Here is a 114,127-nt window from a genome sequence, read left to right as displayed (position 1 = left end):
ATCACCTTTGATTGATGTACGCTCCCGCGACATACAGGCGGTTCCGCCACCACGCCGGACAACTCGCCGCACGCCTGTAACCCGGGCTTTGGACGGCGTTGCCGCCTGAGTTCGGGCCTTGTTCGATCTGATCCTTATGGTCGCGCTGTGTGCGCCTCCGGTATCGAATGGCGGAAAGCTACAATGCAACAACACACCATCCCGGCGGATAATCGTCCGGCCATCCATCTTACCGCTGGCGAGTGCGACGCGCTCTCGGAACTGGCGATGAGTGCCGAACACAGGCACCCGCATTCCTCGGCGATGCTCCTGGCCGAGCTTTGTCGCGCCAAACTGTGCGAGCCAGGCGAACTGCCGGAGCAGACGGTGGCGATGAACTCGCGGATCGACTTCATCGATGAAGGCACTGGCGCGCGCCGCACCGTTAAACTCGTCTATCCTCGCGATGCGGATATAGCTGCGGGACGCGTTTCGATACTGACTCCGATTGGTGCCGGCCTGATCGGCATGACTGCCGGGTGTTCGATCCGGTGGCCGGATCGCGACGGCCGTGACCGGCTGTTGCGCATCGTCAGCGTGACGCCGCCCGGAGAGGGTTGAGACCATGATCGAGGAACTGGCCCGTCACCGCTGCACCGGGGATGACGGCACGCCTTTGTTCGTGGTTGAGCACCGTCATCTCTTCACTTCGCAAGGGGAAGCAGGAGCGCGACAGCATCGCGGCTCGGCCTGGACGACGCTGCTCAACGGCGAGCCTGTGCGCTACATCGACAACCGGACCTTTGAAGTGATCGCGACTGGCGAGCTGCTTGCCCACGATCTGCAGCGTTGCGACTGCGCGCCCGCTGTCAGGATCGCGACCCGGAATGGTGGCGATGAAAACATGGCGGGGCAGGCATAGCCATGTCCGTCTGGATTACCCGATCAGCCCCCGACAACCTGCGCACGGCGCGCGAACTGCGCGCGTTGGGACAGATGCCACTCATGGTTCCGATCCTGACGACGGTGCCACGCTACCAGCCACCAATCACATCGCCGCCAGACGGGATCGTATTTACCAGCGTCCATGCGGTGCGCCATTTCGCGCGCCATGATCAACTTGCGTCGGTTCCGGTTTTCGCCGCCTCCGGCCCGGTCGCAAAGGCAGCCTCCTTGGCTGGCTACGTAAACGTCACCAGCACGGGCGGTGACGACGCGATGCTGTCTGACCTCATGGGCCATGTGCTTCCACGCGAGGCGCGCGTCCTGCTTCTGTGCGGCGACAGCACCTCCCCGATAGCTGCCGACCGTCTGCTAGCCCAAGGCTGCCGCGTCGCGCGTCAGGCCATCTACAAGTCCGTTTCGATTCAGGATCATGCGCTGACGCCTGTGACAGAAGCGTTGGATCGGGTCAGCGCGATCATCCTGCATTCCCGCAGCGGCGCGGAGCGCATCGTCCCGCTGCTGCGCCGTGCTGAGTGGCGCGGTTCGCTGTGGTGCATATCGGAGCAGGCAGCGCACGCGTGCAGCGACTTACCCCATGTCACCGTGCATACGGCCGCCCGGCCGTCCGAAGGATCGCTCCTCGACATGATCGCCCAGGCGTCGCCAGCGAAACAGAAACGACAGTCACCGGTGCGCGAGCTCAATGCTGCGATCCTGATGTCCGCGCTTCAATCCCATCGGTCATCTCAACGCCTGACGGCGCGGAACGACAATGCTCCCGATATCTGGCGACCGGATGATGATGACCCTGATCCTACCGCAGCCTGAGCCGTCTTTTCCACTTCGCAAACCAATCCGCCCCCTGTGGTCCGCGTCCCCGACGCCTTCACGAAAGCTTCGCCATGTTCCGTTCCTGGATAACCATCGCCATGACATCGGCCCTGATGATGCTTGCCGCCTGCGCCACCAACGGCATCGGGACATCACCTGCGAGCGTAGCGTCCGTCACTACACTTCACGAGGGCGAATGGCGGGTTGAGGATATCAGGGGGCGCGGGCGTCATCGACAATTCGCCAGCGACGCTGCTGTTCGGTCCAGACGGCAGGCTGTCAGGCAATGCGACCTGCAACCGCCTGATAGCCAGCTATACGGTCGAGGGAAGCAAGCTGACGATCAGCCCGGCCGGCACGACGATGATGGCGTGCCCGCCTGCGCTGATGGACCAGGAGCGCAAGCTGGTCGATCTTCTCGGTAAGGTGTCCAGCTACAGCATCGATCACACGGGCGCGCTTGTTCTGACAACCACATCGGGCGACCAGCTCGTGGCACGGCGCTGACCTCTCTTGGAAAGCATGCCTGATCCTACCTCCTTACGAAGCGGATGTTCCACTGGAATAAACGATCGGCCGCCACGTCGATTTGACATTAAGGAGGTGTACCGCGATGTTCGCGGAATGCCTCTGCTTGAGACATATAAGCGGTTCATTGATCACGCCGGCCAACTCGCCGCACGCCGCTAGCCCGAGCTCGCGGACATTTGCCGCTTGAGTTCGGGCTCCATTCGATTTTGATCCCGCGGCCGCGCGAAGCGCGTTCGCGATCTCGAATAAGCGGGAATCGCACATGTCAGAATTTACTGAAAAGCCGTACCATCGGCTATCGCGCAATAACGATGGGATACGCATCGTAGAAAATCGCCAGCGGCTACGCTCAAGGCCCAGGCACTTTTTTTTCCAATAATTTCTCACTAGAAATAGAAGACGAAGTGACCACAGGTTCCGAAATCGATCCCAACAGCAGGCTTAGCCGCCTGGGTAGATTTATTGATCTAAATCTTGCCTTATTAATTCTGGTGGTTGGCGTTCCAATACTTATTTATTGCGTTATCAGCTCGGCGCTTTAAGCGGCCGGATCGGCATCATCGTTCGTGACCGTTGGTATCACCGGTCATGGACGGTGCGTCGCGGCCCCTAAAATCTGCTCAATCGCCTCTGTCGCACAGCGTTCGTCATTTGCTCATCCGCCTGAACGCCGAGGCTGACTCTATCAGGCAGGCTTGCCAGGTCCCTTCGCCATATGATCGGCGATGGCGCCCGCAGTCGTCCACCAGATGCGTGGGTCAGCAGCCTCTCTCAGCCGGGTCAGGGCTCGATCAAGATGAAGTGCGCGGTGCGCCTGCCCCATGATGTAGGGATGGAGCGCGATGCCCAGCACCAACGGGCGACGGTCGCACTCGGCAAGAAGCTGTTCAATCGCGTCCTCGATCATGCCGGCAAAAGTTTCGGCCTCCTGATGACGGGTGATGATCGAGGGGATGTCGTTGATCTCCTGGGAATACGGGATCGATAATATCCCCTTGCCGCTCCGGGTATCCAGTCGTGTCGGTTGATCGTCATGTGCCCAATCGAGGACATAGCCGAACCCTGCTTCTTCAAGCAGATCGGGCGTATTCTCACTTTCCGAAATCCACGGCCCGAGCCAACCGCGGGGGCGGACGCCGATGGCTTCGAATTCCTGAAGCGTACGCGCGATCATTTCGCGCTCCTCGTCTTCGCTCATGTGGCCCCTCTGCCTGTGCATTGGTGCGTCCATGCGCGGCAATTTCATCGCCCCGGTCCCGGCACGCCTCCGCAAGCCCCGGGCACCGCGTGATGATGGCACTGTTGACGAGCGCCGTCGTCTTCAGTTCGAGCCGGTCGAACATCTCCATGAAACGCCAGGCGCCGACGCGGTTGCCGTAATCGCGCCAAGCGAAGTTCATAACGTCGGGATCGGTCTTGGACGGGGCCAGGGTTGCGCCCATCCCGTCGCCAAAGGCAAAGACCTCATGATTCACGCCGAGGTACACCGCCAGACGGCGTCCTTCCGGCCAGCTGTAATCGGGGCGGCCGACGATCGGGACGTACTTATACCGGCCGTGATGTGGCAGCTCCGTCATGGACGAGTCCTCGCTTTGCCCAATACCTGCGCGATAGCCTCGGTCGCACAGCGCTCGTCATTGGCGGCTCCACCTGACCCGGCGACGCCGATACCCCCGATCACGTCACCATCAACGACAATCGGCATGCCACCGCCCAACAAAAGCAGTTCGGGAATGGTGACGAGGTTACGAGACGTCGGATCGGTCGCTGCGCGCTCAGCCAGTACGGTCGTGTTGGCCTTGGTCGACAAGGCGGTGAACGCCTTGCGCTGGGCTGCTACCGTGTTGTGCGGGCCGATGTCGTCGCCGCGCTGGAGCGAGACCAGGTTTCCGCCGCGATCGACCACCGCGACCACAGACTCCCGACCGATCGTACGACACGAAGCTATTGCGGCACCTGTCAGGCTGTTGGCCAGCGCCAGCGACACGGTTTTACGCTCCAGCGGTACTACGGGCGTTGCCGCGGCGATTGCCGCGGGCAGAAGAATGACGAGACTCAACACCGTGATGTGACCTTTCAGGAATAATTAGCGCGAAGGCGCATCAGGCGACGCCGGTTGCGATCAGCGCAGCCCAGCCGACGAGGAATGCCAGCACTAGCCATGTCAGAATCGCACCGCCTGCTCGCGGTACGTTGGAGCGGCGCAGGTCCATTCCGATCGGATGGGCGATCCGGGCGACAACAAACATCGCACCGGTGACCCCGAGCGTCAGGCTAGACCCGCGGGCGAGCTCAATCAGCGCCAGCAGCGCTAGGACAAACGGAGCATATTCGACCAGATTGGCATGAGCGCGCATCCGTCCAGCAAGTACATCCTCACCGCCGTCGCCGATCAGCACATTGTCGCGCAACCGCATGCGGAAGATCCGCAGGCCAAGCCACAGGCTAATAGTGCCGAGGGAAGCTGCTACCGCGAGCGTGACGGGAAGCGTCGTGCCCGTCACACTCAGTTTCCCCGGTAGGTGGAATAGCCATAGGGGCTGACGACGACAGGCACATGGTAGTGACCCGCCTTGTCGATCACGCGGAACGTCAGCGTGATTTCCGGAAAGAACGGGCTCGCTGCCGCATTGGGATAGCGCGACATGTCGAACTGGAGCTTGTAGATTCCGGTGTCGAACGACTTGGCATCCCCAAAGCTACGAACGCGGCCATCGGCATCGGTGGTAGCGGTGCCGACCTTTGCCAGCGTCCGTCATCCGCACGCTTCGAGAGGGTTACAGGCACGGCCTTGCCGCCAACGCCTCGGGCGAGATCAAGAACGTGAGTGGAAATGTCGGCTGCCGCGGCGGGGGTGGCGACTGCGCCGAGCAGTAGAGCGAGAGCGATGGCCTTCATGAGCGATATCCTTGCTGAGTGTCGTATCGGGAAAAGAGGGTGTCGAGCCGCGATGTGCCTGATGGTACGATCGCACCCTGCTGGATCAGACGACGGTCGCGCGGCGGAGCGGCAACTGCAGACGCGGCGTTTTCTGCATCGACTATGAGGAACGTCGCTTCGTCACCGATAGCCAAGCCGTAACGTCGGAGCCCCAGTACCGATGCTGCATCCGTCGTAGCCATATCCAGCGCGGTCGCGAGATCGGCGTCGGTGAAGAAGCTTGATCGATACCCGATCATCATCGCCCGCCCGAGCATGTCGGCATCGCCATACGGCCACCAGGCATCGCGGATATTGTCGTTGCCGGCAAACACACGCACGCCTGCAGCACGCAGCATTTTGATCGGAGGGAAGGCGCGGTCACCCGGCGCATTCGTCATGATCGCTACGCCGGCTTCCGCTAGGATATCGGCCGTGCGGGCGACTTCGTCCGGCCCGACATCGCCGAGCGCATAGGCGTGGCTCACGACAACCTTGCCCTGCATTCCGATCGCGATCGTTCGTGCAGCGATCCGGCGCAGCTGCTCGATCCCCTGTCGACCGGGTTCGTGGAGGTGGATATCGATCTTCACGCCGTGCCGTTCCGCCACGCCGAACACCACGTCGAGGTGCGCGTCGGCATCACCGTCGAACGCCGAAGGGTCCAGCCCGCCGACGACGCGTGCCCCTTCCCGAACGGCCGCATCGAGTAGATCGGCGGTCCCGGGGGATGCAAGGATGCCGGCCTGGGGAAACGCGACGATCTCGACATCGACGCGGTCCCGCCACGGCTCGCACGCCGCCATCACCGCATGCAGATTGGCGAGGCCGAGCGACGCATCGACGTCGACATGGCTACGCATCGCGACCGTGCCGAAACCGTGCGCCTGCGCCAGCAGTGCATGGGCACGATCCGTGACCGGCAATGCATCCGCAAGCAGCTGTTTCTCGATACCCAAGCGTTCGCCAAGGCTTTCGGCTTGGCGATGCGGACGCCAGTCATCGCCAACGAAGCTCTTGTCGAGATGGATGTGGCCTTCGACCAATGCGGGAAGGACCAGAAGCCCTGCCAGGTCGATGCTATCGGCACTGGCTGCCAGCGATGCCGGATCAACAAACTGACCGTCCGACACGGCCAGATCGCTGGTCCGACCATCTTTCAGCAGAGCGTTTCGAAACAGGCAGGGTGCAACGGCGTCACGCAAATCAGCGGTCCTTGGCTTATTAAAATCTGCAAGTGGGCGCGGTTGACGGCATTTACGAATGAGATATTTGAATGATAGGCATTCGATATTAGGATACCGATATGCTCGACCCGAGATTGCTCCGTACCTTCGTCGCTATCGCCGATGCCGCGAGCTTCACGATCGCAGCCGATCGTCTTAATTCCACCCAGTCGACGGTGAGCCAGCATCTTGGCCGCCTCGAAGCGGCAGTCGGGCAGTCGCTGATCGATCGATCGGCAAGGCCTATTTCGCCGACGCCTTCGGGCGAGCGGTTGCTAGGCTATGCACGGCGGTTACTGGCCTTGCAGGATGAAGCGCAGACATTGCTGGTCGACCCATCGGGAACGATCACGATCCGCATCGGACTGCCCGACGATGTCGTGACTCAGGCTATGAGCCAGCAGTTTGCACGGTTCGCCGAACGGCATCGTGAAATCCGGTTAGATGTGACGACAGGCCTCAGCCGCGATCTGACCAAACGCTTCCGTGCCGGCGAATTCGACATCGCCATCGTCAAGGAGGCGAGAGCAGATGGCGACGCCCGCGCCAGCTTTTCCGAACCGCTTGGCTGGTTCGAAGCCACAGACATTTGCAACGACTGGCCTGACCCTATCCCTCTCGTGACGTTTCCACCGGGCGGATTGTACCGTGACCTAATGATCGACCGGATAGAGCGCGAGCGCCGAAGGTGGTACATCGCCTTTACCGGCAACAGCCTGGGCAGTGTCTTGTCCGCAATCGAGGCCGGGCTAGGAGTGTCGGTGCTGCCCGTCAGTACCGTCGCCGCACACGCCGTTCGTGCCAGTTCCATCTTTGTCGCGGACGCGCCGTTGGTGGTGTCGATCTATGCCTGGGAAAGCGATGGCGCGACGGGAGAGCTGGTCGCTGCGATGAGCGAAGTGCTGTCCGACCGTCCGGGCGAGCAGATCAATTCCAAGCCTCTCAACAAAGGGTAATCTGTTTGCGTGCGCTTTTTGCCCCGATCCTCGCTGGTGCCACATTCGGCGATCGGCTGTTGGCGTGTACCGGTGCTGCGGTCGGAATTACGCTTACTGCGGCCGTGACAGCGATGGCGTTCGGAAACGGATGGACGGCGATTCTGCTAGTGGCCCCGATGGGCGCTTCCGCAGTGCTCATCTTCGCCGTACCGGCCAGCCCGCTTGCGCAGCCCTGGTCAGTGATTGGTGGCAACGTAATCTCAGCCGTTGTCGGGGTGGGGATCGCATCCATGGTGTCATCGCCCGCGCTTGCGAGCGGCGCTTGGCAGTCGGAGGCGCGATCTTGGCAATGTCGCTGCTGCGCTGTCTCCACCCTCCTGGCGGGGCTGCCGCACTGACCGCAGTCATAGGCGGACCTGCCGTTACGGCAGCGGGCTGGATGTTTCCGGTCCTGCCTGTTGGTATTAATGCCGTGATCCTGACCGCTGCCGGGATGCTTTTTCATATGCTATCAAAGCATTCCTACCCGCATCGTGCTGTCGCAATGACGGCCGTGCCTGCTGTTCTGGGAGGCGATACCATCCCCCATCCGGAAGACCTCGACGCAGCACTCGCGGACCTTGGTGAGACATTCGACATTGGTCGTCAGGATCTCGATTTACTCTTAGAACGTGTGAAAGTGCATGCGGCCACACGCCGTGCAGACAACAATGCTAGAAAACTGCGTTGAGGCTCAGATAAACGACGGCGATGCTAGATGCCCATCAACACAGCGATTGGAGCTATAAGTAATAGCGAGCTTCGTGCGGTACTGATCCTGTTTGCACGGGCATTACGTAACGTCGTCTAGGTCTTTAGCGATCGCCAACTACTCGTAAAACGCGAACCGGCTTAAACTGGCGGTCTTTCGTAGTCGAATTATGATTCGAAGGCGCCACGTCTAACGTGGGGGTATCGAGAATTGTCCGGAGAGAGCTTTAGACGTGGAGTCTACCGGATGGGCCCAAGTGCAGAGCGTTGCAGCGATACAACAATTGAATGATCGCCAGCCGTAGCTTGGGCTGGCGATCATCTTGCAGGCTCTAGAAGCTTACCCGGGTACCCAGGCGCAAGGTGCGTGGCTCAACTACGCGGCTCAACCGACCATCGGTGGGTCCCGAAGTTTCAAACGACGGAATATAGGATTCGTAAAAATAGGCGATGTCCTTGTCACGGCTGTCGAGAATGTTGAGCACCTCGCCATACACCTCGAACCGGCCGATTTTGCGGGCCGCCCGGACGTTGACGACGGTGCTTCCTGAATCCCGGACGCTATTGTCTTCGATCAGCGGATAAGGCCCGAGGTGACGGACGCGAACGCTTGCCTCCCACGGATCGAGCACCAGCGCGATCCCGGCGGATGCGGCGTTCTCGAAGGCGTTCGGAATGCGATCGCCATTGTCGTACCGCGACCGGCTCGCGGTGTAATTGCCGTCGATCGCAAGCCACGGCCTAGGCCGCCAGAACGCCACCAGTTCATAGCCACGACGTTCGCTCGCACCGGTCGGCTCGACCGCATTGGAGTCGCCGACGAAGCGCAGTTCACTGTCGACGTCGAGCCACCAATAGGTCGCGGTCAGCGTAATGCCGGGCAGCTGCCACCGGGCGCCGACTTCACGGCCGCTGCCGCGGACCAGCACAGGCACCGGCGTTTCAACGTTTACCGCGCCGCGGACGTCGTTGGAGTGGAACCCGCGCCCCCAGTTGCCGTAGAACTCCAGCCGGTCGGTCGGCGAGTACGCGATCGATGCCTTGGGCGACAGGATCGTGTCGTCGCCGCTGCCTGCCCCCCGCCAACACCGCCGCCTGATCCCGCGCGCGAACGACGTAGTGATAATAGTCCCCACGAACCCCGCCAATCAGGCGGAGACCCGTAACGGGCGTCCACGTCGCTTCGCCATACAATGCTGCCGACGCTTCTTCGACATGGTAGCGGCCGAGCGACGACAGGAACGATCGCGCGCTGGTGCGATACACACCGACGCTGCCGATATGGTCGTAGCGCTCTTCGGTACCGAGCGAGACGGCGAGAGCTGGTGCGAGCGTCCAGCGCTTTTCGCCCCTCGCGCCGACGATCCAGCGTTTGTCGAACTGGCGGATCTGCGCGCTGGTCCCGTCCAGGTCGGTGTAGGTCGGGTTCGAATACATCGACCAGTCGTAGAACTGACCATAGACGTTGGCGTACCAGTCAGGCTGGCGCACTGCGACGTTGCCGACGAGCCGTGTCGTTTCGCCGCGTGCAGTCGGATCGGGTGAACAGAACACGTCCTTGCAGGGCGTGGTACCGATGATGCGCTCGGGAATCTGTTCGGTCGGACGCCAGGTCGCGCGGTAGGCGTTAAGCGACGCTTCGATCTGGCCTGCCCCAGCTGGGGCGGTATATTTCGCAAAGCCAGATGCATGTCGTAGATGTTCGGGCTCCTCCCATGGTCCGTCATAGACCTTGGTTTGCGCGACGAACGTCAGCTTTCCCGCACCAATGCCATCAATCGTCCCGCCCGCGGCGATCCGACCATAGCCATAAGAGCCGCCCTCGACCGAAAGCCACGGCCGAGCAAAGCTGTCGATCGTGGTCATGTAGGCAGCCCCCGCCAGCGCGAAGTCGCCGCCATCGGCACGGTATGGCCCTTTGCGAAAATCCTCGCGCGCGACGATCTCCGGGATCAGTCCGTTGAGATCGAGATAGCCTTGGCCATGACCGTGGGTGCGCAGGTTCATTTGCACCCCGTCGATATAAGTCGTGAAGTCCGAACCGTGATCGAGATTGAAGCCACGTAGGAAATACTGGTTGGCCTTGCCGCTTCCCGAATGCTGCGCAGCGACCATGCCAGGTATCGCCTCCAGCAGTTCGGCAACGCGCAGCAGCGGGCGAACCAGAAGGTCGGCACCGGCGACGGTGCCCTCACTTGCTGCATGGGCAACACCGATCTTCGCTTCGCCGCGGCCGAACACGACGATGTCGTTCGTTGCCTGTGACGGCACAGCCTCGGTGTCTTGCACCTGAGCCCATGCGGGTGTGGTGCTACATGCCGAAGCGAGTGCTACGCATTCGAGCCATTTCGTTCGTAATCTAAGATTCTTCATGTCCGTCCCCCGTGCGCCAAGCGACTTCGGACGGGGGCGTCCGCTGTGAACGGTCGGCACGCGTCGGCAGGCGGACGCAAGCGCCCGCGACACGAACCGATGCGACCCCCGCCGCTCGTTCGTCGCTCAGACGGAAGAACCGTGCCCCGACCATCCCCTGGACCAAAGCAAGAGCGACCAGACGCTGGCAGGTCTCCTGGCTCACGGGTCGTCGCTCGACATACGGCCTTCCCGGATCTCGGCCGTTACGGCATTGATCCAGTGGCTGCACCCTCTGGAAGAGGACGCGATATACGTCTCGCTCGCCGCTTACAGTTGCAGGGACAGCCTCGGCTTCGGGAGAGCGTCTCCCACACCGTGTTCCCTATTAAGTCCCTCTCGGGACACCAGCGCGATCATTGTCAGATCGGAGATACTTCTCCGGCCTGACGGACATTGCGTACCGGGGAAGGTTCCGATCGGCAAGACAGCCTCGGCCTTCTCTGATCCCGTCCGTTTGCAGGGGAGATCGACACGGCAATGACAGGACTGCCTGCCTGCGCTACCCGCGTTCGGTGTTCGCCGTTCGTCGCCTCCTAGCGCAACGCTACTTCGCTGTGCTCGTGTGCGCGGCAACGCTGTTGCTCAAGCTGCTCGTACCGACCGGGTACATGATCGGCAGCGAGCATGGCCGGATCACAATCGAGCTATGTTCCGGCGTCGCCCCTCGAGCCGTGACGATGGCGATGCCGGGGATGCATGGCGACATGCCCGATCATGGCAAGTCGCAGGACCACGGCAAGGCTGAAATGCCGTGCGCGTTTGCGGGCCTGTCAGCCGCAACGCTCGGTGCGATCGATCCTATTCAGCTCGTCACCCTGATCGCCTTCGTCATGGCGGTCGGGCTGTCACCAACCGTGCTGCCGGCGATCATTCGCCGCAGCCATCTTCGGCCTCCGCTTCGAGGCCCCCCAGCCGTCCTTTGACCAACTGATCGCGTGCTCTTTCAGGAGCAACCACGTCCACGGCCCGCGTGCAATTGCGGGGGCCGGTCAAAGGCCTATTCATGACCCGATCTCACGTGATGGCAGGGGTGTGTCTACCCTGCCTCCTACTCGCCGTACCAGCATCTGCTCAGGAGCTGGCGGCACCCGCCAGGAAGCCCGACACTACAGCCACCAATGCGCAGGGCGTCGGACCGGCAGAAACTGACGACATCATCATCACGGCGCTGAAACGCCCGCAGGCGCTTCAGGATGTGCCGGCAAGCGTCACCATTCTGTCCGCTGACCTGCTGCGCCGCCTCAATGCGCAGGACTTTTCTCGCGTCGCGGACTCCGTGCCGGGCCTGGCCTTTGCGACCACGGGACCCGGCAACTCGCAGTACATCATACGCGGGATCGGCGGGGTGGGGTTCGTCCAGTCGCCGACCACGGGCGTCTACCTCGACGAGACCCCGCTTCAGACCCGCGCACTCCGCGGCTTTTCGCAGCCCGACCCGCAGCTGTTCGATGTCGCTCGGGTCGAAGTGCTGCGCGGACCGCAAGGCGTGCTGTTCGGATCGTCATCGATGGGCGGCCTTGTCCGCATCGTGACCAACCAGCCCGACGCATCTAAGATCGCTGCACTGAGTCAGGCGAGCATTTCGACCATCACCGATGGCGGCACGAGCTGGGACGCCAAGGCCATGCTCAATCTGCCGATCGTCGCCGATAGGTTGGCGCTGCGCGTCTCGGGCGGGTTTGTCCGGCAGGGCGGCTGGATCGACGATCTGCGGCCCGCCACCGGCGACCTGACCGAGAATGCGGGAACGTCGGCGGTTCGCAAGGACGTCAACTGGACGCGTACAGGCACGGTTCGCGCTGCGCTGCGCTGGAATGCGACGCCGACCCTGACGATCACCCCGTCGTTGGTCTGGCAGGACGCCTACAGCAATGCGGACCGTCCCCATAGCGACGTGACCTTCGGCAAGCGCGCGCGGCTCAAGGCGCGGTATGCGGACACGTACGCCAAGGACGAGTTCGTCATCGGCTCGCTGCTGATCGAGAACCGGTTCGATGCGCTTGGCGGGTTCACCGTGTCATCCAATTCGTCCTGGCTCGACCGGCGCAACCGGCTGTCGTTCGACGTCACGGCATTCGATTCTCCGATCGTCGAGGACATCGTCGGGCCGGGTCCAGGCGGCAAGCTGTTCCCAACGCCGCTCAAGGATTTCGGTCGCACGAAACAATTCACGCAGGAGGTGCGCGCGGTGTCCGATGGCCCAGGGCGGCTGCAATATGTGTTCGGCGCGCTCTACCGCGATCTCCATCAGGACTCCGGCCGTACGATCACCGTCGCAGACCTGTTCGGCGTTACCGCGCCGCTGCCGCTTGGTGCCAGCAGTCCGGCCGTCATCCAGGACACGACGGTGCGCTTCCGTGAGAGCGAGATCGCGGCCTTCGGCGAGCTGACCTATGCCGTTGTACCGAAGGTGAAGGTCGCCGCTGGCGCACGCGTGTTTGCCTATCGCCAGCGCGAAGCGAGCCGACGCTACGGGGTCGGTGGCGTCGCAGGCGGCGATCTCGCCTACGATTATGACGAGCGCAATCGCGAGAATGGCGTCACACCGCGCTTCACGCTGAGCTATGAGCCAAGCCGTGCCGCGACGCTCTACGCCAGCTACTCGCAGGGCTTCCGGACAGGCGGCGTCAATGCGCCCGTGACCGACGATATCTGCTCGGCCGCGGAACGTCGCGCGGCAGGCATTCCCGACGTACCGCCACCCTACGACAGCGACCGTACCGATAATTACGAAATCGGCGCCAAGACCAGCCTGTGGGGCGGTCGCGTGCGGATCAACGGCGCTGCTTATGCGATCGACTGGAAGGATTATCAGCAGGCGTTCCAGACAGCGTGCGGGATCAACAATGCGACGACCATCTCCTTCACCGTCAACGCCGGCCGGGTTCGTAGCCGTGGCGGCGAGCTTGAGGTCACCGTGTCGCCAATCCGCGGACTCGATCTTCATGCGGGCGGTTCGTTCACCGACGCGACCTACCGCAACGACGTCCCCAACCTGCTTCTGCCGGCAGGGTCGCGTGTGCTCGATGTGCCGCGCTGGCTGTGGAATGTGCACGGCGAGTACGAAGCAGCACTCATAGATGGTCTGACCGGCAATCTGTTTGCCGCGGCGCGTCACGTCGGCGGGTCCAACAGCGGGTTTGGTGAAGGTGAGGTGCTGCCGCGTCCGGCCTATACGCTGGTCGACGCCTCGGCGGGGGGTGACGATGCGTGGCAGCGTGGGGGGTCGACCTGTTCGTTACCAACCTGTTCGACGCCGTACCAGTCTTTGGGCAGGAGTTCACGACGTCCCCCGGCAACACCACTGCGACCAGCTACTTTTCCTATCTCGTCGGCCCGCCGCGGACGGTCGGGATACGTCTGACCAAGGCATTATGATGGCGGGCATGGACACTTCAGCCTTGAACGGGAACCCACCTAACAGCCGGCGGACACCCGGCGTACGGTGGTACAACGCGGTATGGCGCTGGCACTTTTATGCTGGCCTGTTCTGCATCCCGTTCATCATCTGGCTGTCGCTGACGGGCACGATCTATCTGTGGCGGCCACAGCTGGAAGCAGTGTTGGACCGGCCCTACAATCATCTCCCCGTTGCCGGGCGGACGGTCTCACCCGATGCGCAGGTCCACGCGGCACCAGCTGCGGTGCCAGGATCGTCGCTGCATAAATATATGCTCCCAGAAAAGCCGGGAAACGCCGTGCGTATCATCGTCTCCAGTGATGGCTTTGATCACCGCGTCTACGTCGATCCGCACTCGCTTGCGGTGCTGAACGTCATTGGCGAGGAAGATCGGCCGCTCAATGTCGTGTCGCGTCTTCACGGCGAATTGCTGGCGGGGGTGTGGGGCAGCTACCTCGTCGAGATCGCCGCCTGCTGGGCGATCGTCATGCTCCTGACAGGTCTCTATCTGTGGTGGCCGCGCAACCGGAAAGGGCTCGCGGGTGCCCTCTACCCGCGCCTGAGGGGCGGCCGACGCGTGTTCTGGCGTGATATTCACGCGACTGCCGGCATCTGGGTGTCGGTGTTCGCGCTCGGGCTGATCCTCACTGGCCTTCCGTGGGCAAACGCCTGGGGCAGCTATCTCGGCGAAGTCCGCACGCTCACGGGCGCGACGCAGGGTCCGGTTGACTGGACGATCAGCGGAAAGGCGCCGACGCCGAAAACGGACGCAATGCTCGGCCCTCACGCCGGGCATGACGGCATGGTCATGGCCACGCCCACGATCCGACCGGGTGAACTTGCCCGCGTGATCGCGACGGTCCGGCCGTTGCGGATCGCGCCGCCCGTGCTGCTGTCTCCGCCCGAGCATGAAGGCGCGCCGTGGGCGGTGTCATCGGACGCAGCCGATCGCCCACTGCGATCGGACGCGCAGGTCGATGGTGCGACAGGCCGCCTTGTCGGCCGTGTCGCGTTCGCCGACCGCCATTGGATCGACCGGGTCATTGGCTACGGCATCGCGGCGCACGAGGGCGCGCTGTTCGGTATCGCCAACCAGATCCTCGGTACGCTCACTGCGCTGTTGCTGGTCGTTTTAGCCGTATCGGGCGGGGTTATGTGGTGGCGGAGGCGACCAACGGGCTTGTTGGGTGCGCCGGTGCCATCGGCGCGCCCACGCTACCGGCCCTTGTTGGTCGCAGCGATCGTCGGACTTGGGATCTATATGCCGCTGTTCGGCGTGACGCTGGTGGTCGTGGCGATTGTTGAAAGGGTCCTGCTGCGTCGCCTCCCTCAAGCGCGGCGCTGGCTGGGACTGGAGCCTTCCGCCCTTCACGCTGCCTGAAGGACGAGGAGACCGCACCAATCCCTATCTGGCCCAGTCCTTAGTGGGCCGCAGGAGCCCGCGAGATTGGAGCCACCAGACAAGCTCGTCGAACCAGTGGTCGCTCGTCGTACCTTTCGCGTGCAGATCGAACCCGTGGCCACCTCGCTCGTACAGGTGCAGCTCGGCCGAAGCCCCTGCCTGCCGCCATGCAGTGTAGAGCAGCACGGGATCGTTCCGCTGATATTCGTCATCGGCCGCGCCGGCGATGAATGCCGGAGGCGCATCTTCCGGGACCGGCGTGCGCAGACCTCCGTAGATCAGGCCTACAAAGTCAGGCCGCGACGCTTTGGCGCCGATTGCCAGATCGGCCGCAAGATACGCGCCCGCTGAAAATCCAATCACGCCAACCTTGTGAGGATCGATGCCCCACTCGCGTGCGCGCTGCCGGACGATCGCCATGGCTCGCGCGCCGTCCTCGATCGCATGAGGCTCACCGGCGAAGCGCGGCATCTCCACCGGTCTGCCCGTCTCCGCCCGCGACATGACGATACCCATTTCTTTCATGTGGACATCCGGCATCCGCATCGGCCCGTCGCCGCTCCGGATCGTCCGGTACTTCAACACGAAGGCTGTGATGCCACGATCGGCCAGTGCCCGCGCCACGTCCGTGCCACCAAAAGTGTAGCCGAGGGCTACGAAGCCACCACCGGGCGCGACGATCACGGCGGTGCCGTTGGCGCGACCAGGTGCAGGGCGATACAGCTCCAGCGTCGGTTCGCTGACATCGTAGATCATCGTCTCGCCGGTCTCCATCCGGTCCCGCACTTCCGGGACACCGAGCGACGGGACACTGCCCTTTGCATAGAGGGGAATGATCTTCCCGCCGGTCGCCGGTGCCCGCGCGCTTGCGGCCGGCGACAGCGGGGCGACTGCCACGCCTATGCTTGCCAAAGCGATCCAGCGCCTCGCCAGCTTCGCCAAGGTCATATCCGCACCTTGAGCGTAACATAGGCCGAACGGGGCTGGTTGGGGGCGACCACTGGATAGCCGAGGTACGAAAAGGGGTCGAAGGCTCGTCGATTTCCCAGATTGACCACCGATGCGCCGAGCGTGAACCGACCGATGTCGTAGGACGCCTGCGCATCGATCGCGGCATAGCCCGGCACTGCAATGGTATTCGGCAGCGTCAGCTCACGCGAGGTAAAAGCACTGATACCTGCACCGAATGAAAGGCCCTTGGCCGCACCATACAATACCCGGTAGCGGGCCGCGGCCCGTCCGCTGCTTTTGGGAACGCGAGCGAGCCGCTCGCCAGGTGCCACACCATCGTCGCGGGTATCGGTGTAGGCGTAATTGGCGAGGAGCGAGAAGGCCGGTGTTGGCTCCCACACCATGTCCACTTCGACCCCGCACGCGCGTTGCCGTCCGCTCTGAACGTAGAAGCCGATATTGGCGGGATCGGCGGTGACGACATTGTCGTGGGTCTGCCGGAACACCGCGATCGTGCCGGAGAGGCCCGTGCCGGTAAGCGCCAGCTTCACGCCGCCCTCGATATTGCTCGACGTCTCCGGCACCGGCGTCTGCGTGCCGATGAAGCCGAAGGGCGCACGGAACGCGGTCGCATAGCCCGCGAAGAGGGCGACGCCTTTCACGACATCGAGCGTCGCGCCGACACGGGGTGAGACGTGCGTGTAGGTCTTGTCGTTGGCGACGCCGATGTTGCTGTCCTCGACGAACTTCAGCGAGGTGACGCGCAAGCCTCCGGTCAGGTGCAGCGGACCGTAGGTTGCCTGATCCTGGATGTAGCCAGCAAACGTCGTAAAGCGATCATCGGTATAAGAGTTGACCGGTAGCTGCGGCGTGTAGCGTAGATCGTAGCTCGGGTCAGACAGGTCAATCGTGCCCGAGGGGGGAGTCGCTGACGAACAGGCCCATCGCGCTGTAGAAGCTGGTCCAATCATAGTTGACGCCGATGAGCACCTTGTGCGTGCCCCCAAGCAGATCGACGTCGCCGGCCAGATTGGCATCGACGGTCGCCTCCTTCGTGCGGTTTCTCATGGTGATCGGGAACACGTCGTAGAGCGGCGCTACGGTCTCGGTAGGGAAGAGGCCCGGATAGACGAAGCTCCCCTGTTCATTGATCTTGCTCGAATAGTAGCGGCCGCTGATCGTCAGCTTGAGGCGGTCGGAGAGGGCGTGGCGCAGCGTCGCCTGCGCCATGCGGATGTCGTTCGTCGTCAGCGGCTGATCGATCGGCGAGCCGGGAAAGGTATCGCGGTCGATCGAGCCGGCCAGTGCAGCATCGGCGGGCAGGCCGGAATATTCGAGATTGCTGCGATGGCTAAACTGCCCCTGGAGCAGCAGATCGGTCGCAGGATCGATCTGGAACGAGACGCTGGGTTGCACCGACCAGCGCTCGCCATGCACCTTGTCGATCCAGCTATCGTTGCTCTGATACTCGCCTGTGAGCCGCGCAGCGATCCCGTCAGCCAGAGGCACATTGATGTCGCCGTAGGGGTTCCAGGTCGAGAAACTCCCGGCGCGCATCGCCAGATACCCGCCTGCCTTGTCGTTCGGCCGGACGCTTTCGAGGTTGATGACCCCGCCAAGCGGCGTGCCGATTCCCCCGCCATAGAGGGTAGCGGTCGGCCCCTTGAGAACGTCGATCCGCTCAATGCCTACCAAGCTGTTCGGGTCGTAGGCCTGCTGGTTGCCGGCGAACACCGACAGCCCGTCGAGGTACACTTCGGCCGGAAAGCCGCGAATGATCGGGGGGATGAAAAGTACCTCGTCCGACCGCGTCGGGGTGACACCCGAGACGTTGACCAGTGCGTCACCGAGCGTGCGACGGTCCTGCTCCTGGATCAGGGTCCGCGTCAGCACCTGAACCGATTGAGGTACCTGGATAAGCGGCGTGGCGGTTCGGGTCGCTGCGGTCGTCTCCGGTTCGGCATAGGTCTGACGTTGGCCAGTGACGATGATGTCCCCTGCCCACCTTTGAGCCGGGGCTAAATCCGGAGCCGTTGACGATGAGGCGTCAGCACTTCGCGTCTGAGCGATGGCTGACATGGGAAGTAGCAGGCACGACGCGGCAGCGCTCGCTAGAAGATTGGTTCGGAACATGGGAATACCTTTGACCGGTCCGACGTGGAGGACGCGGACCGCAGTTCATGATCGCGCTTGAGAACGATGTGGAATGACAGGTCAGAGGTGGGCGGGTGGTCCGCGTAACGGGGGGCCGAGATGAGTGGGGCACGACGGGGCCGGTGTACTGCTGGCGATCAGGTCCAGAGCGAGGATGAAGACTATCAGGGCTGCTAGCTGGATCGGATCGATCGCGCCGGTCATAGCGGCTGACAGGCCGGCAAAGGCGCAGGGCATCTCGGCCTTGCCGTGATCTTTCGATTTGCCGTGATCGGTCATGTCGCCGTGCATCCCCGGCATGTCCATCGTCATGGCGGCAGGGACAACGCCCGAGCAGATCGTGATTGCGATGCGACCATGATCGTTGCCGATCATATAGCCGGTCGGGACCAGCAGCTTCAGCAGCAGCGTCGCCGCGCAGATCAGCACGGCCAAGTGGCGTTTCGCCAAAAGATACCGGACAATGTACACAGGGAGCCGACTACCTGTGCTGGCGGAAAGTGTCACTCGGACATTCCGTCTCGCCTACTTTCTCCTTTTAGCAACCTTTTCGAGAAAGACAGCAGCGCGACACGGTGGCATCTATCGAACCTACCTCCCGGAAAGCGGTCGGATTGCTTCTCGCCAAATGTCGTCGTTCGTTGTCCGTTCGCTCCTAGCGTACGCAGAATCCACTTTTGTGTTGTGACCCCAAGTTGGAAAAGCGGGTACCGCGGCGTCAGCCGCAGGCGTCCATCAGACGGGTGGCGCCGCCAAAGGCGCGCAGGGCCGCTGCCATTTCGCGGCGGATGTTCGTCTTGTTAGAGACGGTGATCTCGGTCACGAGACGTTCGCCGGTGGAGGTGGCGTAGCCTTCGGCGAGCATGCCGCCTTCGGCCTCGATCCGGATCAGGTGGCCACGGCGGGGCGCTGGACCGACATAGCGGGCGGTGAACTCACCGAGCTTGCCCGTCAGGCCCTTGATGGCCTTGCCCCAACGGATGTGGCCGGCGCCAAGATTGTCGGTGCCGTCATAGCCGCGGTCGAGCCAGCAGCGCAGATGCGCCCGCTGTTGAAGAAGCGAGTTTTGCGATCGCTCCATGTTCGCGCACAGCGGCAGTGCGCTTGCGAAGGCGTCGACGATGCGAAGGTAGTCGCCCTGTACCGCTATCAGGACGTCATCGATCTCGTGTCCACTGAGGATGGCGCGGAGGGCATCGCCGTGGCTAGGATCAGCGATCATATCGTCGGCCTGTGAAGCCGCGATCGGCACCTTCGTCTCGACCGGGCAGCCATTCACGACGAAGCCGTCATGGCGGTCGATCGTGACGATCGTCATGGCCTCGGTGCCGGGTCGGGCGCGGATCTCATCAACGAGACGCAGACTCGAGACTCGCATCAACCCCGGCGTCACCTCTTCGATCGTTGCGTCAGAAACAATCAGCAGACGCCTAGACCGCCGCGTTGGGCGGGCATGATCGTTTGGCTTGGGCCAGCTGCTCGGCACCGGTCGTGCCCTCGGCGGTAGCGGCGCTACCGGGCGTTGATTATCCCGGCGAATGGCGGCGAGGTTGCTGCGGCGCGCGGCGTCAAACAGGTCGGCCTGGTCACCGCCACCATCGGCAAAACCACGGTCATAGGCCTCGCGCTTGGCGTCCTGCCGGCGCGAGCCATCGGCGCAAAAGCGATGCTCCCAACCGGCATCGGCCGCGGTCCAACCGCTCGCGTAGGCAACGGCCAGATCCCAGTCATAGCCGTAGCGATCCCGGCCACGCAGGATCGCAATCTCGCTATCGACGATCGTCCCTTCCCGGGCGCGCGATTCCATGAAGGCGAAGTTCCGGGTCTGCCGTTCGGCCTCCGTCCTGGCGGCTATCGCGTCGTTCAATGGCTTCATCGCCGTGATACGTTCGCGTCCCCTTGCCATCCGGTCCTCCAGTGGCGCTGTGGGTGGCAAATCCGGATAGGATCGCCAGATCAGGGCCAGCTCGGTTGCCTGTTCGACCGACCGGCCACGCGTCAGCCAGCAACGCATATCGGTTGAATCAAAATAGTCCGGCTCTACGGCCTCGGCGTCATGCGGTGACCGGACAAGGGGAACGCTCCCGCCGGGACGATCCCGGCGGGCTGCGATTGCAGCATCAGCATTGGCTCAATCCTTCAGAGGATGGGCGGGATTACGCTTCGGCCAGACGTTGGCGCGCGGCCTCCGCCTGTTGCGGAAAGGCCGCTGCTAGGTGGCCGTGAAGGATACCGAAGTCAGCGATCGGGAACGTCCCGTCGGCGTTCGGCCTCGTCGTCAGCAGCGCACCGATCACCAGCTCGACGTGGTCGAGGCGTTCGATCTTGGCGACCGAACCATCGTACATGACCGGGGGCGTAAATCCGGCCTCGAGCCATGACCCCAGACCCTCCTCTACCGCTTCGGCATACGCCTGAACGGCTTCGTTTTCCTCGTCCTCGATGTGGAGGGCAAGCGTCCGATAGACGCCAAAGTCATGTCGGTTCGTATTCGGTCCAAGCTTGCAGCCGGCGGGCGGCATGCCGTGCCGCGCAATGATCGCCAGCTTGTAGGCGACGATCTCGAACGTGTTCACCGCCTCGAAGTCCGGCGTCTGGCCGAGTTGGGCGCAATCCTCGTTGGCCGGTGCGCCACCAATATCGATAATGTAGGACATGGGTATCTCCATCGATCCACCTGGATCGACCCAAACCCCATCCCCCTCCCCCTCTAACGCCTGCGAAGCGGGTTGCTCAGAATCGATAAAGGAACGGGCGCACCGCGCGCTGCGCCGGTTCGTCGATCGATCCCAGCGTCTTGAGGCGGTCGGTCTCAAGCGTGGCGCCGAGCGTTTCCGGCAGGTAGGCATAGCGCGCGGCAATCTCGATCGCCGCTGCTGCGGTCGGTAGCTCGTCGGGCTCAGTACCCTGCCATTCGACTACGTCTTCCTCGCCTTTCATAGTCGGGTGAGGACGCAGGAACTGCACGAAGAACGTCGCCAAGGGACGATCCCAACCGATCGCCACGGTGGTGCCGGCGTTGCCGGTGAAAGTATGACGGCTCATCAATTAATCCCCCAGTCGGTCAGGAAGCGAGCGTGATCCACGCAAGCTGCCACGGGCGCGGATGCGGCGTAAAGCGGAGTACGCCGGGGACCTGTTCAGCATCACCAGCCAGCCGCTCGACCAGCCAGTCGATATAAAGGATGGCATCGGCCATATCCCCCTCGAGCAGATCGTCGAGCATCGCCGACTGGCGCGCGTGATCCTCGGTGAGCATCGACCAGTCGAGCGCATCAAGGAAACGCTCCCGTCGCTCTATGAAGTGGGCAATGCGTGTGGCGTCGGCTCGTGCAACCGCGAGCGCGTCTTGGATGTGCATGGGCATCACTCCTTCAGGCGGCGATCAGGACCGGGGCGACAGGCACGATCGGTCGGACTGCGATCGACAGATCACGGCGCAAGCGATCAGCGAAGCGGTCCGGCTTCAGCAGATCGGCCATCGGCGCGTAGTGGTTGGGCGGGCTCGTGCTATCGCCGACAGTCCGGTACGCTACCTCGCGACCCTCGTGACGTGCGCCGATCCTGACAGTGACGGCAAACTCGCCGGCCGCCAGCAGGACATGGCCGGATTGATCGCGTTCGCCCTGAAGCGACACTATCTCGAATGTCCCCGGTGCCAGGCCGATGCAGACGGCGAGGGCGTTCATCGCCTCGGTCGCTTCGATATGAAAACGCTCCTTGGCGCCGGCGTCATATTCCACGCCGCGGATTGCGAGCGCCAGCAGCGTCGGGAACCGCTTCAGGTCTTCGAGGCGGCGCCTGCAGGCGTGGCGAAGTACGTCGCGGGGCGCACGATTGGTCGACACGGTTGCCATGTGACGCGCCAGCAGGACGACAGCGGGGTCGCTGTTGGGATCGACGCCGGCATTGCGGCAGTCGTCGACCGCTTTTCCGATCGCGTGCAATGTCGCGACGACAGTGGTGAGGGGCGCTCGGGTCCAGCGCTTGTTGGTGGCGGAAAGGCACATCGTAAATCATCGACGCATGCTCCGAATGAGGACCGTGCGCTCTTTCGGCGCACACTCTTCACCCCCCCTCTCTTCTCCCGCGACACCCGGTTTGCGCTCGTATCGTCAGCCCCTCAGGGCTGGGCGCTTGGGCACGTCTCGGGAAAGATGTTGCCGGATTTTGGCAACATCTTTCCGGCCTTTAGTCGGCCCCCTCCCCCTCCGTTGGCCAGAGGGGGGTAGGGCGACGACGCTCCCGATCGTCACGGCACCAGTTCGACATCAAGAGCCGCAAAGGTGTTGATCGGGCGTGAGCTGTCGTAGCGTGCTGCATCACACAGGCCTTTGAAGTCCGGGCCTTCATACTGTGCAAAGCCCAGATGATCGCAGCCGGAGATGCGTTGCCCGGTGACGCCGATCTTGCCCTTGGGCACCCAGTCGGCCCAGTCTCCGGACGCTGATCGTACCCCCGATCTCTCCGATCGCGGCCTCGTAGAGCGCTACCTTCTTCAGGACGTAGCTATCGCTTGGGCTGATAACCTCGCCGGTGAAGGCACCGTATTGCATCGGTCGCCAGTGACGTGCGGTCTGATGGGCAAGGTCGCGCTCGATATCGAACAGCGGGTCTTTTAGCGCTGCGAACTCGGTCTCGAACCCGACGACCACCAGCGACCAGTTGACGTCCTCCTCGTAGTAGATGCTGTCGAGGCGCAGCGCGTCCGGTATCGCAGCCTGACGCTCATCCGACAGGACGAAGCCACCATGCGAGGGGGGTGGTAACGAACCAGATGCCTGGCAGGCGCTGGATCGCGGTATCGGGGATGTCCCAGAGCGTATGCACGGGCGCGGGAGTCGAAGTGAAAGCGGGCATGATCGTCTCCTTGATCGATGCCCTTCCCCTTTCCCCCTTCCCTCCTTACGTTCAGCGGTCCGGATTGCCTCGGACCCGGCTCTCGCACGAGAGGCGTTCGCCGCGACGCCATTTTGCCGGATCGATGAAGTAGCCGGCATGCACGCCGGCATGTCTGGCCTCGGCGTTTTCATAAGCGGCGAGATAACGCTGGGCGCGCTCGGGGTCGCTTTTCAGGTAGCTGGTCGCCGGCACGGCAAGCCCCGCGGCGATCATGCTCTCACCAAGGTCTTGCCCCCAGATCTCGACCGTTCCGATCGGACGACCGTAGCTTTGCTTGCCAGTCAGGCGGATCGTGCTACTTCCTGACTTCAAGAGCTTCGACGCATAGTCCTGCGCTGCCTTGCCGCATAGCCAGCAGCCGTTCGCATTTCGACACAATTGCCGCTTCTCGAAGGCATCAGCCCCAAAAATCCGCACGTCGAACGATACGGTGTCACCGTCGATCGCGCGACCGTCAGCTCGGATCATCGACGGGTCTTCGGCCTGGGACGCGGCCCCTCCGCAGGCGGCAAGGGCAAAAGCGAGGACAAGGGTCATGCGCATGCGCGTGCGTCCTGGATCAGGGCGTCGGTCGTCTCGACGATCAGCCACGGCTGCAGAGGCTCGCCCGTATCGACGATGTCGGTGTGGATCCCGTCAAGGCGCATCCATGCGGCGACCCTGACGGCGTTGGACCTGCTGCACAGGATACGGCGGAGCGGCGAGAGGGGAGTGTTGGCAGACATCGGGCTATCCATCATGCAGGTGTCGCATACGCGGCAGGGGCCGCGAAGACGGTGCGGTGAACTTTGGTTTCTGGAACGACAGACCAAGCCAGGTCGCGGAAATGCGAGATACGGTAGTGGCCGTGCCCCCTTGTCACTCCGGAAGGTGATCTTCTCGCCGCGTTTCACGACGATGAACTCGGTGCCGGTATGGCCGTCGCCGAACGAAACCGGGCGGGGAAGTTTGATCCGCATCCCGTTATCAACTTTGCGGGCGTGCAGCCTGAGCCGCACGAGGCAACGGCGCCGCCAATCCAGCGCGCTCTCTTTGCTGGTCGGCGAGAGGAGACGCAGGATCCGGGCAGGGCATCCGGCCTCGCAGGAGCCCATCGATTCCTCCTGGTCCTTGTATGCAAAGACGTATCCGTCCCTGGCCTTGGGGTTCCAGCGGACCAGACACACCAGTGCGATGACGTAGAGCGGCTCGTCGTCTGAGATGATCTCAGCTGCTGCGTACCAGACGCGATTTCCGACGAACGCGCTGTCGATAACGCGCATGCCGCGCGTGCCGCCACCATCCAGCGCACGGCTGTAGGTGAACTGGTCGTCGAGATAGGCCTTGGGGTTCGGGTGGCCGGCCATGCCGGCGCTGGTCATCGAGAGCCAACCCATGTCGTGTTCTCCGGTTCATGCGGCGAGCCGCGTTTCTGCTGCAGTCTCGGTCGAGAAGGCGCGAAGGTAGGAGAAGGCCTGTTCGGCCTTGGTGGCGGCCAGGAAGATCGCGGTCTTGTCGGCGCGCAACACCCCCAACCAGTTGGCGAGGTAGGAGGCGTGGCTGTCGTGCAGCTCGGTCGGGAGGCCAAGATCGCCGCAGATCATGGCCGAGCCAAGCTCAGCGACCAATTCTTCGACGCAATATGCGTTGTCGCCGAAGCGCTTCCCGAAGGTGCGATCGAGCCGGGAGGCATGGCCCGCCCAGTGGACGGTCTCGTGCGCCCGAACCGATGCGTATGCGTCGCCTGACTTGAAGCTGCCGGTGTGCGGCATCTGGATATAGTCGAATGTTGGGTGGAAGAAGGCGCGGTCACCACCGTGACGGACCTTGGCCGGAATACCGCCAAAGAAGGCGTCGATCTCGATCCTGCCGTTCTGAGATCAGCAAAGGGGTCGGTGCGACCTCGCGCGGGTAGTAATAGTCCGGCAGGCCAACGATTTCGTCGGCGTTGAAGACGACATAGGAACGCAGAAAGCGGATCATCTGGTCAGCGGTCGCACCGAGCAGATTGGGCATTCCGGCCTTGCGGAAGGTCGAGGCGTAGACGGAGAAAGACGGTCTCGCATCGCGGTTGATCTCGCCGCCCAGTTCGCGGACCTGACGGGCGGTCATCCAGTAGCGGCTGCGATAGCCATAGGTGTCGGCGGTCGCCCAGAGCCACAGAGCGTTTATTCCGGTGTACGGAACGCCCTCGTGGCGCAGTGGCCTGCCGCCCTCGCCGGTAACCGACCAGGAGCGCTGCCACGGCAGGGTCCCGGCTTCGAGCCGTGCGATGATGGCGGCGGTGATGTCGGCCGCAATGTCGCGGGTTGTAGCGGTCATGACGCTGTCCTCGTTAGCGGTGAGGAAAAGGCACTGCCGGCACCGCGAAGTCGCGGGCCGGCAGTGAGGCTGCTCAGAATTGAACCGTCGTGCCGCTATTCGGCCGCGACGATCTCGTTCACATCGTCATCGTTCTGGTGATCGAGTTCGATCTGGGCGCTGCCATTCGTCTCGACCCCGTCCGTCCCGACATCGTCCGGGCCGGCACCGACCAAGGCGGCAAGATCGCCTTCGTCGGTGTCGTCGCTGTCCGCCTCGATCAGGTCCGCGAGATCGCCCTGCGCGCCGTCGTCTTCGCTCTCACCCCCGACGACAGTGTCGCTGAAGCGCATCGCGGTCGGCACCCATTTCAGGGCAGCTTCCTTGACGTCGGTCTCGACGATCGCTTCGCCAGCGAAGAGCTTCTGGCAGGATGCCGAGATCTCGGTCTTCTTCTCGCTCGCGTGGCGGCTCGACAGCGCTGGGCCTCCGACCTCGTGAAGCAGCGAGATCAACGACCCCTTGGAAACCCGGTCGAAGAAGTTCTCCGACGTCGGGCGCCACCAGCTGGCGACATCGACCTCGAGGATGCTGGCCATGCGGCCGTGGAGCGGGTTCTGGCGATTGGAGCCGTAGGACTCCTTGGCCTCCAGCGACGTCGCGACGATGTACGCCAGCCATGCGCCCTTCACCTCGTCGCCGAGCGCGCGGAATGCCTCGAACCGCATGACCTTGTTGTCGGACTCGCCCCACGATTCATCGAGCCCGTCCCGTACCTCGGCGAGGTAGTCGCGCGCGCGCGATCCCGGCATGTTGGTCGACAGGATCGGATCCTGCGGGGCATGGGCGCTGATCGTCGTGCCGTCGTTTGACGAGGTGCCGCGCCGTGCATCCACCATGGCGAACAGCATATAGTCCAGCGCGAGTCCGGGGCTGGCGATCAACGACGCCGCCAGGACATCGCGACGCTGCATCGCGAGCTGGTCGCTCAGGACCTGGCTGAGTGCCTTGCCGCCCGGCGCTGCGTTATCGGGGTCGACCTCCTTGGGACTGCCCGCCGTCACCGGCGTCGCCGCGCCTTCTTCGATGCGGAAGGTCGGCTCTGCCCGGACCCGTTCCGAGCCCTCGCCCTCGCCGTCGGCGAGCCCGTCGTCCGCCTCTTCGGTCTCCCCGTTATGACCTTCGACCGGCTCCGGTTCGACCACCGTCACGCGGATCGGCGTTTCGCTGTAATAGGTCTCATCCAGGACCATCGTACCGGTCTGCGACAGCGTCAGAAACGCGCCGACCCGCGACACGAGTTCAGCGGGGAGTACCGAGGGGCGGCGCTGTAACGCTTCGAGTTCCTCGCCAAGCGTATCATGCTCTGCGTCGCAAGCGGTGAACGCCTCTTCGGAAAGCTCGTCGTTCTCCATCTCCTGCTGCAGTTCGCCCATGCGCTGCTCGATCTCGTCTACGCGCTGTGCCTCGGCCGGCGACATCGGCTGGACCGGCAGGGCGATGCGGTGGAGGCTGCGGGCCGCATCCCAGGTGCTGTGGCTGGCGACAGGCCGGATCCACGCAAGACCACGTTCCTCGCCGATACGCTTGGCTTCCGCTTCCATCATCGCGGCCGCGAGGGTCTGTGCGATCTCGGGGTTGGTCCAGCGCTCGCCGGCGTTGCTGAACAGGTCGCGGTCGACGACGCCGCCTGCGGCCTCGTAGGATTCGACGCCGACCAGGAGCGCGATCGGATCGTTGGCCCGCATCGTGTCGTTGGCGATGACGCGACGGATGGCGTCGGCGTTGTAGTGAACCATCGAGCTATAGGTCTGCCAGACGCGCAACTGACGCTCGTGACTGCCGGTCGAGGCGTAGGCCTTGGCCATGTCGAGGGTCAGCTCGCCGTTCGCGAGAGCAGAGAAGATCGGCTCGGCAAGATCGGCCAGGCGGAGCCGACCGTCGATGAAGCGGCGGGTAACGCCAAAGCGCTTGGCCACAGCGTCGATATCGGTGCTGCCGTTCAGGAAATGCTGGAAGGCGCGGCATTCCTCGGCCGGGCTGAGCTTCATGTGATGGAAGCTGACCGCGAGCGAGGTTTCGGTGAGTTCGGCATCGTCACCCTTCAGGACACGTACCGGCACGTCATACTCGTCGGGATTGATGACGCCGCGAGCGACCAGCATGTTGAGCGCACGCCAGCGCCGGCCGCCATCGAATACCTCGAACGTCCCGCGTGGCCGCGAGACCGGCGTAACGAGCAGGTTCTGGAGGACGCCGCGGGCTTCGAGGTCGGCTGCGAACGGCTCGATCTGCAGCGATTCATCAGGGGCGGTGCGGACGTTGCTGGCCGAGAGGCGGAGCTTCGAGAGTTTCACGGACTGGATCATGGGAAATCACCCTTCGTTTCTGAGCATCCGATTTCTTCGGACACCATCTCCCTCCCCCTTCTCTCTCCTTGCCGCTTTGGATAACTCGGTGCAGCTCTATGATATTGCTGGAGTAAGTATTGTCTGAGATCGCAATCGCACTATCTAGCATCGATCCCCAACAGCCTTCGATCTACGTCCGGAAATATGATGACTGATGATACCAACTCTATCGAACTCGCAACTGAGCTGACCATTGCGTGGTTGAGCAATCCAAATACGCGGACATCGGCGGATGATGTCCCCGCCTTTCTGCAGTCGATGCATGCGGCTGTCTCCAAGCTCGGCGGTGAGCAGAGCGTAGATGCTCCGGAAGCGCCCGCGCAGGAGTACACGCCTGCTGTGACTTCGCGAAAGTCACTTGCGAGCAAGGATCACATCATCAGCATGATTGATGGCAAGCCTTACAAGACGCTGCGCCGTCATCTCGCTACCAACGGTATGACCCCGGCGGAGTACCGCGAACGGTATAATCTCAAGGCGGATTATCCCATGGTTGCGGAAACCTACAGCGAGCCGCCGCGCGCCATGGCCAAGAAGATCGGTCTGGGTCGTAAGCCCGGCCAGACGGTTCAAAAGGCCGCTGAACCTGCCGCTGCCAAGCCACGCCGTAACACGAAGCCCGCGGTAACGGGCGACGCTGAATAGCCAGGTGTGAGGATCAGCGCGTGGCAGAATACCATGCGCTGAGACCTCCAGCGGTTTCACGTCCATGGGACCAGAACACGAACGTAAGTTGCGTTTACGCTAGGGGCGAACGGTAACAATGGGTGAAGAGCGGTCCGTTCGCTTTGGGAAGGAAGGAAGGTAGGATAGCTGCCGTCGAGTGACGTTGCTGGCTTTCTCGAAAAGGATGGTCTTTTGAGAAAGGATGCTAGTTGGCGCTTACGGGAATTTGGATAAGGATCGCCCCGTTTTACGCTACAAGACACTCTGATCGAAGTTGGTTAGGACCGCGCAACACGTCCGTTTTAGCTGTCTGCACACGGCGTTAGTTGCCAAGCGTGTTGCGCTAGATCGGGGCGCTTAGAGTCCTAAACCGGAGGTTTGATCAGCCCCTTCAGCTGCTTTTGGAGCGCCGCGCTGCCCAAATGCGATTGCACATGATCGAAACCCTCCCGCCTCAACTGAGTGCGGATATCCGTTATCGAGCGCGCTTTGCCGCTCCGCGCGATCTCGAATGCCCGTTCGATGATTGTCATCGCAAAGCAGTAACACGGCCAATCTACCAAGAGGACCGTTTTGGTACAGGGAAACAAATGTTACTTCACGAGGGGGCGTTCTGCCGAACGTAACGTTGAAGGGACATGCGCCATGACCCATTACGCGCCGCCTATGATGCGGGCTTGAAAAGTGGCCTGGACAAAGGCTTCCCGAACGCCTGCCCGTTCGCCGGCCATGAAGCCATGGATCAGCGTTTTGCCTGGCTAAGTGGGTTCAGCGTCGGGAAAATTGTCCGGGCCAAAGACGCTTAGTCGTATATTCCGCGTCCGCGCTCTCATTAGGCGATGCCAAGTTCACGATCAGAACAATCTATGTGTCTAACAACCGTGCTAACCTTGATTATGGTGTGCGTCCTCATAACGAGTATATTTGTTGCAGAAACAGTGTCGTAGGCTGTTAAACTTGCTTGCGGAGGGAGCAATGGGAGCGATCACGGATCAACAGTATTACTTGATGCGCGTGCAGCAAGAACTCGACATGGCGGCGCTGGCTACTGACCCCATTGTGAAATCCCTGCATCTGAATATGGCGGCAGAGTATGCTACGTTGCGCGAGCGGGCGAATGCGGAAATTTCGAATGCAGAAAATGCCACCAGTGACTGATTTACTGGCACTAGCTCGGAGCCTGGACGCGCTTATCGCGTTTGCCGATCAGGAGGGAGACTTTGTTCTTGCCGCCACGCTAGACGCTGCGCGGGTGCAATTTTCCGAGCGGTACGGGCCGGCTAAAGGCTGATTTGATTTTCGCGTGTTCTGTCGGGCAATAAGGGGGGCTGCAAATCGGGAGTGTCACGTGGATAAGATGGATCGCGCGAGTACAACAGCAGACGCCATATTAGAATTTCGACGTATACGATCCGAGATACTACCGCCCGAGTTATTCGCTGAACCGGGCTGGGATCTGCTCCTGGAACTGTTTGTTGCAGATGCCAATGGACGTCGCCTCACCGCACGCGACGTCAGTAATCGAAATAAAATACCGCCTACGGTACTATCCCGTTGGCTCATTCACCTTACTCAGATTGGCTTCGTTGTCGGTGACGGGGATGGCGATCTTGACGATCTGTTGACGCTTTCGGGCAAGGCGCTCGAAGCCATCGAAACGGTTTTGGCCAAGGCTGATGAACTGCGAGAAGCCGTCGAATAAACATTCCCGAAATTTGATAGACATCAAGAACGCCCACGCCTTCTCGCTCGCCCCGTCCCAATCGACCGCTCGTGCCTATCCACTTACGGCTTCAAACCGATTGATCGCCTGAGGATGAAGGTAACCAGGGTCGAACTCTGCAATCCGTGTCAGGGCAGCCAGGTCGAGGACGGTGACCTGGCCTTTGCGGATCTCCACGACCTGTTCTTTATGAAGCTGCCTAACGACGCGGTTAATATGAACTGCGGTGAGGCCGAGAGCTTCGGCAAGATCGACCTGGGTCAGCGGCATGGCGAAACGACCAGCGTCCTCGCGATCGATATTGCGCATCCGCTCGCGAAGCTCACAAATGAGGTGGGCCACTCTCTCCCGCGCTGTTCGAACGCCCAGACTGACGATCCAGCTTCGCAGCACACCTTCATCGACCAATGTCGCCCACCACAGCGCCCGCACAATTGCCGGACGCGCGCGGGTCAGCTCGTCAAACTGAGAGCGGTCGACATAGGCGAAGGTCGTAGCGGTAATGGCGCCGATAGCGTGATCCATCTTGTCGAGTATGCCGACGTGGAGATCGCAAAAGTCTCCTGGGAGCAACAGTGCAGTGATTTGCCGTTTGCCGTTCTTGAGAATTTTGTACCGGCATGCCCAGCCATTGAGAATGAGGTGGACGCGGTCCGGTCGATCGCCGTCGCGAATGATATCGCGGCGTGCAGCAGTTTGACGCACGTCCTGACACAAAGCCTGAAGAGCGGCGCAGTCGTCGCGTGAAAGCGTCATGACACGCGACAGCTTGGCGATGAGCGGATTGATCCCATCGAACATGCCTGGCTCCATCAGCGGTGGTAACGAGACGTGATCGCCAACCGTTGCGGGCGGAACCGATGTGCTCTTGGGCTGCGTGTCGAGGCACTCGATCACTGTGGCGAGATGCGCGGCTATCAAAGGTTGATCGTGGTGATCGAGTACATCGAGCAAATATTTGAGTTGCGTTCGCGTGCTCCTCAGCCAGATTTCAGATATTTCCGTCATTGCCGCCATCTTTTATGAAGAGGAAATTTTCGTTCTCTCTCGGCACTTAGTGGAAACTAAGCCCATTTTTCTATCTTATCATTATCCGCTATTCAAAGATAACATATGATAAGCAAGCGTGAAGCTTGCAATGTTGCAGATAGAAATCAACATGATAGCCATGAAAATATGGCTGACCACATCGATTTTTACCAGTCAACACGGACTTATTTTATCAAACATAGATCAGTATCGTTGGATAGCTTCATCAATTTTCGCTAACGGTTATATTGTTTGCGGTTTTACGTAATCTTGTCGATCAACGCCCCATATTAGATGAATATGAAACGTTACGGCGTACGATAGCGTTTGTAGGGGCGTTAACCCCTCATTCCCGTGCCAAGGGCATGGCGATGTCCGCTAGGAGTGATAGGTGAACGAAGATATCGGCGCCGATTTGGCGAACGGTGATACGGCAGGTCCACAAGGCCTCACCGCAGTTCACCAAGAGACCCTGAGGAAGATTGCGGACGATGCCATGCATGCTACGGATGCGTACGGCGCGTTCGTTTGCGAGATCAGCGGTGGCACGATGTCGCTGATCGCCAGGAGTTCCGGGCAGTCTGCCGATCTCGTTCAGCCGGTCGTCGGATCGATGGACACGCGCGACGTTACCATTCAAAAAATCGGCTTGCCACCAACCCTGATTGTCGGGTTCTCGGGACCCGAGGGCGGCGATATTCGCTTCGCTGCGATCGTCTCACTCGTCAGAGACGTTCCAACCTATCTAATCCTGGTCGACAAACGACAGCGCAAGAATCTCAGCCTTGCCCAGGTCTATACCGTCCGGGCGCACGCCGCGCATTTATCGACCATTCTTAATCTACAGTTTGTACGAAAAGGGGCCTGTTCGAGGGATCCGAATGAGCGCGGCTTCGATATTGAGCGGCTCCGCCTGTTGGAATCCGTTGCCGTACATGCGCGCGATTCCATTATCATAACCGAGGCCGAACCCGTCAGCCTGCCCGGTCCACGCATTCTCTACTGCAACGCAGCGTTCACCCGCGCGACCGGATATCTGCCGGAAGAGGTTATCGGCCTGACCCCACGTATTCTGCAAGGGCCTGACACCGATCCCGTCACCCGGGCAGAGCTGCGATACGCACTCGAAAACTGGCAGCCGATCGAGGTCGAACTGGTCAACTACCATAAGGACGGTAGCACGTTCTGGGTCGAGCTCAGCATTGTCCCCGTTGCCAACGAGAAGGGCTGGTATACCCACTGGGTTTCGGTGCAGCTCGACATTTCCGAACGTAAAAACGCAGAGGATCTAGCGATCCGCGTGCGCGTCGCCGAAGGACAGAATGTCGCCTTGGCGACCGAGATAGTCGAGCGAAAGCGTGTTGAAGCTGAACTCCTATATACAGCATTCCATGATGGACTGACGCGGCTGCGGAACCGTGCGTATTTCATGAACCAGCTTCAAGCGGCCCTTGAACGCGAAGCATCACAAAGCGGCCAGACCTGCGCGATATTATTTTTGGATCTGGACCGCTTCAAAATCGTGAACGACAGCCTCGGACACGTTCATGGCGACGCGCTCCTGCGCGACGTTGGCCAGCGCCTAAAGCGCAGTGTCAGGCCGCAAGATACCCTCGCCCGGATCGGCGGTGATGAATTTGCTATTCTGATTGAGGATACGGCTGGGCTGGCGACGGCTGTAGGGGTTGCCGAGCGCATTCTCGAAGCGATGCGAACCCCACTTCAGCTCTCCCACCAAAGCGTTTTTCCATCCGTCAGCATTGGGATTGCCCAGTCGCTGGGCCGGGATACCTCGCCGGATGATCTTCTCCGCGATGCCGATATTGCGATGTATGAGGCTAAGCGTGCCGGGCATGGCGATTACGCCATATTCGATCCCTCGATGCACCGAATGGCGGTCGAACGCCTAGCTCTCCAAACAGACCTTCGCATTGCCGTTCAACAAGGCGACTTTCATCTCGCGTATCAGCCGATCGTTGATCCAACCACCGGAACAGTCTCGAGCTTTGAAGCGCTGCTTCGGTGGGATCATCCCAAGCTTGGGTCCATTGCGCCATCCGACTTCATACCTGTTGCTGAAGAAATCGGAATAATCCGCGAGATCGATCGATGGGTCATGATCGAGGCCTGTACGCAGCTTAAGAAGTGGCACGTCCTTCAGGGTCGCTCGACGCTGAGAATGAGCGTGAACACCTCTGCCGCAGAGTTCGTTGACCCCACCTTCCTGGCGGATCTGTCCAATATTTTGACGTCATGCGATCTACCGCCGGAATGCCTTGAACTGGAAATAACAGAAGGCATATTTTTGCATCCTTCTCCTCAAGTCGCTGAGATCATCGCATCTATCCGCCAATCTGGCGTCCGGATTGCTCTCGATGATTTTGGGACAGGGTTCTCGTCATTGAGCTACATCAGTCGGTATCCCATCGATACCATCAAGATTGATAAATCGTTCATTGACGAAATCAGTACACGTAAAAGTACATATGCCATCGTCGAGCTGATAATGGGCTTAGGAAGAGCCCTCAATCTTAGTATCATTGCCGAGGGTGTTGAAACCGAAGATCAGGCAGAAAAGCTTGTTGCTGCCGGATGCACCGCTACTCAAGGATACCTATACTCTAAACCACTATCCGCAGAATATGCCAGCGACATGATACGGCTGCGTGATTTATAGTTTTTGATAACGATCGCCGCGCCGAATATGTTCGGAAAACGCCCCATGCATTTAATGCTAATCAGACGACTGGGATACACTTTATGGATTTTCCATGGAACGAGGAGGCGACCTTGGTTCGCCTGTTGAAGGTTGATTTCGCCGATGATCAGTCCAGCGAAATACTGTTCGAGGGTCCGTTGATAGTAGTAGCTAGGAAGGTACGTGATATGAAAGTAGTCGAACGCCGTGGCTTGCGGCTATCATTGCCTAATCGTCAGGTCCGTCCTCATACATTCCAAGATGACGCATTATCCGCCTTGGTCGAGAATATCCCACGTTGAATTTGCTGCCGTCTATTTGTAGCATAGGGTGAAGTTAGGTCACCGCGTATCATCGTCAGAATTTAGTAGAAAGGGGCAAGGCATGATAGCGCCGTTTCAACGTGTGCGGCAACTAAGGTTGCGCCATTTTCATCTAATATGGCTAGTAGTTCTGACAGTCTTGCGCGCGCTACTTCTTCCCATTGGTCAGCGTTATAAGGCACGGCGATTTCTCCAACTAAGGGCAAGGCCGCTCAACACGCGCCCGTTCTGGCCTCTTGATATAGATCAAATCAAAAAAATAACCTAAATCATACCGGTGCCCGCTGAGTGTACTTCAAACCCGGAACCACTTTTGACTGTCTTACGGGATGATGAGTTCGTCCGGACAGACTTTAGCCGAGCGCTCGCCCGGCCGGGGAAGCCTGGCCATCAATATGTATTTCCCACAGAATTAGATTGTCCGCGTCAGTGATCGAAACGCTCCATGGACGCGAACCCCAAAACGCTTCAGCCGCGTCTTTCATCATCTGCCCACAGGTCGCGATCCCTTCGCGTCGTGCCTCGAGATAGCTCGCGCATTCGTGGCCCTCGTAATCGGTTGTCCGAACGTCTGTCTCTGTGTTGGAAAAAGAAACGGGGCATAAACACTCCAGCGCGCGATCAACGGGACCGGCTGCAACCTCGTTATATATCAACGGTCTATCGCTCACCTTGATGCAAAGCGCATTTCAACAGACGAACGGCTCGATATGCGAAGTGCCAAAGCCGCTTGCTCCATCATTATTCGGTCGTTTCGAGCTTTCTCAAAAGGGAAGGTTCAGCGAGATAGCCGGGCAGTTTGAGCCGATCGCCTGCATCACGACCGACCGGCTTTCTCGAAACCTGTTCCCAAATGAGTTTTCCCAAAATTGCCCGTTGGACATGGAGAAACGGGACGCGTCGCAAACGAGGGTTTGCGTGACGATCGCTGGTCCTGTTCGATCGTAGCCGATCCATGTCACGCAACCCGTCACTCGATCTATGTGCTGCAAAGCGCTCAGGCTTGGCGTACGATTCTAACATCCTCTCACCGGTCCCCTTTCAGGACGCGGCCGAGCACCGTCTCGGCATCGGTTGCCGGCACGAAGACGCGGGTCCGGTAGGCGATGATCTCGGTGAAGCAGCCGAGCGATTTCAGCCAAGACAGCTGCGAGGCGGGTGCGTCCACGATCTCCACCCTCGGGTTGCCGTTCACGATCGAGCGGCGGAGCGTCATCGGGAACGGCCGCACGACGTCGACGCTGCGCCCTGAGAGAACGGAACGTGCGATCGCGTCGACCGGCAGATCGTCGGTTTTGGCGATCCCGAGCTTGGTGTAAAGCTGGACGACGTGCTGGTCGAACACGAGACGGCCTAGCCACGAATTGCCATGGGCGTCCGCGATACGGTTCACCGCGAGATGGTCCGACGGCAGCGCCGACCAGATTGGCAGCAGCAGGCCGGTCGCCAGTCTGATCGTTTCGGTATCGACCTGACCCGCCGCCTCGGTGACCTCCGCGCTCCATTTGGCCTCGAAGGTCTCCCGGTCGACAACGTCCCATGCCGTTTCCAGCAGATCGGCCTCGCGCAGATACTCCCGCCTGCAGGGACGCTGCAGTTCGATGCGGGCGATCGGCTGGCCATCGTCGTCCATCCACGACCGTGCCCGGGTCCGGAGCGCGACGCGCCCCGACCGGGCGTTTACCACGAACGCGACGTCGTCCTGCCATTTGGCGAGGTCGAGGATACGTTCGAGCGAGATGGGATTCTTGCGGCGGGCGATCTCGATCGTGAGCAGGTGCGAGGTCGCGCCCGACAGGGGATCGGTGCGCAGCAGCGTGTCGTCGAGGACCGTCGCGGTATCCGCGGTGATCGTCTCGACGCCGACATCGAGCGTGCCGGCTTCGCGAGCTGCTGCGACGCGGGTTTCGACGAGTGCCAGGAGTTCGTCGAAGATCAGGTTCTGGAGCCCGATCGGCAGCGCAAGCAAACGGTTCAGCCAGCGCTGGATTGGCGGCAGCTCTTCCTTCAGGACGCCGTCATTGTCGTGCAGCTCGAGGCCGGTGCGCGAGCAGAAGTCGTCCATCGTCGTGCTGGTCAGCTTGCCGCCATCGAGGAGCGCGAACCATGTCAGGAGTGCATCCTTGGCATACTCACTTTCGAGATTGTCGGCTGGATCGAACAGGTTTTGCCCGCCGGTCTGCCGCTGGCCGCGCGTGAGGGCGCCAAGGCTGTCGAGGCGCCGCGCGATCGTCGAGGTGAAGCGCAGCTCGCCCTTACAGTCGGTGGTCACCGGCCGGAACAGCGGTGTCGTCGCCTGATGGGTACGGTGCGTGCGACCAAGCCCCTGGATCGCGCGATCGGCACGCCAGCCGGGTTCGAGCAGGAAGTGGGCGCGCTGCTGCTGGTTCTTGGCATCGAGGCTGGCATGGTACGAGCGCCCGGTGCCGCCAGCGTCAGAGAACACCAGCACCCGCTTGGTGCCGGCCATAAACGCCGCGGCTTCGACCTGCGAGGAGCGCCCTGAGCGGGTCTCGATCTTCTGGCGGCCGTCCGACGTTGGTACGAGACGCCGCGAGCGCCCCGTCACTTCAGCCACCATGTCGGTGCCGAAATGCTCGATCAGCGCGTCGAGTGCGGATTTGATCGGAGGCAGTGCACAGATGTGCTCGAGCATCTGGTCGCGGGCCGCGAGCGCGTCGGGGTTATGGACCGGGTTGCCGAACTCATCGCTCATCGGCGCCGAGCGCGCGGTACCGGTGTCGTCGGTATAGGTCTGCATCTGCCGCGTCGGGAACGCCCGCATCAGATAATCGGCAATATACTCGGTCGGTGACAAATCTATCGTCGGATCCGCACGCTCGTCGGCCGACATCTGGGCCAGGCGTCGATCGAGGATCGCCTCGGCGGTCGTGACCAGCTGCAGCACCACCGACTGGTCAGCCTTCAGATGCTGTTCGACTGCGGCGATGACCGTCGGCAGCTTCATCGAGAGCAGGACCTGCCCGAAAAAGCGCTGCTTGGTTGATTCCAGCCGTGAGCGTGCCGAGGCCTTCGCACCGCTATTGAGCGTCGTCTTTTCGAACCCGTCGACGACGCCGGTCAGTTCCAGCGCCTCTTCCATGTTCTGGTGAATGACGCTCCAGGCCGTGGCATAGGTGTCGTAGATCTCGATCTGCGACGGCGTCAGGGCGTGCCGCAGCACGTCGTACTCGACGCCGGCGAAGCTCAGTGCGCGCGAGGTATAGAGACCGAGCGCCTTCAGGTCGCGCGCCACCAGTTCCATCGCTGCGATCCCGCCCTTGCGAATTTCGGCAATGAACGCCTCGCGGTCTGCGAACGCGGTGTCGGGTCCCCACAGGCCAAGCCGCACTGCGTAGGCGAGGTTGTTCACATCGGATGCGCCGGTTGCCGAGGCGTAGAGGACCCGGGCGCCGGGCAGGTTGTTCTGCAGCAGCACGCCGCAAATGCCCTGCTGGGATCCTTCTTTTTTGCCCATGGCACCCTCGCCCCCGGCGACGCCGCCCATCTCGTGCGCCTCGTCGAAGGCGATCACCCCGTCGAAGTCGGAGCCTGCCCAATCGAGGATCTGCTGCAGGCGGCTATGGTCGGAACGCATCGAGCGCAGCGTCGGGTAGGTGACGAAGAGCACGCCCTCGTCCAGTTTGATTGGCTGGTCGATCTTCCAGTTGGATATTGGCTGTACGTCGCCCGACATGCCACCGAGCGCCGTCCAGTCGCGACGCGCATCTTCGAGCAGCGGTTCGTTCTTCGACACCCATATATGCCGGCGACGACCCTGTAGCCAGTTATCGAGTATGCACGCCGCGACCTGTCGGCCTTTGCCCGCTCCAGTACCGTCGCCCAGAAAGAAGCCCTTCCGGTAACTGCTTCCCTCGGGATCGATGGTGAGCCCAACGCCCTCCTTGGCAGGCTTGAATGACCCGGGGAGCAGCTGACCCCAAGCATGGCCCGCATAGACCACGGTCTCGAGCTGCGATGAGGACAGCATCCGCTCCGTCACCGTGCGCTCCGGAAGGTGGGCAATGTGTGTGGGGATCGGTGCGGGTATCGAGCCCATCGCCACTGATTCCACCAGCGCGGTCGGGTGGTCGCCTGCGACGTCGAACACGATCCGGCTTGGCCGGTAGGGCAGATAGCAACCAACCTGGTCGGCCAGAGGTGCGGCCGTCGCTAGCGTTCTGTAGCTGACCGGCAGTACGTTGTTGCGCACCGGTGCATGGTAGGTGCGAGCAACCGTAGCCTTGGCTTGCCGCGCCGCGCCGAACAGGCTGGGTTTGGGCACCGGTAGTGCCGCTATCGGGGTATCAGCCACCAGCGAGGCTCGCGGCGGGATGGTCACGGCGTCGAGGAAACCCGCTACCGAACTGCGCTGAATGACAGTGTGCGAGGTGCCGCCTGCTACCTTGTCGACGACGTAAAGTCGCACCGCGATATCGGTGCCGTGCTTGCGGTAGCAATGCTCAAGCCGCAGCGAGGTGCGAACCGTGCAGCCGGTCAGCACCGCCTCATAGGCCGCTTTCAGGCGTGCGCTTGGCGCGAACCAGTCGGGCATGATCGCTACCACCCGGCCGCCCTTTGCGACCCGCCGGATCGCCGCCTGCAGATGGCGAAGTGCGGCAAGATCGTCGGCGCCGCGACCGACGCTGCGCGAGAAGGGCGGATTCATTATCACCACTGTCGGCTTCGGCAGTCGCGCGTGCAGGCTGACCAGCGCCGCGCCGTCGTGACCGGTGACGATCGCATCCGGGAAAATCCCGGCGAGGCGGTCGCGACGTTTCGTGTCGATTTCGTTCAGCTGCAGGCTGGCGCACGCCGGTGCCTGGACGATCAGCAAGCCGTTGCCGGCGCTGGGTTCGAGGACGATGTCGTGCGGACCGATCGCGGCCATCAACACAGCGATCGCCGCAATATCGACCGGCGTCGAGAATTGCTGGAGGTCGATCTGTTCCTCGCTGCGCACCGTCTGGGTCGGCAGCATCGCCATGATCGCCGACGCCTGTGCCACGTCCGACATGCCATTGAGCTGGTACGGCTGCGACGCGAGATGGAGCGCAATGCCGTGTTCGAGCATCTCGAAGCTGTCACGCTGCGTCCAATGCCCGTCTGCGTCCGAGCCGCCAAAGGCCGCTGTCATCGCCTCGTTCAGATCGCGGCGGGCGATCGGCGTACCCGATGCCAGCAACCCGGCAATTCTTGCCGATGCGCTGTGATCGGTGACGGGCGGAAGATCGAGCAAATCGAACATGGCAGGTTCCCTCAGGTTGCACTGCCAATCCGACAGCTCACCGCCTCCCTCCCTCTCCCCTCTCTGCCGCCTCGAGCGCTTCGGACCAGTCCTTGTAGCCCACCGGGTAATCGACCTGGATGACACGACTGTCGGATGCGAAGCGAGCAATGCTTCGCGCGACTGCACGGCGTCCGGCGAGATCATTATCGCCCGCGAGGATCAGCTTTGTAACGCTGTCAGGGATCGTCACGAGATCGAGCCGGCGCGAGCCGAGCGTTGCCCAGCAAGGTAGTCCGCGGATCCGGGACCAGGCGCGCGCCGTCTCGAATCCTTCGGCCAGGCCAATGGTCGCACTAAGGCCACCGCCCCGCCATGCCCCGGTACCAAGCGTGCCGAGCGTCGCCTTCTGGGAATAGCCTCCATCGGGCTTCAGGAAGATGCGTTGAAAGGCGACCAAGCGCTGCGCTTCACGGACCCCGATCAGCAGTGCCGGCTTGAAGACAGTCATGGGTTTGGGACCTAGCGGACAGCGCGGATGGAAGCGGACGTCGGTTGGCACCGGCAACAGCCCCCTCGAGGCGAGGTAGCGCTCGGCCAGGTTACCGGAGACACTGACGGCCTCGTTCCACAGCCGGTCGATGTTGGCCGTACCCTTTGCCTGGGCCGGAACCGGCGGTTCATATCGGCGCCCGACTGGTATCCGGTCCAGCTCACGCAGGATGTCGCCAGCGTCGCACCCAGCAAAGCAGGTCACCAGCAGGCCGCGGTCACCCTGCCTGATCGAGAGGCTTGGCGTACCGTCGGCATGCGCGGGGCACCGACACATCGCGCTGTTCCCGTGCCAGGTGCCGCCAAGCGCGCCGACCAGATCTACGAGGTGCTGGGATGGTCGATTGGCGATGATAGCCATGTCCCATACCCCTTAGTGCGCACCGGCGGGGACGCCGGCGATCGCGTAGAAGGTCTTGTCACGATCGAAGTAGTTGGCGATCTCCTCGACAGCCGCTTCCGGGTCGGATGGCAGATCGCGCCCTGTCTTCTTCGTCACATAGGCGGCCAGAGCCTTTTTGGCGGACATCTCGCTCGGATGGAAATCCAGGACGTCCTTGGCGCCGTGGTCCCTTATGAAAAGGACGTACTTGGTCATGGCTACAGGCCTCGTGCTGAAGGCTGCCTTTTCCGGCTGCCCTGGGGTGGAAGGTTAAGGCCGCTTTCCGCGACCCTTTTCTTACCCTCCCTCTCCACTCCATTTTTTTGACGGACCAAGTGGCGCACCGTTTCATTTACCAGCTGCTAAAATCGCGCCGCTAAGCTGCTCTTGGAACTAGAATCATTCTGCGCAGGTTTGTCGACCGCGCTCTTTTTCATTCGAGGTGTCGATGAACCAGTTTTCGCAGGTCGAGATTGCCAACTGGATCGCCATTTATCTGGCAGCGGCTATGTGCTGCGCAATCGCCATGGCTATGTCAGTCTCCGTGACGGTCCACGGTTTGTACCGGGACAAGGCCTGGGAAGATGTTCGAAGTGTTCGTGGCGCCGTGCTTTTCCTGCCAAAGGCGTGGTGGCGCTGGCAAAAGCTGTATCTACTGTCGACACCGGTAACGCTTGGAATCGTTAGTTATTTTGCTACGACGATGACTTGGAGCTGATCGCTCAAATATCCAGAACCCGAAGCAGTTTGGTCGACGCAGAATCCTGATCCATTTCGGACCTATCTAACGTTACGAGATCACCCAGGACCGCCATGCGAGGGTGCGTCACCGCCTTGGCAGCTTCGTACTCGTCGCTGTCAAATCCCATCACCTCCACCACCACCGTCCGCAATTCCCCGTCATTCGCGACCTCGCCTCAAGGGTGAAGTCCGGCCGGCAGGGGCCGTTTGGTGTCATTGAATCGAAGAGCGGCTTGCTGATGGCCATGTCGACACCCCGGGCATGTAACACGCGCTGGGTATCGAGGATTGCGCGTAGCGCCTTGCGCTCGAAGTCGGATTCCACAGGCAAGAACATGCGTCCATTGTAGATCGGCTGCGCATAGGCGCGCAGGGGCGCATAACCGCGCGCCTCGGGATATTCGCCAGCAACGACAAGGACGATGTACGGTCCGCTGATGTGGTTACCCCTGATCGAAGGCGATTGGACGCGCGTCGCGATGGTGACCGGTTCACCGTCAGGCACATGGATTTCATTGCCTTTGATCGTCTTTGCATAGAGCGCCACGAAGCCTTGCGGAGCATGTGTCTTGGGCCACTTCGGCGCCAGTGCGCGTAGTGTGCCATTGACCGTGTTCGTCTCGAGGGGGCGCGCGTGTGTCCAGAATGCCCGGGCCAGCTCGACGCCCGGCGCGATCTCGATCTTGGCGGCCGCACGGCCGAGCGATGCAAACTCTTCCCTGATCGACCATTCGTAGCCCATACCCAACGGGGCAATCGTATTGCAGCCGGCGCTGTCGAGCAGGCGCCATAGGAGCCGCGCGAGCCGCGGGGTCGAGGCGTTGCGGGTCCGATCGTCGAGACTCTCGTCCTCAGGCCGCTGTGCGAGCTTCTCCGGCGCTGGTCGCAAGACTTCGAAAAAGCCTGAAGGTGGATCGGTCGGGGTGTTGTGGGACCTGACTTCCGTGATGCGATTGGTGGCCTGGTCGCGGAAGAAGGGGCAATCGGTGCGGTGCTCCGGCCGCTTGGTGCTGGTCAACCGGCGCAAATAGTAGGTTTCGGCCTCGGAGAGGTAAGCCGGCGTCAGGATGGGCGGGGCCTTACCCGGTCCCAGACAGTCGCAGGCGATCCAGCGGTGTCCGATCCGGGCATTCTGGACGAGCGTCACGCCAGCTTGTTCGTCGTGGAAAGAGCCGTCGCCGACATACCAGCGCACCAGCGCGTCATGCAGGGGTGCCGGCAGCGGGATCCGATCCCCGCTGTTTCCGTCGGTATCGCGGTGGATCAACCACATGTTCGAGTGACCTTCAGGCGCTGATTTGGCTCAGTTTCGGCAGGTCTGGTGGTCTTGACAAGCACAAACCGCTTGATCTCAACTCCTCGATATCAAGGCCATTGGGGGTTTTCCGTGCGTTATCCACTCGCTGCTGCTGGCCTTTGCGCCGCTCTAATCGTCGGTTCGCAAGCCGGTGCCGCTCCAAAGGCGTCGGCGTTCCGGAAGGTTCAGCTGATCTCGATGACGGGGAGCCTGCCGACCGATACCACGAGCTCTTTGCCCGGGATCCCAACAGCAGCGGCAATAGTCGAGCCGTCGCCGCTGACTGACGCCTTTCAGGTCCATGATCTTAGTCGCCGTTACGTCCAGTTTCGCATGCAGCAGGAGATGGCCGCAGCGGCAGTAACCCCGGTGGGTGTTCCTATTATGAGTGGCGAGCCCACGGGTGTTGCGGCGTTTTCATCTATCCAGGTTCCGAGCTGGCTACGCGGGGGGATCACCGTCCAGCCCGTCTCTTTCAAACCCGGTTGCGCTCCGCTGTCCTATCGTCCGTCTGGGTTTCTTGCACGGAGTGCGGAGGCGCGTCGTGCCGCCTACTATGGGATGATGAGCGCGGTAGCCTGCGAGCATGGTATCCCGACCGGTTTGTTCGATGCGATGATTATCCGCGAGAGCGGGTACAATCCGATCGCGACATCGACGGCGAACGCCTACGGCCTCGCGCAGCTAATGCCGAAGACGGCAGTAGGCCTCGGCGTCGATCGGTATGATCCGCTGCAGAACATGCGTGGTGGTGCCCGTTATCTCCGCCAGCAGCTTGATCGTTTCGGGCAAGTTCACTTGGCGCTGGCCGCCTATAACGCAGGTCCAGGTCGCGTGCACGGCGGCATGGTCCCGCGCATCACCGAAACACAGGCTTACGTCTCAGCCATTATCGCGAACTGGTCGCGGCTGACGTCGCCAGCTCGCTCGCCTTCCCCGATCTATAATCGGTCAGCGGGCTATACCAAGGTCGCCGCGATGCAGCGCTTCTAAGCAGAAATTGACCTCTGCCTAGGCTTCATGCGAACCGATGTAGTGACGGATTTACGGCGACGACCAAGCGAGTCTGTTCGTTCGCCGGATACGACCTCGATCAAGCTGACGTCATACTCTGGTAGCCGGTTCTCTGCTTCAATGCTCTTGAGAAGCTGCTTTAGCCGTTTCATTGGACCCATAGACCCAATTTTGTGGTGAAGCTCCTCAAGATTGATGTCGATTGGACCAGCTTCACAGTAACAATGGGCAATTTCGTAAAGACGACGTTCGATTGCACCCAAACGAAAATAGTCATGGTGATAATGGTAGATTCGCTGATCACGTTTGATTGCGCGGTATAGCCAATTGCATGGCCGGACGCGCACATAGCGAAGGACTTCGTCCCCGTTCGCCATTTTCTCGTACTCGACCTGCGCCTCGGACAGCCACGAGAACCAGCCCCGGTCGATTTTTGATCCGGTCTCGATATTCGTCTTTATCTGAGTGCCTTGAAGGCGTTCCAGCGCTTCGCCAAACCGCCGGTAATCGCGTACCGACGGTCGCTCGACTCCGGTGATGCGAAAAAAGTCATGAGCTGAAAAAGTCACGTCCTCATCTGAGATCTGGCCATCAGCTATCGCCTGCGCAACGAGGGAGGCAACATACAGAAGGATTTCCTTGTCCCACATTGTCGCAACACCGGTTGCGCTTGGCCGGATTTGAATGGTCACTTGGTCATGCTTGTACTCGATAGGCTCAAGGTGCGCATTCTTCGAAAGCACGAAGAACGGGTAGTCCATGATGCTCCGCTCGCCGCGGACTTTTCCGTGAAGCGGGCTGTCCATGTCGAACAGTGAAATCTGCCGCGCTATCGCTGGTGATTTCGCCATCATCGATCCCCTTTGCAATACACCCCCTTCTTACCATTCTATCCTCTAGAATCACCCCTAGTCGAACATAGGGTAACTGAAGGCACGAGCTTTGGCGGTTCAATCGGTCGCGATCGCCGGATCTCGTCAGGGTACAACGAAAGCAGACGCTAGGGCTCGTGCTTTCGGTTACCCTATCCTCACTCACAGCAATGCCGGCCCGACCCGACTTCCAGACCTCAGCGCCGTCGCCAAAAGCTGGCCTACGGATCGAAGGTCTGAGCTGCTCGATAGCGAGCGGACTGGTTGCCTTTTGGCGTGGTCCTTCAGGCCATGAAAAGTCCGCCCCAAGTTCAGTTTCCCCGAGGCGGCGTTCTTATTCATGCCGCGAAGATACGCTCCGGGGCGGTCGACATCGCCTCGAACGTGTTTATGGGCCGTCGCGATAACCGAGGCTGCCGCGCCTTTCTGACCCATTAGTCGACAAGCCTCACGCCAAACATTGGCTGGGATCGCAGCCTGGGCAATGAGCCTCTCGGCGTCACCGATGATAATACCCCATGTCATTTGCTCGGGAGGACACGAAATGAACTCGGGAGCCACGGCGGCAATAAAGCTCGGATCAACGCCGTGATGGGCTAGGTCCGCCTCAACTTCACTTTGCGGCTCGTTGTTACGGACGTCGTAGCCTCGCTCACCACCGTTTTTCGCCAAGCCTCTACTGTATATTGCTTTAGCAATGGTTGGTTGTTTTGTAGTTGTATAGTGGGTGTCGTTTAAGACGCCCGAGGGTGAATCTTTTACCGGTTCCATTTCCTCGTTATCCCTCTCCGAAACCGTCCTAATGCGCTCATCGAGCGCTGCCGCATGACCTTCCAGCTTTGAAACACACGCCTGGAGCAGACGTTCATCCCGAACCTTCCGCATCTGGTGAGTAGCCAACTGAGTGCTTTCGATTATGCCGGTTGCATCGACACCTCCAATTTCCTCGTCGATGATAAGCTGCACCAGACTGCTGATGCGGCGGCGGGCTGCGGTAAGACGCTTTCGAAGAACATTTATGCGCTGGTCCGCCTCTGTCCCCTCGACAGCTATGCGGACGAATTCATCGTAGCGCACGCCAAGCGGGCTAAGGTCTATCCCGTAAGCATAGATCAGCCGGCCGTCTTTTCCCCCTTGCTCCGATACGCTTGCCATTGGCGCTGTCGCGGTGTGCAACCAGACCCCACCGCGTTGCACTGTTCAGCAGCTTTTGAAGCTGCCGAATACCAATTCCAAGCTTTTGACTGAGCGTTTCGTTAGAGGGAAAGACAATTGGGCGCTGTCCCTCACTCCAGTCTACCTCCCGCGACCAACTCATCAGTGTGTCAACCGCATGCACAAGGCGAGATGGTACACCAATGTAGGGAGCTGCACGTTTAAAAGCTGTTAGAACATGCCGATGACTTACGCGTTCGGGAAGCCCGGAAAAGCCTTCAGCGATCCGTCCAGTCGATGCTGTGCGTTCGTCTACTCGCCGATGGCCAGCCCCTGGAGCGAAGGTAATAGAATTCATTCGGAGAACCCCCTTTGGATTTCCGTGCGGACGCAGAAGTCCGTGGCGCGCTAGGCACGCATTCCCGCTGCATCATCGTAATTTGGCTATGCCGCCGTTGCTACGCAGCACTTCCGAAATTCCGAAAGCTCCGACCTATTGCCGGGCTTTTCTTCTTTGCACGGCATTCCCTCAATTAGGTTTCGCGAGGCCAAGCGACCTCGAGATCGCCTCCCGTGAATCCGGATTCGGCGATAGCGACAGCCTAAACGGCAGCGGCATGGGAAGTCGCTCGCGTTGGCTCGTGCTTTCGGTTTCTTTGACGAGGAAATTCTCGTGCTTTCAGTTTCCGTATGTCGGACGCACCAAAAAGGGCTTCATTAGATAGAGTAACTGAAAGCACGAGAGGCACGTCGCTACGCGACACGCCCCTCCCTCGCCGAGAGTAGCAGCTTAGAGTATCGCTCGTGCTTTCAGTTACCCTATCTCAGTGAGCCCGCGAGAGGGGGGAAACGGTGCCATCCCGGCATAACCAAACGAGCCGTTCGGGACCCGTTATTCCTCGCCAAACTCGTCGAGCCGTTTGGACCGGCGCATACCGATTTTTGGTATTCCACCTCTATGGCTCGTACTATCAGCTCTTGAGCAGCTTCGCCGTGCTCAGGTCGAACATCGTCAAAACCGAGACCGTCAACATGCCTTACAACGGTAATGATCTGCTCAGGAAGGCCGGTCACGACGCCGAGTACCATTGATATGACCTTCAAAAGGTCTCTTAGTTCGACTCCCGCCTCGTTTTTTTGGAGCAGATCCTGAGCATACATTGCTTCGATTTTGCTGATGCCCAATGCCTCGAGGATAGCTGCTATTTCAGGCATCTTGAGAGCGACACGCTTTTCGACCTTTCGGTGAAGCCCGTCATGGAGACGGCTCCGACCGATTTTTGTCAATGTCGCCAGTTCCCTGACACTTACCCGTGCAAGGTCCATCCTGGCTAGGATGTAATCCTCTAATTCGAAACTCGGAATTACCCCCGCTGGGTTTTCCGCCCAACTTCGCGTCGCTTCGCCCATCGCCATTCTCCCGGCTGATGGCTTATTGGTAGACTCACCAAATCGTAAAAGGCAACCCTAAAGCTGGTTCGAAACAAGTGGTTATGGCCGTTTAGGTCGCAACGGGATGACGTTCGCATCTTTCTTCTTCAGGGAAACGCGGTAATTTTCGGCCTCAGAAGCGGAAAGCCCAAGCTTTGTGAGAACCTCCGTAGCATTCCGTTCAACAATGAGGTCAAAAAGTACCAGCGACACAGCGTCAGCTAAGAGAACCTCTTGCCCGAGTGCCTCACCAAGCGAGAGTGCAGCTGCCTCGATCGTGCTGGCGCTCGTCTCTAGGATAGAGAAGTCGATCTCGACCTCCCCTCTCGCTCGAGATTATGCGAAGATGACTTCGCATGTCCTCAGCGTCATAGCTATTTACCAAGTCGGAAGCACGCTCGGCGCGTTCGTCTATGACCATAGGCAAAGAATAATACGAACGATGCTTGTTCGACAGAAGTCTGACACCTTCGGTGGTCAGCCGGAAATAGTGATCCGAGACGGAAATATAAAACGCCTTTTCAGCCGTCACTTTGGTCAACCTTCGATCCCGGGTCCACTCCGGACCCTTTCATACTCATAAAAGGCGAAAACCGCATTCTGCAGCGTAACAGCTAAACCAGTTACGATCTGGATGCCAAACTAGATGACCGGGTATTCCAAAACAGGCCGCCCGCGTTTCTCGGGCAGGTGCCCTGAAATTCCGGGCGGGCGCCCGGCCAAGTCGGGCAAGGTGATTCGCAAAAGGCAATATCAGCTCGGAATGTTAAGAAATGCATAAGCGTTAGCAATGTTCCGACGATTTCCGTTTGCGACTGAAGATTGCTGCCGGCCAATCTCCTCTTGGGCGCGCTGAACAGCGCTCGATCGAAGGAGACTCCTTATCATGAAGACCACGTTCAAGATCGGCCGTCGCGCCGAGACGACCGCCCTGGCGGTCATTGGTGCGGCAGCAGCAGCCGTTGTTCTCGCTTCGCCGGCATTCGCCGGTGCAGACGCTACGTTCAACACGGCACTCAATGCCTTCACGGGCTTCCTCGAAGGCTCGGGCGGCAAGATCATCACCGTCCTGTCGCTCGCTGGCGGCGTCGTCGGCCTGGCCTCGGGCCGCTTCTCGCTCGGCCAGGTCGCGATCCCGGTCGGTGTCGGCGTCGGTGCCGGTACCGGCATTCCGATCGTCACCTCGACCGTCACCGCCACCATCTGAACCGACCCGGGGCCGGCGTTGATAGCAGCTTCGCCGGCACCGTCTTTGAAGGTGGCGTGATGTCAGCCGATAAGTACGTGATCCCATCGCACCTCGACGATCCTGAGCTGATCGGGTTCTGGACGCTCGACGAGTTCCTCGCGATGGTTATCCCCTTCACTTGGGGGATCCTGTCCCAACACATCGTCATCGGGATCGGCTTAGCCGTCCTAGGCTGGTGGGCCCTTAGGAGGGCCAAGGCGGGACGGGCAACGTCGTGGCTGATTCATCTGGCGTATTGGCATCTGCCAGGCGGCTTCCCGTCGCTGCGCGCCACGCCACCTTCCTACCTCCGACTGATGGTGGGCTGACATGGATTTTTCCTACCAGCACGCGCAAAGCCAGCGCGTCCTTCGCCAGCGTAATGTCCTCGGTATAGCCGCCCTGGTTCTTGCCGGTTTTGTTGCGCTCCTGCTCCTGATGTCGGCGACACGTAGCCGCGAAATTGTGCTGCAGCCTGTTCTGGGCTCACCGGTCACACTTTCCACGTCGGGTGTCTCGCGCGAGTATCTGGAGCTTGTGACCCGCGATACGGCCGTGCTGACGCTTAACCGCACGCCGAGCAGCCTCGACTATTGGATGAAGTCGGTTCTCGCGATCGTCTCGCCTAAGTCGCAGGGCAAGATCAAAGCCGACCTCCTCAAGATCGTCGATGAGCAGCGCGGCTCCAGCATGTCGCAGTATTTTACGCTCGAGGGCATGGAGATCGACCCCAAGGCGCTCCAGTCTACCGTGTCGGGCAAGCTCAACACGGTCATCGGCCAGAAAATCGTGTCATCCGAGCAGCGGACCTTTGTCTACGACTGGGAATATGCCGGCATGACCCTGAAGCTCGTCGGCTTCAGCATGGTCCAACCAAAGACCCGTCCGGGAGCTGCGATGTGACCGCAATCTACGCTTTTGGCAGTGCTGCGCTCGGCACTGCCCTCTCCAGCCGCAACTTTTGCTGGTTGAGCCGCATCGCCGGTGCCGCTCTAATTGCCGTGGCGATCTTCGTCTTTGCGGCCCCCCGCCTTCGCGACTGGCGACCAGACGCTAATGGCCGACGACGGTGCGCAGGTATTCTGCAACGCGTCGGCCAAGGATCTCACTCGGATCAGCCTTGTCGGTGACGAGTTCGCTGGTGTGTCCAAGATCAATACCGGCAACCCCTCGGACGACTTCTCCGTCGTCAACGAGCCGGTCCGGGGCGACATCTACCTGTCGGTCCCGGAGGGCTTCGGTCGCCAACTCCTGTCGTTCTTCGGCACCAGCAAGCGCGGCTACGTCTACAAGTTCCAGTGCCGGATCAGCGGCGACCAGGCGGTGCAGGTGTTCGTCTCGAACCCCGCGATTGCCAAGGCCGACGCTGCGGAAGCCGGTACGACCACCAAGGTTGCACAAACGTCTCCGCAGGAAGAGGCCGCTGTAACGCTGGTGCAGGCGATGTACGCCAACAAGACGGTCGATGGCTTTGAGATGCGTCAGCGCTCGCTCAAGCCCGTCTATGTCGGCGACCTCAAAGTTCAGATGATCGCTGAATATCGCGGCGACGCTCTCACCGGCCGCGTCCTGCGCATCGAAAACAAGGGCACTAAGGGAAACGGTGCTGACCGAGGCCAGCGTGGCTCCATCGAGCGCGCTCGCGGTCTCGATCGCCGAACCCAAGCTCGCGCCGGGTCGTGTCACGACCGCTTACCTCGTCTCGCGGAACGGAAACTAAGCCATGGGCATCAAAGATATTTTCTCTCGCGAGCGTAAGCCGCTCGACGCTCCCGAAGTCGTTGACGGCGACGGCGACGGCGACGGCGTATCCCCAATCGCCTCGGAACTGGATGGCAACGTTGAGACCCGCAAGAAGCAGCAGATGAAGCTGGCGGCAGGCTGCGGCGTGGTTCTCGTCGCATCCTCGTTCTGGATCTTTGGCGGTGACGACGCGGTCAAGAAGATCGATCCCGATAGCGCGGACAAGAAGACGGTCTCGGTCAGCGACATGACCAACAAGACCAAGTCCGAGCAGGAGTGGATGGCGCAGTCGGAGAACCGTTTCCAGTCGAACGAAAACCAGCTGAAGGGTGTCGAGGGCACCAACGCTCGCGTCGCGCAGCTAGCCGAGCAGCTCGACGCGATGCGCGCACAGAACCAGTCAATGTCGAGCGATGGCCAGCGCGTCGTATCCGCCTATCAGGCCGAAAACGATCAGTTGCGTCGGCAGGTCAACGAGCGTGCCGCAGCGCCTGCCCCGATGCCCGGGCCGCAGGCAATGTACGGCCCTGGTAGCGCCGCCCTTTACGGTCGCCCCGGCGCGGCAGGCGCTACTCCCGGTCCGGACCTTCCACCTGCGCGCCTCAGCGAAGTTAAGATGGTCTCGTTTGGCTCTGCCGAGGCCGGTAATGCCTCGAAGGTTTCAAAGGGCAACACGGTCTACACCGACAGTCCGAACTACCTTCCACCCAACAGCTTTGCGAGCGCCAAGGTCATCGTTGGTGTCGATGCCGCAGCCGGCACCAACAGCCAGACTGATCCTTTGCCCGTCGTCCTTCGCGTCACCGGCCCCGCGCGGTCGGTGCTGCAGAATGGCAAGCTGCTCACGACGAAAATCCAAGGCTGCCTCATCAACGGTGCGGCGCGCGCAGAGCTTTCGAGTGAGAAGGTCTACGTGAAGCTGCAAAAGATGACCTGCCCTCAACCGGGCGGTCGCTACGCCGTGTCCGAGGTCAAAGGCTTCATCGCGTTCGGCGGCAAGACCGGCGTTCGCGGACGTGTCGTCAGCCGCGAAGGGTCACTCGTCAGCCAAGCTTTCATTGCGGGCCTCGTCGGCGGGATCGGCAAGGGTTTCGCAGCCAATTCGAACTCTTTCCTCCAGGGCAGCAATGTTCAGGTCAACGGCAAGCGCCAGCAGCTCGGCATGGGCGACATCGCACAAGGCGGGATCGGAAATGGCGTTGGCGAGGCTGGCGACATGGTCTCGAAATACCTGATCGAGCGTGCCGAGCAGTACCAGCCGGTCATCGAAATGCCGACCGGCGTCGACGTCGAGATCGTCTTCCTGGAGGGTGTTTATGTTCGGAACTGATAGCACCGCTGGCAGGCGTCTGACCGTTGGTCGGGTGCTGGTCCTTCTTTTGGTCATCGCAGCGTTCGTTGCTGCCGCGATCGGCGCGAAGGCCGCTTATGCCGCGCTTCGTCCGGCAGACGCATCGGTGATCGCCCTTCTGAAGGCCCGCCTGCCCAAAACGCAGGTCAGCAAGGTCGATTGTGCGATCGTCGATGGCCTCTGCGAAGTGACGGCCGGCAACAACCTGTTCTACGTTGATCGGTCGGGACGCTATCTCGTTATCGGTCGTGTCTACGACATGGAGACGCGGCAGGATCTCACTGCAACTCGCCTCCTCGAGATCAACCCGGACACGCTGATTGGCGGCGCAGCCAAGGCCAACAACGCACCCGACGGCGGCGAGCCCCCATCGCCAAGGCTGCCGGCGCTGCTTCGCCGACAACCCCTTCACGCATTTCGCTCGACGGTCTCCCCAAGGATGGCGCGATCGTGTGGGGCAACCAGTCGGGCAAGACGGTCACGGTCTTCAGCGACTTCCGCTGCGGCTATTGCCGGGCGCTTTCGAACACGTTGCGGTCGATGAACGTGCGTGTCGTCGAACGACCAATCTCTGTTCTCGGTAGTCGCGACCTCGCCAATCAGGTGTATTGCGCCAATAACCGCGAGACCGCGCTGCACCAGGCCTATGCCGGCGAGCCTCTTCGCAACGCGGCCACCTGCGACACCTCAGGCCTCGATACCAATGAGCGCTTCGCTCGCTCGCACGGCCTGAACGGCACACCCGTCATCGTCCGCGCCGATGGCGCGATGATCGAGGGCTATCGTCCCAAGGAGGCGCTCGCCTCCTTCATTGCTGGAGGCCGGTCGTGAATAAGGTCCACGTTTGTCTCGCTGTCGCCCTTGCCTCCGGCACCATGATGACCGGCTGCACGACAATGGGCAGCAACATCAAGGGCAACTTCACGTGCGTTGCACCCGACGGCATCTGCGCGCCCAGTTCGACGATCGATGATCGCGCGCTGGCGATGATTGCGGGCGAGGATGGCGATCGCATGATTACGCCCGCCGGTCCCTACAGCGCGCCGCAAAGCGCCGGCCGCGGTTTCGATACCGCTGCCGCTGCGCCTGCGCGTAGCCAGGAACGCGTGCTTCGCATCGTCTTCCCGGCGCAGATCGACGGTGCCGGTCGCCTGCACGAACAGACCGCGGTCCATGCCGTCGTCGAGCGCGGCGAATGGCAGCGCGCGCTGGCGAGCAACGCTGTCGCGACGACGCCGGCACAGGTTCAGGCGGCAACGGGCGGCGACACGCTGCTTGCAGCTGTCGACCGTGCCGATCCTCCCTTCATAGAGGAATCCGCGACTGCTAATCCGGATATGCCAACCGCAGCTGCGGTTGCTGCCGCTCGCGTTCAGGCAGATCCTGTCGGGGACATCAAGGATCAGGTCGCGCGTCGGCTCTCGAAAGCGCCGCGCCGCCTTTCGGTGTCGCCATCGGCACTCCGCACCCCGCCCGCGGTGACCTATGGCTCGAAGTCTGCGTCCCCCACGCCAAACTTGCCGGTCGCGGTTGGCATGACCACCGGCTCCAAGCCCCTTTCCTCACCCGCGCCTGTCCGTCCGGCCGTCACGTCCACCTCGGCACTCACGGCGCCGAAGTATGTAACCCCGGCTGGTCGCACCGCGATCGCCGCAGTCGGCGCCAACCCTGCCATCCGTGCAGGTCTTGCTCGCGCCGAACCTGAAGCGCGGGAGGCGGCAAAGACGGCGAACCCGCTGCCGGTGCTACGCGCGTCCTCGTTCCCCGGAGTTGTCCAGTGAGCATCTTCAAAGGCCTGCTTGCCACGCTCCTCGGTGACTCAGCCAAGCCTGAGAACGGCCGTCCGGACTCGGTTGTCCCGCGGTTTGTCCATTGGCTGCCCTACCGCAGCTACGATCCGAAGACGCAAATCTACTACAATAGCGCCTCGCGCGGTTTCTTCCTCGAAGCGACCCCGATGATCGGCGCAACCGAGCAGAGCCACGAAATGCTGGCCCAGCTGCTGTCCGAAGGAATTCCGACGCCGGGTGCCCTGCAGGTCCATGGCTGGATGAGCCCGCGGATCAGCGAGAAGCTCTCGCAGTGGTACATGCCGCGCTATTCGGCATCGGGCATTTACGAGCGCATGGCGCGGCACCGCACCGAGTATTTGATGGGCGGCGTCTGGAACTCGTTGTCGGCATCATCTCCCTTTTGCCTGCGCAATCACCGTCTCGGCCTGTCCTACTCGACCCCGGAATCGAGCCGCGTCTCGAACGAGGAAATTACCTCGGTCATGGACGGGCTGATCTCGGCGCTGGAGTCGCTCGGCGTTCACGCACGTGCAGTCGACCCTAAGGGCCTCATCTCGTGGATCGATGACATCACCTCGCCCACGACGGCACCCGGTGACGACACGATCACCTACAATCCGTTCGACCCGATCGCAGACCAGGCCGTGCGTCACGACCTCGAAATGAGGATCGAGCCGGACCGCATTCTGCTGCGCACCGAGCGCTTCCGTCCGACCGGCAAGACCGTCGACCATGCCCCGGAGATCGGCGAGATCTACCCGGACACGTTTGACGTGCGCTCCTTCTCAGTGCGCAACCTCCCGCAGCGCTGGGCGCCCTGGGACATGGCAAAACTCATTGGCGACATGTTCGCCGACAAGCTGCGCATGCCCTGCCCGGTATCGACCAACCTGTGCCTCGACTTCCCGGACGCCGAAGCCTCCGGGCAGCGCGCGGGCCGAAAGTTCATGCGCACAACCAGCCTCGCCGACAGCAAGTCCGCGCGCATGTTGCCACAGCTGAAGGACCAATCTGAAGAGTGGCGTTTTGTGAAGGACGAGCTGCGTCAGGGTCGCAAACTCGTGCAGGCGTTCTATTCGGTTACCTCGTTCAGCCCGAAGGGCAAGGGCGACGCCAACGAGCGCATCCTGAAGTCGGTTTACCGCGCGGCAGGCTGGGACCTGCTCGATGATCGCTATCTGCAGATCCAGGGCCTGCTCGCGGCGATGCCGATGACGATGGCCAATGGCCTGTCGTTCGATCTGAAGAACATGAAGCGACTGCGCACCGTCCTGACCACGACGGCCGCAAGCCTCATGCCGCTCCAGGGCGAATATCTGGGCGGCAACAACCCGCACCTGATGCTGATCGGCAGGCGGGGTCAGCCCTTCTTCTGGTCGCCGTTCGAGAACACCGCCGGCAACCATAACGTCGCGGTCTTCGGCAAGTCGGGCTCGGGGCAAGTCGGTGGCCCTGCAAGAGCTGTGCGCCTCGATGGTCGGCGCCGGTGCCAAGGTCGTCGTGATCGATGACGGCCGGTCGTTCGAGCACTCCTGCAAACTGCAGGGCGGCGCGTTCGTCGAGTTCACGATGTCGTCGGGCTTCTGCATCAATCCGTTCTCGATGATCGATCCGGTGCTCGCGGAGACCGATGAGGATTATCTCATGGACTGCTTCGCCATGCTTAAATCCATCGTGAACCAGATGGCGCGTCACATCGACAAGCTCGACGATACCGAGCGCGGCCTGATCGACGGCGCGATCAACAAGGTTTGGGCGGAGAAAGGCCGGCAGGGCTCGGTCAACGACGTTATTGCCGCGCTCGACGAGACCAAGAACCCGCTCGCCATCAATCTTGCGATCGCGATGCGTCCCTTCTCGACCAACGGCACCTATGGCCGCTTCTTTGAGGGGTGAAGTGTCCTTCAAGCTTAAGAACAACCTGACGGTGTTCGAGCTGTCGGATCTGTCGTCGCGCGAGGAGCTTCGTAGCGTCGCGCTGACGGCGATCATGTTCATGGCGAGCCAGGCGATGCGCCGCGAGGACCGCTCGGTCCCCAAGGCGCTGCTGCTCGATGAGGCGTGGCAAATGCTGAAGGGCGGTTCGATGGCCGATTTCATCGAAGCCTATGCACGTACTTGCCGCAAATACGGCGCATCGCTGGTGACCGCCACGCAGAGCCTCAACGACTATTACAAGTCGGACGGTTCCAAAGCCGCGCTGGAGAACAGCGACTGGTTCGTCATCCTCCAGCAAAAGGCTGAGACGATCGCCGACTTCAAGAAGCACGATCGCTTCGAGATGGATGACTACACCGACGCGCTGCTCCGGTCGTTGAAGCGCAACGGCTCCGAATATTCCGACGTGATGATTAAGGGTCCAGAGACGCTGGCGGTCGGCCGGCTCGTCCTCGATCCCTATTCGGCGACGGTTTACTCGTCATCGCCCCGCACCTTCGCGGCCATCCATGACCTGCTCGCGCAAGGCCTGACGATGGAAGAGGCGATCGAACGGGTCGCCTACCCCGACAACCCCGAGAAATGGACCGATCCGAGCGCCGATGACGCGCTGGCGATCGCAGCGGAGTGACCACCATGGCAACCGTTCTTCAGCCCCTCCACGTCGAGCGCAAAATCGACTACGGCTATTTCCTCTATTTCGGACTGCACTTCGCCGGCTTCATGGCGACGACGCTGCTGATGACGTGGGGCGTCTTCGCCCTGTTTTTCCTGCTCATCGGCAGCTTCTCGCTCGATGGCATGATGAACCATCTCCAGAACATGACCAGCCGCTACCTCGCGGCCGATGGGCCCCGAGTGAACCAGTTCAAAATGATCGTGGGCGTGGTCCACATGGTGATCTCAGGCGCCATCATGTTCTTCCGCCGTCACGCAATTTTGCCGCGTGATACCGGTCGCCGGGAGCGTCACGCATGACCGGGGCCGTCGAAACCGCAACGATTGAGCCCGTTGCCTCACCTGTAGCTGTTGCTGTCCGACGCAAGACGGTGTTCGCCGGCTATACCGCCGCGCAGCTGCTAATCGCTGCCGCCCTCGTCCTGGCGCTGGTATGGGGCATGTGGGTCACCAAGTTGGTGATGGCTGATAAGCCGCAGCACATCGTCAAGGCAGACCTATCCCGTATCGTTAGCGAGTATGTGCAGGCGCAGGCCCGTAGCGCGACCCCGCCCGACCAGGTCCAGGCGCAGATGCGCACGTTCATGGCATCGCTCGATACGGAGTTGCAGCGTCGCGGTGCGGCTGGTCAGGTTGTTCTCGTGGGTGAGGCAGTTCTGTCCAAGAGCGTGCCCGACATCACGGCCGACGTGGCGAGAGCCGTCTATGCCTCCGGCGTGAAGGCACCGATGCCGGCGACGCCCGCGCAGATGGGGTCGATGATGCAGGGTCAGGTTCCTTCCGCGCCTGCGATCGCGCCTGTCGAAATGGCGCAGGTCGCACCCGTTCCCGCCGCGCCGAACCCCTTTGCCGCAGTGTCTGCCCCCCGCCACTGCGCAGGACGTCGCACCGGATGATCCGTCGGTTGCCGGCGCCATGGTCTCAAGCTTTGGTGGTCCCGGTGGCCAGTAAGGCAATTGCGGCGCCAGCAGCGGCCGAGGGCTTCCGCCCCCGCAAACGCCTCTGGGCAGCGCTTGGCGTGTTCGTCGCCGGTGGGATCTCGCTGAACGCGATCGCCGAGTGGCGCGACACGCACGGGCTGCTCATCAACGCGTCGGAATCGCTGCCGAACTGGGCATTCGTGATTCACAAGACGGCAATGCCCAAGCGTGGCGAGTACGTCTTTTTCGTGCCGCCTGCCGTGCCGCTCGTCATCAAGCATTTTGGTGCGAAGAAGCAGATGTTCGGGAAGATCGTCTACGGCATGCCGGGTGACACCGTCGTGCACCGCGGCGCGGATGTGTTCGTCGCCGGCAAGCTCGTCAGCCACATGAAGCCTGTCACCAAACTGGGCGAGCCGCTGGTGGCCGGCCCGACAGGCGTGATCCCGCAGGGCTGCTACTATGTCGGCAGCCCGCACAAGGACGGTTTTGACAGCCGCTATGCCGCGATCGGCTACGCCTGCTCGAACAAGATCGTTGGTGTCGGGCAGCCCATCTTGTGAAGCGAGCGATCGAGTCCTTCGCGATCGTCGCCCTGCTATCGGTGTCGCTGACCTCGGCCACACGCGCGAGCGATCACGGCGTCGTCGGCCAGGTCTTTCCGATCATCGAGCCGGATCTGCTGGCGACGATCGAGGCCCGCCTGCAGCGTCTCCAAGCCACGGGCGGGATCGACCGCATGAATGCGGAGTTCGCCAAGCGGTCCGAGGCGCGCGTGCGTCGGCCGAAGCCCGTCGCCGGTATCACCGCGGCGACGGAGCCACGCAGCTGGGCCTATGATCCGACGATTGTCATCGAGCGCGACGTTCAGGACCAGAAGGGCAACTACATCGCTCGCGCCGGCCAGACCGTGAACCCGCTCGACTTCGTGGCAGTCCATCAGGCGCTGGTTTTCGTCGACGGCGATGACGCCGCACAGATGGAATGGGCGACGTCACAGTACAGCGACCTGAAAGCCAAGATCATCCTCGTGAACGGCTCGCCGATCGAGGAAATGACCAACCGCAAGCGGCGCTTCTATTTCGACCAGGAGGGTCGCCTCACCGGCAAACTAGGCATTCGGCACACCCCGGCCGTCGCCGTGCAGAATGGCCGTGTCCTGAAGCTCTCCGAAATCAAGCTGAAGGGAATAAGCTGATGCCTTTGTGGCTCGACCTCCTGCGCACGCCGATGGCTGCACCTGAAACTGACGACCTGCGCACCATGCGCCGGACCTTCCAGGTGCTCTGCGTCCTGTCGGGTATCGGTGTGATCGCAATCTCGCCGCTTGTTGCCCTGTTCGGCCGTCCCGCCTCGTTCGTCGTAGCGGCGATCCTGGCCACGACCGCGTTGCATACCGCGCTCTACGTTTTCCGGAAGAACCGCGCCGACAATGCGTTCCTCGACGCCGCACAGTCGTCGGACGAGCACGCATGAAGCTCTTGCGCTTCCTGACGCTGTTGCTGGGTGCGTTCGTGCTTTCGACGACACTTAGCCCGCGCGCGGAGGCGCAATCGAAGTGCTCGGGCAAATTCGTGAACCCGATCACCGACGTCTGCTGGTCGTGCTTGTTCCCGCTTTCGGTGGGCGGCCTCAAGATCTGGCCGAGCAATCGCGCCGACACGGAGAACCCGTCCCCTCCCCGTCTGCGCGTGTGGCAGTCCGGTGCCGCGCATCGGTATTTCGGCCGGCTTCTGGGAGCCCGTTCGTCTTGCCGACGTCACCACCAAGCCTTGGTGCTTCGTCAATCTGGGTGGCACGAAGATCGCGCCCGGCTTCGACATTGGCCAGGGCCAGTTGTCTGGACCATCGCAGACCGGCGGGAACGGGCAGAACACGTCCAAATGGCACGTGCACTGGTACGTCTACCCGCTCCTCTACTGGATGGAGATCCTGACCGATTTCCTGTGCTTCGAGCAGGCGTCGTTCGACATTGCCTACATGACCGAGGTCGACCCGCTCTGGCAGGATGACTCGCTGACCGCCCTCATCAATCCCGAAGCCGTGCTCTTCTCGTCGCCGATCGCACAGGCCGCGTGCGCCGGCGACTGCATCGCGGCAACCGCCAAGCTGCCGCTCGATGCGACCTTCTGGTGCGCTGGCTGCCAGGGGCCGATGTACCCGGTCAACGGCAACATCGCCGCCTCGATCGGCCATGTGCAGGCGTCGCGTCTCGCGCTGGCCCGCTTCGCGTTCAAGATCCACCGCGAGGGCCTCGCCTGGGGCACGATGGGCTCCAAGGGCCTGTGCAACAAGTACCCCATGCCGGTGCTGCGCAAGCAGCAATACCGCGTCCAGATGGTCAATCCGATCCCGATGGTCAGCGGCAAGATGGCCTGCTCGCCGCTTGGGGCCTCGACCATGCCACCGCAGGCTGGCCGGTCCTTCCCCGTGAAGGGCGAGGACATGGGCTACCTCGTCTGGCGCAAGCGCAACTGCTGCGTGCTCTGAGGAGAGACAATCATGCGCCGCATCACCATCGTCATCGCCGCACTTGCCGGTCTCGCCGGCATTCAAGCGATCGCACAGACCGTCGACGGGGTCGACCTCGAGGCCATTAAGCGCCGCTCGGCCGCCATGCAGGGTGACGCCGACATTTTCGCCGAGCACGTCCGTAACCGCGGCGATGCCTTCCGCGAGGAAGCCGTCGCCATTCAGGCAAAAAGCAGCACTAACCTCACCGCGCTCGCAAAAGCGGATCTACCGGTGAACGGGGACGGTGCGTTCGACTTCGACGAGATCATCAAGGGGGCCAGCCAGAACGTCGCCGGCACCAAGGGCGATGCGCCGCAGTTTATCGCCTTTGCGAGCCTGTCGATGCCGCCAGCGGCCCTTCGTCAGCTCATTGCCGACACGGCGAAGGCGGGCGGTGTGGTGGTCTTCCGGGGCTTCCCGAACAATTCGATGAAGGCCTTCAGCGCCATGCTGGGCAAGGTCGTCACCGACAAGGATCAGCTGTCCAATGTCGGGATCGATCCCCGGCTCTTTCGCGCGTTCAACGTCGAGGCGGTTCCGACCTATGTCGCCGTCTCGACCGACTTCGATCTCTGCTCGGGCGTGAATTGCACCACTTCGGTGCCGACCCACGACAAGATCACGGGCAACGTCTCGGTTCGCTACGTGCTCGACACCTTCGTCGCGGCGCACGGCCCCGGTGCCGGCGTGGCATCCGTCGCATTGCGTAACCTCAGCAAGGGCGTCTGAGTGAAGCGCATCGCTTTCTCTTTGCTACTGAGCGTCCTGGCGGGCGCCACCAGCGGCGTGGTCGCGCAGACGACGATCGAGGAAGCACGCAAGCAGGGCGCCGATCTCGGCAAAACGATGCGCGCTGACGAAAGCCTCGGGCCGAACGACGCCAAGCTCTCACAACTGCCGGGCTATGGCGGCACCGATCTGGCGGAGAAGGTCTATTTCGACGACCCCGACCGGCTGGTAGTCGATGGTGGTTCGAAGGCCGGCACCGACGAGGCGTTCGGCACTGTGACCGATCGCGCACGCACGCGGGCGACCTTCAGCAATGCCGAGATCCTGGCAGCGACCTCGCGCGGCACCGCGATTGAGAAAGACCCTGACACGTATCTGGGTGGCCAGAACCTTGGCGGCGCGGAGGGTACATGCACGGCCCTTCCTCCTCCCGTCGGTTCAAAAGGCCATTACGAGGCTACCTGCAACAAGGGGTCGAAAGTTACGGACACGGTCGAGGCCTGCCGCGGAAACCTCGTGCCGACCGTCATCAACACCGCGCGCTGGTTCTACTACGGCGTTCTCGACAAAAACGAGGGCTACGGGTTCGCCAAAAACAGCGTCATGCAGGCGAAGGTCAATGCCGGCGTTTGCCGTGCAGAGCCGGTCTCCAAGCACATCTGCGACGCGCAGATCGATCTTGGCGGTGGCGCTAACGACGTCGAAGGCTACCGCAGATACTGCAAGAAGAATGTCAGCGGCACGGCGCAGCTATATTCCTGCAATCCCGAATTGTCGGCCGCAGAGATCGGCACTCATCACAACTATGCGACCGGTACTCTCTACCTGAAAAAGGAAGGGACGCTCAGCGTTACCGTCGCCCGCAACGAGGGCACCTGCCCGGCGCTGGCTGCCGACACCACGTGTGTCCCGCAAGCGACCGAGGTCTGCACCGAAGGCCCTGAGACCCGCATCATTGAGGGCGTTCCCGTTACGCAAGCATGCTGGGCCTGGTCGCGTTCCTTCACCTGTCAGCGTCTCACGCCGGCCAGCGATTGCAGATCGCTCGACGACAACAAGCTGTGCAAATTCCTTCGCGACGAGTGTCTCGACGATCCGCAGAGCGGGGCCTGTAAGGTGTCGCAGCGCGTCTATAGCTGCCCGCTGCCCGACGATAAGGCGCCCTCCGACAAGCAGTATGTTTGTGGCGGTGACGTCTATTGCCTGAATGGCAGCTGCGAGACGATCGAGCGCGAGGCTTCAACCGAGTTCAAGGATGCGCTCGTCGCACTCCATTCGATCGGCGACGCCGGCAAGCAGTTCGACCCAGCCAACCTGACCGTGTTTTCTGGAGAACGGGGCACCTGCAACAAGAAGATCTTCGGTGCGTCGAATTGCTGTTCGGGCAGCGGCGTACCGCTCCTGACGCCATGGCTGTGTAGCTCTGCCGAAAAGCAGCTCGATGAGAAGGACGACAAGGGTCTTTGCCACAACGTCGGGTCCTATTGTTCGGACAAGATCCTGGGCGTCTGCGTCACGTCGAAGGATGCGTATTGCTGCTTCGGGAGCAAGCTCTCGCGCATCCTCCAGGAGCAGGGCCGTCAGCAGATCGGCAAAGCTTGGGCCAAGCCCAAGGACGAGACCTGCAAGGGCTTCACGATCGAGGAGTTTCAGCGCCTCGACCTGAGCCAGATGGATTTTTCCGAGGTCTATGCGGAGTTCATGGATGCAGCAAAGCTGCCCAGTGAGGTCTCCGTGATGGCCGACATTCAAACCAAAATTCAGGGGTACTATGATCTTCACGGGAGCAAATGATGCAAGCGGTCCGGGGGGCCATGTTCGATCGACATGTCGGTGCTCGATCTTGCCATTTTCCTCCGCATCCATCGGTCCGGTCGGGGCACCTCGGCCGGTGAGGTCGCGCAGACTATCTCGCATTGGTTTCAGTGCGACATCGATCCGCACGAGGTCGAGCAGGCTTTTCCGCGCATGGCCGACAAGGGCTGGCTTGTCCGCCGCGAGACCGGAATGCGCGCGACCATCAAGGGGCGGAAGCACGGTCGCAGCCACCTTCGTGGGATCATCCGGATGCTCGATCAGGGCACCAGGATGCTCGACGTCGCCGCGATGATGTCAGTTCTCAAACTCGCAATGATTGAGCTCGATGGGGAGCATGATGATGACGACGATCAAGACTAAGCGTACCGGCCGGCTTACCGCTACCGTTCTTATGCTGCTTGCAGCTACGGCGCCCTTGGCCACGCCGGCGCTCGCGCAAACCGTCGACCTGCAGAGCGCGGCGATGGCTGATGCGATCGGTGACGACGATGCCGAGGCCAGCAAAACTGTGGTCGAGCCGGAGTTTGCAGGCACGCCTGACGCCGGCGAGCAGCAGCAAGGCGGCGACTTCTATTGCGGCGAGCGCAAACTAGGCCAGTGGTTCTATTGCGAGCGCCCCAAGGCCAAGCAATCCACCCCACAGGCGTCCGCGCAACCGCAGCAGTCTTCGACGGCGCGGCTAAAGGCGATCACCAAACAGCTGGATGAGCTTAAAGCTCGCGCCATTCTCGAGCCAAGCGAGGCGAACGTCATCGCCTATGTCCGCTACCAGCGCGAGCAGCTCGATCGCGCGTCGACCTTCTCCGATACCTGGCAGCGTGCGCTCTGGCAGAACCCGGATATCGACTACACGCTGCAGCGGCCCGTCTCGACCGTCGGCAAGCGGGCTTGGACGGATAATCGTGCCGCCACCCGCGACCAGGTGCTCTCGCGCCTCGGCCAGCGCTACGGGATGTTCTATTTCTTCGCGCAGTCCTGTGCTGCCTGTGAGGTCTTCTCGCCGATCCTGCGCTCGGTTGCCGAAAGCCACCGCATCACTGTGATGGCGGTATCGAATGACGGTGGTCCAAGCCGCCAGTTCCCCAACTACGTCGTCGACAGCGGCCAGCGTCAGCGCATGGGCGTGCCGCTCGCAACGCCGGCACTGGTGCTGTTCGATACCGTCACGCGGAAAACCGTGCCGATCGGCTTTGGCGTCATGTCGGCCGACGAAGTCATGGAACGCATTTTCATGCTCACCAACGCCAAGGTCGGGAGTGACTTCTGATGGCGCACAATCCCTCCCCCTCGTACCTCTCCCTTCCGCGCCTTCCTTCGCCGGACCGCGGCCGTCGCTATGAGCCTTGGTGCCGCGAGCATGATCCCCGTCGGGATGGCGCGTGCGGACGTCGCGGGGCAGATGAACAGCTTCTTCCAGGATGCGGGCGGGGCCGCGAACGTGACCGGGCCGAGCGCCTATCAGGGGCAGACCGCTGGCTATTATTCGATGGGCAACGTCTGGACGCGCTTTCCGCAAAAGAGCGTGCAGCCGTTCAACCTGCAGATGCCCAAGGTCTCGGCAGGCTGCGGTGGCATCGACCTCTTCACCGGCTCCTTCAGCTTCATCAATGGCGCTGAAATGGTTGCCATGCTGAAGGCGACTGCCAACAACGCGTTGGGCTTTGCCTTCCAGCTCGCGATCGACAGCGTCTCGCCCGAGATCGGCAAGGTCATGGATAGCATGGCCAACAAAGCGCAGCAGATGAACCAGATGAACATCTCGTCGTGTGAAGCGGCCCAGGGGTTGGTCGGTTCGGTATGGCCGAAAATGGCTGGTGCACGATCCACGGTCTGCGCGGCGGTTGGTAACAGCCAAGGCAAGTTCTCCGATTGGGCGCGCTCCCGGCAGGGCTGCGGTGCCGGTGGAGAACAGGACGCCACGCTCGACGCCAACACCGATCCGGCAATGGCCGACAAGATCCCCGGTAACCCGCGAAATTACACGTGGGATGCGATCAAAAAAGTCGAACAAGTTCGCCGGCACCGACAAGGAGTTTTCCGAGTTCCTGATGACTCTGGTTGGAACGATCGTCATCAATCCCAAGGCGGCAGAGGGTGCGATCGTCGGCTTCGTCGGGCCTGCCGAGGATGCGGTGGTGACAGCTCTTCTCGATGGCGCTGGCACCGGCACACCGGTCAAGATCCTGCACTGCGACGACGACGAAAAGTGTCTGAACATGACTGAACAGACGCTGCGGCCCGGGCCGGGTTTACGCACCAAGATCAAGGCGATGATCGACTCGATCAACGGCAAGATTCGTACCGATGCGGCGCTCGACGCTCAGGAACAGCAGTTGCTCAACATGACGACGCTCCCGCTTTACAAGATGCTCGCGGTACAGGCGATGGCGCACCAAAACTTTGCCGACGGCGAGACCAGCGCGCTTGCCGAGATCGTCTCAGTCAACCTGCTGTCCTCCATGATCGAGAACATGCTCGACCGGATCAGCCAGTCGACCGTCCAGGTCCAGCCCGCCGACGCGGAAATGGGCAAGATGTGGCGTGACCAGCTTGCAGAGGCACGCACCCGGTATGCGCAACGCAACGTCGAGCTAAAGGCCACGCTCAATCAGACGATCGCGCTCATCAACAAGTCGGTGATGCTGGAGTCCACCCTCCAGAACAGCATGTCGCCGGCGATGTCTGCATCGCTGAATTTCGCGCGGGGCCTGAGTGCCCAGGGCCTCAACTAGGACGGGTGACGGAGCATGGTTGAGGTCTTCACGATTGGCGGTGGCGAATACATCGTCAACACGTTCAACGCGGTAGCAGCTTGGACAGGCGGAGGCGGCTACCGTTCCCTCCTGCAGGTGGTGATGGTCCTTGGCCTGATTTACTCGCTCCTCGCCGTCGCTTTCACAATGAACGTGCGCGTCTGGCTCAACTGGTTCCTTGGCTCATCGCTCATTTACATGTGCCTTATGGTCCCGACCGTAACAGTTAAGGTGACGGACCGGATCAATCCGTCACTCGCTCCCGCCGTTGTCGACAACGTACCCCTCGGCTTGGGGGTAATCGCCAGCTTCACCAGTCAAGTCGGTGATTGGCTAACCCGGACGGCCGAAACCGTTTTCACGATGCCGAGCCAGCTTAGCTATTCGTCCAACGGCATGGTCTATGGTGCCCGTCTGCTCGATGCGACGCGCAATTTTCAGATCCGCGACGCCGAGTTCGCAACCAACCTTTCGTCGCACTTCAAGAATTGTGTGTTCGGCGACGTCATGCTCGGCCAGAAGTCGATGACCGATCTCGCCTCCGCGAAAGACCTTTGGGCAACGATGGGACCCGGCTCTGCTGCGCGGTCCCAACCTTGGGTAGAGCGCTCCGGCGCGACAACGTCCAGCAGCATCGTCAGCTGCCGGCAGGCCTACGGTATGCTCGATGGCCTTTGGCATACCATGATCGACGCCCAGACCTCGCTCTGGGCCAAGGAAACCTATCCAAAGCTCTCGACCGCCGTCGCCTCCGCGAAGCTGCGGGCCGATGTTCCGATCATCAATCAGGCGTTCACCGCTTCCAGCGCCGGCTACGAAAACATCGTTCGGCAGAACACGGCGATCAATGCGTTCATGCAGGCGCGTGACGGCATGGCCGGTGGTCCGGGCGCTGCCTCGATTGACACGTTCGCGACGACGCGGGCCGATATCCAGGCGCGCAACACGTACAACTCGATCGCGCAGCAGGCGATGAGCTGGGTGCCGATCCTGAACATCGTCCTGACCGTCGTCTTCTATGCGATGTTTCCGGTAATCTTCCCGCTATTCCTGATGCCGCAGACCGGGGTAGGCGCGCTCAAGGGCTACCTGACCGGGTTCTTCTATCTTGCCGCGTGGGGGCCGCTTTATGTCATCCTCCACATGATTTGCATGACGCGTGCGACCGCCGCGGCTCAGGGTGTAGCGGATGGCGGCATGTCGTTGGGGTCCCATGCCGGTATCGGTGCGGTAAACGCTGAAACTGCGACGATCGCGGGCTTCATGTTGATGTCAGTGCCGTTCCTTGCAGCTGGCCTAGCCAAGGGTGCTATGAGCATCTCGGGCCAGGCGACATCGGTTCTATCGCCGGCGCAGAACGCTGCGGAGGCTGCAGCCGCTGAGCAGACCACAGGCAATTACTCCTATGGTAATGCCAGCTTCTCGAACTCGACGTCCAACATGCGTCAGAGCAACCAGTGGTCGGACGCGCCGGCGTTTTCCACTGGCGCTGGTGCTTTTAGCTTCCGGCACGACAACGGCGCTACGACAAACGGCTTTGGTGATGGTCAGAATGTCTATGACAACTCGCGCGCCATGTCGAATATCGGGTTCAAGCCGCAACTTAGCCAAGGCTCTGTTGCTACTGAAAGCCAGCAGGCGACGATGGCAGCGCGCGTCGCTGACGGGTTCGAGCAGGCAAGCCGTCGCGAGGTCTCGCACCTTAATGCGCTTAGGAACGGCCATTCTTGGTCAAGCGAGAACTCGTCTGGTTTCGACTCAAGCTCCGGTGTTCGTAGCGGGAGTAACACCGAGGTCAGTGATCGGAATACGATCACCGGGAGCGACGGCGTCCAGAATAGCCAGAGTGTCGGCAACGGAACGCGTAAGCAGTCCGAGACCGGCAAGGGCACTAGCTGGTCAGATGCCGTCACCGGAGGTGTTACTGCCGGCCTTGGAGTTGGGGGCAAGGGCGGCGGAGGAGGCTTGCTTGGCAAGGCAGCCAGCGCTCTTGGTGTCCAGGCAGGTGCGACCGTTGGCTATAATCAAAATTATACGCGGGCGGATACAACCAACGATAGCGATAGCGCATCGAGTAGCCGCGATAATTCAGTGTCGGCGACGAATGGCATCAATCGCGACCATTCGACTGGTGCAACCGTTAGCACAAACGACGGTACTTTTAGTCAATCTGGTAAGTTTTCCCGGTCCTCGCAAAGCGAATCCCGAACCAAAGCTATCGAGGAATCGCTCAGCCGCATCGAGTCCTACAACGAGCAAGCCCGTCATTATCGGGAACTTTCCCAGTCGCTGGAGCAGCACGCCAGCTTCGCCGAAAGCTCAGGGTTTAACCTTACGCAGGATCTCAGCCAAGATCTTGCCCGGTATTATGACAAGGAGGTGGCAAACGCACCTTCTGGTGTCCTGCCCGGCCTGTGGGAAACGAACCTCAGTTCGACGCAAGAGGGTATGCGCAACGCCGCTATCGGGAAGTGGGCTAATCAGCGATCGGAAGCGATCGAACGCGACATTCAGAGCGCCCTCAGCAATCCAGCGCTAGAAGGCATGGAACTGCCTGGTGTGGCTTCCGAGGGGAGCATCGCGGGGCGCTATTCGGGAGGTAGCGGGGTCGCATCCCCCCATCCTGTTTCGAGCGGCAAACCTTCGACGGATCGTGAGGTAGGCCTCATCACCGCTGGAACGTCTGAACTCCTTGGCGAGAAACATCGGCGTGATGTTGACGCACGGTTGTCCCTAGCGACCGGCCCCACAGGTCCGGAGCGATGAGATTACCTTATCACCATGTCGAGCGCGCCGATCGCGATCACTCCAAGGACCACCGCGAAGAAGAGTCGTTGAACGAACCGTCCAACCCATGTCTTTTCGGCGGCAGACGCGTAGTCGCCCTCCGAGGACTCACTCCAGTCAAACTCAGGTGGCGGGTTAAGCTGCCAAAAACCACGCCCGGTTCCGGCCTTGATGTCGGTATCAAAGTAGATGGGCTGGGTCGGGTCAATTTTCACGGCGCACCTCTCTAACAAATGGTACAGCGAAATGAGCACGACGGCAACGCACGAGCGTAAGGCTTTTCAGTCTGTTCAGCACCGCCCCCCGGCACTCGGTGACATGTCTGGCGCCCTGATATTTGGGTTTTCTTGGCTGCTGGTTATGGCGATTGGATTGGCACCGCTTGCGGAAGCCTCCCTATCCCGGTCTCCCTCGATCACCATGCCTACGACGGTCGCATTCTTCGTCGCCGTTGGCAGTGCCGTCCTGTTGCGCCGTCGTTACTCTTGGACGGGGTTGGTGCTGCATATCTTTGGCCAGATCGCGATCTGGCTTTCTCTGTTCGTCATGTCGCTCGCGATTGTGCTCGTCGCGGTCTCGCGAGGATGGTCCTGAACAAAACTGCCATAACCGATGATCGCGCCGCCTTGATAACGAGAGCGCCTCATCTGACTAAGTGATCTGCTCCACCATACACTTCCGCATCGGCGCTTCGATAGCTGTCACTTAGTGGCACTGATGGGCGACCCAGCCTGAATGCCGAAGCCAACTCAGGCAGTGAAATTAGGCGTCGTCTGCAGGAAACGCCCGGCGGGCCAAGCGTTTTCGCATCAGAACGTATTGGAGACACGCAGTGGCAGACGACAAGAGCAAGACCGACGGCCGTGATCGCAGCCGTGTTTCGGGTAGCGAACCTTACGAGGTCGAGTATTTTGCCCAGAAGCATGGATTGAGTGCGCAGCAGGCGCGTGACCTGATTGCCGAAGTCGGGAACGACCGTGAGAAGCTCGACGCTGCCGCTGGCAAGGTAAACGGTCAGCGCGGTAGCGCCTGACCACCAGCAAGTTGCGGCCGCGTCACGTCGAATTAACAGACGTTACCGGCCCTGCAATAGCCTGAGCGCGATGCTCGAGTTCAGGCGGGATGGGGACCTGGGTCTGCAGGTCTAAACGGCGTTGGATTGCTACCCAAGCCGACGCATCATTGGAATTCACAGCGTTATGATCGCGTGCGTCGGCCCGACAATCAGGTTGCGGAACGCTTCCGTCGGGCGGCCTTTAGTTTAATCCACACAGGGGCATGGTCGCTGGTCTTCTCCCACCCTCTGACGTGATGATCGACCTTTGCATCCGCCAGCCGCGCGGCAGCGGGGCGTTCAGGAGAAGATGATCGAGCCTTAGCCCGGCATTGCGACCATACGCGTTCCTGAAATAGTCCCAGAACGTGTAGATCGTTTCGTCGGGATGCTTTGCCCGCAGCGCATCCAGCCAACCCCTGATCGATCAAACGAAAGAACGCGGCTCGGACTTCTGGCGCAAACAGCGCGTCCTTGATCCATCGTTCCGGCTTGTAGACGTCCATCTCGGTCGGCATCACATTGTAGTCGCCGGCCAGCACGACCGGCGCATCGGTGTCGAACAGCGTGGCCGCATGGGCGATCAAGCGCTCCATCCAGGCAAGCTTGTAATCGAATTTCGGACCCGGCCTCGGATTGCCATTGGGTAGATAGAAGCCTGCGACCAGAATGCCGCCAACGGCCGCTTCGAGATAGCGGCTCTGCACGTCGTCCGGGTCGCCCGGCAACCCCCGTCGAGTCTCAACGGGCTCTGCGCCACGGGCAAGGATGGCGACGCCGTTCCAACTCTTCTGACCCTGCCAGATCGCGCCATAACCCGCCGCCTCGACCGCGCTCAAAGGGAACTTCTCGTCCGGCGCTTTCAGTTCCTGCAGGCAGACGACATCGGGCTGAGACTCATCCAGCCAGCGCAGAAGCACCGGCAGGCGACCGTTGATGCCATTCACGTTGTAGGTTGCGATCTTCATCGAGGCACCAAGCGAACAGAGACTATCATAGGTCGGGCAAAATTTGGTCAGCGCGTCCCCAACCGACGAGATCCTTTGACGCTGCGCGCTTCAGCAGCGCGCCTGCATCGCCGATGTGCCAGCCCGATGCGCGGTCGAGTTTAGCGAGCTCTTCCCACGTGATGGGTACGGCGACGGGCGCGCCTTCGCGAGCACGAGCACTATACGGCATGACAGCCGTCGCCCCCCGCTGATTGCGCAGATAGTCGATGAAGATCCGTCCGGTTCGCTTGGCCTTTGCAAGGGCTGCGGTAAATCGATCGGGTTCGGACTGCGCTAGGACAAGTGCCAAGCGGTGTGCAAAATCCTTCACGGCCGGCCACTCGGCCTGCGGCGTCAGCGGCGCGATGACGTGGACACCCTTTCCGCCCGTCACCATTGGAAGGTCTCAAGGCCCATCTGGGCCAGCACGTCGCGGACATGAAGGGCCGCGGAAATGACATCCTTGAAATCGAGGCCTTCATAGGGATCGAGATCGAACACCAGCCGGTCGGCCTTCTCGACGTCTTCGATCCGCGCACCCCAGCCGTGGAACTCGATCGTCCCCATCTGAACGCAGGTGACGAGACCCTCGGCATCGTCAACGAACAAATAGGGTTCGTCATGTCCGTCCTTCTCGGCGATCCCGACATGGTGGACATGGTCGCCGAAGCTGCCGGCGTCATGCTTTTGGAAAAAGCACTTCTTCCCTCGGCCCTGCGGACAGCGGACCAGGCTTATCGGGCGACTTCCGCACCAAGGCAGCATGATGCCGGACACAGCCTGGTAATAGTCGGCGAGCTGGCCTTTCGTGATTGCGGACTCGGGAAAGATCACTCGTTCCCGGTTCGTCACTCGGACGACGGAGGGCTCGGGTGCCTCGAGCTTGGCAACGGGCGCAGGCTTCTCGACGACGACCGCCTCGGGTCTCTTGTCCTGGCGCAAACCCAGATAGCTGGAATGGCGCAATACCCCGTCGCTCGTCACTTCCATGAACGCCACTTCGGCCACCAGCTGCGGCTTGATCCAGCGTGCGCCGCGTACGGCTGCGCGTGGTGCGGTGACGGTCGGCTTCGTGACGGCCAGCGGCGTCATCAGATCCATCAGCTTGTCGATCTCCTCGCCCGTATACCCTGTTCCGACCTTGCCGGCATAGCGGAGATGACCGTCCTCGTTGACGCCTAAGAGGAGCGACTTGAACCCTCGCTGCTTGTCGGACGGCAACCAGCCGACGATGACAAACTCCTGTCTCTGGATACACTTCGTCTTCAGCCAGCTGCCGGACCGCGAGCCAACATAGCGCGCGTCCGCGCGCTTCGAGATGACACCCTCGAGGCCTTCGGCACAAAACGTGTCGAACAGCTCCTCGCCGCGGCCGGCGATGTGGTCCGAGTAGCGGATTCGGTCCGTGCCGCCCGCGAGCAGCGACGCAAGCTTCGCCTTGCGCTCCGATAGCGGAAGTCCGGTCAGATCCTCACCGTCGAGCGCCAGCAGGTCAAACGCGTAGTAAAGGATCGCGTCCGGGTCTCCTTTGAGCGCGGCTTGCAACGCCTGGAAGTTGGTCTTGCCATCGGCATCGACGACCACTGCCTCACCATCGATGAGAGCAGACAACGCGTTCAGATCTGCGGCGTCGGCGACGATGCCCGCGAACTTATCCGTCCAGTCCAACCCGGATCGCGTATAGGCCCGTCCCGTCCCCCCGCCGACCGCCACCAGCGTTCGATACCCGTCATATTTCATCTCGTGCAGCCAGGCGTTGCCGGCGGGCACATGATCGACAAGCGTTGCGAGCTGGACAGGTTGGAATGGCGGGGGGTGAGCCTGCCTTCTTACGGCCTGTCGCTCGTGCTTTTGCAGCTTTCGTCGCAGGCTTTGCGGTGGGCGTTGCCGGTGCCCTCGACTTGCCTCGCTCGCCTGAGGCGATCTGTTCCATAGTCAGTCCGCTGACCACCCCCGTAAGGTGTGTTCCGACAAGATCCTCCGATCCGCCAACCTCATCGTCGGTAACCTTGCGCAGGATCCAGTTCTCGCCCTTCTCTTTCCCGCGCGGCTTTAGCCTGAAAAGCATCCATTCGCCTTTGAGGCGATGCCCATGCAGGAAGAAGTGGAGATGTCCCTCAGGCAGCGTCTTGCTCGGGTCCTTGCCAGCGAGCGGCTCCCACGTTCCCGTGTCCCATAGCATCATCGTCCCGCCGCCATATTCCGACTTCGGGATCGTGCCTTCGAACGTGGCGTACTCGACGGGGTGGTCTTCGGTACGAACTGCCAGACGTTTGTCGTCGGGATTGATGCTAGGTCCACGCGTGACGGCCCAGCTCTTGAGAACGCCGTCGAGTTCGAGCCGCAAGTCATAGTGCAGGCGAGACGCGGCATGCTTCTGCACGGCGAAGCGATTGCCTCCCGCCTTGGCGATCCGGCCCTCGGGCTCGGCGGTTCTGGCGAAATCCCGCTTCTCCCGGTATTTCGCCAGGGCATCGCTGGAGGAGGAACCGGTCATGACGCTATGCCCAATTCAGCAGGGCGAAGCTCATACTCCAGCTGATCCATGGTGCACGCCTCAGGTGCCTTATCGGGACGCCAGCGCAGGATGCGCGTACCGTGCCGGAACCGATCACCCGTCACCTGATCGTACAGGACTTCGACGACGAGTTTTGGCCGCAAGGGGACCCACTCGCTCTCACGACCGTCGTTCCAGCGACTGGGACCGCCTGGAGCTTTGCCCGTGAAGCCCGGGGCTTCGACTAACGGCTCGAGCTTCGCGGTAAGCGCCGCGCGGTCGGCCGCGGCTATACCTGAGGTGAAGCCGACATGGTTGAGCTTGCCGTTATCATCGTAAAGCCCAAGCAGAAGCGATGCTACCTCGCTACCCTCCTTCACCCGTCTGAAGCCGCCTACGACGCAATCCGCGCTCCGATGTTGCTTCACCTTCAGCATGGCGCGTTCCCCGCCACGGTAAGGCTCGTCCAGCCGTTTCGCGACGACGCCGTCCAGCGCCCCGCCGCTCGTCGCCAGCCAGGCCGCGGCGTCGTCGATCTCGTCGCTACAGGGCGACAGCAGGGAGACCAGCGCGGGCATGTCGCGCATGGAACGACTCCAACGCTTTCCGGCGAGCCGAGAGCGGCGCATTGATTAGGTCGGCATCATCGACGCCGAGGCAATCGAACAGCATCAGCTGCGCAGGCGTCTCTTTCGCCAAGCGATCGATCCGGCTTTGCGCCGGATGCAGCCGTGCCTGAAGCGCATCGAACGAGAGGATGTCCGCGATGGGTAGGATGATCTCGCCGTCGAGCACGAAACGCTCCTGCGGGACCGATGCGACAAGCGCGGCTATCTCGGGAAAGTAGCGACCGAGCGGTTTTCCCGATTTGGAAAGGATGTCGACGGCCTCGCGATCACGGAAGACCAGCGCTCTGAAACCGTCCCATTTGGGCTCATATTGCCAGCCCGGTTCGACCGGCAGCTCATTTACGAGCTTGGCTTCCATTGGCGAAGGCCGGTCTGCGACCATCAGTTCTGGTCCGGGGCGCAGCACGCACAGTGTTTGGGAGCCAGTCGTTTTGCCTTTGCTGCCTCACGACGTCGTTCCTGCCGACTTGGCAGCGGAGCAACGCCAACCGAACTGGGAAAACCGTTAAGCTCAATCGATTTGATCACGGCATCTTTGAACATAAGATCACTCCAGACGGCTTTCAGTTATAAAGCCCCCCAGTCGCCATCTGTTCCTGCTACTTCGACGCGGGGATCGGTAGTCCCGATCAGAACAGCAAACCTGTGCCCCCTGCCCCTGACAAGGGACGTAATCGCTGGCCTGGTAGGGGGCGGATTCAATGCTCGTTGGAGTGCCGGTCTTCGACCGGCGTGTAGTAGCGCGCTATATCCGCTTCGGTGAGCGCATGACCGCTCGATTCTTTGACAAGCGCGGCGATTTCGCCATCGGTCCTGCCAGCGTCGCGCAGCTGCTCGATCTCGTCGCTTACCATGTTGATGAAGGCGGGCACCGGGAACCGTTCCTCGCCCAGGCCTAGCGCATCGCGCATGTGCTTTTGCGCACGCAAGGCTTCGGGAAGCGTGAATGCGATATCGTCGGCCATCGAACGTGCCTTTCATGAAAAGCTGGAAACTGGTCGGGGGCATCGGCCCCCGACACTGAAACGCTTATGCGGTAACTGCTTCCGCCTTTGCGTTCACGCTCGACGTTGCCATCGCCGTCAGCTTGTCGTCGGTCGCATATTCCTCGTCGAGCGTCTCTTTCAGGATCGCTGCGATATCGGCGCGGCCGAGCTGGTTCGCCCAGGCGATCAGCGTGCCGTACCGCGTAATCTCGTAATGCTCGACCGCCTGTGCCGACGCGATCAGCGCAGCGTCGAGCACGGCCTTGTCCTCGATCTCGCCAGCGACTTCGTTGGCTTCCTTGATGATGCCGTCGATCGCCGGACAGGTCACTGCCTTTGCCTTCTCGCCGAGCAGGTCGAAGACGCTCTCGAGGCGTGTGATCTGCCCTTCCGTCTCACGCAGATGGGTTTCGAAACCTTGCTTCAGGGCTGGTGCCGTCGCCTTGTCGACCATCTTCGGCAAGGCCTTGGTGATCTGGTTTTCCGCGTAATAAACGTCCTGCAGCTGATGCAGGAACAGGTCGTCGAACGTCACGATGTCTTTGGATAACAGGCCCATGATAGTGTCCTCGCTGAGCGGATAGCCGCGAAGCAAACTGCTCCGGCACCGCCGCAACGCGCCGACTCCAGGGTAAGTTTCGTTCGGTCTGGCGCAGCCTCAGCGGGCTATAGATTTGCCTGCTCGTCGACTGGTAGCTCAGCGTCGGGACCATAATAGAGCTTGGCGCAGTCGTTGCGAAGGCACCCTCCCTCGATGACGATGTCGTCGCGGTAGGCGTCGCCGATGAACGCGAGCGTGTCGACATGCTGCGCTTCGAAATACATCACATGAACATCATCGCGGCCCGCCCCGTAAACGACGCGGCCGACCTTCGACCAGATCGACGCCATCGTGCACATGCCGCAGGGCTGCAGCGTGGAGTAGAGCGTCGCACCGCGCAGTTCCAATTCCCCCGTGCTTTCACACGCCCGTCGGATTGCCATCATCTCCGCATGCGCTGTCGCGTCCGGCAATTCCTTCGTCTGGTTGCGCTCGCCCGCGATAACCCTGCCATCGAGCACGATCACACACCCCAGCGGCGACGTCGAGGGATCGGAGCCCTTCGATCGGGCGATCGCAATTGCTTCGCGCATCCAGCGTTCGTCATCCTGCGTCATCGTTTCGGCTCCCTGTTACGGTCGCACAACGCGTAGCGGACACAATGGATCGTTCGGCGCAGTCGTGTTTGCTTGCGGAGGATGGCCGAACGCTACCGTTCCTTGCTGCGGGTTGCGAAGACAGGCTCTCAGACGGTCATCTTGCAGGGTCATAGGGTTTGTGCAGGCGGACGATATCGTCATAGGATCCGCGCAGCCAGGTATCGACGTCTGCCGGATCCAGAATCGTGATGATGACTTTCGGGTGGATCGGCGCACCAGCATGGTGGGATCGCACGTGACGCGGGGTACGCCGGGCCGCTTACCCGAACGTTGCCATAGAAACGATCGAAGCAGCCCCCATCTAACGGCTCATGACCAATAGCATTCTTCATCTCGGGCTGATGGAAGACGGCGAAATCGAGCTTGATCTGGCCGCCCTGGAACTCGCAGCGCTCGATCATCCCGGTATTGATCGTGATGAATATCTCGACGAGCTCACGGACATGGAAATAGCCCTGCGCGCTGCTGACGGCGATGCAGTGAGCAGCGCTGCTCAGGCTCAGGCCCTGAGCAGCGTTATGGTTGAGGAGTTCGGGTTTTCCGGCGACCGCACACACTATGACGATCCCCAGAATGCGGACCTGATCGCGGTCGTCGATCGCAGACTCGGTCTGCCGATCAGTCTTTCGATCCCTCTATGTGGCGATGGCACGACGTCTCGGATGGTCGGCAATGCCGCTCAATACCCCCCGGTCACGTCCTGGTGCGCCTTGGCGACGCGTCGGATGCGCTGATCATCGATCCCTTCAACGATGGTCGCATCGTCGCCCCTGAACAGGTGGAAGCCTTGTTGGAGCAGATGACGGGCCAGGCCCGGTTTTCCGACGGGATGCTTCCCCTGTCGAACCGATCCGCGCTCGTCCGCCTGCTGCTCAACCAGGCGACCCGTGCCGAGCAGGCCGGGGATCCCGCACGCGCGCTGGTCCTGTACGACCGTATGACGATCGTGGCACCCACGCATGCCCATGGTTGGTGGGAGCGCGCCAGACTTCAACTGGTCGCAGGTGATGTGGCCGGCGCGCGCAGCAGCCTCAGTGCGATGCTGGAGATCACCCGGGACGACGATCTGCGCCTGCAGGTATCGGCAGCGCTCGATACCCTTCCCCGGCCAACGCCGTCATGAATATTGCGGTGGATCGACCCTTGCCGTGATGCCTTATCTTAAGCGCGTCCATCGGCGCTCATGCCAGGCCCGGGACTGAACCGCGTCTCCGAAACGCCAGAACCGGGTCTCGCGTGTGTGGGGACCTGCGCGGACGAGCGTCCAGCACTCACCCGTCGGCAGCTCCACGACGCGGTGAATGTGCGCAGCGTCGACATGGTAGGTTTCGCCAGGGAGTCGGTGAACCAGTTCGCTGTGCCAACCGCCGTTTGGATCCAGGTGGAACACCTCTTCGACATAGCCGCCATCAAGGATCTCGGTGTCGAAGCTCCAGGGGTGATCATGCGGGGTCGCATGCGGCTCTTCCATCTTGAACCGGTGCAGTGCGCGTCCGTCATCCAGATGGTATTTGGTAAAAGCCCGCGACATTCGCTCAACGCTGACGATCCGCGTGCCTTCGGGAACGCGGGCAATGGCTGCTCGCGGTAGTCGCATACTCACGGTTCGGTTACCTCTTCATAACAGCCAGCGCGCCTCAGTTGCCGGACAATCCCGTTGAACGCCGCGGTCACGCCCTGTGCCCTGCCGATCTCGTTCTCTTGGGCTGCGGCATCCCAGTAGAGTTCGAGTGGCCAGCGTTCCGGGCAGTGCGGCAGCAGGCAGCGCAGCGCCAACCGGATTTCGACGACATCGACGCGCGCGTCCGAGCAGCGCGCAACGCCGCCCCGCAAGATATGCACCGACAGCGCGATGACAACGCGCTGATGACGGACGAGTTTGGCCATTAGTGGAAGTCGTGAGATTTGAACTTCACGACGGCTTCCGGATCCATGCCGTCCGCATGGGGCGGCCAGTAGGAATTGCGAGGGGCAGGGCTCCAGCCCTCGTCCCCGCGGTCGGGGGAGCCGGCATGTTTCGCGCCATCGCCGCGACCGGTCCGGTGCGGGAACGACATCTCGCCGACCCGGTGCAGCAGGTCACCGTGGTCGATGATCCGGTCGCAGATGACGTGGATAACCTCGCCCTCCTTTTGCACCCTTCCCTTCATGCCGATCATCGACGCGGACATGACGGCGCGGCGCTGCCGCTCGAACCGGTCGGGCCACAGGATGCCGTTGGCGATCCCCGTCTCGTCTTCGATCGTGATGAACAGCACGCCCTTGGCAGACCCCGGCTTCTGGCGAACGAGGATGATGCCGGCGACTTCGACATGCCGTCCGTCGCGAACGGTGGCCAGGTCCGCGCATTTGGTCACGCCACGCCTGGCCAGCTCGTCACGGACGAAGGTCAGCGGATGCGCGCGCAATGAGAGCTGCAGCGCGCGGTAGTCCTCAATCACCTCACGACCGTCGGTCAGCGGCCGCAGTTCGACATCAGGCTCGATACCTTCCGCGCTGACGGCATGGTCGGCGCGGTCGGCCGCGGCGAACAGCGGCAACGGCGCTTCGCCGAGCCCCCTCACCTTCCACAAGCCCTGCCGACGATCGGCACCAAAGCTATGGAAGGCGTCGCCGTCCGCGAGCTTCTCGATCGCGGCGCGCTGGACGCCCGATCGCCGCCATACGTCTTCCACGCTCTCGAACGCGGTCAGCTCGCGCGCGGCGACGATCTTGGCGCCATCCGCGTTGGATAGGCCGCGGATCTGGCGGAGCCCCAATCGTACGGCGAGGTGACGGCCGCCATAGGGCTCCAACGTGCAATCCCAGCGGCTGGCGTTGACGCAAGGGGGGCGAACCACGACACCGTGCTCGCGCGCATCGCGCACGATCTGGGCGGGCGCGTAGAAGCCCATCGGCTGCGCGTTCATGAGGCTCGCGCAGAACACGTCCGGGTGGTGATGCTTCATCCACGATGATGCGTAGGAGATCTTGGCGAACGAGGCCGCGTGGCTCTCGGGGAAGCCGTAAGACCCGAACCCCTCGAGCTGACGGAAGGTGCGTTCGGCAAATTCACGCGGATAACCGCGCTCGACCATGCCCCCGATCAGCTTTTCGCTGAAGTGGCTCACGCCGCCTGTGAACTTGAACGTCGCCATGGCGCGGCGCAGCTGGTCGGCTTCGGCCGGCGTGAACCCGGCGCCGACGATCGCGACCTTCATGGCCTGTTCCTGGAACAGCGGCACGCCAAGTGTCTTTTCCAGCACGGCACGCAGCTCTGGCCGTGGGTATTCTGGTTTCTCCAGCCCTTCACGCCGACGCAGATACGGATGGACCATGTCGCCCTGGATCGGTCCCGGTCGTACGATCGCGACCTGGATGACGAGGTCGTAGAAGCGCCGCGGCTTCATGCGCGGCAGCATCGACATCTGCGCGCGGCTCTCGATCTGGAAGGTGCCGAGCGTATCGGCCTTCGAGATCATCGCATAGACGTCCGGATCGTCGTCCTGCAGGTCAGCAAGGCCGACGCGCAGCCCCTTGTCCGCCTCAAGCATGTTGAAGGCGCGGTTCATGCAGCCAAGCATGCCGAGACCCAGCACGTCGACCTTCATGAACTTCAGCGCATCGATGTCGTCCTTGTCCCATTCGATGATCTGGCGATCTTCCATCGCGGCCGGTTCGATCGGGACCAGATCGTCGAGACGGTCATGGGTGAGGACGAAGCCGCCTGGATGCTGCGACATGTGGCGGGGCACGCCAATCAGCTTGCGGGCGAGCTCGAGCGTGAGGCGCAGGCGACGATCGCCGATGTCGAGATTCAATTCGTTGACCTGCTTTTCACCAACGCCGTCTGCCGACCAGCCCCAAACCTGCCCGGCGAGCGAGGAGGTCAGATCTTCGGGCAGGCCGAGCGCCTTGCCGACATCGCGCACGGCGCCGCGCGCGCGGTAGCGCGTGACGACCGCGGTCAACGCCGAGTGGTTGCGGCCATAGGTTTCATAGATCCACTGGATGATCTCTTCACGGCGCTCATGCTCGAAGTCGACGTCGATGTCGGGCGGCTCGCGGCGCTCGCCGCTGACGAACCGTTCGAACAGCAGCTCGTGCTTGATCGGGTCGATCGAGGTGACGCCGAGCACGAAGCAGACGCAGCTGTTGGCGGCCGAGCCACGGCCCTGGCACAGGATCCCGCGCCGGCGGGCTTCGCGGACGATCGCGTAGACGGTCAGGAAATACGGCGCATAGCCGAGCTCACCAATCAGCCGCATCTCGTGGGCAATCTGCTCGGTATAGGCAGCCGGCACCCGACCGTTGAACATCGCGTCGACCGCGTCTTCCGCCAGCTTCTGCAGCGCCTCCTGCGCGGTCAGCCCGTCGATCAGCCGCTCATGCGGGTACTGATAGGCCAGTTCACCCAGATCGAAGGTGCACAGACGCGCGATGTCGACGCTCGCGCGTAGCGCATCGGGATACGCCTTGAACCGCCGGACCATTTCGTCGGGGGATTTGAGCGCACGGTCGGCATTGACCTCGCGCCGGTAGCCGAGTTCGTCGACGGTGCATTTCTCGCGCACGGCCGTCACCACGTCCTGCAGCAACCGTGCTTCGGGCGCGTGATAGAGGACATCACCCGTCACCACCGCGCGAACGCCAGCGCCGCCTGCCTGCCGTGCCAGCGCGTCGATCCGCACGGCATCGTCCGGCCGGCGCCGCTGGAAGAGCGCCATGTACCCGCGACGGCCATAGAGTGTCTTCAGGTCGGCGAGCGCTGCCAGATTATCCTCGTCCGGCTCAACCGGCAGCAGGATGGCGATCATGCCCTCCGACCAGGGTTCGAGGTCATGCCAGTGGAGGAGGCATCCCCCCCCTTCCCCGCCCGCTTCTTACCCACTGTCAGCAGGCGCGTCAGGCGCGACCAGGCGGGGCGGTTGGTCGGGTAGAGCAGCAACTGCCGGCCACAGGATAGATTGACGCGTGTGCCGGCGATCGAGCGAACGCCCGTCGCCTTCTGCGCTTCCCATGCGCGCACCACACCCGCGACCGTGCCGATGTCGCTGACCCCGATCGACGGATAACCGAGCAGCGCTGCAGCCGCGAACAGCTCCTCGGGGCTCGAGGCGCCGCGTAGCAGCGAGAAGTGCGTGAGGACCTGAAGTTCGACATAGTCGGTCATGCGAACACGCCGTGCATCCACCAGCTGAGATCGCCGGTGTCCTCGACGAACCCGTCGCCACGCCGGAACACCCAGTAGCGACCGCCCGTCTCGTCTTCGACGCGGTAATAGTCGCGCACCGCCCATACTTCCGCGTCGCGACGCCACCACTCGCCGTGGATCCGCTCGGGGCCGTCGCCGGCAACCACCTTGTGCGGCCGGCCGCGCCATTCGAACCGCCGGGGCGGCTGATCGGGCATCAGCGCTATGACGCCCCATAGCGGTTCGGGCCTCGCCAGCAGGCGCGTCGGTCGGCGCCATTTCGGCCAGCCCGCGGGCGCTACCACCGGGTCGGCGCGCATGACGGCGCGCTCGGGCACGTGGCTTTCAACAGGGGCAATCCGGAATACGGCGTCAGCGCCGATGCGGCCGGCAACGACGTCGACGAGACGGGCCGGGTCACGCACGAGTACCTCACCGGCGAGAACCGCACCGAGGTCGACCGCGTCGAGTGGCTCGGTGTGCGGCGCCGCCAGATAAAATTGCTCGAGGCCCAAGCCAGGATCGATCCGCTCGATCCTGAGCTTCATGAGCCGCAACAGGTGCGAGACTTCGCGCGTCGGGCGTGAGGTGCCGACGGCCACGATCTGCTCGGTGCCATCGACGCGTAAGCCACCGAGCCGCAGCGATCGTACGCCAAGCCCTTTCGCGCGGAGCAGTTCGGCCATGTCGCCGAGCAGATCCTCCATGACCTGCGCGATCGCGTCTGCGGTGACGATCGGTTCGAGCAGCCGGCGTTCGACGATCGGCATGACCTCGTCGGTACGTGGTGTGATGGGTTCGGCGACCGCGCCGAGGGCCTGATCGAGCCGCGTGATGGCGGCCAGCCCGAGCCGGCGTGCCAAAGGCCCGCGCGCGACCGGTAGAAGATCGGCGACGCGTTCGAAGCCGAACTTGCGGGCGGCAACGAGCGCGGTGCCTGCTAGGCGCAAGGCCGCGACCGGTAGGCCGCTGAGCGCTTCGACCGTCCGCCCTGTGGGCACGATCGCGATGTCGGCAGGCCCGAACCGGGCAATAGCGTGTGCCGCGCCCGGTGTGTCTGCCACCGCCACGCGCGCGGTGAACCCGGCACGCTGGCAAAACGCGCGCAGACGCCGGCAGAACCGTTCTTCGCCGCCATGGAGATGCGCGCAGCCGGTCAGGTCGAGCCACAGCCCGTCGGGCGGTGTGGCTGCGGCGATCGGCGACCAGCGGCGCACCGCGCGCAACGCGAGCTGGTCCAGTAACGCGGCGTCCGCTTCGGTTTCGGACGGTCGGATGTCGAGATCGGACACCAGCGCACGCGCATGGGTCGCGGCCATGCCGATAGTGATCCCCAATGCTGCTGCGCCGTCACAGGCGGCCACCACCTCTTCGCGCCGGCCAACCTTGCCCACTAAGGCGAGCGGCGCCTGGTGAAACGCGGCAACGGTCGCCGCGACCCTGTCGTGACTGTCGGCTTGCGCAAACCCATGAAACGGATGGTTCGCCGCCTCCGATCGTCGGCCAAGTTCACGCATGGGTGGTTTCGTGTGCGCGGGCAGCGCTGCGATCTCACCTTCCACATCCTGCCTGGTTGGCATGTCGGCACGAGCCCACCGCGCACCCGGCCGCCACCCGCCGCTCCGCGGTACCGAACACGCACCGGGATCGTCGTCGACGGGAAGCTGAAGGGCTGGCCGCTCAGGCGACCGCGTAGCGTGCCGGTCCAGCCGTCTCAGCCGTTCGATGGCCAAGTGCGGCAGGAACAGCGAGACAACCCGTCTCATCGCAGCCCTCCAAAATCATCGAAAATGCTTCGCCGCCACGCTGCCGTGCGACCTGTACCTGCCACCGCGATCGGCCGACGCCGGCAATACCGAGGCGCTCGGACGACGCACTGGCGATCCGCCAGCGCGTCCAGGCCGCGGACGGCTCGGCGAGCGGATCCTGGTCGCGATTACGTCTGCGTCGCAGGATGAGTACGGGAATGTCGGCGTCAGCCGCCACCAGTTGCAGGCGCCGGGTCGCCACCATCGACATGCGGCTCACCTCGGCGATCACCGCTGACGGCGTTCCATCGCGCACCGCGTCTTCGACGACGGCCAGCAAGGCTGCATCGTCACGGGGTTGTGCATGGATTAAGTCGGCAGGCGATAGCCCCGCCTGCTCAAGACCAGGCGCATAGAGATCGTTGCGACAGCTCACCCACAGCACCGGTCCGCCTGTATGCACCGCTTCTCGCGCGGCGATGCCTGTGAGGAACAGCGTTGCTGCGGCATCGTCGACCATCGAACAGCTTTGTGCGGCGACCTCGTGCAGTGCTCCAGCGCGAAGGCCCCTGCTTGCGAGGCGATCGTCGAGCGCAGGGATACCGAACGGCATGATGCGGTGATCCACCACCGGCGTTGCGATTGTTCGCAGGTGGGCGATGGTTGTCGGCAGGGACTCGAGGGCGGTGATCATGATGTCTAGACTCTACCTGTTCCCTTTATGTTCCGTTACCAGATGGCGTTGGTCAACTGGGTTTATGTCCCGCAGTTCAGACTGTTTGCTCTTGACCACGGCTCACCGCCGTACGGAACGGTTACGCAACGAAACGTAAACAGGACGGAACGAATTCGCTTTCGTTCTGAACGCGGCTGACTCATAGAATCGTCATGCCGATCCGCCCCGAGAACCGCTGGCTCTACCCAATCGACTGGCAGCAGCTGTCGCAGACGGTCCGGTTCGATCGTGCGGGTGCTCGGTGCGAAGGATGCAGCAGGCCTCACCTGCGCCGTGTGGTCCATCTCGGCGACGGACGCTGGTGGGATGCCGATGTCCGGTGCTGGCGGTCGGACCGGGGCAAGCGTATTTCGATGAAAGCCGGGTTCGTCCTCGCGTCGGTCCGGGTGACCTATGTCGTCCTAGCCTGCGCGCACCTCGATCATGATCCGGGCAACAGCGCCTCTTCGAACCTCAAGGCGCTATGTCAGCGCTGCCATATGATCCACGATGCAGCGGAGCATCGCTGGCAGCGCTGGTGGAATGTCTTTCGGCTTCGTGCGATCCGCGATCTTTACGAGGATCCTCGCGTCACGCGCGAGCGAATCGCTGGCCGTTAGAGATCGATGTTTCGGGCTTGCATTGCCTTGGGCACCAAATGTGCGATCGGCCCCCGCCCTGCGGCCGCCTCAAAGATTTCGGCGACGTCATGATCCGCGAGCTTGTCCAGCGTGAGGCGAAACGCCGTAACGCTCGCGTCATCCAGTCCGGTCTTTGTCTCGTCGTTCGCCATGGCTAAGGTCCCGCCGGTCTTTTCATTGGAGAACGAATAGCATGAACGTAAGTGACCTGGCCAAGGGCGTCGCTGAGGCGACCGGTTCGAACGAAGCCGATTCGAAGAAGGCGATCACCGCCGTATTCGACCAGATCGCGGCCGCAGCCGTGAAGGGTGAAGAGGTTTCGATTCCAGGGTTCGGCAAGTTCACCGTCAAGGATCGTCCGGAGCGCGAAGGCCGCAACCCCGGTACCGGCGAGGCGATCACGATCGCCGCTTCCAAGAAGGTTGCGTTCACGGCCGCCAAGGGGCTGAAAGACAAGATGTAAGACGCGTGCGCCGGCGAGTGATCTCGTCGGCGCCAACCCTAGGAATACGCTTCGTGTGCAACCGGTATCGTATGACGGCGAAGGAAGCTGACCTTGCGGTCACCTTCGGTATCCGGCCTCCTTATGAGAGGGACGAGGAATACCCCGTCGGTGACATCTTTCCGACCGGAAAAAAGACGCCGTTCTACGGCAAGGTGATCGTACAGGACGGCGGTGAGCGTAAACTCGAGCGGATGGAATGGGGCGTACCGACGCAGGTGCCCAGCGCGCGCGACCCCGCGGTTAAGCTCACCAAGTACGTGACGAACGTGCGCAACCTGAACTCGAGCTTCTGGCGCTCGATGTTGATGACGCCTGCGCGACGCTGTCTCGTTCCGGTCACCGCTTTTTCCGAATACGGGTTGGCACCCGGCGAAGACGGCAAGAAGCCCCTTCACTGGTTTGACGTGCCAAGCCGTCCAATCTTTGCGTTTGCAGGCATCTGGCGACCGACCGAACGCGACAACGCCTATGGCTTCTTGACCACCGAGCCGAACGCGATCGTGGCGCCCGTCCACCCCAAGGCCATGCCGGTCATCCTACACGACGACGATTACGATCGTTGGCTGACAGCGCCCTGGGACGAACTGAAGGACACGGTCGCGCCCTACCCATCGCAGTTGATGCGCGTTGAGGGCATGGCATCGGAGTACGCGAAGGATGTCCGATCGTGTGTGCTATTCTAGCCGTTGAACTCCGAAAGGTGACTGACAATGACAGAAGCGACATGGGGCGAAAGCGCCAAGACCCCGGATATCAACTGGCGAATGAGCGCGTCGTTGGAAAACGTACCCCGCGGAGACACCGATATCGCCGAAGTGACGAACCTCGAGCGCGCGGTGCGGGATTGGGTCAGGCTGGATACTGAACATAGAGACACGGCTACCTTGACCACGGATCATCCCGTTCAGATCGTAGGGGTTTCCAGTACGACGTTCACTGGCGAAGCTATCTCAGTAATTGCCGAGCACCTGCCACCCATCCCAAGCAAAAAGGAGTAATAGCTATGGCGAAATCCAGCGTCCGGTTCGAGCGCGGTGATGGATATTGGGTGGCAGAGCGTGACAGCATCGGCTTCACCGGCGCGACCGACTTTGGCCCCGTTGAGTTTCTGATCACCAGCGAAGCATTGGCCGAGATGCTGAACCCGGAGCTGGAAGGAATTGACCCGGAAACTGCGGTCGAGGTCTTCATCGAGTTTGAAAACGACATTCATCGCATCGCCCAGCGCGAATTTGTGAAACGCCTCGGTGGTGAGCCACCAATCCTGCTGACGACTGCAGATGTAGCGCTTTAGCGTTAAAAGCACGGTTGCGATCCGAGTGGGCTATTGGCCCGGGGCGGCTAACGCTCCGGGCCTACGTCGGCTACACGCTTTTTTTAATATAAGCCGCCTTCTTCTCGCTCTTCCGCGCCTTCCTTTTGCGCTTCCTCAAGATCGCTTGGCTTTTTTTCGTCAGCGATTGACTTATCCTCTAAGGTATCTTCCGGCCCTTTGTTGTCGTCCGGAAGTTCATTGACGTCGGTTTCAAAACCAGGGTCTTCCGATTTCGGGGTCGTCATCATGCTTGCTCTCCTTCACCACACCGAACGATCCAAGAAACCGCTCGGTTGCGAACCGGCGGACGATACCCGACACCCGCCCGCAAGCGCTCGCGTTACCGCTCCTGACGAATTCGATGATGGCGTAGCGTCAGAGGACCGATAGTCGAATGGACCCAGTTCCGGACATTCGTCAGACGTCTTCCACTTCCCAACTTCCGACGCCCGTTCAGCTTCGTGCGCCATCGACTGAGAGCACTCCTGATTCGAATGTTTCGAATTATCGTCCGCCAGTCAGCACGATCTCCATCGTGAGCTTTTAGAAGATCAGCTTGCCCCTTGCACGCAGCCAGGTGCAGCTCGATTTCCATCATGGACGCAACGTCGCGATCCCGGGCAACGGGCCCGAGCATGACAAGCTCAAGCAAACCGGTCGTAATGGCCATACTATGTCGGATTTCCCGATCAACAAAGCGGCTGCACTTCGCGGGAACCTCCTCACAATCATGCCCGTCGCGAGACGATTGACGGCGAGTGCTGGCGCTCTAGACAGCGCTCATGGGGTCGGAGGGACAACGCGCGCCGGAGCCGGTCGACAGGACGACGATCCTGCGAACGCTCGTTGATGCGTATAGCCGGCCGCTAAGCCGCTATTTCAACCGTCGCGTCTCGGCGCAGCACGACGTTCCCGACCTCGTCCAGGAGGTGTTCCTGCGACTCAGCCGGCTGACCGACCCGAACGATATCCGCCAGCGTGACAGCTTCATCTTCGTCACCGCCGCCAATGTGCTGAAGGATCAGGCGCGCCGCGACCAGGTCCGTGGCGCCGGGCTGTCCGACCCGATCGACGATTTTTCACTCGAAGGTTCGGATTTTGCGCCCGACCGCGTCTTGGCAAGCACGCAGGTCGCGATCGCGTTGCGGCAGGCGCTTGCCGAACTGCCCGAGCGCACGCGCGACGTCTTCGTGCTGAGGATGCTGGAGGGACTGAAGATGGCCGACGTCGCACATGCCCTCGCCATCTCGACGCGCGCGGCCGAGAAGCATCAGGCGCGCGCGCTCGCGCATGTCGCCGAGCGTCTGAAGGACTGGCGACCGTGATCGTGCCGCACCAGCGCGATCCGGCGATGATTAAGGCCGCCGAATGGGCCGAGCGTCTCGAGAGCGATCGCAGCGACGCCACGCGCTTGCAGTTCGAAGATTGGCAGTCGCGCGCCGGCCATGCCTCAGCGTTCGCGGCGGTTGCCGAGGCGCGTACGATGAGCGCCGCGCTCGCGGATCATCCCGATATGCTAGCGCTGCGTCATGCCGCGGTGGCGCGCATCGCACTCGCGCGCGAACCGCGCCGCACTGCGCCGTGGATGCTGGCCGCCGCGGCCTGTGCCGCGGTCGTCGCGCCGATCGCCTGGTTACGCTTCGCCGACGATGCGACGACAACCAGACCGGCAACGCAGATCGCAGACGCGCCCGTATATCGCACCGCGACCGGGCAACGGCTGATGGTGACGCTGACGGATGGATCGCGGTTGACGCTCGATACCGACAGTCGCGTGCGGGTCGCGTATAACGATGCCGAGCGTCGACTGGTGCTCGAACGCGGCCAGGCACTGTTCGAGGTCGCCAAGCATCAGCCGCGTCCGTTCGTCGTCACCGCGGGGTCGCAATCGGTGACGGCGCACGGCACCGCGTTCGACATCCGGCTCGACCCCGGTGCGGTGCAGGTCGCGCTCGTCGAGGGGTTGGTCAGCGTCGCTGCGAAGGGCGGGCACGCGAAGCCGGTTGCGATGGTGCCCGACGACGTCCTGACGGCCGCCGCAGGCAGCGTCTCGCTGCGTCATGTGCCGGGCATCGCCTTGGCATTGTCGAGCTGGAGCGAGGGACGGCTCGTGTTCGAGGACACGACGCTGCGTCACGCGATCGCCGAAATGAACCGCTATGGCACGCCGCGGATCGCGCTCGCCGATACCAAGGCCGGCGATGTCCGGATCAGCGGATCGTTCCGCACCGGCGAGGTCCAGCCGTTCCTCGATGCGCTGCAAATGGGCTTCCCCGTAACCGTCGCGCGCCGCGCCGACGGTATCACGATCGCCACGAGAAAATAATTTCGGACGAGGGTTCGGGGTTTTCGGAACCTTGCGTCTTTATCCTCGGATCGACCCCGGCAGAGGGATCGCACACACAGGGAGGGTTGCATGACATCCACAGGCAGGACCGTGCTGTTGCGCGGCATGATGATGACCGCACTGGCGCTCGGCGCCGGCGGCATTCCGATCGGCGTGACTGCGCAGGCCGCGGTCGGCGTCCGGATCGCCCGACAGGACATGAGCACCGCGTTGCTCGCCTTTTCCCGCCAGAGCGGCAAGCAGATCCTGTTCTCGCCCACGCTGGTCCGCGGCAAGACTGCGCGCGCGGTTACGGGCCGAATGGAAGTCGGCGATGCCTTGACGACGATCCTCAAGGGCTCGGGCCTCGGCCACAAGCTGACGCCGAGCGGCGCGTACCTGATCGTCGACGCCGAGGAGCAGTCGACCGGTACCGTCACGGCCACACCGCCTGTTGCGCCCCAGCAGGATCCGACCGCGACGCAGGCCGCCCCCCGAGGAACCCGCCGCGGACATCGTCGTGATCGGTACCGCAGGCGCCGGCACCCGGCGACAGGATGCGGCGTTTGCGGTCACCACGATCGACAGCACGATGGCACAACGACTGGGCACCGCCAGCACCGCCGAAGTGCTGCGTGCGGTTCCCGGCGTCAGCACCGAGAGTTCGGGCGGCAAGACCGGCGCCAACATCTTCGTGCGTGGCTATCCGTCGGGTGGCGATGCGGAATACGTCACCTTCCAGACCGAAGGCGTGCCATTCTTCCCGCCGCCAACGCTGTCGTTCCTGGAAAACACGCAGCTGATCCGGATCGACGAGACGATCCAGCGGGTCGAGGCGGTACGTGGCGGCACCGGCGCGTTGTTTTCGAACGGCCAGCCGGGACTAACCGTCAACCTCGTCCAGCGTGAAGGCAAGCAGACGCCCGCCGGACTGCTGAAGCTCAGCGGTACCGATTTCGGCGAGTTCCGCGTCGACAGCTACGTCTCCGGCCCCATCGACGATAGCACGACCTACATGCTTGGTGGCTATTACTCGACCTCGCGCGGGATTCGCGACGCACAGTTCGAGGCAGAACGTGGCGGCCAGATTACCGGCAACATCCGGCACGATTTCGACAAGGGCTCGATTCTGCTGTTCGGTCGCTATCTCGACGATCGCGGCCAATGGCTGCTGCCGATCCCGGTGGTGCAGGACGGCGACAAGATCCGCGAATATGCCGGGTTCGATGCCGGCACCGGGACGTTGGTCGGTCGCGACACGCGGATCGGCGTGCGCAACGACGGCAGCCGGGTCGACCTGGCCGATGGACGCAGCGCGAAGATCTACAATCTCGGCGGCAATTTCGACTATGAACTCGGCAGCGGGATCACGGTGCGCGATCGCGGCAGCTGGATGGAGGGCGACGCCGATACGATCGGTCTCGTCCCCGGCGGCACCCCGCCGATCACCGCCGCCGCCTATGCCGCCGGTCGGGGCGGAACGATCGGGTCGCTCACCTTCGCGACCGGCGGTGCCGCGGCCTCACCCAACCAGGCGGTAGTCGAGGCCGGGCTCTGGAGCGTCGAGAAGCACATCCAAGCGTTCGTCAACGATTTCGCGCTGGAGTGGAAGTCGGGCAGCAACACTCTGACCGGCGGCGTCTATTACACACGCTACAAATCGCGCGACCGGTGGAACCTCGGCAACAGCATGCTGCTCACCGCCGAACCCAATGCGCGCCGGCTCAACCTGACGCTGGCGGACGGCCGGATCGTCACACGCGACGGCTTTTCGGGCGGTTCGACGTTCAAGGTCAACGCGCGCTACACCGGCGAGGACGTCGCCGGCTATGCGGTCGACGAACTGCAGGTCACCGACAAGCTGCGTGTCGATGGCGGCGTCCGCTATCAGCACCACTCGGTCGACGGCACGCTCGAGAACCTGGCCGGCACGGTGCCGGCGGCGGGCGCGGACGGCAATCCGCTGACGCTGTACGACAATGGCGACGCGCAGTTGAACGGCACCTTCCGCACGATCCGCTATCGCGGCGACGCCTGGTCGTGGACCGGCGGCGTCAATTACGATCTCACGCGCGAGATCGGCGCGTTCGTCCGCTACAGCCGCGGCAACAGCTTCCCGTTCTTCGACAATCTGCGCGACGGCATCGACGTCGCGCCGCAGGTCGACAGCTATGAGGGCGGCGTGAAGGTCTCGACCGGGATCGCCAACCTGTACGCGACGGTGTTCCACAACACCTTCGACGGGCTCGCGACGACGGTCATCACCAGCGGCGCACCGATCGCGTCGATCGGTGGTGCCAAGGCGACCGGCGGCGAGCTGGAAGGGCAGTTGCGGCCCTTCGGCGGCTTCACGCTCAGCGGCTCGGCGACCTATCTCGACGCGAAATACCGCGACTTCTTCACCGATGGCGGCCGCACCGATCTGACCGGCAACCGGGTGCAGCGCCAGCCGAAATGGCAGTGGCGCGTCACCCCCCGCCTACGACCTGGAATTCGGCGGCGACACGAAGGCCGGCGTGTATGCGACGATCGGCTATGTCGGCGACCGGTTCTCCGACGTCCAGAACGCGCAGGTCCTGCCGGGCTATTACAAGCTCGATGCAGGTGCCACGCTGGACCTGACCCCGCAGATCCAGTTCCAGGTGATCGGCGACAATCTGACCGACGAGATCGGGCTGACCGAGGGCAATCCGCGTACGCTCGGATCGCAGGGCAGCGGTACGATCCTCGCCCGGCCGATCATCGGTCGTTCGATCCGGTTTGGCGCCGCGTTCAAGTTCTGAACAACGCCGACAAGGTCTGATAGACGTTTCAACGATCGGTCCCGCCACATCGGCGGGATCGATCGCTCTGCCGGGATGATCGCGACGTGATGAAGACCGTGAGCCGTTTTGCCGCGTTGGCCTCGGTCGCCGCGATGGCGCCTGCGCAAACCGCGCCCGTTTCCACCACCGCGATCCGATCGCCGATGGACGTGTACGGACCACTGTTCCAGGCCGTGCAGCAGGGTCATGTGTTCGCCGACGGCAAGACGTTCGTCGACGCGGTGCCGAAGCGCGCTGCCGAGGCGATCATGGCCGACTATGCGCGGACCAAGCCTGCAGGCCCGGCCCTGAAAGCGTTCGTGCTCGCCAATTTCGTCGTGCCGGGCGAGAACGATCGGGGCTCGGGCGATCTCAGGACGCATGTCCGGACGCTCTGGCCGCAACTCGTGCGCCAGCCGGTCGTCCCGGTGGCGGGCAGCTCCGCGCTGCCGCTCCCTGCCCCCTATGTCGTGCCGGGCGGGCGCTTCCGCGAGATCTATTACTGGGACAGCTATTTCACGATGCTCGGGCTGAAGGTCGATGGCCAGCAGCCGCTGGTCGAGTCGATGCTCGAGGATTTCACGAGCCTGATCGAGCGGTACGGCCACATCCCGAACGGGACGCGGACCTATTACCTTAGCCGTTCGCAGCCGCCCTATTATGCGCTGATGCTCGACCTTTCGACCAACACCGATCCGGCGGTGGCCAAGCGTCGGCTGGCGGCGCTGCGGACCGAGCACGCGTTCTGGATGAAGGGCGAGGCCTGTATTGCCGGCAAGCCCGCCTGCCTGCGCGTGGTGCGGATGCCCGACGGCAGCGTGCTCAACCGCTATTACGACGACCGCGATACGCCTCGCGACGAATCCTATGCCGAGGACGTCGAGACCGCGGCGAAGGCGGCGCCCCGCCCTGCGGCCGACACGCAACGCAACCTGCGTGCGGGGGGCGGAGAGCGGATGGGATTTTAGTTCGCGCTGGCTCCGCGACCCGCAGTCGCTTGCGACGGTCCACACCACCGACATCGTACCCGTCGATCTCAACAGCCTGTTATGGGCGATGGAGCGTCGCATCGCCGAACGCTGTCGTAAGGCTGACGACGCGCCTTGCGCGACCGCGTTCACGACCCTCGCAGCCAAGCGCAAGACGGCGATCGACCGCTATCTCTGGCAGGCGACGAACGCGCGGTACGCCGACTGGGACCTGTCGACGCGCAAGCCCACCACGAGCATCAACGCGGCGATGCTGCACCCGCTGTTCGTCGGCCTCGCCTCGCCTGCGCAGGCGCAGGCGGTCGCCGCGACGGTGCGCAAATCGCTGTTGGCCGAGGGTGGCTTGCGGACCACGACGCTGAACACCGGGCAGCAATGGGACGAACCCAATGGCTGGGCGCCGCTGCAATGGGTCGCGATCGCCGGGCTGGAGGCGAATGGCGAGCCGGCGCTGGCGAAGGACATTGCGCGTCGCTGGATCGGCACGGTCGGTGCGGCCTATGCCGAGACGGGCAAGATGCTCGAAAAATATAACATCGAGCAGCGTACGCCCGGCGGCGGTGGCGAATATCCCGTGCAGGACGGCTTCGGCTGGACCAACGGCGTCGCGAGCGCGATCCTCGACCGCTATCCTGAGCTAGCGCTGCATTGAATCATACTCTGCACAGCGACGTGGAATAAACGCCAGTTTATGTCCGATCGGTGATCAGCGAGCTCATCTCATACATAGTTGTTCGCGTTCCCGACAAAATCTGCGGCGAATGTCTTAAGACCCATAACCGGCCATTCCCGCCCCTCCCCCTGCTTCTCAACTACGGACGCCCGTTCATCGCGGCCGAACGGGGGTATCGACGGCTCCGGGATCGTATGCCGTATGTGTCACCGGTCTAGACCGCTTTGCCTCCTTAGTTCGCCGTCATCAATGCCAAGTCCTGCCGCGTGCCGACGCAGCAGCCAGGCGCTCGCGAAAGCCTTCGTCCGAAGCGGCGTCGATGTATCGGTCGCAACCACGCGCGACCTGGAAAGCTATGCAGCGGATGCTGCTGCGATCGGCCCCCCGCGTCATTCCCACGACTCTGGCCGAAGCGATCAAGGCCGACGTCATCTTCCTCGCCGTGCGGTTCGAGGCGCACGCGGATGTCGCGAAGGCGCTTCCCGGCTGGCACGGCAAGACGATCGTCGATGTGACCAACGCTTACGGCGTGGAACTGGCCGACGGCGGAATGACCGTGTCGGATGCGGCTCGGTTGCGGGCGCTCGAGGACGAGAACCGCCGGCTGAAGAAGCTGCTGGCAGAGTCGCTGCTCGACGTGTCGGCGCTGAAGGATCTGCTGGGAAAAAACTGACCCGGTCTGGAGAGCGCTACGCTGCGGGGGAGAAGCTGATGGCCGACCACGGCTTCTCCGAGCGTCGTGCCTGCAGGCTAATCGGGGTCAACCGGTCGGCATGGCAATATGAGCCGCTTCGCGGGCAGGACGATGCTGTCCCCGTACGGATGCGCGAGATCGCGAACGAGCGTCGTCGGTTCGGCTACCGGCGGCTGGCGATCCGGCTCAGGCGCGAGGGGAAAGGCATGAACCTGAAGAAGGTGTATCGGCTGTATCGCGAGGAGCGACTGACGGTACGCAAGCGTGGTGGCCGCAAGCGCGCGCTGGGCACGCGGGCGCCGATGGCGATCCCGCAAGAACCCAACCAGCGCTGGTCGCTCGACTTCGTATCGGACTCGTTGGCCTGCGGCCGGCGGTTCCGTATGCTCAATGTCATCGACGACTACAGCCGGGAATGCCTGGCTTGCATCGTCGACACCTCGCTGTGGGGTCGGCGGGTCGTTCGCGAGCTGAGCGCCATCGCCGAGCGTCACGGGCTGCCGTGCATGGTAGTCAGCGACAATCCTGTCCTGAGCGAAGCCGAAGGGGGGCACCGAGCTGACCAGTCATGCCGTCCTCGCCTGGTGTCAGGACACCGGGGTCGAGTGGCACTACATCGCCCCGGGAAAGCCGCAGCAGAATGGCTTTGTGGAATCGTTCAATGGTCGCTTGCGCGACGAGTGTCTGAACGAACACCTGTTCCCCTCGCTGGCTGCGGCGAGACGGATCATCGAGGCATGGCGGACGGACTACAACACCGTGCGTCCGCACAGCAGTCTTGGCGGGATGGCTCCCGCCGAGTTTACGAACCGCCCCCGCCAGGGGCATATGGAAACCGAAGCTAAGTTATCAGCGGCCTGAAAACGGGGAGCAGGTCAGAACGCCAAAACCGCCGCTATCGCCGAAAGGCTGCGGACTTGCAGGAAGATAACAAGATCATCTTCTCGATCATGATCAGGAAGATCGGCGCGCGCGAGGGCGGCATTGGCGTTGCCCGCTTCTTCGATCGTTCCGCATTTCGATCTGTTACCCGACAACAACGCCTTCACGATCGACCTCAGCTCCTCGCACATCGCGGTCGAGACGTCCCGCGACGATTGCAGGGCCGGTCAAGTCGCGCGCAACGGGACAACGCGAACAAAGATTGACTCCCAATACAACTCGTCCATTATGCGGGCCAACGTTCCGCTAGACGGAACAAGTCAGGAGAGGTGTGATGCGGGAAATTTTCCGGCTTAGTGCGTCTGTGCTCGTGCTGGCGACAGCGTCAGAAGTATTCGCTCAAGATGCGCAGTCCACTTCTGCCACGGCACCGGGCAGCTTAATCGAGGCCGCGACGGACCAACCCGAAAAGGGCGCTGACATCGTCGTCACTGGATCGCGCATCTCGCGGCCCGACTATATCGCGGAAAGCCCCATTGTCACGATCGGCGCGGAAGCCGTGGCTGCGCGCGGTCCCGCAACGCTTGATGCCACGCTCAATCAATTGCCGCAGTTTGCTGCCAGTAACGCCAATAGCGGATCAAGCCCGGCACGGCAGGGACGCGCGAATGCCAACCTGCGTGGCTTGGGAATTCAACGAACCTTGGTTCTTGTCGATGGACGGCGGACGCAACCGTCCGATTCTCTCGGCGCGGTAGACCTTAATACTATCGCCCCCGCGTTGATCGAAAATATCGAAGTCATCACTGGTGGCGCCTCGGCGGTCTACGGCTCGGACGCGATAGCCGGCGTGGTGAATGTGAAGCTGCGCCGCCGCTTCACCGGACTCGAACTGGACGCGCAGTATGGCATAACCGAACGCAATGACTCCGAAGGCCTATCCCTGTCCGCCACGATGGGTGGCAATTTTGCCAATGATCGCGGCAACATCGTCGCATCGATCGGCTACTTCGATCGCTCCGGTACGTCCCGTGGGTCACGCCCCTTCTTCGAAGGTTCTGGTATCGCCAGTGCCCTAATCGGCGGCGCAGTCACCGCAAGCGGCACCAACTTGCCGACTCAGGCCGCGTTGAACGCCGTATTCGCATCTTATGGGGCAGGAACGCCTGCACGAAATGCAGCGTTTGGCGTTAATAGTGATGCGACATTGTTCACCACGGCTGCGCCAGTCCTCAACCTGCGCTATCCGGCCGGCGATCCCTATGTCGTCGTTGAGGACCGTGTCGGGTTCCCGTTAGGCGAGTTCATCCCGCTTCAAACCCCCCATCACTCGCTATAACGCGTTTGTAAAAGGCAGTTACGAAGTCGCAGACGACATCGAAGCCTATTTTCAGTTCAACCATTCGCAATATTCATCGAGTTACAGCAGACCCGGCTATTCGGCCGGTTCAGTCGCCCCGCTGGCAACAATCCCAGTAGCAAATCCATTCGTTCCAGCGGCTCTGCGAGCCATCGCAGCGTCGCGGCCGAACCCTAACGCGCCGCTTAACTTCACGTTCAGCACCAGCCGTGTCGGACGTACCAACTATGAGTTTGACAATGAAGTCAGCGAGCTCCTGGTCGGCGCGCGCGGCAAAGTTTCGTCGCTTGGATGGAGCTGGGACATCTATGGCTCCTACGGCCGCACCGTTACCAGCGAACGATCGTCAGGGTTTATCAACATTGCAGCTTTCCAAAAACTGGTCGGGGCTGCCGATGGCGGTGCCTCGATCTGTCCGGGCGGGTTCAACCCGTTCTCTGTCGCGGCACTCGACGTAACACCAGGGCAGGAAGCCTGCTACGACTATTTGAATCGCAACCTGAGCGAGCGTACGACCCTAAAGCAGGCGATCGTTGAAGGATCGATCCAAGGCGGTCTTTTTTAACTTGCCAGCGGGCGAGGTTCGCTTCGCCGCAGGTGCAAGCTATCGGCGCCCAAGCTATGGCTACGCCCCGGACGAGCAGCGTGTGCGGTCTGAAGTCTATCCGGTCCAGCCGACCAATGGCACGGGCGGCAATTACAATGTCAAGGAAGGCTTTCTCGAATTGTTCGTGCCAGTGTTGCACGATCTTCCACTTGTCGAGGAACTCAATCTTGACGTCGCTTATCGCTATTCAGATTACAGCACGATCGGCGGCGTTAGCACCTACAAGGGCAGCGCTGACTGGGCCGTCGGGGAGGGGTTACGCCTTCGCGGCAGTTACCAGCGCGCTATCCGTGCGCCGAGCCTAGGCGAGCTTTTCGCTCCGCCCGAGCGCGCATCGGCGGGCGTCGGCTCGATTGCACTTGGTGGTGGCGACCCCTGCGACATCACCAGTTCGTTTCGTGGCGCCAGCGCCAATGCGGCACAGGTTCGCGGATTGTGCCTAGCGACCGGCGTACCCGGCGCGGTCGTCGACATCTTCCGCTTCGCCGGCAGTTCCGTACCGGGGCAAGCCTCCGGCAACCTCGGCCTGCGCGAAGAAACGGCCGACACTTACACCTTAGGGGCGGTTTGGCAGAGCAAGTCGCAATCCCCGTGGCTCCGCCGCTTGTCCGCGTCGGTCGATTTCTACGACATCAAGGTGCGCGATGCGATCGGCAGCATAACCGCGCAGGTCGGCCTGTCACGCTGCTTCAATGGCGATGGCCAATCTAATTCAACTTATGATCCGACCAATTTCTTTTTGCCAATTGACCACGCGCAACGTCAATGGCGGCATCGAGCTGCAGCTCCAGCCAACATTAAACCTCGCGGCGTATGAGGTGTCGGGGATCGACTTTCAGTTCGATTACGGCATCAAGTTAGCCGATGTCGGCCTGGGCAACGCCGGCGACCTTGGCGTCAACATCGTCCTTTCTTATCTCGACAAGTACAAGATCCAGAACCTCGCCGACGCACCGTTTCTCGATTATGCCGGGACTATAGGCAACGCGCAAATCGACCCGGGCGCGACGGCCTTTCCGCGCTGGAAATTGAACCTGTCGACCACCTACAAGATCGGTCCGGTGGAGCTGACCGGCACGTATCGCTGGTACGACAGCCTGAGCCACTATTCCGATGTGGGGGTATCCAACCCAAGCCGCCCGGGCTCGGCGGCGATCGACTATGTCGATCTGGTTGGTCGCGTCGGGATCAACGATCGGCTGCAACTGCGCGTAGGTGTGCAGAACCTCTTCGATACCCAGCCGCCGAAATGGGTCGGCTTCGGTGCCACCGACCTCGGCCTCTATGACATCCTGCAGCGGCGGTTCTTCGTCGGCCTGCGCCAGCGCTTCTAAGGAGGAACCATGTCCCCGATTTCGATCACGCGACGTTCGGCACTGGCTGGCGGGCTCGCCACCGGCGCGGCGTTTGCTATGCCGGCGGACGAGGCAAGCGCACAGGCTTTCGTTTCCTCCCCTGGCGGAAACGTGAAGGTGATGCCCGCCATCACTCGCTATATCGCGGACTCGCCCGCAGCGCCGGTGCCGGCACCGATCCGCGAGCTTGCCCAGCTGCACATCCTGGACACTTTGGCGTCAACCGTCGCCTGTCGCGAGTTGGAGGCGTCGCGATTGGGACGCCAATATGCTGCGGCACAGGGCGGCGGACGGATACCGATATTGGGATCGACGGACCGCGCGAGTCTGATCGACGCAGTATTCGCCAGCGCGATGACCGCACATGCCGCTGAGATCAACGATTTCATCCCGTCCGCGTTCGTCCAGCCTGGCCCGGCGATCGTCAGTGCCGCCCTGCTGCTAGGCCAGCAGCGCGGCTCAAATGGGCGGCGCTTGGTCAACGCCGTGATCGCCGGGTATGAATTGGCTGGCCGCATTCCCAAAACCATCAGTACGGCCAACCTGTCGCGCGCCGGGTTAGCCAATCACGGGATCGGCCCGGTGTTCGGCACCGCGGCGGCAGCCGCCTCGCTCATCGGCCTCGATGCAGACAAGGTTGCGCATTGCCTGAGCTACTGTGCGCAGCAGGCATCGGGATCGTGGCAATGGATGCTCGACGTTCGCCATATCGAGAAAGCGTTCGTCTTCGCCGGGATGGGCGCGCGCAACGGCCTGCAGGCAGCACTGATGGTCGAGGCAGGCTTCACCGGCGTGCCGGATTGCCTAGATATCGAGGGGGGCTGGTTGCGCTCGTCTGCGTTCGCCGGCGGCGAGGCGGACCGCGCGTACCTGATTGAGCATTTGGGGCGGCGGTTCGAACTGACTGAATCCGCGTTCAAGCGCTACCCGTCCGGCGGTCCTACCCAACCGGCGGTGGAAGCGTTGCTCGACCTTCGCCGACAGCTGAATCCAAACGAGGTGGAGCGGATCGTCATCGCCATGCCAGGGCGGTGGCAGGCGTTCCGCGACGCCAACATGCCGGCGCTCAACTTGCCCTATCTGGCATCACTCATCATCGCTTGATGGCAAGCTAGATTTCGTCGCGGCGCAATCGCTTGAGCGCATGCACGGTGATGCGGCGGTGGCCGCGTTCCGGCGGCGTGTCGACGTCATCCACGATCCCGCGCAGGAAGTCGCCAAGGGACAGCCCCGCACCGAATCCGCTCGCGTCACGATCATGCGTCGTGGCCAGCCGCCGCTCGAGAAATTCGTGCCGTGGGTGCGGGGCTTCCCGTCCCATCCGATGTCACGTGCCGATGTCGAGACCAAGGCGCGTGATTTGATCGCGCCCGTGTTGGGGCGGACGGTTGCTGACGAGATCGTCCGCCGCACCGCCGGGCTGGACGATGAACCGCGCCTCGGACCTCTTGTTGCGCTAGTCACGCGCTGAACGAGAGAAAGGATCTACATGCGCCCCGTCCAGACCGCCCTCAACGTGTTGGAGGTGATCGCCCACGATCAACCGGTCGGTCTCAGCGCGATCGCGCGCGAGCTCGAACTACCCAAGACGACGGTGCACCGCGTGCTCCAGACCCTGCAGGCCGCTGGCTGGATCGCCATGGACGCGGAGGCGCGGGGCGACTGGACGATCACAATCAAGGCGGGCCTGGCGGTCGGCAGCGCGCAACACGCGACCGCGAAGCTGCGCGGCGCCGCCTTTCCGATCATGGAAGAACTCCGGACGCGAACGGGGGAATCGGTCTATCTTGCGATCAGGGAAGGAGACACGCTGGCGCTGATCGAGCGCCTTGATGGACCCAACCCGATAGCGCATGCATGGCCGCTGTGGCAGCGCGGGCCGCTACACGCTACCTCGCTAGGCAAATCGATGCTTGCGTTGCTGCCGGTCGAGGACGTCACGCACTATCTCGATAAGCCGCTGACCCGCAATACCCGACGAACCTTGGTGCAGCCTGCCGCCCTGTTTGCCGAGCTCGCGCTTATCGAGGAGCGCGGTTTTGCTACCAGCTTTCGCGAAAACTGGCCGAACGAGAATGGCGTCGGGGCCGCCATCCGGGATGCCCGTGGGCAACCGACCGCCGCGATCTCGATCTCGGCGCCGACCGACCGCGTCAGCGAAGTACAATGCCTCGAGCTCGGCCCCCCAGATCGCAGACGCGGCGCGGCGGATCGGCTTGGGACTGGCAAGATCATGAACTGAACGGGAGAAGACGATGCTAGAGCAGGATTGGTCGCGCAGGGCGGTGATGAGCGGGTTGGGCTCAAGTCTGCTGATGCCGCGCGTGGCATCGGCGCAGGCCGCGACGGCGGCGACGGCGCAGACCGCTAGCGGACTGGTGCGTGGTATTGATCGCGACGGCGTGCTGGTGTTCAAGGGTATGCGTTACGGCGCCAGCACTGCCGGTGCCAACCGTTTCCTACCGCCTCGCCCCCTCACCCCTTGGCGAGATACATTCGACGCGACCAGCTATGGTGATCAGGCGCCGCAGACCCGCTCCTTGATCGCCGATGACGGGCCGATGAGCGAAGATTGCCTGCGTATCAATATCTGGACACCGCGGCTCGACATCCGGCGGCGGCCAGTCTTGCTCTGGTTCCATGGTGGAGGGTTCGAAGCTGGTTCCGGCTCGTCGCCGCTCTATGATGGATCGTCGCTGGCCCGCCGTGGCGATGTCGTGGTCGCGACGATCAATCACCGGCTCAACGTGTTCGGCCACTGCCATCTCGCCAAGCATCTCGGTGGTCGCTACGCGACATCGGGTAACGCCGGGTTCTTGGATCTCGTCGCGGCGATGCGCTGGGTGCGTCAAAATATTGCGGCATTTGGTGGCGACCCCGATAACATCATGATTTTTGGCCAGTCGGGTGGTGGGCGCAAAGTCAGCCTGAGCTACGCGTCGCCGGCCAGCATTCCGCTGTTTGCGCGCGGCGTCGTGCAAAGCGGGGCGCACTTGTTAGTACAAACGCCCAATCAAGCGGGGCAACTCACCGATGCATTGCTGAAGCAATTGGGAATCGCCGCCAACGCGGCATCGAAACTGATAGACGTGCCGATGACCGCGCTGGTCGACGCCCAGGGCGCCGTGATCCGTTCTGCCGGCTACCGTTTCGAGCCGGTTCTGGACGGTATCACCTTCACCCAGCAGCCTTGGATTCCGAACGCGCCTCGACTCAGCGTGGGCAAGCCGATGATGCTCGGCAACACCCGCACAGAACTCTCCGCGCAAATGGGCATGGCCGATCCGCGGCTGAATGAGATGACGGAGGCTGCGCTCCCGGCTGCAGTGGGGCGGGTCGTAGGTGCCGCCAAGGCTGCACAGGCAATCGACGTTTATCGCGAAATCTCACCCCAGGCATCACCGGCAGAACTCTTCTTCAAGATCGCGACCGGGCGTGCCTATGCTGGCGACACGATCATCATGGCGGAGGCGCGCGCTGCGCAAGGGGCGGCTAGCCGGACATGGAAGTACGAATTGGCCTGGCGGACGCCGGTCGGCACGCGCGGAAGGTTTTCTCCGCACTCGCTCGATCTGTCATTCGTGTTCGATAACGTGCCCGCCGGAAAACTGTTCGTCGGGCCGCCATCGGCCGACACCGCGGCTATGGCGAACGCTATGTCGGAGAGCTGGATCGCATTCGCTCGCTCGGGTAATCCCAACAACCCGGCTATACCACGCTGGGACCCCTATGATCTCGATCGCCGTGCGACGATGGTCTTCGACGTGCCCAGTCAGCTTATTTCCGATCCGCACGGCACCGAGCGCGTCTTCATGTCTCCGCTCGGTACGCAACAGGGAGAGACCGGGCGATACCGTAGCTCGATGTAGCTGATTTGCCGGAGCGCCGCCACGCCACGCCGCGCAAACGAGCCGCGAACGTGGCCGTCAGGAGAGGGTAATATGGTTAAGGTAAAATTTAAACTGGTGTGCAGCGTCTGCGCTATGGCCTGGGCATCGCCCGCCGCCGCGCAGCAGTCGACGTTCCTTATAATCTCCAAGCAACGGGCAGCCGCGACCAAGAAAGTCGAACTTATTGCCGCATCCCTGCCACCGACCAGGTCCTTTACCGGACAGCCGGACAATCTGCCTGGCACGGTCAAAGTGACGACGAAGGCAGGTGTGCTGATCGGCACCACCGTCACCGACACCAGGCATGCAGGAAAAATATCGTGAGTACACATCTCAACCGGCGGGTTGTTCTGGTCGGCTTGGCATCGGCAGGAATAGTCCCGGCGACCGCCCGGGCGCTGCCCGCGAGTATCGGAAACGACTGGCCGATCGCGCAGCCCGAAGAGGTTGGGTTGGATGCGGTAAGACTGGCCGTTGCGGCGGACCAGCTTGCCGCACTCGGCGAGCGGCAGGGTCTAGTCATCGTGCGTGACGGGCGGCTGGCGTTCGAGCGCTATTGGACGAACGATTATCATCGGGCCGACCCGGCGTGGCGCAACGTGTCGTTTTCCTCGGGCAAATCGTGGGGGGCGACAATGGTCGCGAGGGCGGCGATAATGGGCAAGCTCACGATCGACGATCTTGCCAGCCGCTATGTGCCGGCCGTGCGTACCGGGCTGCACCCCGACACCCGTATCCACCACCTATTGACCATGAGTTCGGGCGGATCGCTAGTTACCAAGCCAAGCTCCAAACCGCCCCGTAAGCTGACTGATACCACGCCGCCTAGAACGCCAGACGAGTATCATCGATCGGTCCGCAAGAGTGAAGAACGCGGCGCTCCCGAGGGCTATGGTGTCTCCATCCTGCCCGGCCAAACATTCTTCTACGACGGCGCTGCCGCCGACCATCTGGCGGAGATCGTTAGCGCCGCTACCGGCAGGCCCAGCTACGATTTCATGATGCGGGACGTGATAGACCGCCTCGGCTGCCGCCATGTCGACTATCAGCCCGAGGGCGTTGATCATAACAGGGACGTCCGTATCGGCGGTTCGATGCTGATCGCCTGCCGCGACATGGCGCGGCTCGGCCAACTCTATCTTGATCGTGGTCGCTGGAACGGCAGGCCGTTGATAGACACGGCGTTCGTCGATGCCGCAACCCGATCCTCGCCGCGCAATCCGGACTATGGCTATTTGTGGTGGCTGAACACAAGCGGCCGGATTTCACATGCGCCCCGCACCATGTATTTCGCCGCTGGCGCGCGCGGACAGTTCTGCTTCGTTGTTCCAGAACGCCGCCTGATCGTGTCTACGATGGGATTTGGTGCGGAACAATTAAGCGCGCAGCGTGCCTGGGAAATACTTGGGTCGACGCTGCTAGTTTAGGCTCAGAACCCGTTGCTCTGACAGGCTCGATCTGATTCAGCCTCCATGGAAACACCGGGATGAGCGACCTACACTAACCGACCGACAAGCAGATGACGCGCTTCGAGTCATATTTTCCCAACAGCCATTTCATCGTTTCTATTTGTCGGTCGCCAACCCCCGCAGCCATTGTTCATCAGTGCGAAAGGCGCGTTTGACGGCCCCACCGTTGGTAGTGAATTCGATCACGGAATGCTCGCCCGGGGTCAACGCCGGCCAACGCAGGCCATTGCCGCAATCGATATCGCCGGTGCCGGCGTAGAAGGCGAACGCCACCCAGCAAGGATGCATCGATTTCGCGACTGCGGCGTCTGCCGCGGTTGCCTCCTTGCCGAGCGTATCCCAGGCGAATTGCAGTTCGGCCGAATGGATAGCGCCCTTCGATTGGTCGAGCGACGCGCGGACGTGCGAAAAATAGTATTGAAACGCCGGCGTGCCAGCTTCGGCGAACTGCGTCGCGATCCAGCGGTCGCGTGCCCACAGGCCCCCCTCGCCGGAATTTCCGCCGACCACGAACGGCACTTTCGGATGGTGCTTGAAAGCCAGGCTCGTCATCCATGGCTCGACGAAAAACCGCCCGTCGATCGCGCCGCCAATGCCGCTGCCGAGTTTTTCGATCGGCACCGCGCGCAATTGTTCGGGCGTCGCCTTGGCGCCGTCCATGCCCCATTCGATAGCCTTGCGCACGCCGCGCAGATGCAGTTCGGCCATCGACGCCATCGGGCGCGTGTAGGTCGCAGAATGCACCATCGCCTTCTTAAATAGCCCTGCGCTCATCGGTGACACGAGTTGCGAATACACACCGTACCCGCCCGCCGACTGCCCAAAGATCGTGACGTTGTCCGGATCGCCGCCGAACGCCTTGATGTTGCGCTTGACCCAACGCAACGCCTCGGTCTGGTCCATGTTACCGTAATTGACCTGCGGCTCATCTTTACCGGCCGCCGCGCTCAATGCTGGATGACCGAACCAGCCCGCCGCGCCCAGCCGATAGTTCAGCGTGACGACGATTACGCCGTCACGCGCGAACGATTGGCCGTCATAGGTCGGCAGATGCCCGCCGCCGACTTCGTTTCCCCCGCCAAAGAACCATACCATCACTGGCGCAGGCCGAGCGCGCTTGGCGGGTGCGAAGACATTAAGATACAGGCAGTCCTCTTTCGACGGACCCGACACGCCGCCGAGATTGGCGGTCATGCCGTCGGGATCGGTCTTCTGATAGCATGGCAGCGCAAAGTGACTCGCATCGCGCACCCCGACCCACGGCACGGGCGCGACCGGCGGTTTCCACCGGAGCGGCCCCACGGGCGGCTTAGCGAATGGGATGCCAAGAAAGCGATTGACACCGTCCTGCGTCAGGCCAGCTATGCGCCCGGCATCGACCGTTGCCGTCGCTTGCGCGGACTTTGCCGGTCGCTGCGCCGTGACGGATGCCGCCGATAGCAGACAGGCCATCAGCCCAATGGCGGAAATCGCGCGCATATTTGTCCTTACTCGTTCCTATATACCTAAACAGTCACGACTGCTTGTAAATGTCAACGGAAGACGCGTCATTATCGTGCCTCGGGTGTAGCCTCGGCGGCGGCCGCATCACGCTCGGCGAGCATGCGTTCAGTGAACATTTGTTTGTACCAGCCGAGCAAGGCGAATGCCGCGTCGATCTTGCTGCGGTCCTTCGCGAACAGCAGTTCGATCGAGAGCCCGCGCATCGCAGCCTGATGCAACTTGCTCATCGCCTCCAGCTGCGGGACGTTGGTGAAACCGATATCATCCGCGATTTCCAGCATGCCGCTCAGTTGCCAAGACTCGAACGTCTCGATCACTTCCGGCAAACGGGTCGCCAATTCAGGGTTGCCGCGCGATGCCATAAGGATTTCCAGCAGGGTCATAGCCTCAGGTTCCTGCAGGGTTGCCCAAGACGCGTCGGTGATCGCGGCGAAGCGCGGCAAGCCGCGAGGGCGCGCGACGATGATCTTACGACGCTTGCCCTGCGAACGGCGCACGACCTCCAGCGCAACCGCCAGGATCAGCTCAACCTTGGTCGGGAAATGGTGTAGCAACGCGCCGCGGCTGATCCCCGCTTCCGCAGCGACCGAGAGCGTCGTGGTGGCGGAATAACCGTCGCGATATAGGCAGGCGATTGCGGCATCGATTGCCTTGGTGCTGGTCTCTTCGCGCCGTTCGGCCTGGCTTCGGCGTTGCACGGGCATGCGACGCGGCGTCATGGCGGGGGGCAGATTTAGTGGTTTCACTCATCAATCGTATATCGCACAGGAACAACCGCCGCAAAAAGTCGCCGCAACGCCGCCTTGTTGAAATACATGCAGTCACGCCTGCTTAGATGTTAGAGCTACTCAGAGCGTAAGATAGCGTATCCAAAAGATATCTGGGGAGCGGATGGTCGAACCGCAGGTTTAGGTGAAGCGACGGACGATCGTCGATGGCATGAACACGACGTTGTTCGTGCCCGGACTCGCCGCTGCCCATGCGGCGGTGGCGGCCACGATCAGCACCAGCAATGGGGCAGCACGCGGCGTTGAGCGCGACGGCGTGACCTGGGGCAAGAACATCCGCTATGGTGAAAGCACCGCCGGCACCGGACGCTTCCGGCCCTTGGTGGCGTTTCCGGCTTTGACGATCAGGCGCCGAAGATGCCCCCGCGGCGGAGGTGTTCTTCGCCGTCGCCTCGAACCGCGCTTTCGTACTTGATTCCACGCTGATGGCGCAGGCGCGCGCAACCGGAAGGACGTCGAGCAGGACATGACCCTACCGGCTAATGTGGCGGTCCCCGGCGGAGGGCTGGCGGCGCACCACACCGCACTCGCTCGACCCGCCGTTCGTGTTCGACAATGTGTCCGCCGGTGCGGCGCTCTCGGGTCCGCCGACCGGGGCCACAGCGGTTATGGCGCAGCAAATGGCGGACACGTGGATGGCCTTTGCGCGGTCCGGCAACCCTGACAATCCCTGCATCCCGCCGTGGGCGCCCAACGATCTCGAGCGAAGGACGACGATGCTGTTTAACGTGCCGCCGCGCGCGATCGCCGACCCGTTCAAGGCGGAACGTGAATTCTTCACGCAGTTCCCGACGCAGCAGGGCAGTGCCGGGAGGTACCGCAGCGCCTCATAACCGCCCGCGCCGTCAGCCCTCCGTAGCGCCGGCGGCGGGCCGGTTTGTCGCCCAGAAATCACGGAATTTTGCGCGCGGGTCGTTCTCGACGCGGGTGTCATTGTCTAAGATCAGCGTAGCACGCTTGCTTTGCTCATAGGCTGGCCAGTGCGGCAACGCCGGGTTGTTTGGATTGCCGGTCGCAGCGAACGCGCCCCATATTGATGCGGCGCGCTCGGCCATCTTCATACTGCTGGGATTAGGCCCGTTCAGCCCGCCGCGCACGCTATACAGGCTTGGCGCAACATCGATCCCATGCACCGCACCGAAGCGCCCGCCGAACGCCGGGCTTGGCCAAGTCCACAGATACGTCCATACCGGTGCCGCGCCCAGCCTCGCCTTCATCTCCGCCTGCACAAACGCTCCGCGCCGGAACAGCAGGTCGCTGTCAATCCGCGCCGCGATCAGGAAAGCGGGCGATTTGGTATCCTCGCGACGGTACATCTTGACCACCTCTTCTGCCTTCGCCCCCGCCCGTTGTCGCGCAAACGCCAGAAGTTTGACCTCGTCCATGCGGAAATCGCTCATCCGGTACGCGCGTTCGTCGAGCGCGGTCGATACGATCATCGGTACATTCGCCGAAATTTGCGGCGCATCGGGATCGAACGGGTGCCGCGGGATCGCGACGCCGTCCAGCACCGGCGCGAACGATCCCGGTGCCTCGCCCTTCGCGCGCGCCGCCGCTTCGAGACCCGCCTGAGCTTCAAGGATCGTCAGCCAAGGCAGTTGCTGTAACTTGCGCACGTCGCGCGGCCCTATCTCCAGCGCCTTCATCAGCGCCGCGGCGCGCGCGGTAGCGACATCAGGGGTCATTACGCGCAACGCCGAGCCGCTCATCACGCCGGCGCGGTGCATCAGTCCTTTGGCCGATGGCATGCCGAGCAGCACGCTGGTCTTCGCTCCGCCGCCCGACTGGCCATAGACCAGAACGCGTGACGGATCGCCACCGAAACGCGAGACATTCTCCTGCACCCATTGCAGTGCTGCAACGATATCCATCATGCCGGCGGCACCGGAACGCGCAAAGCTGGTCCCGCCCTGCTCGGCTAAATGTAGGAACCCGAACGCGCCCAGCCGATGGTTGACGGCGATCACGACGCTGTTGGAATGGCGCGCCATCATCTCGCCGTCCATGCCGACCGCATTTCCCGACCCACCATAGAAACCACCTCCATGCAGTACCACAATCACCGGCGCCTTGGCCTGTTGGGAGACGCTCGGGGTCCAAAGGTTGAGCGCCAGGCAATCTTCGCCGGGGCCGGCAGGCTGCAGATCGAACATGATGAGGTCGCCATACGCGCTGCGGCGATCAGCCGGCACCTGCGGGCTGACGTCAGAATAGGCCAATGCATCGCGGATTCCGGACCATTTAGCCACCGGCTGCGGCGGCATGAATCGGTTGCGCCCGCCGGTCGGCGCGCCGTAGCGGATGCCCTTGAACGCGAACACATCGCCAGAAAGATAGCCGCGCAACCGCCCCTGTGCGGTCTCCACTACCGGGAACATCGCGCTCGCCGCGGATAAGCGCCCAGAGGCCGCAAGCAGCCCTGCCCCTAGCCCCAAGCCGATGGCGGAACGACGGGTGGGCGCGAATGATGACATGTCTTCTCTCCTGGCTCTTCCCGCATCGTGATGGGCGGGATCGAGTGTCGCTTATCCGGCAATCCGCGCGCTTGATCAAGAAACAATCTTGACTGCTGGTTTCTATCGGCCGAGCTTATAGCGACATGAAGATAGACATTCAGGAGCAGGTTATGGCTAGGCAAGGCGCGGGTTTACGACATGCGATATTGAGCATTGTGGCGGCGGCCGGGCTGTCACCCGCCACCGCGCAAAAGGCCGATCGTCCCATGCTCAAGACGACGTACGGCCCGGTGACCGGCAGCCGCGAAGGCGACGTGCGCGTGTTCAAGGGGGTGCGCTACGCCGCCAGCACCGCCGGCCGTCGCTTCCAGCCCGCGCTGCCGCCCACGCGCTGGACCAGGACGATCGCTGCGACGGAGTTTGGCGACCAATGCCCGCAGATCGCCGGCGGCGACACACACCTGTTCGATTCGTGGAAGAACGAGCGCCCGGCGAGCGAGGATTGCTTGTTGCTCAACTTCTGGACGCGAGGCCTAGGCGACGGGAAGAAACGGCCGATCATGGTATGGCTGCACGGTGGCGGCTACGTCACCGGGTCGGGCGCGAGCTTAGGTTATGACGGCGTGCGCCTCGCCAATCGCGGCGATGTCGTGGTGGTCACGATCAACCACCGGCTGAACGCGTTCGGCTATCTCCACCTGGCCGGCATCACCAATGACCCGCGCTACGCCGATTCCAGCAACGTCGGCAGCCTGGACATCGTCCGCGCGCTGCAATGGGTGCACGACAATGCTGCGGCGATCGGCGGCGATTCCGGCAACGTGACGATCTTCGGTGAATCGGGCGGCGCGGCGAAGGTCGCGACGTTGATGGCAATGCCGGCGGCAAAGGGCCTGTTTCAAAAGGCGATCGGACAGAGCGGATCGATGTCGCTGGCCGGTTTCTCGCCAGAATTCGGCACGACGATCGCGAGCGACTTGATCGCCACCGCCGGGTTGGATCCGACCAAGATCGATGCGCTGGCGGCGATGCCGATCGCCGATCTCGTCAAGGTGATGCAGAAGTCGCGCAGCCGCGGCGCGAACTTCCGCCCCGTCCCTGACGGCCGATCGCTGCCGCGCCAGCAGTTCGATCCCGATGCCACCCCCGTCTCGCGCGGCGTACCACTGCTGGTTGGCACCAATCGCACCGAGACGACGTTACTGATCGGCGGCAGCGATCCCAGCGTGTTCACGCTGCGCTGGGAAGATCTGCCCCGCCGCGCCGCGCCGTTTCTGGCGGGGGGTGATGCTTCAGCGATCATCGCCAAGCTGAAGGCGACCTATCCCACCGAAAGCGCCAGCGACCTGTTCATCCGCATCTCGACGCAACGCCAGTATCGCCGCACCGCAATTACCCAGGCCGAGCGTAAGGTGGCGGGTGGCGGCGCGCCGGTGTGGATGTATCGACTTGACTGGCAAACGCCGGTTGATGGCGGCAAATGGCAAACACCGCACGCGCTCGAGATCGCCTTTGTATTTGACAATGTTGCTAAATCGACGTCGATCTCGGGCTCGGGCCCGGATCAGCAGCGGCTCGCCGATCTGATGAGCGATGCGTGGATCGCGTTCGCTCGTACCGGTAATCCCCGCACCGAGGCGCTGCCGGACTGGCCGCGCTACGATGCCACGCGACGAGCGACGATGATCTTCGACGTCACGCCAAAGCTGATTGACGACCCCGATCCCGTCGAACGCAGCCTGTTTGAGACACTGCCGGTGAGCCGCGGGCAGTGACAGAAAGCGGGGCCGGGTTGACCCGCCTGTCCGCGATGATCGGCGCAGCGTTGGGTAGCGCATTGAGCCATCCGGCGCCGGCTGCGTAGTCCGAGCATATCAAGGACGCAGAGCCAACAGGCGGTCATCCATACCCAGACCGCTTATATAGTCGGCTTGCAGCGCGCGACGGTGCCGGAGCCGATCCGCGACCTCGCTTGACTGCACGTGCTCGATACGCTCGTCTCGATCATCGTGCAGCGGGCTGGAGTCACGACGCTTGATCGCTCTTTACGCCGCGACGGTCAGCGGCGGTCTGACGGCCAGGAGAGCTATTCTCGACTCGCGCTATCGCGCCAGCGTTGTCGATGCTGTGTTTGCCGGCGCGATGACTGCACACCGCCCCGAGACCAACGACTTCATTACCTCTGCCTATGTCCAGCCCAGGCCGGTCGATTGTGCCCGCGATCACGCTGGCCGATGGTCGACCCGTACGATGCTGAGCGCAATCCTGGCCGGCTACGAACTCGCCGGCCTCATCTGTGCCGGCTACGATGTCATCATGGTCGCCGCCCTTATCGTTGCCGTGCGGCCGATTATGCTGCGCCATGGAAGTGTATAACTCATATCGTGATTCCCCATCAATATCGCGCTGTCAGGCCGATAAAGAAGCGCCGCCCGATAATATCATAGGCCGAGGTCGAGGTGGAAGCCGGGCCAGCGAATTCGGGCGGCTGCTTGTCGGTCAGGTTGGTGATCCCGGCGCGCAGCTCGAATTTGTCGTTGGCGCGAATGCGGCCGGTCAAGTCAAAGTAGCTGACAGCCGGCACGCCGGCGGCAGTGCCGGTCGTATTGCCGACATTGGCGGAATTACTTTGCTTGCCGGTATAGCGCCAGCGAAGTGACAGCGATCCGTCGGTGCCCCCGACCGTCGCGCTGGTGACATGCTTCCACGCCGGATGCGTCTCGGAGAAACCGTCGATCTGCGTGTTGCCGATCGTCCCAGCATAATCCTTGAATGGTTCCGTCGCCAGGTTCTGTATCTTGTAATCCAGCACATAGGTGACCGAACTGTCGAGCGACAGCGTCCCTAAGCGGCCGATATCGATCGCGGCATTAGCCTGGAAATCAATTCCGGCCGTCTTGTAGGCGCCCAGATTAAACAGCGGCTCTTGGATTGTTCCCAGCACGCCCGCGGAGTCACGCGCGATCAACTTGCAATAGAAATTGTTCGGATCGTATGTCGGATTCAGGCCGCCAAAATTGAAGCATTGGTTGAGCGCGATCGGGCTGGTGACGTAGCCGATCGCATCCTTCAAGCTGATATTATAGTAATCCACTGAGAAGGACAGCGTCCGGAACATCGATTTGGCGAAGGCAGGTTGCAGCACCAGCCCAACGGTATAGCTGTCGGCCGTCTCCTCATTAAGGTCGAGGTTGCCGATACGCTGTGCGGCGTTCGCTCGGCCATTATACCGATAGGGATCCGATCGAAGCCGCGGGCACGCCTGTCGCGATGCACAGGGCGGCAACGCGCGCAGGGTCCACACCCGCCACACGGCCGGCGCGTGCCGAGCCGGTTGCATCGCAAGGGTCGCCACCGCCTCCCGATGCCAGGCCAATTACCCCCCGTTGCACCTGACGATGGAGAAAACAATTCACCGAGTGCCGGCGCCCGGATCGCACGCGAATAGCCACCGCGAATGCCTGCGCCGCGGATCGGCGACCAGTTGCCGCTAGCCTTGTAGGTGTGCGTGCCGCCAATGGTGTTGTAGTCGGAATAGCGGTAGGCGAGGCTGAGATCGAGGCTGTGGAAGAACGGCGTGTCTTTCAGCAACGGCAAGGCAAGCTCGCCATACAACTCACGCACCTCGACGTCGCCGCGTGACGATCGGGCGCCGGACGTACCGACAGCATCGGGCGACGTCGTCACGCCTAGCACGGCGGTGGGCGTGGGTGCGTTGCGCGGATCAACGTCGGCGCGATAGGCATTGCGGCGATATTCCGCGCCGATCGCGAAAGCCGCCGCCCCGCCCGGAAGCGCGAACAGGTTACCGGAAAGATTGGCCTGCATTACCGTCTGGTTGAAACGATAACGATTGGTGGTGTCGAGGCTGAGATAATCGGAACAGGATTGCGATACGGGCGCAAAGGCAAACGGATCGTACCCACCGGCGCATACCGATCGCCCACCATCCGCCACGCCGTTCGCGCCGACACCGTTCAGCACCGCATTAAGCCGGGTACGGCTAACCGAATTCAGCGTGACCTCGTCCTGGTGCGTCTCGCCGTAGCTTGCATATACGTCATAGCGCAGCGACGATCCCAGCTTGCCCTTCACGCCGAACAGCCCCTGGCCGACATCGTAATCCTGCCGAATGCGAAGCTGGCCGATCCGGCCGGTATTGAAGTAATAGATCAACGACCCGATCGGGTTTGGCCGCGAATTGAGTGCGATGCGCAGGTCCGGCGTGACGAATGGATTGTCGGCGCGGATGCGGATCGGATCGACGACGGATTGAGTGGCGCCGGACTCGGCTAGCTGGTCTGAGGTGCTGTGTGCGAAATTCACTTGCCCATACAGCGTCACCGCCTCCGACAGATCAAATTCGCCGCGTGCAAAGCCGGTGAAGCGTTCGAGCGGCAACTGCAGCGTGGTATCCTCCAGCGAGCGTTGCGTTACCGTGCCGGTGTCGCTGACAACATAGCCGGTGATCGAGTTGGGCCGCAGGTTCAAGGCGCCCGTATTGCCGATCAGCGTGCCGTCCGGATTGACCAAGAGACTGCTAGCAGCAGGCGGAACGGCGGTGCCGTAGGTGTTCGTAAAAAAGTCGTTGATAGGCCAGAATTGACGCCGCCGATCCGCCGCCGAAGCGGTTGGTGCCCTCCAGTACGATTAGGCCGTTGGTCGGGGTCGCGGTGCCCAGCCGGTTGTCAAAGAAGGATCGCGAATTGCGCGAAGCGGTGCCGCGGTTAAGATACGAACCTGAAACGAACAAACGTGCGCGTTCCTCCGCGAAGGCTGTGCCCCAAGTCAATGATGCACTCTGCGTATCCGCATCGCCCTGATCCGAAACGCCGACATCCGCCTGCAATTCCAGCCCACGAAACCGGTTGTTGAAGCGAAAATTTACCACGCCGGCCACGGCATCGGAGCCATAGACCGCCGACGCGCCACCTGTGATCACCTCCACGGTCGAGATGAGCGCAGGTGAGATGGTGTTGAGATCGATAGTGCCCAGCACGTCGGACGATTGCAGCCGACGCCCGTCGAACAGCACCAGCGTACGTGACGGCCCGAGGCCCCGCAAATTGGCGCTTGCCCGGCCGCCGGATGTGCCCGCACCGAACCCACTGATGCTGGATGTTTGCGCATTGGCCGATGCTTGAAACTGGGGCAACGAGTTCAGGGTCTGCTCGATCGTAGCCGGGCCGGTATCCTGGACGAATTTCTGGTCGATCGTCGTGATCGGGCTTTCAGCGACGTAATCGCGCCGCGCGATACGGGATCCGGTAACAACGATATCTTGCCCGTCGGCGGCGGCAGTTGCCTGGTCTGCTGTCGAGACAACGTTCTGGGCCGTCGCTGGGACACCCAGGACCAACGCACTGATGCCGGTCATCAGCCGATAGCGAAATCCGATCATCATCATCCCCTCGATTCCGGGGGGCAACGCTGCCGCCCTCCTCTGCCAGCCTCTGCGGACCATATCCAAAGGTGCGCCTACACTAACCAGCAGTCAAGATTGTTTTGGCATTTTTATGCCGAAAATTGGATACATCTGTGCCATCAAGAGGAACAGTCTTGCCAGCAATCCCCGGTTTGACGCCAGACGCTTAGTATGAAATGCCTCCAAATAGTACATTGTGCCGCATCGCGGCACGGAAGGAGAGAGTGATGGGAGTGGTCCGACACGAGACACCAACGGCGGATATCGTCGCCATCACCCTCGATAACCCGCCACGCAATGCCATGGACGATGAGATGATCGCGGCGCTGATGACAGGGGCTCGACAAAGTCGCGCGCGACACATCGATCCGCTGTCTGCTGATCACCGGTCAGGGCAAGGCGTTCTGTGCGGGTGCCGATCTAAAACGCGCGGCGGGGGCGGTGAAAAGCTTGGCCGAATCGGGCGCATGCTGGACGGGATAACGAACTGCCGGGTGCCGGTGATCGCGGCGATCAACGGCGCCTGCGCCGGGGCGGGCTGGAGCTCGCCTTGTCGTGCGACATCCGCATCGCCTCGCCTTCCGCGATATTCATCTGCGCGGGCGTCAATGTCGGGCTGATGGCGTCCACCTACAGTTTGCCGCGGCTGATCGGTCTCGGCCCCGCCAAGGCAATGCTGCTAACCGGTCTCCCCTTCAATACCGCAACCGCTCAGCATTGGGGACTTGTTACTGCTGTTCACGACGAGGATCGATTGCTCGACGAGGCGCTCCTCCTCGCCCGCCGTATCGCATCGCGCGCACCGTTATCAGTCGAGGCGAGCAAGCGCGTCGCCGATGCCGCGCTGGCGATGACGGCGGAACAGGCAGCTGCGATGGTGGCAGGAGAATTGCCGAAACTGCACGCTAGCGAAGATCATCGCGAAGGCGTGCGCGCGTTCGTGGAGCGCCGCGATCCTGTGTTCTTGCGTCGATAGAAGACACCGTCGGCGCCGCCTCCCCAACCCCTACCAGGAAATTCCGTGACCCAAGCCGCTCTTCAAAACCTCCGCGTGATCGATTGCACGCACGTTATTGCTGGCGCCTATTGCGCAATGCTGCTCGCCGATCTTGGCGCGGACGTCGTCAAGATCGAGCCGATCGGCGGCGAGAACAATCGCAGCACGAACATGCTGCCGTTCAAGCCATTCGACTTTATGAACCGCAACAAGCGTGCGATATCGCTAGACCTGCGCAACCCCCGCGCCATCGCGCTGATACGCACGTTGATCGAAACCGCCGACATCTTCGTCGAGAATTTCCGACCCGGCGCGTTCGACCGCCTCGGCCTTGGCTATGACGACCTGAAGGCGATTAATCCCCGCCTCATTTATTGCTCGATCTCGGGGTTCGGCCATAGCGGCCCATATCGTGAGCGCGGCGGCTTCGATCTTGTCGCACAGGCGATGAGCGGGATCATGAGCTTTACCGGCGAACGTCGGGAAACAGGCACACTCGCCGCGCCGGTCGCGGCAGGCGTACCGCTATCCGATCTCAATGCAGGCACGTTCGGCGCGCTCGGGATTCTCGCCGCCATCAACCACCGTCACATGACAGGGGTCGGCCAAAAGGTTGAGGCGACGTTGCTGGAGTCCGCGCTGGGCTACGCGGTATGGGAAACCGGCCTGTACACCACGACAGGCGAGATCGCCGTGCCGCGCGGGTCGCGTCATCGCCTCGCCGCCCCGTACGAGGCGTTGAAGACTAAGGACGGGTATATGGTGATCGGGGTCAACAATAACGGCCTATGGAAGCGGTTCTGCCCGGCGATCGGCGCGCCCGATCTCGCCGACGATCCGAGCTTCGCGCTGCCCGCCGATCGCGTCGCCAATCGCGACGATCTGCAAGTAGCGCTGGAGGCAGTCTTCGCTACCAACGTGACCGAGCATTGGATCCAGAAATTGCTTGCGGTGGGCATTCCCTGTGGCCCGATCAACGATATCGGCCAGGCAGTCGAGGATCCACAGATTAAGGCGCGCGGGTTGGTCGCAGAGATAGACGGTCGCCGGTTCATCCGCGC

At 62.0% G+C, this 114,127-nt stretch carries 113 protein-coding genes, 14 pseudogenes and 1 riboswitch; of the genes and pseudogenes, 70 read left to right on the top strand and 57 right to left on the bottom strand.

The window, feature by feature from the left end; genetic code table 11:
- Positions 1-183 precede the first annotated feature (183 nt).
- The 4 genes from rnk (at position 184) to NHF48_RS00590 (ending at position 2,262) form a co-directional block, all read left to right on the top strand.
- Positions 184-600, top strand: a complete 417-nt coding sequence (gene rnk, locus NHF48_RS00605; protein ID WP_253069918.1) for a nucleoside diphosphate kinase regulator — start codon at positions 184-186, stop codon at positions 598-600.
- Positions 601-604: 4 nt separating this feature from the next.
- Positions 605-901: a hypothetical protein gene (locus tag NHF48_RS00600; RefSeq protein WP_253069917.1), complete on the top strand. Its 297-nt coding sequence runs from the start codon at positions 605-607 to the stop codon at positions 899-901.
- A gap of 2 nt (positions 902-903) precedes the next feature.
- Entirely contained in the window at positions 904-1,752 is an 849-nt protein-coding gene (locus NHF48_RS00595) for a uroporphyrinogen-III synthase (protein WP_253069916.1), read from the top strand.
- A gap of 207 nt (positions 1,753-1,959) precedes the next feature.
- Positions 1,960-2,262, top strand: coding sequence for an META domain-containing protein (locus tag NHF48_RS00590; protein ID WP_253069915.1), 303 nt, complete (start codon positions 1,960-1,962; stop codon positions 2,260-2,262).
- Positions 2,263-2,971: 709 nt separating this feature from the next.
- Here the strand turns inward: NHF48_RS00590 and NHF48_RS00585 are convergent.
- The 6 genes from NHF48_RS00585 to NHF48_RS00560 form a co-directional block, all read right to left on the bottom strand.
- The gene (locus tag NHF48_RS00585; protein ID WP_263816561.1) at positions 2,972-3,484 is read right to left on the bottom strand and encodes a hypothetical protein; all 513 of its coding nucleotides are present in this window, start codon (positions 3,482-3,484) and stop codon (positions 2,972-2,974) included.
- Positions 3,378-3,863, bottom strand: a complete 486-nt coding sequence (locus NHF48_RS00580; RefSeq protein WP_263816560.1) for a hypothetical protein — start codon at positions 3,861-3,863, stop codon at positions 3,378-3,380. Before NHF48_RS00580 ends, NHF48_RS00585 begins: the two co-directional genes overlap by 107 nt.
- On the bottom strand, positions 3,860-4,348 hold the full coding sequence (locus tag NHF48_RS00575; RefSeq protein WP_253069914.1) for a GlcG/HbpS family heme-binding protein: 489 nt from the start codon (positions 4,346-4,348) through the stop codon (positions 3,860-3,862). Before NHF48_RS00575 ends, NHF48_RS00580 begins: the two co-directional genes overlap by 4 nt.
- A 40-nt stretch (positions 4,349-4,388) precedes the next feature.
- Positions 4,389-4,790, bottom strand: coding sequence for an MAPEG family protein (locus NHF48_RS00570; RefSeq protein ID WP_253069913.1), 402 nt, complete (start codon positions 4,788-4,790; stop codon positions 4,389-4,391).
- Between the two features lie 2 nt (positions 4,791-4,792).
- Positions 4,793-5,035 (bottom strand): hydroxyisourate hydrolase, encoded by a 243-nt coding sequence (locus tag NHF48_RS00565; protein ID WP_253069954.1) that lies wholly within the window; start codon positions 5,033-5,035, stop codon positions 4,793-4,795.
- 145 nt (positions 5,036-5,180) lie between these two features.
- Positions 5,181-6,338 carry an amidohydrolase family protein gene (locus NHF48_RS00560; protein ID WP_263816605.1) on the bottom strand — a complete coding sequence of 386 codons (1,158 nt, stop codon included), beginning with the start codon at positions 6,336-6,338 and terminating at the stop codon, positions 5,181-5,183.
- 173 nt (positions 6,339-6,511) lie between these two features.
- Between NHF48_RS00560 and NHF48_RS00555 the strand changes: the two genes are divergently transcribed.
- From NHF48_RS00555 to NHF48_RS25630, 3 genes are all read left to right on the top strand, one after another.
- A complete protein-coding gene (locus tag NHF48_RS00555) occupies positions 6,512-7,387 on the top strand; it encodes a LysR family transcriptional regulator (protein ID WP_253069911.1) in 876 nt (291 codons plus the stop codon).
- 104 nt (positions 7,388-7,491) lie between these two features.
- Entirely contained in the window at positions 7,492-7,767 is a 276-nt protein-coding gene (locus tag NHF48_RS25635) for an HPP family protein (RefSeq protein WP_446741099.1), read from the top strand.
- Positions 7,719-8,099, top strand: a complete 381-nt coding sequence (locus NHF48_RS25630) for an HPP family protein (protein WP_446741098.1) — start codon at positions 7,719-7,721, stop codon at positions 8,097-8,099. Before NHF48_RS25635 ends, NHF48_RS25630 begins: the two co-directional genes overlap by 49 nt.
- 352 nt (positions 8,100-8,451) lie before the next feature.
- Here the strand turns inward: NHF48_RS25630 and NHF48_RS00545 are convergent.
- A pseudogene (locus tag NHF48_RS00545) lies at positions 8,452-10,492 on the bottom strand (TonB-dependent receptor).
- Positions 10,493-10,661: 169 nt separating this feature from the next.
- Positions 10,662-10,898: riboswitch (cobalamin riboswitch) on the bottom strand.
- Between the two features lie 148 nt (positions 10,899-11,046).
- Between NHF48_RS00545 and NHF48_RS00540 the strand changes: the two are divergent.
- The 3 genes from NHF48_RS00540 (at position 11,047) to NHF48_RS00530 (ending at position 15,315) form a co-directional block, all read left to right on the top strand.
- Positions 11,047-11,457, top strand: a complete 411-nt coding sequence (locus NHF48_RS00540; RefSeq protein WP_263816557.1) for a DUF2946 family protein — start codon at positions 11,047-11,049, stop codon at positions 11,455-11,457.
- A gap of 80 nt (positions 11,458-11,537) precedes the next feature.
- Entirely contained in the window at positions 11,538-13,898 is a 2,361-nt protein-coding gene (locus NHF48_RS00535; RefSeq protein WP_253069909.1) for a TonB-dependent receptor, read from the top strand.
- A 22-nt stretch (positions 13,899-13,920) separates the two neighbouring features.
- Complete coding sequence (locus NHF48_RS00530; RefSeq protein ID WP_446741093.1) at positions 13,921-15,315, top strand: PepSY-associated TM helix domain-containing protein; 1,395 nt, start codon at positions 13,921-13,923, stop codon at positions 15,313-15,315.
- A gap of 24 nt (positions 15,316-15,339) precedes the next feature.
- Here NHF48_RS00530 and NHF48_RS00525 read toward each other — a convergent pair whose 3' ends face one another.
- The 17 genes from NHF48_RS00525 to NHF48_RS00455 form a co-directional block, all read right to left on the bottom strand.
- A complete protein-coding gene (locus NHF48_RS00525; protein WP_263816555.1) occupies positions 15,340-16,278 on the bottom strand; it encodes an alpha/beta hydrolase in 939 nt (312 codons plus the stop codon).
- A 2-nt stretch (positions 16,279-16,280) separates the two neighbouring features.
- On the bottom strand, positions 16,281-17,258 hold the full coding sequence (locus tag NHF48_RS00520) for a TonB-dependent siderophore receptor (protein WP_253069906.1): 978 nt from the start codon (positions 17,256-17,258) through the stop codon (positions 16,281-16,283).
- On the bottom strand, positions 17,191-18,366 hold the full coding sequence (locus NHF48_RS00515) for a TonB-dependent siderophore receptor (RefSeq protein WP_263816554.1): 1,176 nt from the start codon (positions 18,364-18,366) through the stop codon (positions 17,191-17,193). The genes NHF48_RS00520 and NHF48_RS00515 overlap by 68 nt, the downstream gene beginning before the upstream one ends.
- Positions 18,367-18,501: 135 nt before the next feature.
- Positions 18,502-18,891, bottom strand: coding sequence for a hypothetical protein (locus tag NHF48_RS00510; RefSeq protein WP_263816552.1), 390 nt, complete (start codon positions 18,889-18,891; stop codon positions 18,502-18,504).
- 268 nt (positions 18,892-19,159) lie between these two features.
- A complete protein-coding gene (locus NHF48_RS00505; protein WP_253069903.1) occupies positions 19,160-20,455 on the bottom strand; it encodes a hypothetical protein in 1,296 nt (431 codons plus the stop codon).
- A 142-nt stretch (positions 20,456-20,597) separates the two neighbouring features.
- Positions 20,598-21,098 (bottom strand): hypothetical protein, encoded by a 501-nt coding sequence (locus tag NHF48_RS00500; RefSeq protein WP_253069902.1) that lies wholly within the window; start codon positions 21,096-21,098, stop codon positions 20,598-20,600.
- A gap of 76 nt (positions 21,099-21,174) precedes the next feature.
- Entirely contained in the window at positions 21,175-21,486 is a 312-nt protein-coding gene (locus NHF48_RS00495; RefSeq protein WP_253069901.1) for a hypothetical protein, read from the bottom strand.
- 19 nt (positions 21,487-21,505) lie between these two features.
- Positions 21,506-21,802 carry a hypothetical protein gene (locus NHF48_RS00490; RefSeq protein WP_253069900.1) on the bottom strand — a complete coding sequence of 99 codons (297 nt, stop codon included), beginning with the start codon at positions 21,800-21,802 and terminating at the stop codon, positions 21,506-21,508.
- Between the two features lie 13 nt (positions 21,803-21,815).
- Positions 21,816-22,451 (bottom strand): hypothetical protein, encoded by a 636-nt coding sequence (locus tag NHF48_RS00485; RefSeq protein WP_253069899.1) that lies wholly within the window; start codon positions 22,449-22,451, stop codon positions 21,816-21,818.
- A gap of 242 nt (positions 22,452-22,693) precedes the next feature.
- Positions 22,694-22,864: a hypothetical protein gene (locus NHF48_RS00480; protein ID WP_253069898.1), complete on the bottom strand. Its 171-nt coding sequence runs from the start codon at positions 22,862-22,864 to the stop codon at positions 22,694-22,696.
- Positions 22,791-23,144 carry a DUF7007 domain-containing protein gene (locus NHF48_RS25625; protein ID WP_446741097.1) on the bottom strand — a complete coding sequence of 118 codons (354 nt, stop codon included), beginning with the start codon at positions 23,142-23,144 and terminating at the stop codon, positions 22,791-22,793. The genes NHF48_RS00480 and NHF48_RS25625 overlap by 74 nt, the downstream gene beginning before the upstream one ends.
- A 25-nt stretch (positions 23,145-23,169) precedes the next feature.
- Positions 23,170-23,301, bottom strand: a complete 132-nt coding sequence (locus tag NHF48_RS00475) for a hypothetical protein (protein ID WP_263816549.1) — start codon at positions 23,299-23,301, stop codon at positions 23,170-23,172.
- Between the two features lie 51 nt (positions 23,302-23,352).
- On the bottom strand, positions 23,353-23,811 hold the full coding sequence (locus tag NHF48_RS00470) for a thermonuclease family protein (RefSeq protein ID WP_263816548.1): 459 nt from the start codon (positions 23,809-23,811) through the stop codon (positions 23,353-23,355).
- A gap of 65 nt (positions 23,812-23,876) precedes the next feature.
- Positions 23,877-24,704: a DUF6927 domain-containing protein gene (locus NHF48_RS00465; RefSeq protein ID WP_342454530.1), complete on the bottom strand. Its 828-nt coding sequence runs from the start codon at positions 24,702-24,704 to the stop codon at positions 23,877-23,879.
- Between the two features lie 30 nt (positions 24,705-24,734).
- Positions 24,735-25,160, bottom strand: a complete 426-nt coding sequence (locus tag NHF48_RS24455; RefSeq protein WP_342454538.1) for a zincin-like metallopeptidase domain-containing protein — start codon at positions 25,158-25,160, stop codon at positions 24,735-24,737.
- Entirely contained in the window at positions 25,132-25,644 is a 513-nt protein-coding gene (locus NHF48_RS24450) for an ArdC-like ssDNA-binding domain-containing protein (RefSeq protein ID WP_342454529.1), read from the bottom strand. Before NHF48_RS24450 ends, NHF48_RS24455 begins: the two co-directional genes overlap by 29 nt.
- A gap of 95 nt (positions 25,645-25,739) precedes the next feature.
- A complete protein-coding gene (locus tag NHF48_RS00455) occupies positions 25,740-27,992 on the bottom strand; it encodes a ParB/RepB/Spo0J family partition protein (RefSeq protein ID WP_253069895.1) in 2,253 nt (750 codons plus the stop codon).
- A 189-nt stretch (positions 27,993-28,181) separates the two neighbouring features.
- Here NHF48_RS00455 and NHF48_RS00450 point away from each other — a divergent pair, with 189 nt between their 5' ends.
- The gene (locus NHF48_RS00450) at positions 28,182-28,679 is read left to right on the top strand and encodes a MucR family transcriptional regulator (RefSeq protein ID WP_253069894.1); all 498 of its coding nucleotides are present in this window, start codon (positions 28,182-28,184) and stop codon (positions 28,677-28,679) included.
- 386 nt (positions 28,680-29,065) lie between these two features.
- Here the strand turns inward: NHF48_RS00450 and NHF48_RS00445 are convergent, their stop codons facing one another.
- The gene (locus tag NHF48_RS00445; protein WP_253069893.1) at positions 29,066-29,233 is read right to left on the bottom strand and encodes a hypothetical protein; all 168 of its coding nucleotides are present in this window, start codon (positions 29,231-29,233) and stop codon (positions 29,066-29,068) included.
- A 105-nt stretch (positions 29,234-29,338) separates the two neighbouring features.
- Between NHF48_RS00445 and NHF48_RS00440 the strand changes: the two genes are divergently transcribed.
- From NHF48_RS00440 to NHF48_RS00430, 3 genes are all read left to right on the top strand, one after another.
- Positions 29,339-29,506 (top strand): hypothetical protein, encoded by a 168-nt coding sequence (locus NHF48_RS00440; protein ID WP_253069892.1) that lies wholly within the window; start codon positions 29,339-29,341, stop codon positions 29,504-29,506.
- Between the two features lie 169 nt (positions 29,507-29,675).
- Complete coding sequence (locus tag NHF48_RS00435; protein WP_253069891.1) at positions 29,676-29,858, top strand: hypothetical protein; 183 nt, start codon at positions 29,676-29,678, stop codon at positions 29,856-29,858.
- A gap of 190 nt (positions 29,859-30,048) precedes the next feature.
- Positions 30,049-30,402, top strand: coding sequence for a hypothetical protein (locus NHF48_RS00430; protein ID WP_253069890.1), 354 nt, complete (start codon positions 30,049-30,051; stop codon positions 30,400-30,402).
- A 75-nt stretch (positions 30,403-30,477) separates the two neighbouring features.
- Here NHF48_RS00430 and NHF48_RS00425 read toward each other — a convergent pair whose 3' ends face one another.
- The gene (locus NHF48_RS00425; protein ID WP_253069889.1) at positions 30,478-31,440 is read right to left on the bottom strand and encodes a Crp/Fnr family transcriptional regulator; all 963 of its coding nucleotides are present in this window, start codon (positions 31,438-31,440) and stop codon (positions 30,478-30,480) included.
- Positions 31,441-31,843: 403 nt separating this feature from the next.
- Here NHF48_RS00425 and NHF48_RS00420 point away from each other — a divergent pair, with 403 nt between their 5' ends.
- A complete protein-coding gene (locus NHF48_RS00420; protein ID WP_253069888.1) occupies positions 31,844-34,129 on the top strand; it encodes a putative bifunctional diguanylate cyclase/phosphodiesterase in 2,286 nt (761 codons plus the stop codon).
- Between the two features lie 697 nt (positions 34,130-34,826).
- Here NHF48_RS00420 and NHF48_RS25620 read toward each other — a convergent pair.
- The 4 genes from NHF48_RS25620 to NHF48_RS00405 form a co-directional block, all read right to left on the bottom strand.
- Positions 34,827-35,144 (bottom strand): DUF6894 family protein, encoded by a 318-nt coding sequence (locus NHF48_RS25620; RefSeq protein ID WP_446741092.1) that lies wholly within the window; start codon positions 35,142-35,144, stop codon positions 34,827-34,829.
- Positions 35,145-35,500: 356 nt separating this feature from the next.
- Positions 35,501-39,721, bottom strand: coding sequence for a strawberry notch-like NTP hydrolase domain-containing protein (locus tag NHF48_RS00415; RefSeq protein ID WP_253069887.1), 4,221 nt, complete (start codon positions 39,719-39,721; stop codon positions 35,501-35,503).
- Between the two features lie 37 nt (positions 39,722-39,758).
- Positions 39,759-40,613 carry a DUF7146 domain-containing protein gene (locus tag NHF48_RS00410; RefSeq protein ID WP_253069886.1) on the bottom strand — a complete coding sequence of 285 codons (855 nt, stop codon included), beginning with the start codon at positions 40,611-40,613 and terminating at the stop codon, positions 39,759-39,761.
- A 12-nt stretch (positions 40,614-40,625) separates the two neighbouring features.
- Positions 40,626-40,850 (bottom strand): hypothetical protein, encoded by a 225-nt coding sequence (locus NHF48_RS00405; RefSeq protein WP_132741230.1) that lies wholly within the window; start codon positions 40,848-40,850, stop codon positions 40,626-40,628.
- Between the two features lie 232 nt (positions 40,851-41,082).
- Between NHF48_RS00405 and NHF48_RS00400 the strand changes: the two genes are divergently transcribed.
- Entirely contained in the window at positions 41,083-41,352 is a 270-nt protein-coding gene (locus tag NHF48_RS00400; RefSeq protein ID WP_253069885.1) for a hypothetical protein, read from the top strand.
- A 4-nt stretch (positions 41,353-41,356) separates the two neighbouring features.
- On the opposite strand, the pseudogene NHF48_RS00395 reads toward NHF48_RS00400, so the two are convergent.
- Positions 41,357-42,648: pseudogene (locus NHF48_RS00395) on the bottom strand (hypothetical protein).
- A gap of 588 nt (positions 42,649-43,236) precedes the next feature.
- Between NHF48_RS00395 and NHF48_RS00390 the strand changes: the two are divergent.
- On the top strand, positions 43,237-43,665 hold the full coding sequence (locus tag NHF48_RS00390; RefSeq protein ID WP_253069884.1) for a lytic transglycosylase domain-containing protein: 429 nt from the start codon (positions 43,237-43,239) through the stop codon (positions 43,663-43,665).
- On the opposite strand, the gene NHF48_RS00385 is transcribed toward NHF48_RS00390, so the two are convergent.
- The 4 genes from NHF48_RS00385 to NHF48_RS00375 form a co-directional block, all read right to left on the bottom strand.
- Positions 43,662-44,537: a replication initiator protein A gene (locus NHF48_RS00385; RefSeq protein ID WP_253069883.1), complete on the bottom strand. Its 876-nt coding sequence runs from the start codon at positions 44,535-44,537 to the stop codon at positions 43,662-43,664. The two genes, NHF48_RS00390 and NHF48_RS00385, sit on opposite strands and share 4 nt — an antisense overlap.
- Before the next feature lie 183 nt (positions 44,538-44,720).
- Positions 44,721-45,713, bottom strand: a complete 993-nt coding sequence (gene repC / locus NHF48_RS00380; protein WP_253069882.1) for a replication initiation protein RepC — start codon at positions 45,711-45,713, stop codon at positions 44,721-44,723.
- Positions 45,646-46,071 (bottom strand): helix-turn-helix domain-containing protein, encoded by a 426-nt coding sequence (locus NHF48_RS25615; RefSeq protein WP_446741091.1) that lies wholly within the window; start codon positions 46,069-46,071, stop codon positions 45,646-45,648. Before NHF48_RS25615 ends, repC begins: the two co-directional genes overlap by 68 nt.
- 461 nt (positions 46,072-46,532) lie before the next feature.
- On the bottom strand, positions 46,533-47,123 hold the full coding sequence (locus NHF48_RS00375) for a hypothetical protein (protein ID WP_253069881.1): 591 nt from the start codon (positions 47,121-47,123) through the stop codon (positions 46,533-46,535).
- 907 nt (positions 47,124-48,030) lie between these two features.
- On the opposite strand from NHF48_RS00375, the gene NHF48_RS00370 reads away from it, so the two are divergent.
- The 20 genes and pseudogenes from NHF48_RS00370 to NHF48_RS00275 all read left to right on the top strand — a co-directional run bounded on the left by NHF48_RS00370 (position 48,031) and on the right by NHF48_RS00275 (position 67,375).
- On the top strand, positions 48,031-48,351 hold the full coding sequence (locus tag NHF48_RS00370; RefSeq protein WP_253069880.1) for a TrbC/VirB2 family protein: 321 nt from the start codon (positions 48,031-48,033) through the stop codon (positions 48,349-48,351).
- A gap of 59 nt (positions 48,352-48,410) precedes the next feature.
- Positions 48,411-48,701 carry a type IV conjugative transfer system protein TraL gene (traL, locus tag NHF48_RS00365; RefSeq protein WP_031439148.1) on the top strand — a complete coding sequence of 97 codons (291 nt, stop codon included), beginning with the start codon at positions 48,411-48,413 and terminating at the stop codon, positions 48,699-48,701.
- 1 nt (position 48,702) lies between these two features.
- Complete coding sequence (locus tag NHF48_RS00360) at positions 48,703-49,275, top strand: type IV conjugative transfer system protein TraE (protein WP_132741248.1); 573 nt, start codon at positions 48,703-48,705, stop codon at positions 49,273-49,275.
- Positions 49,272-50,092 (top strand): annotated as a pseudogene (locus NHF48_RS00355) (type-F conjugative transfer system secretin TraK). The gene NHF48_RS00360 and the pseudogene NHF48_RS00355 overlap by 4 nt, the downstream one beginning before the upstream one ends.
- 3 nt (positions 50,093-50,095) lie before the next feature.
- Positions 50,096-51,445 carry a TraB/VirB10 family protein gene (locus NHF48_RS00350; protein WP_253069879.1) on the top strand — a complete coding sequence of 450 codons (1,350 nt, stop codon included), beginning with the start codon at positions 50,096-50,098 and terminating at the stop codon, positions 51,443-51,445.
- A pseudogene (locus NHF48_RS00345) lies at positions 51,432-52,297 on the top strand (DsbC family protein). Before NHF48_RS00350 ends, NHF48_RS00345 begins: the two are co-directional and overlap by 14 nt.
- Positions 52,294-53,247 carry a conjugal transfer protein TraV gene (locus NHF48_RS00340; RefSeq protein ID WP_253069878.1) on the top strand — a complete coding sequence of 318 codons (954 nt, stop codon included), beginning with the start codon at positions 52,294-52,296 and terminating at the stop codon, positions 53,245-53,247. Before NHF48_RS00345 ends, NHF48_RS00340 begins: the two are co-directional and overlap by 4 nt.
- Positions 53,244-55,828, top strand: a pseudogene (traC, locus tag NHF48_RS00335) (type IV secretion system protein TraC). Before NHF48_RS00340 ends, traC begins: the two are co-directional and overlap by 4 nt.
- 5 nt (positions 55,829-55,833) lie before the next feature.
- Positions 55,834-56,175: a hypothetical protein gene (locus tag NHF48_RS00330; protein ID WP_253069877.1), complete on the top strand. Its 342-nt coding sequence runs from the start codon at positions 55,834-55,836 to the stop codon at positions 56,173-56,175.
- The gene (locus NHF48_RS00325; RefSeq protein WP_253069876.1) at positions 56,172-56,771 is read left to right on the top strand and encodes a TrbI F-type domain-containing protein; all 600 of its coding nucleotides are present in this window, start codon (positions 56,172-56,174) and stop codon (positions 56,769-56,771) included. Before NHF48_RS00330 ends, NHF48_RS00325 begins: the two co-directional genes overlap by 4 nt.
- Before the next feature lie 44 nt (positions 56,772-56,815).
- Positions 56,816-57,358, top strand: a complete 543-nt coding sequence (locus NHF48_RS00320) for a S26 family signal peptidase (RefSeq protein WP_446741090.1) — start codon at positions 56,816-56,818, stop codon at positions 57,356-57,358.
- Complete coding sequence (gene traW, locus NHF48_RS00315; RefSeq protein ID WP_446741089.1) at positions 57,355-57,993, top strand: type-F conjugative transfer system protein TraW; 639 nt, start codon at positions 57,355-57,357, stop codon at positions 57,991-57,993. Before NHF48_RS00320 ends, traW begins: the two co-directional genes overlap by 4 nt.
- Entirely contained in the window at positions 57,993-58,271 is a 279-nt protein-coding gene (locus NHF48_RS00310; RefSeq protein WP_253069875.1) for a hypothetical protein, read from the top strand. The genes traW and NHF48_RS00310 overlap by 1 nt, the downstream gene beginning before the upstream one ends.
- Positions 58,268-59,285: pseudogene (gene traU / locus NHF48_RS00305) on the top strand (conjugal transfer pilus assembly protein TraU). Before NHF48_RS00310 ends, traU begins: the two are co-directional and overlap by 4 nt.
- 12 nt (positions 59,286-59,297) lie before the next feature.
- A complete protein-coding gene (gene trbC / locus NHF48_RS00300; RefSeq protein ID WP_253069874.1) occupies positions 59,298-60,038 on the top strand; it encodes a type-F conjugative transfer system pilin assembly protein TrbC in 741 nt (246 codons plus the stop codon).
- The gene (locus tag NHF48_RS00295) at positions 60,039-61,832 is read left to right on the top strand and encodes a conjugal transfer protein TraN (RefSeq protein ID WP_253069873.1); all 1,794 of its coding nucleotides are present in this window, start codon (positions 60,039-60,041) and stop codon (positions 61,830-61,832) included.
- 39 nt (positions 61,833-61,871) lie between these two features.
- A complete protein-coding gene (locus tag NHF48_RS00290; protein WP_253069872.1) occupies positions 61,872-62,216 on the top strand; it encodes a hypothetical protein in 345 nt (114 codons plus the stop codon).
- Positions 62,197-63,123 (top strand): conjugal transfer protein TraF, encoded by a 927-nt coding sequence (locus NHF48_RS00285; RefSeq protein WP_253069871.1) that lies wholly within the window; start codon positions 62,197-62,199, stop codon positions 63,121-63,123. The genes NHF48_RS00290 and NHF48_RS00285 overlap by 20 nt, the downstream gene beginning before the upstream one ends.
- 69 nt (positions 63,124-63,192) lie before the next feature.
- Positions 63,193-64,588 (top strand): annotated as a pseudogene (locus NHF48_RS00280) (conjugal transfer protein TraH).
- A 15-nt stretch (positions 64,589-64,603) separates the two neighbouring features.
- The gene (locus tag NHF48_RS00275; protein ID WP_253069870.1) at positions 64,604-67,375 is read left to right on the top strand and encodes a conjugal transfer protein TraG N-terminal domain-containing protein; all 2,772 of its coding nucleotides are present in this window, start codon (positions 64,604-64,606) and stop codon (positions 67,373-67,375) included.
- A gap of 2 nt (positions 67,376-67,377) precedes the next feature.
- On the opposite strand, the gene NHF48_RS00270 is transcribed toward NHF48_RS00275, so the two are convergent.
- Entirely contained in the window at positions 67,378-67,611 is a 234-nt protein-coding gene (locus NHF48_RS00270) for a hypothetical protein (protein WP_253069869.1), read from the bottom strand.
- Positions 67,612-67,642: 31 nt separating this feature from the next.
- On the opposite strand from NHF48_RS00270, the gene NHF48_RS00265 reads away from it, so the two are divergent.
- Entirely contained in the window at positions 67,643-67,990 is a 348-nt protein-coding gene (locus NHF48_RS00265) for a hypothetical protein (RefSeq protein ID WP_263816545.1), read from the top strand.
- A gap of 238 nt (positions 67,991-68,228) precedes the next feature.
- Positions 68,229-68,429: a DUF3606 domain-containing protein gene (locus tag NHF48_RS00260; RefSeq protein WP_253069867.1), complete on the top strand. Its 201-nt coding sequence runs from the start codon at positions 68,229-68,231 to the stop codon at positions 68,427-68,429.
- A gap of 191 nt (positions 68,430-68,620) precedes the next feature.
- On the opposite strand, the pseudogene xth reads toward NHF48_RS00260, so the two are convergent.
- From xth to NHF48_RS00220, 8 genes and pseudogenes are all read right to left on the bottom strand, one after another.
- Positions 68,621-69,418 (bottom strand): annotated as a pseudogene (gene xth / locus NHF48_RS00255) (exodeoxyribonuclease III).
- A 25-nt stretch (positions 69,419-69,443) separates the two neighbouring features.
- Positions 69,444-71,936 (bottom strand): annotated as a pseudogene (ligD, locus tag NHF48_RS00250) (DNA ligase D).
- A complete protein-coding gene (locus NHF48_RS00245; RefSeq protein WP_263816544.1) occupies positions 71,933-72,523 on the bottom strand; it encodes an ATP dependent DNA ligase in 591 nt (196 codons plus the stop codon). Before NHF48_RS00245 ends, ligD begins: the two are co-directional and overlap by 4 nt.
- Positions 72,480-72,923, bottom strand: a complete 444-nt coding sequence (locus tag NHF48_RS00240; RefSeq protein ID WP_263816543.1) for an ATP-dependent DNA ligase — start codon at positions 72,921-72,923, stop codon at positions 72,480-72,482. Before NHF48_RS00240 ends, NHF48_RS00245 begins: the two co-directional genes overlap by 44 nt.
- 340 nt (positions 72,924-73,263) lie before the next feature.
- Complete coding sequence (locus NHF48_RS00235) at positions 73,264-73,530, bottom strand: hypothetical protein (RefSeq protein WP_107955982.1); 267 nt, start codon at positions 73,528-73,530, stop codon at positions 73,264-73,266.
- 64 nt (positions 73,531-73,594) lie between these two features.
- A complete protein-coding gene (locus tag NHF48_RS00230) occupies positions 73,595-74,110 on the bottom strand; it encodes a YciE/YciF ferroxidase family protein (protein WP_253069866.1) in 516 nt (171 codons plus the stop codon).
- 107 nt (positions 74,111-74,217) lie between these two features.
- Positions 74,218-74,709: a nucleoside deaminase gene (locus NHF48_RS00225; protein WP_253069865.1), complete on the bottom strand. Its 492-nt coding sequence runs from the start codon at positions 74,707-74,709 to the stop codon at positions 74,218-74,220.
- A gap of 136 nt (positions 74,710-74,845) precedes the next feature.
- On the bottom strand, positions 74,846-74,986 hold the full coding sequence (locus NHF48_RS00220; protein ID WP_342454528.1) for a hypothetical protein: 141 nt from the start codon (positions 74,984-74,986) through the stop codon (positions 74,846-74,848).
- A 76-nt stretch (positions 74,987-75,062) separates the two neighbouring features.
- Between NHF48_RS00220 and NHF48_RS00215 the strand changes: the two genes are divergently transcribed.
- The 3 genes from NHF48_RS00215 (at position 75,063) to NHF48_RS00205 (ending at position 76,342) form a co-directional block, all read left to right on the top strand.
- Positions 75,063-75,485 carry a transglutaminase-like domain-containing protein gene (locus tag NHF48_RS00215; RefSeq protein ID WP_263816540.1) on the top strand — a complete coding sequence of 141 codons (423 nt, stop codon included), beginning with the start codon at positions 75,063-75,065 and terminating at the stop codon, positions 75,483-75,485.
- Positions 75,455-75,874, top strand: a complete 420-nt coding sequence (locus NHF48_RS00210; RefSeq protein ID WP_253069863.1) for a tetratricopeptide repeat protein — start codon at positions 75,455-75,457, stop codon at positions 75,872-75,874. Before NHF48_RS00215 ends, NHF48_RS00210 begins: the two co-directional genes overlap by 31 nt.
- A gap of 180 nt (positions 75,875-76,054) precedes the next feature.
- Positions 76,055-76,342: a hypothetical protein gene (locus NHF48_RS00205; RefSeq protein WP_263816538.1), complete on the top strand. Its 288-nt coding sequence runs from the start codon at positions 76,055-76,057 to the stop codon at positions 76,340-76,342.
- Between the two features lie 8 nt (positions 76,343-76,350).
- Here the strand turns inward: NHF48_RS00205 and NHF48_RS00200 are convergent, their stop codons facing one another.
- From NHF48_RS00200 to NHF48_RS00185, 4 genes and pseudogenes are all read right to left on the bottom strand, one after another.
- Positions 76,351-76,638 carry a hypothetical protein gene (locus tag NHF48_RS00200; protein WP_056056312.1) on the bottom strand — a complete coding sequence of 96 codons (288 nt, stop codon included), beginning with the start codon at positions 76,636-76,638 and terminating at the stop codon, positions 76,351-76,353.
- Positions 76,638-79,903 (bottom strand): annotated as a pseudogene (locus tag NHF48_RS00195) (error-prone DNA polymerase). Before NHF48_RS00195 ends, NHF48_RS00200 begins: the two are co-directional and overlap by 1 nt.
- A complete protein-coding gene (locus NHF48_RS00190) occupies positions 79,900-81,441 on the bottom strand; it encodes a Y-family DNA polymerase (RefSeq protein WP_263816536.1) in 1,542 nt (513 codons plus the stop codon). Before NHF48_RS00190 ends, NHF48_RS00195 begins: the two are co-directional and overlap by 4 nt.
- A gap of 163 nt (positions 81,442-81,604) precedes the next feature.
- The gene (locus NHF48_RS00185) at positions 81,605-82,366 is read right to left on the bottom strand and encodes an ImuA family protein (protein WP_253069861.1); all 762 of its coding nucleotides are present in this window, start codon (positions 82,364-82,366) and stop codon (positions 81,605-81,607) included.
- 194 nt (positions 82,367-82,560) lie between these two features.
- Here NHF48_RS00185 and NHF48_RS00180 point away from each other — a divergent pair, with 194 nt between their 5' ends.
- Positions 82,561-83,007: a hypothetical protein gene (locus NHF48_RS00180; RefSeq protein ID WP_253069860.1), complete on the top strand. Its 447-nt coding sequence runs from the start codon at positions 82,561-82,563 to the stop codon at positions 83,005-83,007.
- Here the strand turns inward: NHF48_RS00180 and NHF48_RS00175 are convergent.
- Entirely contained in the window at positions 83,004-83,180 is a 177-nt protein-coding gene (locus NHF48_RS00175; protein ID WP_253069859.1) for a hypothetical protein, read from the bottom strand. The genes NHF48_RS00180 and NHF48_RS00175 overlap by 4 nt on opposite strands.
- A gap of 41 nt (positions 83,181-83,221) precedes the next feature.
- Here NHF48_RS00175 and NHF48_RS00170 point away from each other — a divergent pair, with 41 nt between their 5' ends.
- From NHF48_RS00170 to NHF48_RS00155, 4 genes are read left to right on the top strand one after another with little or no spacing between them, the layout of a single operon-like run.
- Positions 83,222-83,491 (top strand): HU family DNA-binding protein, encoded by a 270-nt coding sequence (locus NHF48_RS00170; protein WP_253069858.1) that lies wholly within the window; start codon positions 83,222-83,224, stop codon positions 83,489-83,491.
- Positions 83,492-83,544: 53 nt separating this feature from the next.
- Positions 83,545-84,216 (top strand): SOS response-associated peptidase, encoded by a 672-nt coding sequence (locus tag NHF48_RS00165; RefSeq protein ID WP_253069857.1) that lies wholly within the window; start codon positions 83,545-83,547, stop codon positions 84,214-84,216.
- Between the two features lie 27 nt (positions 84,217-84,243).
- Positions 84,244-84,531, top strand: a complete 288-nt coding sequence (locus NHF48_RS00160; protein ID WP_253069856.1) for a hypothetical protein — start codon at positions 84,244-84,246, stop codon at positions 84,529-84,531.
- Positions 84,532-84,536: 5 nt separating this feature from the next.
- On the top strand, positions 84,537-84,827 hold the full coding sequence (locus tag NHF48_RS00155) for a DUF1488 family protein (RefSeq protein ID WP_253069855.1): 291 nt from the start codon (positions 84,537-84,539) through the stop codon (positions 84,825-84,827).
- Positions 84,828-84,910: 83 nt separating this feature from the next.
- Here the strand turns inward: NHF48_RS00155 and NHF48_RS00150 are convergent, their stop codons facing one another.
- Positions 84,911-85,096 carry a hypothetical protein gene (locus tag NHF48_RS00150; RefSeq protein ID WP_253069854.1) on the bottom strand — a complete coding sequence of 62 codons (186 nt, stop codon included), beginning with the start codon at positions 85,094-85,096 and terminating at the stop codon, positions 84,911-84,913.
- 534 nt (positions 85,097-85,630) lie between these two features.
- Here NHF48_RS00150 and NHF48_RS00145 point away from each other — a divergent pair.
- The 8 genes and pseudogenes from NHF48_RS00145 (at position 85,631) to NHF48_RS00115 (ending at position 93,195) form a co-directional block, all read left to right on the top strand.
- Positions 85,631-86,173, top strand: coding sequence for an RNA polymerase sigma factor (locus tag NHF48_RS00145; protein ID WP_253069853.1), 543 nt, complete (start codon positions 85,631-85,633; stop codon positions 86,171-86,173).
- Positions 86,170-87,174, top strand: coding sequence for a FecR family protein (locus NHF48_RS00140; protein ID WP_253069852.1), 1,005 nt, complete (start codon positions 86,170-86,172; stop codon positions 87,172-87,174). Before NHF48_RS00145 ends, NHF48_RS00140 begins: the two co-directional genes overlap by 4 nt.
- A 90-nt stretch (positions 87,175-87,264) precedes the next feature.
- A pseudogene (locus NHF48_RS24445) lies at positions 87,265-87,519 on the top strand (hypothetical protein); the annotation flags it as partial.
- A gap of 175 nt (positions 87,520-87,694) precedes the next feature.
- Positions 87,695-89,977 (top strand): TonB-dependent receptor, encoded by a 2,283-nt coding sequence (locus NHF48_RS00135; RefSeq protein ID WP_342454527.1) that lies wholly within the window; start codon positions 87,695-87,697, stop codon positions 89,975-89,977.
- Positions 89,978-90,046: 69 nt separating this feature from the next.
- On the top strand, positions 90,047-90,946 hold the full coding sequence (locus NHF48_RS24440) for a trehalase family glycosidase (protein WP_342454526.1): 900 nt from the start codon (positions 90,047-90,049) through the stop codon (positions 90,944-90,946).
- The gene (locus NHF48_RS24435) at positions 90,915-91,619 is read left to right on the top strand and encodes a trehalase family glycosidase (RefSeq protein WP_342454525.1); all 705 of its coding nucleotides are present in this window, start codon (positions 90,915-90,917) and stop codon (positions 91,617-91,619) included. The genes NHF48_RS24440 and NHF48_RS24435 overlap by 32 nt, the downstream gene beginning before the upstream one ends.
- Before the next feature lie 340 nt (positions 91,620-91,959).
- Positions 91,960-92,100 (top strand): annotated as a pseudogene (locus NHF48_RS00120) (hypothetical protein); the annotation flags it as partial.
- Positions 92,083-93,195: pseudogene (locus tag NHF48_RS00115) on the top strand (IS3 family transposase). The pseudogenes NHF48_RS00120 and NHF48_RS00115, both read left to right, overlap by 18 nt.
- 14 nt (positions 93,196-93,209) lie before the next feature.
- Here the strand turns inward: NHF48_RS00115 and NHF48_RS00110 are convergent.
- Positions 93,210-93,407: a hypothetical protein gene (locus tag NHF48_RS00110; RefSeq protein ID WP_263816534.1), complete on the bottom strand. Its 198-nt coding sequence runs from the start codon at positions 93,405-93,407 to the stop codon at positions 93,210-93,212.
- A gap of 143 nt (positions 93,408-93,550) precedes the next feature.
- On the opposite strand from NHF48_RS00110, the gene NHF48_RS00105 reads away from it, so the two are divergent.
- From NHF48_RS00105 to NHF48_RS00065, 9 genes are all read left to right on the top strand, one after another.
- Complete coding sequence (locus NHF48_RS00105) at positions 93,551-94,555, top strand: TonB-dependent receptor plug domain-containing protein (protein WP_253069850.1); 1,005 nt, start codon at positions 93,551-93,553, stop codon at positions 94,553-94,555.
- Between the two features lie 554 nt (positions 94,556-95,109).
- Positions 95,110-96,000, top strand: a complete 891-nt coding sequence (locus tag NHF48_RS00100) for a TonB-dependent receptor domain-containing protein (RefSeq protein ID WP_263816533.1) — start codon at positions 95,110-95,112, stop codon at positions 95,998-96,000.
- A complete protein-coding gene (locus NHF48_RS00095) occupies positions 95,930-96,517 on the top strand; it encodes a TonB-dependent receptor (RefSeq protein WP_253069848.1) in 588 nt (195 codons plus the stop codon). Before NHF48_RS00100 ends, NHF48_RS00095 begins: the two co-directional genes overlap by 71 nt.
- A gap of 9 nt (positions 96,518-96,526) precedes the next feature.
- Positions 96,527-97,642: an MmgE/PrpD family protein gene (locus tag NHF48_RS00090; RefSeq protein ID WP_253069847.1), complete on the top strand. Its 1,116-nt coding sequence runs from the start codon at positions 96,527-96,529 to the stop codon at positions 97,640-97,642.
- A 40-nt stretch (positions 97,643-97,682) separates the two neighbouring features.
- Positions 97,683-98,009 (top strand): hypothetical protein, encoded by a 327-nt coding sequence (locus NHF48_RS00085; protein WP_253069846.1) that lies wholly within the window; start codon positions 97,683-97,685, stop codon positions 98,007-98,009.
- An 18-nt stretch (positions 98,010-98,027) separates the two neighbouring features.
- Positions 98,028-98,780, top strand: a complete 753-nt coding sequence (locus NHF48_RS00080; RefSeq protein ID WP_253069845.1) for an IclR family transcriptional regulator — start codon at positions 98,028-98,030, stop codon at positions 98,778-98,780.
- Positions 98,781-98,793: 13 nt separating this feature from the next.
- Entirely contained in the window at positions 98,794-100,407 is a 1,614-nt protein-coding gene (locus tag NHF48_RS00075; protein WP_253069844.1) for a carboxylesterase/lipase family protein, read from the top strand.
- 72 nt (positions 100,408-100,479) lie between these two features.
- Positions 100,480-100,752 (top strand): hypothetical protein, encoded by a 273-nt coding sequence (locus NHF48_RS00070; RefSeq protein WP_253069843.1) that lies wholly within the window; start codon positions 100,480-100,482, stop codon positions 100,750-100,752.
- Complete coding sequence (locus NHF48_RS00065; RefSeq protein ID WP_253069842.1) at positions 100,749-101,855, top strand: serine hydrolase domain-containing protein; 1,107 nt, start codon at positions 100,749-100,751, stop codon at positions 101,853-101,855. The genes NHF48_RS00070 and NHF48_RS00065 overlap by 4 nt, the downstream gene beginning before the upstream one ends.
- 138 nt (positions 101,856-101,993) lie before the next feature.
- Here the strand turns inward: NHF48_RS00065 and NHF48_RS00060 are convergent, their stop codons facing one another.
- Positions 101,994-103,376, bottom strand: a complete 1,383-nt coding sequence (locus NHF48_RS00060) for a carboxylesterase/lipase family protein (RefSeq protein ID WP_263816532.1) — start codon at positions 103,374-103,376, stop codon at positions 101,994-101,996.
- Positions 103,377-103,447: 71 nt separating this feature from the next.
- On the bottom strand, positions 103,448-104,104 hold the full coding sequence (locus NHF48_RS00055; protein ID WP_263816531.1) for a TetR/AcrR family transcriptional regulator: 657 nt from the start codon (positions 104,102-104,104) through the stop codon (positions 103,448-103,450).
- 208 nt (positions 104,105-104,312) lie between these two features.
- On the opposite strand from NHF48_RS00055, the gene NHF48_RS00050 reads away from it, so the two are divergent.
- Positions 104,313-104,603, top strand: a complete 291-nt coding sequence (locus NHF48_RS00050; RefSeq protein ID WP_253069839.1) for a hypothetical protein — start codon at positions 104,313-104,315, stop codon at positions 104,601-104,603.
- Positions 104,604-104,733: 130 nt separating this feature from the next.
- Positions 104,734-105,021 (top strand): hypothetical protein, encoded by a 288-nt coding sequence (locus NHF48_RS00045; protein ID WP_342454524.1) that lies wholly within the window; start codon positions 104,734-104,736, stop codon positions 105,019-105,021.
- A 12-nt stretch (positions 105,022-105,033) separates the two neighbouring features.
- Here the strand turns inward: NHF48_RS00045 and NHF48_RS00040 are convergent, their stop codons facing one another.
- On the bottom strand, positions 105,034-106,566 hold the full coding sequence (locus NHF48_RS00040; protein ID WP_263816530.1) for a carboxylesterase/lipase family protein: 1,533 nt from the start codon (positions 106,564-106,566) through the stop codon (positions 105,034-105,036).
- Between the two features lie 248 nt (positions 106,567-106,814).
- On the opposite strand from NHF48_RS00040, the gene NHF48_RS00035 reads away from it, so the two are divergent.
- A complete protein-coding gene (locus tag NHF48_RS00035; RefSeq protein ID WP_263816529.1) occupies positions 106,815-108,419 on the top strand; it encodes a carboxylesterase/lipase family protein in 1,605 nt (534 codons plus the stop codon).
- A 259-nt stretch (positions 108,420-108,678) separates the two neighbouring features.
- On the top strand, positions 108,679-109,020 hold the full coding sequence (locus NHF48_RS00030) for a hypothetical protein (protein ID WP_253069835.1): 342 nt from the start codon (positions 108,679-108,681) through the stop codon (positions 109,018-109,020).
- A gap of 19 nt (positions 109,021-109,039) precedes the next feature.
- Here the strand turns inward: NHF48_RS00030 and NHF48_RS00025 are convergent, their stop codons facing one another.
- The 3 genes and pseudogenes from NHF48_RS00025 to NHF48_RS00015 form a co-directional block, all read right to left on the bottom strand.
- On the bottom strand, positions 109,040-109,984 hold the full coding sequence (locus tag NHF48_RS00025) for a TonB-dependent receptor domain-containing protein (RefSeq protein WP_253069834.1): 945 nt from the start codon (positions 109,982-109,984) through the stop codon (positions 109,040-109,042).
- A gap of 80 nt (positions 109,985-110,064) precedes the next feature.
- Positions 110,065-110,970, bottom strand: a pseudogene (locus NHF48_RS00020) (TonB-dependent receptor domain-containing protein); the annotation flags it as partial.
- A gap of 214 nt (positions 110,971-111,184) precedes the next feature.
- A complete protein-coding gene (locus NHF48_RS00015) occupies positions 111,185-112,045 on the bottom strand; it encodes a TonB-dependent receptor plug domain-containing protein (protein WP_263816528.1) in 861 nt (286 codons plus the stop codon).
- Positions 112,046-112,556: 511 nt separating this feature from the next.
- Between NHF48_RS00015 and NHF48_RS00010 the strand changes: the two genes are divergently transcribed.
- Together NHF48_RS00010 and NHF48_RS00005 are read left to right on the top strand one after the other, a co-directional pair.
- The gene (locus NHF48_RS00010) at positions 112,557-113,045 is read left to right on the top strand and encodes an enoyl-CoA hydratase/isomerase family protein (RefSeq protein ID WP_342454537.1); all 489 of its coding nucleotides are present in this window, start codon (positions 112,557-112,559) and stop codon (positions 113,043-113,045) included.
- 45 nt (positions 113,046-113,090) lie between these two features.
- A partial coding sequence (locus tag NHF48_RS00005) for a CaiB/BaiF CoA transferase family protein (RefSeq protein ID WP_263816527.1) occupies positions 113,091-114,127 on the top strand: 1,037 nt, incomplete at its 3' end.

The organism is Sphingomonas sp. H160509 (genome assembly GCF_024124765.2).
GTDB lineage: Bacteria > Pseudomonadota > Alphaproteobacteria > Sphingomonadales > Sphingomonadaceae > Sphingomonas.
Note: the sequence above shows the minus strand (reverse complement) of the source record. Positions and strands in the feature narration are given on the sequence as shown.

Coding starts and splice junctions, on each gene's coding strand:
- NHF48_RS00025 (WP_253069834.1), bottom strand. CDS start 109,984: ATGCAACCGGCTCGGCACGCGCCGGCCGTGTGGCGGGTGTGGACCCTG.
- NHF48_RS00330 (WP_253069877.1), top strand. CDS start 55,834: ATGGCAACCGTTCTTCAGCCCCTCCACGTCGAGCGCAAAATCGACTAC.
- NHF48_RS00160 (WP_253069856.1), top strand. CDS start 84,244: ATGACAGAAGCGACATGGGGCGAAAGCGCCAAGACCCCGGATATCAAC.
- NHF48_RS00475 (WP_263816549.1), bottom strand. CDS start 23,301: ATGCCCGCTTTCACTTCGACTCCCGCGCCCGTGCATACGCTCTGGGAC.
- NHF48_RS00265 (WP_263816545.1), top strand. CDS start 67,643: ATGAGCACGACGGCAACGCACGAGCGTAAGGCTTTTCAGTCTGTTCAG.
- NHF48_RS00360 (WP_132741248.1), top strand. CDS start 48,703: ATGGATTTTTCCTACCAGCACGCGCAAAGCCAGCGCGTCCTTCGCCAG.
- NHF48_RS00190 (WP_263816536.1), bottom strand. CDS start 81,441: ATGCGTGAACTTGGCCGACGATCGGAGGCGGCGAACCATCCGTTTCAT.
- NHF48_RS00500 (WP_253069902.1), bottom strand. CDS start 21,098: ATGTCCTACATTATCGATATTGGTGGCGCACCGGCCAACGAGGATTGC.
- NHF48_RS25615 (WP_446741091.1), bottom strand. CDS start 46,071: ATGAATTCTATTACCTTCGCTCCAGGGGCTGGCCATCGGCGAGTAGAC.
- NHF48_RS00170 (WP_253069858.1), top strand. CDS start 83,222: ATGAACGTAAGTGACCTGGCCAAGGGCGTCGCTGAGGCGACCGGTTCG.
- NHF48_RS00405 (WP_132741230.1), bottom strand. CDS start 40,850: ATGACCAAGTACGTCCTTTTCATAAGGGACCACGGCGCCAAGGACGTC.
- NHF48_RS00425 (WP_253069889.1), bottom strand. CDS start 31,440: ATGGCGGCAATGACGGAAATATCTGAAATCTGGCTGAGGAGCACGCGA.
- NHF48_RS00245 (WP_263816544.1), bottom strand. CDS start 72,523: ATGCGCGACATGCCCGCGCTGGTCTCCCTGCTGTCGCCCTGTAGCGAC.
- NHF48_RS00035 (WP_263816529.1), top strand. CDS start 106,815: ATGGCTAGGCAAGGCGCGGGTTTACGACATGCGATATTGAGCATTGTG.
- NHF48_RS00585 (WP_263816561.1), bottom strand. CDS start 3,484: ATGAGCGAAGACGAGGAGCGCGAAATGATCGCGCGTACGCTTCAGGAA.
- NHF48_RS00185 (WP_253069861.1), bottom strand. CDS start 82,366: ATGATCACCGCCCTCGAGTCCCTGCCGACAACCATCGCCCACCTGCGA.
- NHF48_RS24440 (WP_342454526.1), top strand. CDS start 90,047: ATGAAGACCGTGAGCCGTTTTGCCGCGTTGGCCTCGGTCGCCGCGATG.
- NHF48_RS00490 (WP_253069900.1), bottom strand. CDS start 21,802: ATGCACATCCAAGACGCGCTCGCGGTTGCACGAGCCGACGCCACACGC.
- NHF48_RS00415 (WP_253069887.1), bottom strand. CDS start 39,721: ATGTTCGATTTGCTCGATCTTCCGCCCGTCACCGATCACAGCGCATCG.
- NHF48_RS00145 (WP_253069853.1), top strand. CDS start 85,631: ATGGGGTCGGAGGGACAACGCGCGCCGGAGCCGGTCGACAGGACGACG.
- NHF48_RS00085 (WP_253069846.1), top strand. CDS start 97,683: ATGCACGGTGATGCGGCGGTGGCCGCGTTCCGGCGGCGTGTCGACGTC.
- NHF48_RS00435 (WP_253069891.1), top strand. CDS start 29,676: ATGGGAGCGATCACGGATCAACAGTATTACTTGATGCGCGTGCAGCAA.
- NHF48_RS00485 (WP_253069899.1), bottom strand. CDS start 22,451: ATGTGCCTTTCCGCCACCAACAAGCGCTGGACCCGAGCGCCCCTCACC.
- NHF48_RS00505 (WP_253069903.1), bottom strand. CDS start 20,455: ATGCGTTGCTGGCTGACGCGTGGCCGGTCGGTCGAACAGGCAACCGAG.
- NHF48_RS00080 (WP_253069845.1), top strand. CDS start 98,028: ATGCGCCCCGTCCAGACCGCCCTCAACGTGTTGGAGGTGATCGCCCAC.
- NHF48_RS00580 (WP_263816560.1), bottom strand. CDS start 3,863: ATGACGGAGCTGCCACATCACGGCCGGTATAAGTACGTCCCGATCGTC.
- NHF48_RS00040 (WP_263816530.1), bottom strand. CDS start 106,566: ATGTTCCCGGTAGTGGAGACCGCACAGGGGCGGTTGCGCGGCTATCTT.
- NHF48_RS00110 (WP_263816534.1), bottom strand. CDS start 93,407: ATGTGCGAGGAGCTGAGGTCGATCGTGAAGGCGTTGTTGTCGGGTAAC.
- NHF48_RS00070 (WP_253069843.1), top strand. CDS start 100,480: ATGGTTAAGGTAAAATTTAAACTGGTGTGCAGCGTCTGCGCTATGGCC.
- NHF48_RS00240 (WP_263816543.1), bottom strand. CDS start 72,923: ATGGAAGCCAAGCTCGTAAATGAGCTGCCGGTCGAACCGGGCTGGCAA.
- NHF48_RS24450 (WP_342454529.1), bottom strand. CDS start 25,644: ATGACCGCTACAACCCGCGACATTGCGGCCGACATCACCGCCGCCATC.
- NHF48_RS00595 (WP_253069916.1), top strand. CDS start 904: ATGTCCGTCTGGATTACCCGATCAGCCCCCGACAACCTGCGCACGGCG.
- NHF48_RS00230 (WP_253069866.1), bottom strand. CDS start 74,110: ATGGGCCTGTTATCCAAAGACATCGTGACGTTCGACGACCTGTTCCTG.
- traL (WP_031439148.1), top strand. CDS start 48,411: ATGTCAGCCGATAAGTACGTGATCCCATCGCACCTCGACGATCCTGAG.
- NHF48_RS00075 (WP_253069844.1), top strand. CDS start 98,794: ATGCTAGAGCAGGATTGGTCGCGCAGGGCGGTGATGAGCGGGTTGGGC.
- NHF48_RS00600 (WP_253069917.1), top strand. CDS start 605: ATGATCGAGGAACTGGCCCGTCACCGCTGCACCGGGGATGACGGCACG.
- NHF48_RS00455 (WP_253069895.1), bottom strand. CDS start 27,992: ATGATCCAGTCCGTGAAACTCTCGAAGCTCCGCCTCTCGGCCAGCAAC.
- NHF48_RS00495 (WP_253069901.1), bottom strand. CDS start 21,486: ATGAGCCGTCATACTTTCACCGGCAACGCCGGCACCACCGTGGCGATC.
- NHF48_RS25630 (WP_446741098.1), top strand. CDS start 7,719: ATGTCGCTGCTGCGCTGTCTCCACCCTCCTGGCGGGGCTGCCGCACTG.
- NHF48_RS00555 (WP_253069911.1), top strand. CDS start 6,512: ATGCTCGACCCGAGATTGCTCCGTACCTTCGTCGCTATCGCCGATGCC.
- NHF48_RS00400 (WP_253069885.1), top strand. CDS start 41,083: ATGAACCAGTTTTCGCAGGTCGAGATTGCCAACTGGATCGCCATTTAT.
- NHF48_RS00235 (WP_107955982.1), bottom strand. CDS start 73,530: ATGGCCGACGATATCGCATTCACGCTTCCCGAAGCCTTGCGTGCGCAA.
- NHF48_RS00410 (WP_253069886.1), bottom strand. CDS start 40,613: ATGGCTATCATCGCCAATCGACCATCCCAGCACCTCGTAGATCTGGTC.
- NHF48_RS00090 (WP_253069847.1), top strand. CDS start 96,527: ATGTCCCCGATTTCGATCACGCGACGTTCGGCACTGGCTGGCGGGCTC.
- NHF48_RS00175 (WP_253069859.1), bottom strand. CDS start 83,180: ATGGCGAACGACGAGACAAAGACCGGACTGGATGACGCGAGCGTTACG.
- NHF48_RS00055 (WP_263816531.1), bottom strand. CDS start 104,104: ATGCCCGTGCAACGCCGAAGCCAGGCCGAACGGCGCGAAGAGACCAGC.
- NHF48_RS00445 (WP_253069893.1), bottom strand. CDS start 29,233: ATGACAATCATCGAACGGGCATTCGAGATCGCGCGGAGCGGCAAAGCG.
- NHF48_RS00440 (WP_253069892.1), top strand. CDS start 29,339: ATGCGCCATGACCCATTACGCGCCGCCTATGATGCGGGCTTGAAAAGT.
- NHF48_RS00465 (WP_342454530.1), bottom strand. CDS start 24,704: ATGACCAGCGCCGGCATGGCCGGCCACCCGAACCCCAAGGCCTATCTC.
- NHF48_RS00325 (WP_253069876.1), top strand. CDS start 56,172: ATGACCGGGGCCGTCGAAACCGCAACGATTGAGCCCGTTGCCTCACCT.
- NHF48_RS00200 (WP_056056312.1), bottom strand. CDS start 76,638: ATGGCCAAACTCGTCCGTCATCAGCGCGTTGTCATCGCGCTGTCGGTG.
- NHF48_RS00215 (WP_263816540.1), top strand. CDS start 75,063: ATGACCAATAGCATTCTTCATCTCGGGCTGATGGAAGACGGCGAAATC.
- NHF48_RS00515 (WP_263816554.1), bottom strand. CDS start 18,366: ATGTCAGCCATCGCTCAGACGCGAAGTGCTGACGCCTCATCGTCAACG.
- NHF48_RS00310 (WP_253069875.1), top strand. CDS start 57,993: ATGCCTTTGTGGCTCGACCTCCTGCGCACGCCGATGGCTGCACCTGAA.
- NHF48_RS00275 (WP_253069870.1), top strand. CDS start 64,604: ATGGTTGAGGTCTTCACGATTGGCGGTGGCGAATACATCGTCAACACG.
- NHF48_RS00225 (WP_253069865.1), bottom strand. CDS start 74,709: ATGACGCAGGATGACGAACGCTGGATGCGCGAAGCAATTGCGATCGCC.
- NHF48_RS00150 (WP_253069854.1), bottom strand. CDS start 85,096: ATGATGACGACCCCGAAATCGGAAGACCCTGGTTTTGAAACCGACGTC.
- NHF48_RS00470 (WP_263816548.1), bottom strand. CDS start 23,811: ATGATCCGAGCTGACGGTCGCGCGATCGACGGTGACACCGTATCGTTC.
- NHF48_RS00155 (WP_253069855.1), top strand. CDS start 84,537: ATGGCGAAATCCAGCGTCCGGTTCGAGCGCGGTGATGGATATTGGGTG.
- NHF48_RS00385 (WP_253069883.1), bottom strand. CDS start 44,537: ATGGCGAAATCACCAGCGATAGCGCGGCAGATTTCACTGTTCGACATG.
- NHF48_RS00375 (WP_253069881.1), bottom strand. CDS start 47,123: ATGGGCGAAGCGACGCGAAGTTGGGCGGAAAACCCAGCGGGGGTAATT.
- rnk (WP_253069918.1), top strand. CDS start 184: ATGCAACAACACACCATCCCGGCGGATAATCGTCCGGCCATCCATCTT.
- NHF48_RS00520 (WP_253069906.1), bottom strand. CDS start 17,258: ATGATTGGACCAGCTTCTACAGCGCGATGGGCCTGTTCGTCAGCGACT.
- trbC (WP_253069874.1), top strand. CDS start 59,298: ATGCGCCGCATCACCATCGTCATCGCCGCACTTGCCGGTCTCGCCGGC.
- NHF48_RS00180 (WP_253069860.1), top strand. CDS start 82,561: ATGCCGATCCGCCCCGAGAACCGCTGGCTCTACCCAATCGACTGGCAG.
- NHF48_RS00530 (WP_446741093.1), top strand. CDS start 13,921: ATGGACACTTCAGCCTTGAACGGGAACCCACCTAACAGCCGGCGGACA.
- NHF48_RS00350 (WP_253069879.1), top strand. CDS start 50,096: ATGGGCATCAAAGATATTTTCTCTCGCGAGCGTAAGCCGCTCGACGCT.
- NHF48_RS00450 (WP_253069894.1), top strand. CDS start 28,182: ATGACTGATGATACCAACTCTATCGAACTCGCAACTGAGCTGACCATT.
- NHF48_RS00390 (WP_253069884.1), top strand. CDS start 43,237: ATGAGCGCGGTAGCCTGCGAGCATGGTATCCCGACCGGTTTGTTCGAT.
- NHF48_RS00535 (WP_253069909.1), top strand. CDS start 11,538: ATGACCCGATCTCACGTGATGGCAGGGGTGTGTCTACCCTGCCTCCTA.
- NHF48_RS00060 (WP_263816532.1), bottom strand. CDS start 103,376: ATGCGCGCGATTTCCGCCATTGGGCTGATGGCCTGTCTGCTATCGGCG.
- NHF48_RS00105 (WP_253069850.1), top strand. CDS start 93,551: ATGCGGGAAATTTTCCGGCTTAGTGCGTCTGTGCTCGTGCTGGCGACA.
- NHF48_RS00285 (WP_253069871.1), top strand. CDS start 62,197: ATGACGACGATCAAGACTAAGCGTACCGGCCGGCTTACCGCTACCGTT.
- repC (WP_253069882.1), bottom strand. CDS start 45,713: ATGGCAAGCGTATCGGAGCAAGGGGGAAAAGACGGCCGGCTGATCTAT.
- NHF48_RS00370 (WP_253069880.1), top strand. CDS start 48,031: ATGAAGACCACGTTCAAGATCGGCCGTCGCGCCGAGACGACCGCCCTG.
- NHF48_RS00015 (WP_263816528.1), bottom strand. CDS start 112,045: ATGATCGGATTTCGCTATCGGCTGATGACCGGCATCAGTGCGTTGGTC.